We start from the raw sequence: 97,132 nt of genomic DNA, 5'->3' as shown, positions 1-97,132 counted from the left end.
GGGTGACGTCGGAGATGTAGATTTTTTTCATGGTCGTTCCTCAGCCGTTGATCATCGACAGGGCCATGCGCTCGGCGGTGGCCATGGCGGCGGACGTCATGATGTCGAGGTTGCCGGCGTAGGCCGGGAGGTAATGGGCGGCGCCTTCGACTTCGAGGAAGACCGAGGTCTTCAGGCCGGAGAACACGCCGAGACCGGGGATTTTCAGGTCGCGAACGTCCTCGAACTGGACCTTCTGCTTGAGCCGGTAGCCCGGCACATAAGCCTGGACGGCCTGGGCCATTTCGATGATCGAAGCCTCGACCTGCGCCTGATCCGCGGCCTCGGAAAGGACGAATACCGTGTCGCGCATGATCAGCGGCGGCTCGGCCGGGTTCATGACGATGATCGCCTTGCCCTTGGCCGCGCCGCCGATCACCTCGATGGCGCGGGAGGTGGTTTCGGTGAATTCGTCGATATTGGCGCGGGTGCCAGGGCCAGCGGATTTGCTGGCAATCGAGGCGACGATTTCGGCGTAGTGAACCTTGGCCACGCGAGATACGGCCGCGACCATCGGAATCGTCGCCTGGCCGCCGCAGGTGACCATATTGACGTTGAGCTGGTCGAGGTTCTGTTCCAGGTTCACCACCGGCACGCAATACGGACCGATGGCGGCGGGCGTCAGGTCGATCAGGCGAATGCCGGGTTTGATCGAGCGCAGGAAGGCGTCGTTCTTGACGTGGGCGCCGGCGCTGGTGGCATCGAAGACGAAGTCGATATCGGCAAACTCTGGCATGCGGGTCAGGCCGTCAACACCTTCGTGGGTGATGGCGACGCCCAGCCGCGCCGCCCGTGCCAGGCCGTCGGAGGCCGGGTCGATGCCGACCATCGCGGCCATCTCCAGGTGCTGGCCGTGGCGCAGGATTTTGATCATCAGGTCGGTGCCGATGTTGCCGGAACCGATGATGGCGACTTTCAGTTTGCGTTGACTCATACCGCTTCTCCGTAGACTTCGGCGAGCAGGATCACGTCCTGGCCGAGGGTGTCGGCGTACAGGCGCTGGACCGCGTCGGCGCGCAGCGTCAGGGCGGCGCGCTGGTTGATGTAGCCCTTGTCGGTGATTTCGCCGTCATTCAGGCTCGGTGGGGTGTCGAGGATCATCAGCCGCACCGCGTGCTGCGACGACGCCGGGAAGTCCCGGGCCAGCGCCTTGAGGCCGGCGCACAGGGCCAGGCGCACTTCCGGCTGCAGCGCCAGTTGCGCGCCGCTCATGGACTCGCCGGCCTTGCCGAGCAACTCGCGCAGGGCCGGGGTCGGGTAGACCAGCGCGCCGATCACGTCGCGGTCGTGGCCGCAGATCACACAATCGCTGGCATAGGGCGCCAGGGCGCTGACCAGCCGCGGGCGCAGGGTGCCCACCGACACCCAGGTGCCGCTGCTGAGCTTGAAGTCTTCGGTCACACGGCCATCGAACAGAATCCCCAGTTCGGGCCGCTCCGGGTCCACCAGCCGGCCGGCATCGCCGATGCGGTAGAAGCCCAGTTCATCGAACGCGGCCTCGGTGCTCTGCGCGTCGTTGAGGTAACGCGGGAACACCGACGGGCCGCGCACGCGCATTTCCAGCTTGTCGCCACTGGGCACGAAACGGATCTGCGTGCCCGGCACCGGCAGGCCGATATTGCCGGCCTTGTCCAACTGAAAATGCACGCTGGTGACCACCGGCGAGGTTTCCGTCGAACCCCATTCGGTGGCGAAGAACAGCGGTGCCTCGCGGACTTCGGCGGCGCGCGCCACCAGGCGCTGCCAGGAACTTTGCGGCAACGCGGCGGCGGCGTAGAACAGCAGCTCCAGCCGGCCGAACAAGGCGCGGGCCAGCGCTTCGTCGCGTTCCAGGTACGGCAGCAGCGACTCGTAGCCGCGCGGCACGTTGAAGAACAGCGTCGGCTTGACCGACTTGATGTTCTCCACCGTGCGGTCGATCTGTCCCGGCAGTGGCCGGCCGTCGTCGATGTACAGGGTGCCGCCGTTGCGCAGCACCAGATTGAAGTTGTGGTTGGCACCGAACACGTGGCTCCACGGCAGCCAGTCCAGCACCACCACGTCGATCCGCTCAATGAAAGGCCAGCACTGGGCGATGGCCTGCTGGTTGGCGCAGAGCATGCCGTGGGTGTTGATCACCGCCTTCGGCGAACCGGTGGAGCCGGAGGTCAGCAGGTAGCGCGCCGGGGTGTCGCCGTCCACGCGGGCGAAGGCGTCCATCACCGCCGAGCTTTCGGTTTTGTACAGCAACGGCAGGGCCAGCCCGTCGGGGATTTCCTGGGCGTTGCGCGCCGCCACCACCGGGCAGCGCGGCGCGACCAGCTCGATGGCGCGGCAGAAGGCATCGCCGTCGTTGACGAAGATCAGCGCCGGGTCCAGCACGTCGATAATCGCCTTGAGCTTGGCGCAGCCGCTGCCGGTGTTGCGGGCATAGGCCACCGACACGGTGGACACCGGAATGCCCACGTGCATGGCCGCCAGGGTCAGCAGCGCCTGGTCGATATCGTTTTCCGACAGCATCAGCACCGGGCGTCCCGGCGCGGTGTCCAGCTCCAGCAGGCCTTGGGCCAGGGCACCGACACGCTGGCGCACTTCACGGTAGCTCAGGGTGAACCAGCCACCGTTGCGGCGTTCCGCCAGGTAAGCGCGGTCAGGAGTCTGGTGCGCCCAATGCTCCAGCCATTCGCCGATGCAGCGCGCATAGGGTTGCAGGGGCTCGGCCGAGCCGAGAATGAAACTGCCGTCCGCGCCGGGCTCATAGAGCACGCGCGCCGGCGCCAACCGCGTCGGGTCGTTGAAGATGTCGTACATGGCACGCCCTCATGAGTTCGGCGGGTCAGGTGCCCACCGCTCACTGATTTATTGTTGTGACGTTCGCCAGCCTGACGGCCGGCCTCAAGGTGTTGGCTCGTTCGTCTCAGGCGAAGCGGCAGCTCACTTCGCCCAGCCGGGTCAGGCGCAGGCGCAGGCTGTCGCCAGCAGCGACCTGGACCATCGGCCCGAGTGCGCCGGACAGCAGCACATCGCCGGCCTGCAACGGACGTCCGGCCTCGGCCATGGTCCGTGCCAGCCACAGGCAGGCGTCCAGCGGGTTGCCCATGCAGGCCGCACCGACGCCGATGGCCGCCTGGGCACCGTTTTTCTCCAGCAACATGCCTTCCAGCGCCAGGTCGAGCCCGGCCAGGCTGACCGGGGTCTTGCCCAGGACATAAAGGCCGGAAGAGGCGTTGTCGGCGACGGTGTCGACCAGGGTGATTTTCCAGTCTTCGATCGCCGAATCGACGATCTCCAGCGCCGGCAGCACATGGTCCACGGCGCGCAGCAGCTCGGCCAGGGTGGTGTCGGCGTGCGTCAGGTCACGGCCGAGGACAAAGGCAATCTCGCCTTCGGCCTTGGGCTGGATCAGCCGACTGCTGTCGATCGCCTCGCCGTCGCGGATCTCCATGTCGGCGAAGAGCATGCCGAAGTCCGGTTGATCGACACCCAGTTGCTGCTGCACCGCCAGCGAGGTGAGACCGATCTTGCGCCCGCTCAGACGCCGGCCCGCAGCCAGGGCGGCCTGGGTGTTGAGTTCCTGGATGGCGTAGGCGTCGGCCAGGCTGTTGATGTCGAAGCGCTCGGAAATCCGCCCGCACGGGGTGCGGGTCTGCCGGGCGCGGGCCAGCGCTTCGGCGGCCGGTTGCAGGGAAGGATGAGTCATCGTGTTTCTCCTGAAGGCAAGTTCGGCTTACAACGCGCGAGCGCGGCTTTCCTGGTAACCCTGGTGCAGTTCATCCACCAGCTCGGCGACGCTGTAGTGGCGGCTGATTTGCCCGACCCCCTGCCCCGCCGACCACACGTGCTTCCAGGCCTTGTTGGCGCTGGCGATGTTGCCGGAGAAATCGATGCTGGCGCGGGCCTCGGTGGCCGGATCGATACCGGCCTGCTCCAGCGACGGGCGCATCCAGGTGGCCAACACGCCGCTGACCGCCTTGGTGGTGACCACGTCGTCCAGCGAGCACGCCACCAGCATGTCGCGGTAGGCGTCTTCCACCAGGCTTTCCGCGGCGGCCACCAGGCGCGTGCCGACCAGCGAGAAGTCGCAGCCGAGCACTTGCGCGGCGTGAATATCGCGACCGTTGGAGATGGCCCCGGCCAGACCCAGCGGCCCGTCCCAGAACTGCCGCACTTCGCCTGCGAAGGCGAACGGGTTGTAGTTGCCGGTGTGGCCGCCGGCGCCGTTGCAGACCAGCACCAGGCCATCGACGCCGGCGTCCGCCGCCTTGCGCGCCAGGGCCGGGCTGATCACGTCGGCGATCACCACGCCGCCGTAGGCGTGCACGGCATCGAGCACGCGCTTGGGGCTGCCGAGTGCGGTGGAGACGATTGGCGGCTGGTAGCGTTTGACCAGTTCCAGTTCGGCGTCGAAACGGTCGTAGGTGCTGTGCACGATCATGTTCAGCATCCACGGCGCGCGGGCCTCACCGCGCTGACTGGCGGCCTCGCGCTCGGCGACGATCTCGCCGAGCCACTGGTCCAGTTGCTCGACGGTGCGGGCATTGGGTGCCGGGAAGCTGCCGATGATCCCGGCCTGGCAGCAAGCCGAGACCAGTTTCGGCCCGGAAACCAGGAACATCGGCGCGGCCAGCACCGGCAGGTTGAGGCCGGCGACCAGGTCCAGCAGGTGTTGTTGCGGTGCACTAAGGCTTCTGTTGCTCATCACGCATCTCTCTTGTTTATTTTGTAGAGCACGCTGGCTGGGTTCAGGTCTTGCGATGCTTGGCCGCCCCGCTGCTACGGATTTCCCAGCCGCCATCGCTGTGGATGATGTTGGCGGTGGTCAGCCCGGCATTTTCCCGCGAGGCGAGCAGCACATAGTGCCCGGCGTGGTCCTCGGGTTCGGCGATACGCTGCAGCGGCACCGCCTGGGCGGCGCCGGCTTCGAAGCCGGGAATCTGGTTCAGCGGCACGCTGCGGCTGTTCAGGCCTTCCAGGCTCTTCATCGGCGTGTTGGTGGCGCCGGGGGCGACACCGTTGACGCGGATGTCCGGCGCCAGCTCGTAGGCCAACTGGCGGATCATCCCCACCAGCGCATGCTTGGCGGTGACGTAGAGAATGCCACCTCCGCCGGCATAAAAGGCGCTGTTGGACAGGGTAAAGATCATGCTGCCGCGGGTTTCGCGCAGCGCCTCGGTCGCCGCCTGGGCGCCGAGCAGGTAACCCTGGACATTGATCGAGAACAGCTTCTGGAACGCGCCTTCGAAATCTTTCGGGGCGATCCGGTCGAGCCGGGTGAAATAGTCGAACACCGCGGCGTTGCCGACGAAGGTGTCGAGCTTGCCGAAGGCTTCCAGCGTTGCCGCCATGGCGCGCTGGTTGTCCTGCCAGCGCGAGACATCGCCCTGCACGGTGATCACCGCGTCGCCCAGCTCGGCGCTGAGCGCCGCCAGTTGCGCGGCGTCACGGCCCATGACCGCGACCTTCGCCCCTTCGGCGACATAGCGCCGCACGATGGCGCTACCGATGCCGCCAGTGCCGCCGGTGACCAGTGCGACCTGGTTGTTTAGCCAACCCATAAATCAATCCTCGGAAATTCAGCAACACGGGGTGTCACAGGAAGGTATTGATGTTCTTGCACAGCAACATCGCATTGGGGATCAGGATCTTGCGCTTGAGCAGCTTCAACCCGTCCGCCTCGACCCGCAGCACGTCCTCGCGGCGGCCGGTGATCTGCGACTGTTCATCAAGCCCGCGGCTGCGCACGTTGATAAAGCAGGAATAGGCGCGGTACTCGCCCGGCGCCTCGCCGGCATACACCTCGATATTGCTGACCAGATGCACATTGCGCGTCGGCGGGTTCTCGGCCCAGGCCGACGGCTGCTTGAAGCGCGACACCCGGCGTTGCAGTTCGCGGATGCCGTCATCGAAGAAGGCCATGTGTTCCAGGGTGTAGGGCCCGGACTTGTCCTCGCGACGACGGTTCTCGATGCCGGGCATCCAGTAATGAATCGCCTCGCTCAGGGTCTGCAGCCATTCGTCCCAGCATTCGTTGTCCAGCAGGCGCGCTTCGCGCAGCAGGAATTGCTCGACGCGGCGCACGTCTTCGAAGGTCAACTGTTGTTCCAGTGTCATGCGGGCTTCTCCTCAGCGCATCTTGCCGTTGCGGTCCGGGACATCTGCCCAGGTCGGCGCTTGCAGCAGGTCTTTCCAGCGCTGGTAGAACGCCCGCGCATTGCATTCGTTGAGCTGGCCCTTGAACACGTTGCCCGGCAGCTCGCTGTTGTCGATCCGGCTGTCCATGCCCAGGCCGACGTACAGGTCCTGGTAACGGGTGACCACGCCGCGGGCGGTCTTGGTGCAGTACTCCCAGTTCTCACCGTCGTCCATTTCGAACACGCCAGTGGGCGAGAAGGTCATCATCGCGCCGCGGCGCCATTTGTCCTTGATGTCCTGCGGGGCGTTCTTGTTGACGATCACCCAGGTGAACAACTCGATCTTGTGCGGCCCGCGTGGCTGCCAGATGCGCACGGTGTTCTGCCCCGGCAGGAAGGAGAAGTTGGGGAACACGGTGAACGAGGAAATCGCCCCGATCAGCTTCGAGCGGAACTCGCCCAGGCGCTCGGCGACCTTGGGCCGCAACACGTGCAGGTACTTGTTGATATCGCGCTCGCCGAGGGTCGCGGCGTTGCCCACCACATCGGTGGCGAACTCGTAGCCGTGGCCGTTCCAGTTCACCGAGTACGACTCCGGCAATTCGCCGACATTGGTCACCGGCCCGCCGAGCATGGCCTTGGCGGCCGAGTCGTGGGTCCAGCCGCCATGAAGGATGTCACCGACGAAATTTTCCGCGGCGATCTTCCAGTTGCAGTCGATGGTGGAACGGATGCAGCCGCCGAGGAATTCGCTGCCGCCCTCGTCCATGTCGAGCATCACGTCGAGGTACCAGGTCATCGGCCCGAGGTACTCCTCAAGGGTCGGTGCGTCGGCGGCGAAGGTGGCGAACACCAGGCCTTTGTAGGTGCCGACCCGGGCTTCGCGCAGGCCGTGTTTGGATTTGTCGAAGTTGCTTTCTTCGTAGCACTTGGATTCGTGCATGCCCATCAGCCGGCCACCGTCGGCGCCGAACGACCAGCCGTGGTAGTTGCAGATAAAGCCGCGGGCGTTGCCGGCCTCGGCGAAGCAGACCTTGTTGCCGCGGTGCGGGCAGGAATTGAGGAAGACTTTCAGCGAGCCGTCCTTCTGCCGCACCACCAGCACTTCGTCCTCGCCCATGGAGGTGGTCAGGTAGTCGCCGAATTTCGGCAGTTGCGATTCGTGGGCAACGAACAGCCAGCAGCGGGCGAAGATCTTTTCCATCTCCTGCTCGTAGATGGCCTGGTCCCAGAACACCTTGCCCGACAGCCGGCCTTCTTCCATGTCGCAGATGCGATCGAGGTTATCCAGGCTCGGGGTGGATTCGATGGTTCTGAGCGGTATGTATTTATTGTTATCCATGGTTCGGACTCACACAGGAATGCGGTGGGACAGCGACGACGTCAGACCGGGCTCTCGGCCGCAGCCAGTGCCTCGTCGGCTTCCAGCGCGACGTCGGCGTACACCTCGCGGTCGGTGACGATGATCTTGTAGGTGCGCAGGTGCCGTTCGCAGGGGAAGGTCACCGCCTTGCCGCTGGGGATGTGGAACTGGCCCCAGTGCACCGGGCAGGTGATCAGGTCGTCTTCCATATCGCCCTCGGCCAGCGAGGCGGTGGCGTGGGTGCACATGTCGGTGGTGGCGTAGAAGGTGCCGCCCAGGTTGTAGACGCAGATCGCGTCGCCCTCGGCCTGCTCGACCTTCTTCAGTTCGCCCGGCGCCAGTTCGTCGCGCTGGCACAGCAATACACGGCTCATGCCCGACCCTCCTTCAGTTGTACGAAGCCCAGGCCGGTGACCCAGGCCAGCACCGCTTCATAAGCGACCACCTCACCGACCGGCTGCTCCAGCGCGGCCATGGCACAGGCGAAATTGCGGATTTCCATGGCGCCGTTGCCGGCGCGGCGGAGGATTTCTTCGTCGCTGTAGGCACACAGGCCATCCAGGTCGCCCTTGACCCCCAGGGCGAGAATCTCGCGGTCGAAGTCTTCGGCGACCTTGCCCATCTCGACCGTACCGACCCAGTGGCTGATGCCGCCGCTGCCGATGATGACCACGCGCTCGTCGGCGTCGAAGGCTTCCACCGCCGCGCGCAGTTGCCGGCCGAGGTCGGCCGAGCGCTTCAGCGAGATGTACGGATCGACGCCGCAGGCCAGGTACACCGGGATGCTCGGCAAGGTCTTGCCCAGCAGTTGCTCGGCGGGCTGCACCACCAATTGGTGCGGGATCGAGAACGAATGGTCGACGGTGAAGCTGCGCGCCACGCTCCAGTCCACGCCCGTGGCGTCACCGTGGGCGACGATGTGTTCGGCCAGCGCCTGGTGGTTGCTCACCACGCGGCGTTGCAGGCCCGGCAGGCGGTCGATCGGCCCGTCGACATCACCGGTGCCGATCACGTAGCGCGGCAGGCAGTGGGTGCCGAACAGAATGTAATGGTCGCAACCGACGATGATGACCGCGGTCGGCTCCAGCTCGGCGAGGCGCCGGGCGCAGTTGGCGTAGGCTTGCCACACCGCCTCGCGCTGGGCTTCGGGCGGCGCATTGGGCGCCACGAACATGACCGGGTCGTGCGGCATCCAGAAGCCGCCTACTATCTTGCCCATCTCATCACCCCTTGAGCGCGGCGGAGAAACCCGCGCTGAGTTCATCGGTGCAGCCGAGGCGCTGCTTGTAGATCGCCATGTCACGCTCGACGGACAGTTCCTGCCAGAAGCCCATGGTCAGCATCGGGTTGACCCCGGCGGCCTGCAGCCCGGCGACATCGAAGCCGAGGATCATCGCGGCCTCGTCTTCGGCCAGCTCGAAGCGGGCCAGAAAGCCCGCGGCGTCCTGGCGAAACCGCTCTTTGGCGGCGCGCTCGACGCACAGTTGCCAGAGCACGCGCTCCATTACATTTCGGCTCATGGCGCTTACTCGCTGAGGAAGTCGCGGACCAGCGCGGCGAAGCGCCGAGGCTGTTCGCTCTGCACCCAATGGCCGCAATGGCCGAACAGGTGCAGGTCGGCGTTCGGCACGCTGTTGGCGATCAGCAGGCCGCATTCCGGCGGCACCACACGGTCCTCGCGGCCATGCACCACAAGGGTTGGCGCGGTGATTTTCGCCAGCGCTGCGGCGGGGAAGCCTTTGACCAGGGTCTGGCCTTCGGCGGCCGGTCGCGGGATCAGTTTGCGCAGGGCGTCCTGGGCGCCAGAACGCGCGCTGGCCTCGAAACGCGACTGCACCAATTCGTCAGTAATCAGGGATTTGTCGTAGGGGAACAGCTCCATCAGGCGGCGCATGTTCTCCAGCGACGGCTCGTATTCCCAGGCGCCACGCAGGCCGGGGGTCTGGACGAACTCGCCGGCAGGAGTGCCGAGCAGCACCAGTTTGTCGACCCGCTCCGGAGCGAACACCGCCAGGCCGATGGCCACGGCGCCGCCGAAGGAGTTGCCGATAAAGGAGGCTTTCTGGATATCCAGCGCATCCATGATGCCCAGCAGGTGGTTGACCCACAGCTTGATGTCGTACTTGGCGTCGGCCTGGAATTCGGTGAAACCGAAGCCGGCGATGTCCGGCACGATCACCCGCCAGCGGTCGGCAAACACCGGGATGGACTTGGCCCAGTTGGTGCCGCCGGACACGCCTGGACCCGAACCGTGCAGCAGGAACAGAGCATCGCCCTGACCGGCTTCGTAGTAGTGGGTGTTGTGCCCTGCGGCCAGCAGCGTCTTGGCAATTGCGCTCATCGAGGTCTCCGTTTTTATTCTTAACATACAGATGTGTATTCGAATGCTATGGATGGTTTTGACGTGCGTCAACGAAAAAAACGCGGAACGGTGCAAAAATATGCAGGTCAACCTACAGATGTGTATTTAAACAAATGGGCAAATTCGGCAGACTGCCGGTGCCCCGTAGCGCGCTCTGGCTGCGCCGGCGGCAATAGCCTCGGCATTGCGCCGGGCGCTAGAATGCCCTCCTTAGCGCCCCGGGCCGGGCCACGATCCTGCCGCCCAGGCGCCTTCCAGCTCGATGAACAAGGCCCTTACACAATGTCATCACGCACCAACCTCACCCGCGAAGACTGGATCCACGCCGCCCAACATGTGCTGGTCAGCAGCGGCGTCGATGCGGTCCGGGTCGATACCCTGGCCAAGGAACTGAAAATCACCCGCGGCAGCTTCTACTACCACTTCAAAAGCCGCGGCGAACTGCTCGAAGGCATCCTCGGCAACTGGCGTGCGCGCGCCACCGAAGACGTGATTCTCAACCTGCGCAACGCCCACGCCTCGCCGCTGCAGCAGTTGCAGCGCCTGCTGGAATTGCCGTCCCACGGCCAGACCGCCAAGGAAGCCGCCGCCATCGAACTGGGCATCCGCGCCTGGGCCCGCCGCGACAAACAGGCGCGCCAGGCCATCGACGAAGTGGACAGCCATCGCCTGAACTACATCGAGGGCTTGCTGATCCAGGCCGGCGCGCCCGCCGATGAAGCGCAGGACCGCGCCTACCTGATCTATGCGTACCAGATCAGCCTGTCGCTGCTGCACAGCGACGATACGTCCGAGCAGCGATTGGACCGTAGTCAGCGCATGGCGGGGTTGTTGTTGCCGCAGGGCGCTGCCGTTCCGGCCTGAGACAAAAATGCGAGGCACCCAGTGGGAGTTGGCTTGCCAACTCCCACAAAACGAATGACCCGCAACGCCATCGCAGTACGCCTGAAAACCGCAAAAAGATACATAACTGTATCTTTCGATTTCAAAACCCCCTCTTTCTCCCTCCCCCTATTGACAAACCTCCGTCATGACCCGCTAGTCTATACATACACATTCGCATGTGTATTCCGATAAGGTCGCCCACAGCCCACACCGGGGCTGGACCCTAAGACAATAAAAATACAGTTGGGTATCTCACTATGTTCTCGCATGCGCGCACCGGCCGCCCCGCCGATCTACCGCCTCCCCCCGACCTGACCGACAGCCCGTCCGCGCGGCCCGGCCTTCCCTACCCCATCGCTCGCTGAGGGTTGCTCATGGATCTCTCGATACTGGCGTTTCTCGGCCAGGACGGCCTCACTACGGGTGCGATTTATGCGCTGGTGGCCCTGGCGCTGGTCCTGGTGTTCTCGGTCACCCGTACCATCCTGGTGTTCCAGGGCGATTTCGTGACCTACAGCGCCCTGACCCTGGCGACCCTGCAACTGGGCCTGCTGCCCGGCACGTTGTGGCTGCTGATCGGCCTGTCGTTGCTGGCGTGCACGCTGGATGCGGCGATCGCCATGCGTCACGGCCATTACCGGCGCCTGCCGGGCCTGGCGCTGCGTTACCTGAGCGTGCCGGCGCTGCTCTGGCTGGTGCTGGGCAATCTCGATCTCGCCGCCCTGCCCGGCGTGTTGCAGATCGTCGTCACCCTGGCCCTGGTCACGCCGTTGGGCCCACTGCTGTATCGCCTGGTCTACCAGCGCGTGGCGGAAACCTCGGTGCTGTTGCTGCTGATCATCTCGGTGGCGGTGCACATCGCGCTGGTCGGCATCAGCCTGTGGATGTTCGGCGCCGAGGGCGTGCGCACCCAGGCGCTGACCGACGCCAGTTTCATGCTCGGTGACCTGCCGGTAAGCCTGCAAAGCCTGCTGGTGATCGCTTGCGCACTGGCGCTGATCGGCCTGCTCTACGCCTTCTTCGGCCACAGCCTGTACGGCAAGGCCCTGCGCGCCACCGCGCTGAACCGTAACGGCGCGCAACTGGTGGGCATCCCGACGCAACTGGCGGGCCAGAGCGCGTTCGGCCTGGCGGCGTTTATCGGCGCGGTGTCCGGCGTGCTGATCGGGCCGCTGACCACGCTGTATTACGACTCCGGTTTCCTTATCAGTCTCAAGGGCTTCGTCGCCGCGATCTTCGGCGGCCTCGCCAGCTACCCCATTGCCGCCTGCAGCGCGTTCTTCGTCGGCGTGCTGGAAAGCTTCGCCAACTTCGGCGCCTCGGCCTTCAAGGAAGTCATCGTGTTCACCCTGGTGATCCCGGTGCTGCTGTGGCTGTCGCTGAAACACCCTCATCTCGAGGAGCAACACTGATGACCCGTCGCCTGCTTCCCCTGATCCTGCTGCTGGCGGCCATGTGCCTGGCGCCAAGCGTGCTGCCGCCGTTCCACGTCACCCTGCTCAACTACATCGGCCTGTACAGCCTGGTCGCCATGGGCCTGGTGCTGCTCACCGGCATCGGCGGCATGACCTCCTTCGGCCAGGCCGCGTTCGTCGGCATCGGCGCCTACGCCACCGCGGTGCTCTGCACCGAGTACGGCCTGTCGCCCTGGCTCGGCCTGCTGGCCGGGCTGGCGATCACCCTCGCGGTGGCCACCAGCCTCGGCCTGCTGACCCTGCGCCTGGCCGGCCACTACCTGCCGATCGGCACCCTGGCCTGGGGCCTGGCGCTGTTCTACCTGTTCGGCAACCTGCCGGGCCTCGGTGGTTTCGGCGGCATCCAGGACCTGCCGGCCATCGAGCTGTTCGGCTGGCGCATCAGCAGCGCCGCCGACTTCAGCCCGCTGCTCGGCCTGATCCTCGCCGCCAGCCTGTGGCTGCTGCACAACCTGCTCGACAGCCGCCAGGGCCGGGCCATCCGCACCCTCAAGGACGCCGCCGGCATGGCCGAAGCGATGGGCATCCCCACCGCCCGCAGCCGCTTGCAGGTATTTCTGATCGCCGCGCTGCTGGCCTCGCTGTCCGGCTGGCTGTACGCCCACCTGCAACGGGTGGTCAACCCGACGCCGTTTTCGGTGGTGATGGGCATCGAATACCTGTTCATGATTGTCCTCGGCGGCGTCGCCAGCCTGTGGGGCGCGCTGCTCGGCGCGGCCCTGCTGACCCTGATCAAGCAGGTGCTGCAGGATGTCCTGCCGCACCTGTTCGGCCAGGCCGGCAACTTCGAAATGATCTTCTTCGGCGTGCTGATCATCCTCGTCCTGCAATACGCCCGCGGCGGCTTGCTGCCGCTGTTGCAGGCAGCACTGCCGAAGCGCCGGCGCAGTACCGCGCTGCCCGTCGAAGCCGCCGCCCTGCCCCGGCGCAGCATGCCCGCCCGCGGCCAGCCGCTGCTGGTGGCCGAAGGACTGATCAAGCGTTTCGGCGGCCTGGTCGCCAACAAGGACATGGGCCTGGCGATCAACAGCGGCGAAGTCACCGCGCTGATCGGCCCCAACGGCGCCGGCAAATCCACCCTGTTCAACCTGCTCTCCGGGGTGCTGGCGCCCAACGCCGGACAAATCAGCTTCCTCGGCCAGCGCATCGACGGCCTGGCGCCACGCGCCATCGCCCGCCTCGGGGTCAGCCGGACCTTCCAGCACGTGCGCCTGCTGCCGGAGATGAGCGTGCTGGAAAACGTCGCCCTCGGCGCCCACATGCGTGGCGAGGCCGGCCTGCTGCGCTCGATGCTGCACCTGGAACGCGCCGAGGAAGCCAGCCTGCTGGCCGAGGCCGCGCGGCAAATCGAACGGGTCGGACTTGGCGAACACCTGCACACCCCGGCGGGCAGCCTGGCGCTGGGTCAGCAACGCATCGTCGAAATCGCCCGGGCGCTGTGCAGCGACCCGATCCTGCTCCTGCTCGACGAACCCGCCGCCGGCCTGCGCTACGGCGAGAAACAGGCCCTCGCGCAACTCCTCGAACAACTGCGCGGCGAAGGCCTCGGCGTGCTGCTGGTGGAGCACGACATGGATTTCGTCATGGGCCTGGCCGACCACATCGTGGTGATGGAATTCGGCCAGCGCCTGGCCTGCGGCACCCCGCTGGAAATTCAGGAAAACCCGGCGGTCCTGGCCGCCTACCTCGGAGGTGTGGAATGAGCCGCCTGCTGGATGTACGCAACCTGTCGATCAACCACGGCAAGGTGGAAGCGGTGCGCAACCTCGACCTGCACCTGGACGAGGGCCAGATCGTCAGCCTGATCGGCCCCAACGGCGCCGGCAAAACCACCTTGATGGCGGCGCTGATCGGCCTGCTGCCGTCCACCGGCGAGGTGAGTTATGCCGGCCAGCCGTTGCAGGCCCACCACGGCGTGGCCCAGCGCATCGACAAGGGCATGGCGCTGGTGCCGGAAAGCCGCGAGCTGTTCGGCCTGATGAGCGTCGAGGACAACCTGCGCCTCGGCGCCTTCAGCCGCCACCGCCAGGGTCATCGCGATCATCAGCAGACCCTCGACGAAGTCTTCGCGCTGTTCCCGCGGATGCGTGAACGCCGCGAACAGGCGGCCTGCACCCTCTCCGGCGGCGAGCGGCAGATGCTCGCCATCGGCCGCGCGCTGATGGCCAAGCCACGCCTGCTGATGCTCGACGAGCCGAGCCTGGGCCTGGCGCCACGGGTGATCGGCGAGATCTTCGACATCTTCAAGACCCTGCGCGAACGCGGCGTTTCCATCCTGCTGGTGGAACAGAACGCCCGCGCCGCACTGAAGATTTCCGACTACGGCTACGTCCTCGAAGTCGGCGACATCGTCCTGCACGGCGACGCCACCGACCTCGCGCAGAACCCCCGGGTGGTCGAGAGCTACCTGGGCCGCAAATCCTCATCCACCGCCACGGAGGCCGCCCGCGCCACCGGCTGACACACGGTTTTTCCGCACCACCCAACGCCATAACAACAATAGTCAGGAGCTTGCATGAAACCCTTCCTCCCCTTGCTGCTGGTCGCCGCGATGTCGGCCGCCGCCCAGGCCGACGTCACCGTCGGCGTGATCCTCTCCACCACCGGCCCCGGCGCTTCGCTGGGTATTCCTGAACGCAACACCATCGCCCTGCTGCCCAAGGAAATCGCCGGCCAGGCGGTGAAATACGTGGTCCTCGACGACGGCAGCGACAGCACCGCCGCGGCGAAGAACGCGCGCAAGCTGGTCAGCGAAAACCAGGTGGATCTGCTGATCGGCTCCACCACCGTGCCCACCTCGGCGGCCGTGGCGCAGATCGCCAAGGAAAGCCACACCGCGCAGATCGCCCTCGCTCCTTACACGCCGCCGAGCGGCGAGCAACAGTGGATCTTCACCATCGCCCAGACCAACACGCTGATGGCCGAAGCCCTGATCGAGCACATGAAAGAAGCCGGAGTGAAGACCCTCGCCTACATCGGCTACAACGACGTCTGGGGCGAGGACTGGCACAAGGTGCTCAGCGAACTGGCGCCGGCTTCCGGCATCACCCTGGTGCGCGACGAGCGCTTCAACCGCACCGATTCCTCGGTCAGCGGCCAGGCCCTGAAAGTCATGAGCGCCAAGCCCGACGCCGTGTTGATCGGCGCCACCGGCACCCCGGCCGCGCTGCCCCACACCGAACTGCGTCGCCTCGGCTACAAGGGCACGATCTACCACACCCACGGCGCCGCCAACTCGGCCTTCCTGCGCATCGGCGACAAGGCCCTGAATGGCGCGATCCTGCCGGTCGGCCCGGTGGTGGTGTGGGACAAATTGCCGGAAACCCACCCGTCCAAAGCCGTCGCCAGCGACTACGCCCAGCGCTATGAAGCGCAATACGGCGCGGGCAGCCTGTCGCCATTCGGCGCCTACCTGTACGACGCCATGCGTCTGGTCGAAGCTGCGGTGCCTGCCGCACTGAAAACCGCCCAGCCGGGTAGCGCCGAATTCCGCCAGAGCCTGCGCGACCAGCTGGAAGGCACCAAGGACGTGGTCGGCACCCATGGCGTCTACAACCTCAGCGCCACCGACCACTTCGGTCACGACCAGCGCGCCCGCGCCCTGGTGACCGTGAAGGACCAACAGTGGGTCCTGCTGCACGCCCCTGAATGAACCCCGAAAACAACAATAAGAAAGGCCACACCATGAACCGACTCAACACCGCTGTCGCCCTCGGCTCGCTTTGCGCCCTCAGCCCGGTCCTCCAGGCCCAGGGCTTCTTCGAAGACAGCAAGGCGACCATCACCGCCCGCAACTACTACTTCGACCGCGACTACAAAGGCACCTCGGCGCAATCGGCGACCCGCGAATGGGCCCAGGGCTTCATCCTGCGCTTCAACTCCGGCTACACCGAAGGCCCGGTGGGCTTTGGCCTCGATGCCCAGGGCTTGCTCGGCATCAAGCTCGACTCCAGCCCCGACCGCACCGGCACCGGCCTGCTGCCATTCGACAGCACCGACCGCCATCCCCGCGACGACTACTCGGAGCTGGGCCTGACCGGCAAGATCAAGGTGTCCAAGACTGAACTGCAGGGCGGCACGCTGATGCCGATCCTGCCGATCCTGTTCGCCAGCCCCACGCGCCTGCTGCCGCAGACCTTCCGTGGCGTGAACATCAAGTCGCAGGACATCGACAGCCTGACCCTCAGCGCGGGTCGCCTCGACCGCATGAACCAGCGCGACTCCACCAACGACCAGAAGATCTCCATCGCCGCGCCCAACCGCCGCTTCAACGGCGCCGCGCAGTCGGACGCCTTCAACTACATCGGTGGCGACTACCAGTGGTCCGAGCCGCTGACCCTCAAGTACTACCACGCCGAGCTGGAGGATATTTACAAGCAGGACTTCGTGGGCTTCATCGACAACCGCGCGCTGGGCGGCGGTCGCCTGAAGACCGACGTGCGCTACCACATCAGCCGCGAAGACGGCCCGGCCAAGGCCGGCGAAGTCGACAACCGCACCTTCGGCATCATGGCCACCTACAGCCAGGCCGGACACAGCCTTGGCCTGGGCTGGATGCAGCTCAACGGCAACACCTCCATGCCCTACATCGCCGGCTCCGAGCCGATGGTGGTCAGCGAAGGCGCGCTGAGCAGCGAGTTCCTCAACCCCAAGCAACGCACCTGGCAAGTCCGTTACGACTACGACTTCGTCGCCATGGGCGTTCCCGGCCTGAAAGGCATGCTGCGCTATCTGGACGGCAGCCATATCGAGCTGCCAACGGCGTTGGGCGGGTCGGGATTGAACGAAAGCGAGAAGGATATCGAGCTGTCATATGTGGTGCAGAGCGGGCCGCTGAAGAACGTCGCCGTACGCTTGCGACATGCCTGGTACCGCAACGACTTCGCCCCGGCGGCGTCGTTCCGGGATGACAACGAGCTGAGGGTGAACATCGACTACACGCTGGCGTTGTTCTGACGAAATGAGCCCCCGCCTGGTGCGGGGGCTTTTGTTTACGGGTGTGGGCGCGAGCTTGCTCGCGAAAGACCGCAAACAGTCTCGGAGCACCCAGCTCAACGGATTTCGAAACAACTCAAGAAAGCCGCCGCACCACTACCTCAAGCAGCACCTCGGCGCCGTCAATCAATGCTGTGTCATCGGTGTGTTCCCGTGGGTTGTGGCTGATGCCACCACGGCTGGGCACGAAGATCATTGCCGTCGGAGCGATGCGGGCGATCATCTGCGCGTCATGGCCGGCGCCGGAGGTCATGCGCCGGTGACTCAGGTCCAGGCGTCGGGCGCTGGCCTCGATGGCGTCGGCCAGCCCCGCGTCGAACACCACCGGCTCGAAGCGCACCAGTTGCTCACGACTGACGCTGACACCCTCTTCTTTCGCCAGCCGATCAAGCGCCTCGACAAAGCGCTGCTCGGCCTGATTTCACACGCGCTCGCCTTGCCGGGCATTTCGGAGTTGACCGGCTGTGCTAGCCGGGGTGCCCATCCACCCGCGCCCGCATCAACATTGGTCCATAACCCCGAACGAACAAGCCAAACGCCAGCGCCCAGCACAACGCCGCCAACCCCAGCCCGGCCGGCGTATTCAACGGCACCAGGAACACCCGCGAGACTCCGGCGACATTCAGCAGCACAAACGCCACACTCATCCCCGCCGGCGGCTGCAATGGCCGGCCGGTATGGCCAAGGCTGACCCGGGCGATCATCGCCAGGATCAGCCCGGCCATGGCACCCACCGTCAGGCAGTGCACTGCCTGACTCGGATTCAGCGTCACGCCGAGATGCCACAGGGTCATGCCCAGGCACGCCAGCACCAGCCAGGCATACGCCAGGTGCAGCGACCACAGCAGCGGCACCCGCCACAATCCGCGATCATGCCAGCGCAGCAGGCGAATGCCGTGGCCCAGGGTCAATCCGGCGAACAGCAGGCCGAGCCACAACGAGGGCGTCAACGCCGGCCCCGCGGCATACAGCAACGCCACCAGCGCCGAAACGCCGAGCAACAGCCAGTCCAGCCATGGCCAGGGTGCGACTGCGGCGGTGCGACCCAGGCCGCGTTGGGTGAAGAAGGGAATCACCCGCCCGCCGATCAGCCCCATCATCGCCGCCACCAGCCATAACCCGCCGAGCACGCCCTGGCGCTGCAAGCCGTCGTCGCCGTTGAGCAACCCGGCCATCGCGATGGCGTCCACCAGAGTCAGCAGCAACAACAGCGCTACCACCGGGTAATTGCGCTGCTGCTTGACCCGCAACAGGCTGCGGCCCATGAGCAGCGCCAGCAACAGCGGAAAGCCCAGTTCCAGCAAGGCCAGCAAGGGCAACGGCAGATTGACCAACCAAGCGACCCGCCCCGCCAGCCACAACAAGGCCAGCGCCGCCAGCGGTTTGCCGCTCACGCCCAACTGGCCGGTCCAGGTCTGCACGGCGGTGAGCAGAAAGCCGGCGACGATTGCCAGGCCAAAACCGAACAGCAATTCATGCCGGTGCCAGGCCAGCCAGCCGCCCGCCGGCTGCCAGTCGAGACTGCCGCCCAGGGCGATCAGCCACAGCGGCACGGCGATCAGCGCCAGCAGGCTGCCGCCGAGGAAGAACGGGCGAAACGCCAGGCGCAGCAGTGGCGTGACAGCCAGCGCCTTGTTGCGGTCGATCACTTGCATCGCGGCCTCCGGCTTACCACGTCAGAAAGAACATGCCCTTGGCCAGCAGCACGATCACCAGCAAATGGGTGAACACGCTGGCATGAATGAACGTCACCGCCCGCGCCGTCATGCGGCCGCTGCGGAACAACCACAGCGCCGTGAGGAAATGCCCGAGCACGCTGACGCCGGCCACGATCTTCAGCGCCAGCAAGGTGCCGAACGACGATTCCCACGGCGCCGCCAGCAACGGCAGATAGCGTTCGCGGACCATCCCCACCCCGGCGCCGAACAACACCAGCAACACCCAGGGCATCACTTGCCGGGCACGCTGACCGATGGCGTGCTCAAGCATCATCATCAGCCGGTCGGGCAATTGCCGGCGAATGCTGCCGAGAAACAGCACCTCGAAGAACACGGTACCGATAAAGATCAGCGCGGCAAGCAAGTGCAGGGTCAACAGATAGGGATAGGTCATGAAGGGGCCTCGTCGTGCGCGCCAGACTAGCGTGGCGCGGGCGCTGGCCGGTTGACCCCAGTCAAGGCTGCGGGAAAAGTGGCCCCGCGCCCTGATCGGCAGTCGCCACATCCCGTCTATCCATGCCTGTCCGTGCGTCACACCGGCGGAACTCGAACGATGGACGGCCTTCGATATGCCTATCTGCCGTCCACCTTCGGGAGGCCCCATGCACAACCTCGAAACCCCGCGCCTGAAACTGGGTGTGTTCCTGCCCCACGACAGCTTCGGCCAGGCGCTGATCGCCGCCGCGCTGCACCGCCAGCACGAAGTCACCGCCGTGCTCGACGACCTCAACCAACTGACCGCCCGCCCCGGCCTGCGCTGCAAGCTCGGCAGCCTCGACTCGGCACCGACGGTGAACCGCGCCATCGCCGGGCTCGACGTGGTGTTCGCCTGCCTCGGCGGCGAGTTGCAGGACGACCTGCCGGTGCAATGCGGTCATCTGATCGACGGCGCCCTGAGCCTGGGCCGCGCCGGCGTGCCGAAACTGCTGCTGATCGGTCATTGGCAATGGCTGGTGGACGCCGACACCGCCGATGACGAAGCCCTCGGCGCCGGCCTGCGCCGCAGCCTGGAGGCCAGCGGCCTGGACTGGACGCTGGTGGAAGCGCCGGCGCTGGTCGACGGTTTGCGGGTCGATGACTTCAGCGGCACGGCGGCCACTGGCAACCCCGACGCCCAGCGCGCCTTCGACTGCGCCGAAGCGCTGATGGACGAAGTACGCCTCGGCCTGCACCGTCATCAATGCCTGCGCCTGCGCGCCCGCAACGGAGGTTAATCCCATGTCCGGACCCGACGCCCTTAGCCAGACCTTCGGCACCGTGCTGCTGGCCATGGCCTTCAGCGCTTTCATCCTGTTCGTGCGCGGCTATCGCCCGGCAGGCGTCAGCGGTCGCTGGTACGACCTGGTGCTGGGCTTCATCGCCTTGTGGCTGGCGCTGTGGCCGGAAGTGATCACCTGGGTTCAGGCCATGACCCTGGTCAGCGGGCTCGGCTTGTTGCTGCAAATCATCGCCACCGCCGCCGGCTGCATTCTCGGCGCGTTGCTGGCCAAGGCCCTGCGGCTGGTGCTGCTGGAACGGCGGCGGCCGCGTCCATCCGCCAGCAAGACGAGCAACCGCCGCCCGCAACGCTGACCGTCAGTCGCGCTTATGATAGTGATTCCTATTTGCGCAAAGCCTGTCGGATCATTATCCTCCCGTCACCCGCCGGAGCCCCGGCGGGCTGTGGGGATTGTCGGGCAGCATGAACTGGAATCGAATCGATCTGCGCTGGGCCTATACCGATCTGCTGCTGAGCCTCGGGCGGCGGACCGGTTGCATGCAACTGGCCTATGACGTGCTGCATGACGCGTTCATCCGCTACCTGCTGGCCGACCGCCAGACCCGCATCGACCAACCCAACGCTTACCTGCGCCGCGTCGCGCAGACGGTGTTGATCGACCATTTCCGGGTGAGCGGGCGTTTCTGCTCGCTGGACGAATCCGAGGGCCTGGCTGCGGCCTACGAGTCCGACGGCGAGCACTTTGCCCCGTCCGCCGAACACCTGGCCGACATGCAGCAGCGCCTTGAAGCTCTGCAACGGGTCATCAATTGCCTGCCCGCCCGCTGCCGCGAGGTGTTCTGGCTGGCACGAATCGAAGGCCATCGCCAACCGGACATCGCGCGCATGCTCGGCATCAGCCTCAGCGCCGTCGAACGTCACTTGATCCGCGCCCTGCTCGACCTGCGTGCCGCCCGCGAGAGGCTGATGCCATGAGCAGCGTTCGCGAACAGGCCGCCCGTTGGTTCACCCGGCTGATGCACCTGCCGGACGATCACCCTGAGCGCCAGCGCTTGCGCCAGTGGCTCGACGCCGACCCGCGACATGCCGCCGAGTACCAGGCGTTCTGCGACCTGTGGGGCGACTTTTCTTCCACCGCCAGCACCCAGGCGCTGGCCGGGGAGCTGGAGCGTCAGCACGGTCGGCGCACGGTGTTGCGTCGCGGGGCCTTGGGCCTGCTGGGGTTGCTGGCGGTCGGCCTGACCTGGCGCCTGTTCGGCGGGCGCGGCGAATTCGAGCAGACCTATGTCACGGTAATCGGCGAGCGCCGTCGCGAGCGCCTGCCCGACGGCAGCGAGCTGTACCTGGATGCCGATACCCGCCTGCGCGTGCAGTTCGACCAGGGCCGACGTCAGGTCTGGCTGCTGCAGGGCCAGGCGATTTTCGATGTTGCCCACGAGGCCGCGCGCACCTTCGCAGTGGACGCCGGGCTCGCTCGCGTCAGCGTACTGGGCACGCGCTTCGTGGTGGCGCGGGATGCACGGGAGTTGCGCGTCAGCGTCGAGCGCGGCTCGGTGCGGGTCGACAACGCGCAAGGCGCGCTGGTGCTGAAGGCCGGCCAGGTCGCCAGCACCCTGCTCGACCGCGGGCCGACGCTGCTGCCGATCACCGCCAGCAACGCGTTCGCCTTCGCCCAGGGCCGGCTGGTGCTGGAGCAGGCCAGCGTCGAGGAAATCGCCAGCAGCCTGTCGCGCTATCGCCGCCAACCGGTACGCGTGCGCCCCGGCAAAGGCCGGCCGGCGATCAACGCGGTGGTGCAACTGGACGACATCGAAGGCTTCCTCCAGGCATTGCCGTCCATCGCGCCCATCGAGGTCAGCCACGCCGAGGACGTGACCTGGCTGCGGGCGCTGTAAATTTTTTTGCAACGGCACATCAGGGATTTCACCCGCCCCTCCGTCAGTGGGTATCCAACACTGACATGAGACCTTCCATGCCCCACGCAACCTTGAGAACCCTGGCGCTGGCCGTCGCCCTGAGCATCGCCGGCCAGGCCTGGGCTACACCGATGGATATCGACTTGCCGCGCCAGCCGCTGGCCACGTCGCTGCGCCAACTGGCGGAAACCGCGCAACTGACCCTGGCGGTGGACAACAGCATCATCCCCGACAGCCTGGCCCCCGCCGTGCGCGGCCGGCTCGAACCGCTCGGCGCCCTGGCGCAACTGCTCCAGGGCAGCGGCCTGAACTTCCGCCAGCAAGGCAACACCCTGGTGATCCGTCGGGCCGACGACAGCGCCCTGGAACTGGACGCCACCAACGTCAACGGCCTCGGCGCGACAGAGGCCAGCGAAGGTTCCCACGCCTACCTCAACGGCCCGGCGCGCACCGCCACGAAAATGGCCCTGACGCCCCGCGAGACGCCGCAGTCGGTTTCGGTGATCACCCGTCAGCGCATGGATGACCAGAACCTGCAAAGCCTCGACGACGTGGCGCGCACCACCACCGGCATCACCTACACCAAGCTCGGCACCGACCGTTCGACCTATTACGCCCGCGGCTTCGAGGTCAACGACCTGCAGTTCGACGGCATCCCGAGCAACATCTCGGAAAACTACTCGATGGACGTCATGTCCACCGCCAACATGGCGCTCTACGACCGGGTCGAAGTGGTGCGCGGCGCCAACGGCCTGATGCAGGGCACCGGCAACCCGTCGGCGGCGATCAACCTGGTGCGCAAGCGCCCCACCGCCGACTTCCGCCTCGGCGCCGAACTGGGCGCAGGGTCCTGGGACAACTACCGCGGCCAGGTGGACGTGTCCGGCCCGCTGGACGACGGTGGCCACCTGCGCGGTCGCGCCGTCGCCTACTACAACAGTGCCGACAGCTACCGCGACGGCGCCGGCAAGGACAACCAACTGCTCTACCTGATCGGTGAAATGGACCTGAGCGACAGCACCGTCTGGAGCCTCGGCATGACCCTACAGCAGGACAACAACAACGGCTACGACTGGGGCGGTTTCAACACCCGCGCCGACGGTTCGTTCTACCCACTCTCGCGCTCGACCTCGCTGGCCGGCAACTGGGCCCACCTGGACCGCAACAACCGGGTGCTGTTCAGCGACCTCAAGCATCACTTCGCCAATGGCTGGGACCTGACCCTGGCGCTCAACGCGGTCTGGTCCGACGCACAGTTTCTGTCCTCGTACCCGGCGCGGGTCAGCGGCGACAACTACCGCCTGGTGGTTTCCCAGGCCGACTACGAAGACCGCCAGTTGGGCATGGACCTCTACGCCACCGGGCCCTTCAACCTGTTCGGTCGCGAGCATCAACTGATGCTCGGCGCCAACACCCGCAAGGATGATTTCGACGTGGGCACTCGCACAGCCCGCAACACGCCGACCATCAACATCAACGACTTCGACCACGGCGCCATTCCCGCCCCGGTGCTCAACGCCACCCAGTCCGACTACAACTACGTGCGCCAGGAACGCGGCCTGTACGGCGCCACCCGCTTCAGCCTGAGCGACGACCTGAGCCTGATCGTCGGCACGCGCCTGAGCTGGTCGGACTACAAGGTCAGCAGCCCGGCCACCAACGACCGCTACCGGGAAAACGGCCGCGCCGTGCCGTACGCGGGCCTGGTCTACGACCTCGACCGCCATCACAGCCTCTACGCCAGCTACACCGAGATCTACAAGACCCAGAGTTACTACGGCACCGGCAACCGTCTGCTGGAACCGGTGGAAGGGGAAAACTACGAAGTGGGCATCAAGGGCGAGTACTTCGACGGCGCGCTCAACACCTCGCTGGCGCTGTTCCAGACCGACCTGATGAACATGCCCGAGTCCATCGCCGGGGCGCGGATCTGCGGCGTGACCGGCACCAGCACCTGCTATGAAGAAGGCGGCAAGGTGCGTAACCGCGGGTTCGAGATCGAAGTGTCCGGTCAGCCGCTGGAAGGCTGGAACCTGAGTGCCGGCTACACCTACAGCGATCCGCAATACGTCGCCGGCAACAACAAGGGCAACGACTACTACACGCGCATCCCGCGTCGCCTGCTCAAGGTGTCCAGCGACTACCGCCTGCCGGGTGTGCTCGACCAGTGGCGCGTGGGTGGCGACGTCTATGCCCAGAGCCGCACCTCCACCAGCGCCGCGGCCTACGACATCGAACAAAGCGGCTACGCCCTGCTCAACCTGCACGCCAACTACCAGATCAACCGCCAGTTGAGCGTGCAGTACAACCTGAACAACGCACTGGACAAGACCTACTACCAGTCGCTGCCGACCTCCAATGACTGGGGCGGATTGTTCTATGGGGACCCTCGTAACTTCGCGGTCACACTTCGCTATCAGTATTGATTTGCAGCAACCGGACGGCATCGCGACGGTTCGGCGCCCCGACAAGCTCGCTCCTACAGAACGAACGAACGCCCCCTGTAGGAGCGAGCTTGCTCGCGAGGCGGCACCAACAAAACCACCCCATGCACAGGGTGGCCTTCATCCGATCCAACACCAGCCGCCCCCAACATCGCGTAACATCCAGCAACAGGTTGGCCAGCCAAACGCCAGCACGGCGTGCGCCCAACCCATTGACTCAGCTAAATCCGCGTTCCGCCCTTTCGATATGTATCGAGTACGGGCACAATGCGGATCTTTTTTTGGCCGGCCTTCCCGGAGCCTCGTAGTGATCAAGACACCGTACTACCTCATCGACAAACAAAAGCTGCTGGGCAATATGGAAAAGATTGCCTACGTGCGCGAAAAATCCGGGGCCAAGGCCCTGTTGGCACTCAAGTGCTTCGCCACCTGGTCGGTGTTCGACCTGATGCAGCAATACATGGACGGCACCACCTCGTCCTCGCTCTACGAGCTCAAGCTCGGCCGGCAGAAGTTCGCCGGCGAGACCCACGCCTACAGCGTGGCCTGGGCCGACGACGAGATCGAGGAAATGCTCGATAACTGCGACAAGATCATCTTCAACTCGATCAGCCAGTTGCAGCGTTTCGCCGACGCCTCCGAAGGCAAGGTCCGCGGTCTGCGGGTCAACCCGCAGGTGAGCAGCTCGGACTACCTGCTGGCCGACCCGGCGCGTCCATTCAGCCGCCTCGGCGAATGGGACCCGGTCAAGGTCGAGGCGGTGATCGAGCAGATCTCCGGCTTCATGTTCCACAACAACTGCGAGAACGGCGACTTCAGCCTGTTCGACAAGATGCTCGGCACCATCGAGGAACGCTTCGGCCACCTGCTGCACAAGGTCGAATGGGTCAGCCTCGGCGGCGGCATCCACTTCACCGGTGAAGGCTACGCGCTGGACGCCTTCTGCGAACGCCTCAAGTCGTTCTCGGAAACCTACGGCGTGCAGGTCTACCTCGAGCCAGGCGAAGCGGCGATCACCCAAAGTGCCTCGCTGGAAGTCACCGTCCTCGACACCCTCTACAACGGCAAGCACCTGGCCGTGGTCGACAGCTCGATCGAAGCGCACATGCTCGACCTGCTGATCTACCGCCTCAACGCCAAGCTGGCGCCAAGCCAGGGCGAGCACACCTTCATGGTGTGCGGCAAATCCTGCCTGGCCGGAGACATCTTCGGTGAGTACCAATTTGATCGTCCGCTGGCCATCGGCGATCGGCTGTCGTTCGTCGACGCCGCGGGTTACACCATGGTCAAGAAAAACTGGTTCAACGGCCTGAAAATGCCGTCCATCGTAGTGAAACAACTTGACGGTAGCGTTGAGCTGGTTCGTGAGTTTGGTTTCGAAGACTACCTGTCCAGCCTTTCCTGAGCTGGCAGATAAGGAGAGATAGAGAATTGAAGAAGAACGTTCTTATCATTGGTGCAGGAGGTGTCGCCAAGGTGGTGGCCCACAAGTGCGCGCAGCATAACGATGAACTTGGTCGTATTGCCATCGCGTCGCGCAACATCTCCAAATGCCAGGCCATCATCGATAGCGTCAAGGCCAAGGGCAGCCTGAAACAGCCCGCCGACATCAAGGCTTTCGCACTGAACGCCCTGGATGTCGAAGCGACCAAGGCACTGATCCGCGAGACCGAATCGCAGATCGTGATCAACGTCGGCTCCGCGTTCCTCAACATGTCGGTGCTGCGTGCCTGCATCGATACCGGCGTGGCCTACCTGGACACCGCCATCCACGAAGAACCGGGCAAGATCTGCGAGACACCGCCGTGGTACGGCAACTACGAGTGGAAACACCTCGAAGAGTGCCAGCAGAAGAACATCACCGCCATTCTCGGCGTGGGCTTCGACCCGGGTGTGGTCAACGCCTATGCGGCACTGGCCAAACAACAGTATTTCGACCGCATTGATTCGATCGACATCCTCGACGTCAATGCCGGTTCCCATGGCAAATATTTCGCCACCAACTTCGACCCGGAAATCAACTTCCGCGAGTTCACCGGACAGGTGTGGAGCTGGCAGAACAGCCAGTGGACCAGCAACACCATGTTCGAAGTGAAGCGCACCGACGACCTGCCGGTCGTGGGCTCGCAAAACCTGTACCTGACCGGCCACGACGAAGTGCACTCGCTGTCGAAGAACCTCGACGTGCCCAACGTGCGTTTCTGGATGAGCTTCGGTGAGCACTACATCAATGTCTTCACCGTGCTGCGCAACCTCGGCCTGCTCTCCGAGCAACCGGTGAAAACCGCTGAAGGCCTGGAAGTCGTGCCGCTGAAACTGGTCAAGGCCGTGCTGCCGGATCCGTCCTCGCTGGCGCCGGGCTACACCGGCAAGACCTGCATCGGCGACCTGGTCAAGGGCACCAAGGACGGTCAACCGCGCGAAGTCTTCATCTACAACGTGGCTGACCACGAAGAAGCCTACGCCGAGACCGACAGCCAGGGCATTTCCTACACCGCAGGTGTTCCGCCAGTGGCTGCGGCCCTGCTGGTAGCCCGTGGTCAGTGGGACGTGCAGCGCATGGTCAACGTCGAGGAACTGCCGGCTGAGCCGTTCCTCCACGCCCTCGACGAAATGGGTCTGCCGACCCGCGTCAAGGACGAGAACGGCGACCGCCCCTGGGCGTGATCCGGTCTGACCGCTGAACACGAAGGGCGCCATTGCGGCGCCCTTCGTTGTTGTTGGGCAGACTAACTGATGATCTTTCCGTTCAAATCCATCACCGCGCGGAACGCAACGCCGTGGGCTGCAAACCCCATCCGGCTCCATTCGGCCCGGTAATCCAGGCTGTCGTGGTGATGACCATGAACGACCTGCTTCGCGCCAAGGGCCAAGGCCAGTTCGTTGATTTCCAGGTAGCCGTAGGGATGGCAGTCTGGCGCCTCGTGACAAACCAGGAGGTCGGCCTTCTCCATCGCCAGGGCAAAGTAGTCGTCAGGGTAAATCGCCGAGAGGGCCTGCTGCTTCTTGGTCGCCACGATGTCTGCGTGCTGCGGTCGAAGCGCCAGCCGTTGGAGATAGTCCTGATAGTTCTGCACGCCCGTTTCCGGATCACCCGGACGCCATACCGCGGACTCGAACGTTCCTCCAAGGCCGGCGATGCGCAGGCCCGCAATCTCGGCGACCCGACCGTGCAGGTTGCGCTCCGCCAGGCTGTTGCCGTGCAGGTTGTGCCAGAACGCGGGCCTGTCGCTGTCGTGGTTGCCATGGATGAACCAGATCTCCGTCAGATCGAGGATTGGGCGAAGGATCATGTCCAAGGGCAAATCGCACTCGAGGTCCCCGAGGAAAACCACAGCTTCGGGGCGGTGCAGCTTCACAAGCCGGATGACATGCTCGAAGCGGCCGTGCACATCCCCCAGAAACCAGATCGCTCCTTCGACGCTTGCTGATCTTTCCATTCACTCACTGCTTCATGTGGGTTGTCGCCCGCGAGTATTCACTAGCCGTGGGTAGACAGCCAAGTGCCAAGGTCCCGGCAACCCCGCACAGCAAAGCCCTTGGCTTACACGCGTAACGGGAAACACGGGAAATGCTCTGAAAAATCGTTTCAACCCCTTACAATCGCCGTCTTTCAGGCAGAACAACAAGGCCAGTCCATCCATGGCGCTCGACCCACCTACCCTGCTGGTACTCACCACCGTACTCGCCGCCTCGGCCGCACTTTACCTGGCGATCGAATGGCGCAGCGTGCGCGAATCTTCACTGCTGTTCTGGAGCGCGGGATTCGCCACCATCACCATCGGCTGCACCCTGTCGCTGCTGCGCAGCAACGGTTTTCTGCTGATCGGCATCTGGTTCGCCAACGGCCTGCTGGTGCTCGCCCACTGGTTTTTTCTGCTGGGCGTGTCGCGCTTCACCGACACCCGGCTTTCCCGCGCGTGGTACCTGATCTTCGCCACCTGGCTGGCGCTGTTGGCGCTGCCGGAAAGCCAGGCCTGGTCGAAGCTGATGATGCTCGCCAACTCGGCCCTGGTCGGTCTGCTGGCCTTGCGGGCCAGCCTGCTGCTGCGTCCTCACGGCAAGTCCCTGAGCATCGGCGCGGTGCAATTGCGTTACGTGATGCTGATCCATGGCCTGTTCTATTTCATCAAGGCTGGCCTGGCGATCGTGCCCGGCACGCTGATCGACCTCGCCTCCTTCCGTGGCGAGATCATCCAGGTGTCCCTGGTCGAGGGCGCGATGGCGATCATGCTGATCGCCCTGTCGATGACCGGCAGCGAACGCTACCGCCGCGAACAACGCATCGCCCGCCTGGCCGCCCGCGACCCGCTGACCGCCCTGTACAACCGCCGCGCCCTGGAAATGCGCGCGCCGCGCCTGCTCAGCGAGGTGTCCGCCGCGCGCCCCGGCGCCCTGCTGCTGATCGACATCGACAACTTCAAACTGGTCAACGACCTGTACGGCCACTCCGCCGGCGACCGCCTGCTGGTGGCGCTGAGCGAAATGATCCGCTCGGCCTTGCCGCAGGATGCCCTGGCGGCGCGGCTGGGCGGCGACGAGTTCGTCATCCTTCTGGGCAATGCCTCGCGTGAGCGCATCGTCGGGTTGGGCAGCGTGTTGCGCGAGCAATTCCACACCACCGCCAAAGCCTTCGTCACCCCCGAAGCGGTGACCCTGAGCATCGGCGCCAACCTGTTCCAGCACCCACCGGAAAACCTCGCGGCGCTGATCGACCAGAGTGATGCGGCGCTGTACGAGTCCAAGCGCGGTGGGCGGGACAGCATTCGACTGGTGGATTGCACCGAGGGTGAGGCGCAGCTTTGTTGATGTGAGCGCTGTTCGGGGCCTGCAATCCGTCGACTACATGGCCAGAAGCCAGCTCCTGCGCAGCGGCTCGTCTATTATCGAAAAATCCCGTTCGTTCATTTCCAGCAGAGAACCCCGCATGCTCCATCCTGCACGCCTGGCTCGACTTCTCTGCGTATTGAGCCTGGCGATTGCCCTGCCCAGCACGGCAGCCGCCAGTGAAAGCAGCGATGCCCTGGCACTGCTGAGCTGGCCAAGCCATGTCGGCAAGATCGACAACCCGCCAACGGCGATCCTCCTCCCCGAGGCGGTCTACCGGCAAATCCGCGAAATGACCGCGCAGACCCAGAGCGACGGCAGGGAACGCGGCAGTTGCCTGTTCAAGAGCGGCAATGAGGTCAGCCTGAGCCAGATTTTCAAGGGCCAGCAATTCTCCATCGACATGGGCGAGTACCTGAGTTCATGCCCACAGTCCTCCCTGTCCGGGATCATCCATACCCACCCTGAAATCGACCGCAATGCAACCGACATCGGCTACCGCGCCGCGCCCTCGCTCGATGATTTCGTCAACTTCGGTTTCAGCCGCTTCCCGGCCAGCATCATTGCCCACAAGGACTATGTCTGCGCGATGTTCAAGTCGCCGCAGAAGAAAGACTTCGCGCTGACCAAGGCGATCTACGACCAGTACTCGCCGCAACTGGTGAAGAGCTTCGTGCTCAACATGCTCGCCGAGGACGCTCCCGCGCCAGGCCAGTCCACCGTCGCCAACCTGCGGGCGGTCGGCGCGGCCATGGGCATGTGGAATCAGTTGTTCTACTGCGGCCGCAACGGCGGCTCGTTGACCCGCATCCTGCCTCGCGACACCTCGACCAGCATGAACCGCCTGGTGTTGGCGACCCAGGGCCTGGTGCTGGCCGAGTATCTGTCCGGCAACTACCCCTATTCCAAGCCGACCTTCCTCTTCGCCCCCAACGATCAAGCCGAACTGGCCCGATACCTGAACCGGGCGATCGGCCAGAAGACCGGCACTGATTTCAGCAGACTGGATGCCCGCCAGACGTTCGAGAAAGTCCTCGAACTGCACTGGGTCGACAGCTACGCCATCGCCGCCACCGCCAGTTCCTTCTCGGTGCCGAGTCGCAAGGACGACGGACTCGCCTACACCTTCAGTTGCACCCCCGCGCTGTGCACCCTGGTCACCAACCGCAGCTTCTACGCCTTCGACGCCAAGCGCGACCATACGGTGGCGGCCTATGTGCCGAACGACAACGGCTACGACTCGGTGATCAACCTGTCGGCGGACGAGCGCGTGCGGTTCCTCGCCGTGTATTCCAACAAGTCCTCCATGAAATACCTGGAGCACAAGCGCGACCGGGACGACTGGGTGCCAGTGGCCGGCAGCGGTCTCTGGCGCTTCGAGGGTGGTCAGGTGGAAGGCGATATCAAGGATGGCCGTATCAACGGCCCGGTGATCGTGCACCTGGATGACGGCCGGGTCTTCAAGGGCACGGTCGGACGCAATTTCGACCTGACCTTTGGCGAGCAGATTCGCTGACGACGTTGTGCAGCCGAGGCCGCACAACGCCGACAACCCTCCTCAGAAGCGGTACTTCGCCGTCAACAGGTAGTTGCGCGGATCACCGACAAAGTTGCCGCCGGTGGTGGTGATGAGGCTGTAGTAGTAATCACGGTCGAACACGTTGTTGGCGTTGACGCTGACCGTGAGGTGGTCATCGACGTCGTAGCTGGCGAACAGGTCGGTGACTGCGTAGCCGCCCTGGTCAATGCCGTCGCTGGTGTAGATGTCGCTCTGCACATGCAACCCACCGCCGACGCGCCAGCGGTTCAGGTCACCGGGCAGGCGGTAGCTGGTGGCCAGCTTGAACAGGTTCAGCGGCAAGTTGGTGGCGTAGCGATCGGCGCTGGAGGCGGTGCCGATCGGCGCGAACTGCGAGGCCTTCATGTGGCGGGCGTCGTTGTAGGTGTAGCCGGCGGACACCTGCCAGTCCGGCAGCACTTCACCGCTCACTTCGAGCTCGACGCCGCGGCTGCGCACCTCGCCGGAGGCGGCGTAGCAACCGGACGGTTGGTCAGGGCACAGGCCGCTGTCCAGTTGCATCGGCAGGTTCTCCAGGTCGATCTGGAACAGCGCGACGCTGGCGTTCAGGCGGCCGTCGAAATATTCGCCCTTGAGGCCGATCTCGTAGTTGCTGCCTTTCTGCGGATCAAGCAGGCCGCCGCTGGCCAGCGCGTAGTTCTGCGGGTTGAAGATGCGCGTCCAACTGGCATAGGCGGTGTAGGTGTCGTTGAGGTCGTAGGTGAAACCCAGGTACGGCGTGAACTCGCGGGTGGCTTTGTAGCCGTCATTGCCGGTCCAGGTGCCGGAGTGCGTGGTGACCTGGTATTCGTACCAGTCCAGCCGCCCGCCCAACGCCATCTTCAGTTGCTCGGTCAGGCTGAACCGCGCGGTGACGTAGGCGCTGGACTGGTCGATCTGGCCATCGCGGGACCAGGCCCTGACGGTTTGCGGTTTGGGCACCGCTTTGCCATCGAAGGCCAGCGGGTCGAATTCGTATTCGAATCCGAGCGGCCAGCCACCAGGGCCGTCATCGATATCCTGCTGGCGGTAACTGCCGCCGACCACCAGTTCGTGGGTGCGACCGAACAGGCTGAACGGTCCGCTGACATAGCCGTCGAGGCTGGTCTGGGTGTTTTCGTAGTGGTAGGCGCCGACGCCGAAACCCATCACCCGCGACGCTTCATCCGGGCGATAGAGGTAGGTGCCGAGCATGTCCATTTCGCTCTTCACTGCGGTGGCGGCCAGCTTGGCGGTCCAGTCGTCGGCGAAGCGGTGGGTGATGTCGGCGAAGACGCTGGTGCTCTCCTTGTCCCAGTACGACCAGCTCGGGCTCATGCGGCTGGAGCGGGAAATGTCGAGAAAGCGGCCGTCCGGCTGGGTGCCGCGACCGTTCCAGTCGGCGCCGGGGTTGTTGTCCTGGCTCCAACTGGCGCCGAGGCTCACCCGGGTGTCCTCGCTCAGGTCGGCTTCGAGCACGCCGTAGACCAGATTGCGCTGGGTTTTGTAGTCGTCGATGAACGAGTGCTTGTCCTGGAACGACACCACGGTGCGCCCGCGCAGGCTGCCGCTGCTGTTCAACGGACCGCTCAGGTCCAGCTCGGTGCGGTAGTTGTCCCAACTGCCGGCGCCGGCGGTGATGGAACCCTGGAAGGTATCGGTGGGACGCTTGCGGATCAGGTTGATCGAGCCGCCCGGCGAACCGGCGCCCTCCATCAGGCCCGCCGCGCCGCGCACCACTTCGACCCGGTCGTACATCGACAGCAGGCCGGTGGACAGGCTGCCTTCCTCGTACTGCACTGGAATGCCGTCGACCATCAGGTTGTTGAGTTGGAAGCCACGGGAGTTGAAGCGCTCGCGCTCGCCGCCCCACTTGGTGAGGGTCAGGCCCGGGGTGTATTTCACCGCGTCGCCCAAGGTGGTCATGGCCTGGTCGTCCATGCGCTGGCGCGAGACCACGCTGACCGACTGCGGCGTTTCCCGTGGCGACAAATTGAGCTTGGTGCCGCTGCTCATGCTGCCGGTGGTGTAGGAACCGGTGTTCTCGCTGGTGGCGCCGAGGCCGCTGGCGTTGACGCTGGTGGCGCCCAGTTCCACCGCGCTGCTGTTGGCGGGCGCCGGAGCGGACACCAGATAACTGCCGTCGCCAGACGTCTGGATCTTCAGCCGGGTGCCGCGCAGCAGCCGTTGCAGCGCCTGTTCCACGCTCAACTCACCGCTCAGGCCGGGCGCCTGCAGGCCCTCGGCGCTGTCGGTGGCGAACAGGATACGCGCGCCGGTCTGTCCGGCCAGGGCGTTCAGCGCCTGGTCCAGGGGTTGTGGCGGCAGGTTCACGGCGTGGCGGGCATCCTGGGCGTGCAGCGCGCAAGACAGGGTAATGCCTGCGGTGAGCAGCGACAGACGGCTCAGCCGCGAGCGGCGCGAAGATGGATTGGTGCTCATGTGACTCCCCAATGACACGATCAAAAGTGACGTTCACAGGGAATGGCGAATGAGCACCGGCACATGTTGAGGTCTGAAATGAAAAATATTCTCTTTTCCGTTAGCGAGCCTTGATCGACACGCTGCCATCGGCCGCGCGGCTGACACTGATCGGCAGGATCGACGGCAGCAGGTCCAACAGCGGTTCCACCGCGTCGCTGTCGAACTCGCCGGAAACCCGCAACTGGCCAAGCCGTGGATCGACCAGGCGAATCGGCGCCTGGCGGTAGCGTTGCAGGTCGGCGATCACCTCGCGCAGCGGCGTGCCATCGAAACGCAGCTTGCCCTGCTGCCAGGCGATGGCCCGGCCCGGGTCGATGGCGCTGAGCGACCCCGCTTGCGCAGCGCTCGCCAGCCACTGTTGCCCACCGTGGACACGGCGCGGCGCAGCGTCCTTGGCGGACACTTCCACCTCGCCTTCGATCACCGCGACCGCGACGCCGCGGCTGTCGCTGCGTACGTTGAACACCGTACCGATATCGCGCACCGCAACACCCTGGCTGCGGACGATGAACGGCTGCGGGCCGTGGACCACGGTGAAGGTGGCCTCGCCTTCCAGCAGTTCGAACTGGCGACTGCGCAGGCGATGCTCGATGCGCAGGTGGGTGGCGCTGTTGAGCCTGATCGCGCTGCCATCGGCCAATTGCACGCTGTCCCGCGTGCCCACCGGGGTGCGGAGGTCATCGCTGTACAACGCCGGATCGAGCAGCCACAAACCGCCGGCCAGCAGCAGCAACGACAGGCCGCCGCCCAGCGTTTGCTTGCGTCGGCGCTGACGCACAGTCTGCGCCTTCGCCTCGGCCAACAGGGCCTCGCGGGACGGCACACGGTTGCGCAGCGCTTGCTCGAAAGGCGCCAGCGGGTCGGCGTCCGGAATCTGTTCGGGGGGGTCGCCGGGCTTCATTTCGTCACCAGCGCCCGGCGTGCCGGTTCCCAGTCACGCACGATGGCCTGCATGGCCCGGGCGAAATGCTGGGTGACCATGTTCAGGGAAATACCCAGTTCGGCGGCGATCTCCCGTTGCGCCATGCCGTGGATGCGGTGCAGCAGAAATACCTGCCGCGCCCGCGCCGGCAGCGCGTCGATGATCGCCAGCAGGGCGTGCAGTTGCTGCTCGAAATCCAGGCTGGCGGCGCCGTCCAGGTCGTGGACATACCAGTCGGGAACGTCCGGGGTGAAGTCGATCCAGGTGTTGCGGGTGCTGTCCGCCCGACGGCGATCGATGGCCTTGTTGAAGGACACCTTGCGCAGAAAGGCGAACGGCAGCTTCACCGGTTGCTGCGGGGGCTTCTCCAGCAATTGCACGCACACCTCATGCACCACCTCGCGGGCGAACTGGGAACCCTGGAAGCGCCGCCGGATGTAAGCCACCAGGTCGTCGTAATGCAGGGCCAGCGCGCCGATCAGTTCGGGATTGGACGAGGATTTGGTCATGGCGGGAGGTGTGCGAATGAAAGTGAGTCGCATTATAGACATGGCGATTTGATTGCCAAGGACTGTTATTGCGACGACGCTGGCCTCACACCCAGAACAACTCCCCCACCAGCACCACCGCCAACACCACCATCACCCCGCCCGACAGCCGCCCCATCATCCGCGCCGCCGCCGGCCGGGTTTTCAGCGCGGCGCTCGCGCCCAACCCGACCATCGAGTACACCACCGCGCAACTGGCGGTGTAGACCAGGCCCAGCGCGGCGATCTGCACCGGCACGCTCCAGCTCGCCTGGGCACTGGTCCAGGGCGGCACGAAGGCGAGGAAAAACAACAAGCCCTTGGGGTTCAATCCGCTCACCAGCGTGCCGCGCAGAAACTGCCCGGTTCTGCTGACACCGTCCGCATCGCTGGCGCCCGCCTGTGGCACCGGCGGGTTCTGCAACAGGCCAATCCCCAGCCAGCCCAAGTACAGGGCGCCGACCACCGTCAGGCCGGTGATGAACGCCGAACTGCTGGCGCCCAGCACGGCAAAGCCGGTGGCCACCGCCAAGGTCAGGGCCAGATAGCCCACCAGCAAACCGAAGACCGCCGCCATCACGCCCCGGCCGCGCACACCGGCGGCAATCGCGTAGGCCCAGTCCGGGCCGGGAATCACCACGAAAATCATCGAAAACGCCCAGAAGGCCCATAACGTCGTGCTGCTCATTTGAACGCCCTCATCCGTGCAGGGAAAGACCCTTGATCGCCTTGTCCACGGCCTTCTTCGGCCCACGCAGGGCCAGGCCCACGAGATTCAGGTTGGCGGGGTCCTCGGCAAGGAACACTTCGCGGTTGGCGGCGTCATGGCCGGTGGAGAACATCGCGAAGACGTACGGCGACATCGTCAACTGCCGCTCCAGCCCGGCGCGGTGGGTTTTCTGCAGGCCGGCAAGATCGGCCTCGAAGATCATCATCGGTTGGCCGAACAGGTTGCCGTACTGACGGCCGTCGGCATCGACATAGGGCTGGCCCATGACCTCCGGCGCCGCCGCGGCGATGCCGGTGGAGAGGAAGGCGACCACATTCAGGCGCTGCCAGGTGGCGAGGTCATTGCGCACGACAATGGCGACTTTGGTATCGAACATCGGGAACTCCAGATCAAAGCTGAGGCGCCATGATCGGAGTGGGAGGCAGGTTCAGTCTGTAAGGTTTGTGCACTGTTTCCGATAAGCCGCCGGGGTCATGCGGAACGCCCGGCGAAACCACACGCCCAGGTGGCTCTGGTCGGCGAAGCCCACTTCGGCCGCCACCTCCACCGGCGCCATGCCCTGCGCCAGCAACGCCCGCGCCGCGCGCAGGCGCAGGCGCACCAGATAGGCGTGGGGCGATTGGCCAAAGGCTTTCTTGAATTGCCGGGTCAGGCGGAAACGGTCGACGCCGGAATAGGTCGCCAGTTCTTCCAGGCTCACGTCGTGGGCCATCTGCGCGTGGAGAAAATCCCGGGCCCGCTGCAACTCCAGCGGCGAATCGCGGCGCAGCGACGGCGCCTTCAGGTACAGATGACGGGACAGCCTGGCGAGCAACTGGTCCAGGCCTTGGTCGCGGGCCAGCCGGCCCTCGTTCTGGTGGACGGCGAGGAAGGCCTGCTGGATCGCGCCGATCAACTGCGCATCGTCGGTCAATGTGTGGTGGAACGCCGCCTGCAGCGCCGAGGCATCGCCCAGGCCAAGCCGCTCGGTCATGCCCGACACGTAGGACTGCGGCAGGTAAAGCATGGCGTAGGTGAAGCCTTCCTTCTCCGGCGCATGGCCGTCGTGAACCGCGCCGGGCTCGATCAGCATCGCCCGCCCCGGCGTGCTGACATGCAGCGAACGATTGCAACTGAACTGCTGCACGCCCTGCTGGGTGATGCCCACCAGCATCTCGTCGTGGTCGTGGGGGTCGTAGGCGTGACCCTGGAAATGCGCGTGCACACTCTCGATGCCGGTCTCCTGGTCGCGGCGCATGCGAAGCCAGTCGCTGGCGGAGGTAGTGCTTGCATCAACGCTCATAAAGACTCGTCAGGGGTTGAATGTCGGGCCGCGAGTCTGGACGATGAACATCGACCAGACCCTGTCAGAGGAAAACAAAATGGACGCAGGAAAAATCCAGCCACCAATCTATCTGGATGACCTGGCGGTTGGCGATGTTTTTGTCAGCGACCACTATCCGCTGGACGCCGAAGAGATCATCCGCTTTGCCCGTCAGTACGATCCGCAGCCCTTCCATACCGACCCGGAGGCGGCACGCGACACCTTCTTCCAGGGCCTTGCCGCCAGCGGCTGGCACACCGCGGCGCTGACCATGAAACTGCTGGTCGCCAGCTTTCCGCTGGGCCGCGGCGTGATTGGCGCCGGAGGGGAAATCAGTTGGCCCCAGGCGACCCGGCCGGGGGATGTGCTCAAGGTCACCAGCACCATTCTCGAGATCAATCCATCGCGATCGAAGCCGGACCGAGGAATGGTGCTAGTGCAATCGATCACCAGCAATCAGCGAGATGAGGTGTTGCAAAAGCTGACGTCAAAGGTGCTGTGCTTCAAAAGCTGATGCCCCACCCGCCCACCCACCTATCCCGTAGGAGCGAGCTTGCTCGCGAAAATCGCCAGCACGCACGCTTCCACGGAGCCCTCAGCACTTCAAGCCGACCTCCACCTGCCGCGCCAGATAACGCTCGCGCAACCTGTCGAACCCGAGGTTGTACAGGTAGGTGTACGGCAGCAGGAACACCAGCAAGCCCACTTCCATCAGGAACGCCTCGACCAGGCCGATGGACAACCACCACGCCGCCATCGGCACCACCGCCAGAATCAGCCCGCCTTCGAAACCGAGGGCGTGAAGCATGCGGATCAGCGGTGTGCGCTGGAAGCCGACGCGGTTCTGCAGCCGGTCGAACAGCACGTTGTACAGCATGTTCCACAGGGTCGCCGTGACCGAGATCGCCAAGGTCAACAGGCCGGCGCTCATCAGCGGTTTGTCCATCACCAGGGCGATGGTCGGCGCACACAGCAACAAGGCGAAGAATTCGAAGCCGAGCGCATGGACGATGCGCTCGGTCAGGGTCTTTTTCTGCAGCATTTCTAATCTCCCGACGTTTGAACCTGGCCAGCATATGACCTACATTTATGCACCTCAACCACCAACTTCATAACGTACGGTTGCATATATGAAACGCCTGGAATGGGACAACCTGCATGTGCTGCTGGCGGTGGTCCGCAGCGGCAACCTGAAACGCGCGGCCCAGCGCCTGCGCTTGAGCACCGCCACGCTGTCGCGGCGCCTCGATGCGCTGGAAGAACAACTCGGCGGACAACTGCTCGAACGCACCTCGACCGGCTGCTTCGCCACCGCCTTTGGCCAGCGCATCGTCGGCTGGGCGGAACAGATGGAGGGCGCGGCCAACGAAGTGCTGCGCGAAGCCGATTCGCCGGAGACCGTGGAAGGCACGGTGCGGGTCAATGCCGATGAATGGCTGTCGTTCCTGGTGACCGCCCTGCTCGCGCCGATCCGCACCCGTTACCCGCTGCTGGGCATGGAAATCCTCACCACGCCGTTCCCGGTCAACCTCACCCGGCGCGAGGCCGACCTGTCGCTGCGTTATGCCCGGCCGGACGCCACCGACCTGATCGCCGAGCCGCTGGGGGAAATCGAATTCGCCCTGTATGCCTCCAGCAGCTACGCGGCGCAGAAGCGCGAGGCACTGGCGGAGCGCAACTGGGCCGAGCTGGATTTCGTCGGCCTGGATGAATCACGGATGGACCAGACCATGGAAGCCTGGTGGGAACGTCTGGACGGCGCGCCGGCGCCGTGGCTGCGCTGCAATCACACCTTGGGGATCTACGACTGCGTGATTGCCGGTGGCGGCATCGGCATCGTGGAAAAACGCACCGCCCGCCTGACCCCCAGTCTGGAACTGGTGATGGATGTGCCCGAGCTGAACCGCGAAGTCTGGCTGTGCACCCACCGTTCGATGCGCGAAAGTGCGCGGATCAAGTCAGTGCGGGACTTCCTCGTCGAGACCTGGCCGCATCAGGAAGGGGTCGGGCTGTGTGGTAATCCGTTTGCGCCGCCGGCCACTGCGAGCTGAGCAGGTCGTTGATTTACCGCATGCACTTACGGCGCTCTCGCGGGAGCTGGCGCTGCAACGGTTGTGTCCTCGTTGCGACCGCCCACCAACCAGCCACGGGGCCACAGGCCGAAGGCGCGGGGCGGCCTGTATTTGGTGGCGGCGTCGATATCCTCGAAATCGCGGGTTTTGACCAGGGGCGGATTGCCAAGGTACAAGCGGCCGTAGAGATCCTGCTGCAGTGTCTCGCTCATTCTGAATGCTCCTCTTCCACGGGATGCCTGAAACGAGCCCGCTCGGCTCAGTGCTCTCGCCTCGGCGAAACCGGTGACGCAGCGACGCCCCGCCCCACCGCCACCCAGCAGACGCCTCCGAGTAACAGTCCCAGCAGTCCGTAGAGGCTCCAGCCAAGCGTGAAGCCGACGCTGGAAATCAAGGAGGCGCCCCCCCCCACCGAGACCATTCTGGCGAGCGCCAGCAGGACGGGAATGAGCGAAAAGAGGCGTACTTTCCAAGACGTCATAAATAGAGGCTCATTAGGCCGAAGAACGGTAAAAAAGATCTTCCCCGCCGTGATAACGGCCTACCTGTGCCCCGCCATCACCACCCATGACGCCACGGCACAAATGATGTGCCGCCCGCCCGGATACCCCGCCCGCCTCACGTGCCGCAGAGTAGACGCCACGAACCGCAGCGCCCGAGCGCTGCACCGGGGCCATAACCACAACGTCCAGCCCCTCGCGCCCAACGCCTCCACAAAAACCAGAACCCCGGCGACGGCTTGCTGCACCTCTCGCGATCCAACCCGGAGAACCACTATGCGCACCACCTCGAGCACGGGATTGCACCCCGGCATCCTCACCCTCGCCATCACCGCTTTCGCCATCGGCGTGGCGGAATTCATCATCGTCGGCATCCTGCCGTCGATCTCGGCAGCCTTCGATATTTCCCTGGCCAGCGCCGGCAGCCTGGTGGGGCTCTACGCCCTGGCGCTGGCGATCGGCACGCCATTCATCGTCATCGGCCTTGGCCGCTTCCCCCGCAAGACGGTGCTGTTGAGCCTGATCGCGGTGTTCCTGGCCGGCAACCTGGTGTCGGCCCTGGCGCCCAATTACCCGGTGCTGCTGTTCGGCCGGATCATCACCGCCCTGGCCCACGGCAGCTTCTTCGCCATCGGCGCTACCGTGGCCGCCAGCCTGGCCCGGGAAGGCCAGGCCAGCAAGGCGATCGCGGCGATGTTCGCCGGCCTGACCCTGGCGATGGTGATTGGTGTCCCGCTGGGCAGCTACCTCGGTAACGCCCTGGGCTGGCGCCTGCCGTTCTACGCCGTGGCGCTGCTGGCCTTGCTGGCCCTGCTCGCCACTGCCGCCTGGCTGCCCCGGCAACCGGCCGGCAACGCCGGCAATGCCCTGGGCCAACTGGCCGCGCTGGGCAGTCCGGCGATCTGGGCGATGATGCTGGTCACCGTGCTCGGCTTCGGCGCCAGCTTCTCGGCTTTCACCTTCATCACCCCGATCCTCACCGACATCACCGGCTTCTCGGCCACCGGCGCCAGCGCCCTGTTGCTGGTGTTCGGCGTGGCGACCATGCTCGGCAACCTGCTGGGCGGCCGGATGTCCGACAGCCTCGGCTGGGAACGCAGCCTCCGCCTGTTGTTCGTGGCACTGGCGCTGACCCTGGTGGCGCTGGCCCTGGCGCTGCCGTACAAGTCGCTGATGGTGGTGACGGTGTTCATCTGGGGCGTGGTCGCCTTCGGCATGACCCCGGCGTTCCAGACCGGCATGCTTTCCACCGCCCGCCTGCACACACCGGGCGCCGTGGACTTCGCCTCGGGGCTGAACATTTCCGCGTTCAACCTCGGTATCACCCTGGGTGAACGGGCCGGCAGCCTGCTGGTGGAAAGCGGCCAACTGGCCCTCACGCCCTGGGCCGGGGTCGCCGCCGCGCTGCTGGTGCACCTGCCGCTGGCGTGGCTGCTGTGGCGCCGCCGCCAGGTCAGCCTGCAGGCCTGCTGATCAGAGAATGCTGCGAATGGTCCCGCCCTCGACACGCATGGCCATGCCGTTGAGGGCCGGCGACGCGGCCAGGTGCAGCACGCTGCGGGCCACTTCCTCGGGCTCGATCATGCGGCGGATCAGCGAGGTGGGTTCGGTCTGGTCGAAGTAGTCGGCCACCACCTGCTGCGGGCTGATGCCCTTTTCCTCGGCGATTTCCGCGTGATAGTGCTTCACCGCGTCGGTGCTGGTCGGCCCCGGCAGGATGCTGTTGACCCGCACCGCCGTGCCCTTGGTCAGTTCGGCCAAGGCACGGGAAACACCGAGCAGGCAGGATTTCATCGCCCCGTAGTGAACCATCCACGGCTGCGGCTTGACCCCCGACTCGCTGCTGATGAACACGATCGAGCCCTCGCCCGCCGCCAGCATGTCGGCCATCAACAGGCGGCTCATGCGCACCGCGGTCATGACGTTGACGTCGAAATAGCGAAACCACTGGGCATCGTCAGTCTCGAAGAAATCCCGCACCTCGAAGATGCCGACGCAGTTGATCAGGTAGTCCACCCGGCCCTGGCGCCGGGCGAAGTCGGCCAGGTCGTCGGCGACACCCGGCTGGGTCAGGTCGCCGGCCATGCCGGCGCAGTTCGGGCCGAGTTCCCGGCAGGCCTGGCCGACCTGATCCTCGGTCAGGCCGCTGATCACCACCCTGGCGCCTTCAGCGAGAAAGCACTGGGCGATCGCCCTGCCGATGCCGGTGGCACCGCCGGTGATCAGGACGTTCTTGCCGGTCAGTTGGTAATCCATGGTGTCGCGCCTCTTGTCGTTGTTATCGGCACGAATCTATTACGGATCGACACACCGGGCGTATTCACTTCCCGCGTAAACAGAATTCGCCAAAAACCGCTACGACTTGACCTCACAACTGTTGTTCCCGGTCAGTGGCTGGTGGGAAAGGTGGCGGATTTCTACCCTAGCGTCGCGCTCAACGCGCTTCCTTCCACTCTCAAACAAGAAAGGTCTTCGATGAAAATCTTCATTACCGGCGCCTCCGGCTACATCGGCGGTTCCGTTGCCAAGTACCTGGCCGATGCCGGGCACGAGGTCACCGGCCTGATTCGCGACCCCGCCAAGCGTGATGCCCTGCAGGCACTGGGCATCCGCCCGGTGCTCGGCACCCTGGACGACGCCTTTATCCTCACCCGCGAGGCGCAGGCCGCCGACGCCGTGGTGCACACCGCCGACTCCGACCACCTCGCCAGCGTCGAGACCTTCATCAACGCCCTGCGCGGCAGCGGCAAGGCGTTCATCCACACCTCCGGTTCCAGCGTGGTCGGCGACGATGCCCGTGGCGCCTATGAACGCGAGGCGATCTTCACCGACGAGACGCCGTTCGAGCCCATGGACATCCGCCGCGACCGCGTGGCGATCAACCAACAAGTCCGCCGCGCCGGCGTGGAAGACGGCATTCGCGCCGTGGTGTTCTGCCCCACCATGATCTACGGCGACGCCCTCGGCCTGCCGACCGCCAGCGACCAACTGCCGAAACTGCTGGCGAAATCACGCCAGTTCGGCGCGGGTGCGTACCTTGGGGCTGGCGTGCATCGCTGGTCCAACGTGCATATCGAAGACCTCGCCGAGCTGTACCGGTTGGCGGTGGAAAAAGCGCCGTCGGCGTCGTTGTTCTTTGCCGAGAACGGTGAGGCGTCGTTTATCGAGATCGCCACGTCGATCAGCCATGCGCTGGGCTGCGAAGGCCGAATCGAAAGCTGGCCGGCGGATGACGCCATTGCCGAACTGGGCGACTGGGCACGCTTCGCCATTGGCTCCAACAGCCGGGTGCGGGCGGTGAATGCCCGGCAATTGCTGGGCTGGCAGCCGCGGCGGGAGTCGATTCACCAGTGGCTGCGCAGTACCGAGGTGCTTTGGTAGGGTCACCGCGTCCTTGAGATCGAGCGCCGCATGTGCGGCGCTCAATTTCAAGGGCAACGGGGCCACGCCGACCTCACTTCCACCAATACTCCACCTGCACCCCGAAATTCCCGCCATGCAGCGCGCTGCCAAATGCCCCGCTGTCGGACAGCGCCGAGCCCGCCGCGATCTGGCTGGCCGCCCGTTGCGCCGCTTCGTTCCACTGCGCCCAGGTGTAATACAGACGAACCTCCGGCCGCTTCCAGAAGCCCGGGCCCTTGGGTGACCAGGCCGGTGCCACGGTGAATTTGGTCAGGGTGCGGGTGCCGCCCGGGGCGTCGATCTGGTCGCGGCCCAGTTCGGTGATCAGCTTGAACTGCTCGCTCAGCGCATACACCGGGCGCACACCCAGGGACAGCCAGTTCTGGTCGTCACCCCGCGGGCGCTTGTCCTGCTGGTAGACCACCTGGAACTGCCCGCCAAAACGCGGCTTCACTTGCCAGTCGAAATACTCCACCACCCGCCAGCTCTGGTTGTCGCGGTCCAGGGTCGGGTCGCCGGTATAGCCCAGCGCGGTGCCCGGTCCGCGGCCGTATTGCACGGCGAAGGTGTTGAGGCCGCCGAGAAAACCCTTTTGCTTGTGCTGCAGCGCCACCGACCAACCGGTATGGCCGTCGTGGCTGTCGGGGCGTTGCAGGTAGCTCAGGCCCAGTTCGATCTCGCCGCCCGGATTGCTCTGGAAGCCGCCGACATTTATGTCATGCCGGTTGATATAGGGTTCCTGAAACAGGTTGTCCTTGCGCGAGAACACGTAGCTGTATTTCAGGTCGCCGATGCCCACGTCATCGAAGCCGAAGCCGGTGGCGCTCTGGTTCCAGTAGAAGTAGTCGGAGATATGGATGTCGTTGCGTCGGTAGTAGCGGCGCCCGGCCCAGAACGAGCCGCCATTCAGGGCCGGCATGTCGCGCCATTGCGCGTACAACTGGACCATCCGCGAGTAGCCATGCTCGCCACGAAACTGCAGGTCGTGGCCATAGGCGTTGAACAACTGGGCCATGCCTTCGACGCCGAGGGTCGAGCCGTCGCCGGGCTTGATCAGGTCCTGGGCCAGTTGCAGTTCGGCAAGCTGCTCGCATTCGTTGCCCAGGCGGTATTTGGACGGCGCCCCGGGCAATTGGAAGCAGCGTTGCGGGCCACCGCCGTCGGCGCCGCCAATGCCGCTGCGCAGGTAGCCGGTGAATTCCAGGGCGCTGGCCGGCACGGGCATCAGCAGGCTGGCCAGGGTCGCACCGGCCAGCAGGTTCAGGGAAATACGCTTCATGGTTTTGCTCCGCTCGTTGTTGTCGTTGTTGTGCGGGCGATCGGAAACAGCGGGCGACAGCCATCCCTGGCGAGCGCGCGGGAAACAGGCGCACTCACCCGCCGCCAGAACGCGGCGCGAGTCGTTTGCTGTGGGGTTGTCGCGAGAAGCGTCAGCCGCCGGGGCGGCGGCAATCAGGGTGGGTCAGGTTCATGCTTGCTCTCTGATTATTGTTGTCGGGCAAGAGATCCGGAGGGGGCGGGACAAGCCAGTGGCCTGCCCCGCCGAGGCTCAGTCGATCAGTTCACGGGCCACGCTTTCGATGCCTTCGGCATCCAGGCGGTAATGGCGGTAGAGGTGAGTCGGCGGCGCGATCAGGCTGTACTCGTCGTAGATCCCGTGGCGGCGGACGCGGGTGCCGATGCCGGCTTCGGCGATCACCTCGCAGACCGCGCCCCCCAGGCCGCCGAGGATGTTGTGCTCTTCGACGGTGAGGATCGCCCGGCTTTCCCGCGCCACGCGCAACACCGCCTCGACGTCCAGCGGCTTGACCGTGGTCATGTCCAGCACACCCACCGAGCGGCCCTGGGCGTTGAGCGCGCGCGCGGCCTGCAACGCGGGGTGCACGGTGGAACCGGTGGCGATGATGGTCAGTTCCTCGCCCGTCAGCAGTGCGGTGGCCTTGCCAAATTCGAATAGCGGCTCTTGTTCGTAGACCACCGGATCCCGCCCGCGCTGGATGCGGAAGTAGATCGGCTGCGGATGATGGGCCGAGGCCTTGATCGCCGCCTTCAACTGGTTGGCATCGGCCGGGGCGACGATGGTGATGTCGGCGATCGCGCGCATGATCGCCAGGTCCTCGGTGGCGTGGTGCGAGGTGCCATAGAAGCCCAGCGAGATGCCGGCGTGGTGGCCGATCAGGCGCACCGGCAGCGCCGAGTAGGCGACGTCCATGCGGATCTGTTCGCAGCACAGCAGCGGCAGGAACGAAGCGAAGGTCGCGATAAACGGCTTCATGCCCACCGCGGCCATGCCGGCGGCGCAAGACACCATGTTCTGCTCGGAGATGCCGAACTGCACGAAGCGCTCCGGGCAGTGTTCGGCGAATTTCGCCAGGCCGTTGGAGTACTGCAGGTCGGCGGTGCCGGCGACCACCGGCTCGCCCTGCTCGACCAGTTCGAGCAAAGCGTCGGACAGCGCGTCGAGGCCCGGCGTCTGGGTGTTGAGGGCGCGGTACTGCCAGGAGTTCGCGGACAGGGGTGCAGTGTTCATGTTCAGATCACCTTGCTCTTGATTTCATCGATGGCGCGCTGGGCGTCTTCCGGGTCGAGGTAGCCCAGGTGCCAGCCCGGCTCGGTCTCCATATACGAGACGCCCTTGCCCTTGAGCGTCTGGGCGATGATGCACACCGGCCGCTCGCGGTTGCGCTCGGCCTTGATCCGCCGCAACAGCGGCGTCAGCTCGGCGAGGTTGTGGCCGTCGACGTCGTACACGTCCCAGCCGAAGGCGCGCCATTTGTCCGCTAGCGGCTCGATGCCGATCACGTCGTCGACGCTGCCATCGAGCTGGAAGCCGTTGCGGTCGACGATCGCCACCAGGCTGCCGACCTTGTGGTGGGACGCCGCCATCGCCGCCTCCCACACCTGGCCTTCCTGCATCTCGCCGTCACCGAGCATGACGAAGGTGGTGAAGTCCTGGCCGAGCATGCGCCCGGCCATGGCCATGCCCAGCCCGCCCGACAGGGCGTGGCCGATGGAGCCGGAGGAGAAGTCCACGCCCGGCACTTTGCGCATGTCCGGGTGATCGCCCAGCGGATTGCCCAGGCGGGTGTAGCCGTCGAGGATCTCCCGGGCGAAGAAGCCCCACTCCACCAGCACCGGGAACAGGCCCACGGCGGCGTGGCCCTTGCCCATCATGAAGCGGTCGCGCCCGGCCCATTTCGGCTCGCCATGCCGCAGCGACATCACGTCGTAATACAGCGCGGCAAACAGCTCGGCCGCGGAAAACACCGAGGTGTAGTGGCCGACCTTGGCGATCTCGATGAGGCGTATGGTTTCCAGCCGGATGAACTGCGCCTTGTCGCGAAGCCGCGCCAGTTCGGCGGGCGTCAGGGCGAAGTCAGCGGCGTGCTTTGAATCGACTGTCAGGGTCATTTTCCACCTGTGGATCAGTAGTCTTTCGGGGACAGCGCTCAGGCGCCGACGGCCAGCGCGGCGTCGAGCCGGGGCTGCATGAAGCGGCTCAGTTGCGGCATCACATCGCGGGCGGTGAGTTCCATGGAACGGCGCCACAGGGCCTCGTTGTCCCACTCGTGGAAGGTGGTCATCAGGGTGCCGAACGGGCCGGTCTGCTCGCTGAAGGCGACCAGTTGCTGGACCACGCTGTCGGCATTGCCGTAGATCACCATTTCGCGGATGCAGTGATCGACGGTGACTTCGGCGTCGGTCATGTCCGGGCGGGTCTTGAAGATCTGCATGTAGTTGTTGCTGGCGAGGTTGTCGATCATGTAATCGAAGTAGCGCCGCAGGGTGCAGTTCGGGTCGGCCAGGTAGTCCTCGGCCTGGGCCTGGGAGTCAGCGACGAACACCGAGCGCGCCACCCGCCAGTTGCGCGGGTCGGCCTGGTGCCCGGCGGCCTCGGCGCCCTGGCGGTAGGCCTGCCAGTGCGAGGCGACGGTGGCCGTCGGGTTGAAGTTGGCCGACATCAGGTCCCAGTCGCGGCTGCCGGCCAGCTTGGCGGTGCCGGAGAACGGGCTCATGGCGGTAGTCGCCACCCGCGGGAACGGCTGCTGGAACGGCTTGGGCATGTAGCCGATTTCCAGTTCGTGGTTGACCGTGTTGACCAGCGAGACGTCGAAGAACTCACCGGCGAACTGGTACGGCGCGTCGCTGCCCCAGATGCGCTGGATCATCTCGTAGCACTCGACCATCATCCGCCCGCGGTCCTTGCCGTTGCTGCCGTAGACCTCGAAGTCCGAGGCCAGGCCGCCAGGGCCGATGCCCATGAGGAAACGGCCACGGCTCATGTGGTCGAACATCGCCGCGTCGGCGGCAATTCGCGCCGGGTGGTGGTGCGGCAGGTTGAGCACGCCGGTGCACAGCTTGATGCGCTGGGTCAGCGGGATCAGCGCGGAGAGGAATTGCAGCGCGTTGGTGATCGGCTCGGTGCGCTGGGAGGTGTGCTCGCCAACCCAGACTTCGTCGTAACCGACCTTGTCCGCATGCACGACGCAGGCGATGTCCTGGTCGTACATCTCATGGTAGTCCCAGCCCTTGTGGTGCAAGGGCTGCATGAACATTGCGAGTTTCATCGTGGTTCTCCTTACAAGTGGCTATCAGGCGATAGCGGGCCACGGTGCCCACGCGGGCACCCTGGCGATAGGTCGGGCGATCAACTGCCGTGAAGCAGCCAGCCGCCGTCGACCGTGATGTCGGTGCCGGTGATGTAGGACGCCAGCGGCGAGGCCAGGAACAGCGCCACGTTGGCGATCTCGAACGGCTCGCCGGGGCGGCCCAGCGGGATGTTTTCCAGCACCCGGTTCTGCTGGTGCTGGCGGAACAGCTCAGGTTCCAGGTTGCCCGGCGTCGCGGTCAGCCCCGGCGAAATCGAGTTGACCCGGATGCCGTCGCGGCTGAGGTCCTTGGCCAGGCTGCGGGTCATCGCCAGGATCGCGCCCTTGCTGGTGTCGTAGGTGACGTGGTTGGCCATCGGCCGGTGGCCGCACACCGAGGACAGGTTGACGATGCTGCCGCCACGGCCGTGGCGGAGCATCTGCGCGCGGGCGCACTGGGCGCCGAAGAAGGCCGCGCGGGTGTTGATCGCCTGCATGCGGTCCCAGAAATCCTCGTCCACCGCCGCGACCGGCCTGAGCGGATAGATCCCGGCGTTGTTCACCCAGATATCCAGGCCGCCCTGCCCTCCCGCCTCGGCCGCCAACCGTTCGATCTGCTCGCGGCGCGACACGTCGGTGGCGACGAAACTCACCGCCAGGCCTTCGTCGAGCAATTCGTCGGTGCGCTCGCGGGCCAGGCTGCCAATCACCACGCGGGCGCCGGCCTGGGCCAGCCGGCGGCTGATGTCCAGGCCGATGCCGGAGCTGCCGCCGGTGACCACCGCGACCTTGCCGCGCAAGTCCAACAGGGCCTCGAACGGTGTTTCGTCCAGGTGCCGGTATTCGATGGTTTGCATGGAAAACCTCCTCAGGCCGTGGCCAGTGCCATGATCGATTCCGGCGCCACCTGCTCGCCGTCGAGAATTCCCTGGCAAGCGCCGCGGGCCATGACCATCACCCGGTGCGACAGGCCGATCACTTCGTCCAGGTCGGAGCTGACCACCACCACCGCCGCGCCCGTGGCGGCGAGGTCGGCGATCAACTGATAGATCGCCGCGCGGGCGCCCATGTCGATGCCGCGGGTGGGCTCGTCGAGGATGATTACCCTCGGCTCGCGGGCGATCCATTTGGCGATCACCACCTTTTGCTGGTTGCCGCCGGAGAGCTTGTCCAGGTGCTTGCCGGGGTCGCCCTTGACCCCGAGGCTGGCGATCCGCTCGCTGGCGAAGGCGTCGATGCGCCGCCGCGACAGCAGGCCGCGCGCACCGAGGCGGTCGAGGTTGCAGTAGGCCAGGTTCTCGGCGATCGAATGATCGAGCACCACGCCCTCGCCCTTGCGGTCCTCGGGCACCAGCACCACCCCGGCGGCAATCGAGGCGCGCACGCCGTCCAGGCGCAACGGCTTGCCGTCCACCCGCACCTCGCCGCCGGCCACCGGATCGACCCCGGCAATGGCGCGAATCACTTCGCTGCGGCCGGCGCCGACCATGCCGGCGATACCGAACACCTCGCCCCCGCGCACCGAGAAGGAAATATCGCGGAAGCGCTGGTTCCGGCACGACAGCCCGCGCACCTGCAGCACCTCATGCGACTGCGGCGCGGCAATGGCCGGGAACAGCCGCTCGATGGAACGCCCGACCATCTGCGCCACCAGGGTGTCCACCGCCACATCGGCGCGCTCATGACGGGCCACCAGATGGCCGTCGCGCATCACCAGCACGCGGTCGGCGATGCGCCCGATCTCTTCCATGCGGTGACTGATGTAGATGAACGACACGCCTTCGCGCTTGAGCACCTCGATCTGGCGGAACAGCAGTTCGGTCTCTTCCGAACCCAGCGCGGCGGTGGGCTCGTCGAGAATCAGCAGGCGCGATTCGAGCGTCAGCGCCTTGGCGATTTCCACCAGTTGCTGGGCGGCGATGCGCAGGTCGCGCACCAGGGTGTCCGGCGAAATATCCAGGCCCAGCCGTTCGAGCTGCACCCGCGCCTCGCGGCGCATGCGCTCGCGGTCCAGCACGCCATGGCGGGTCGGCAGGTGGCCGAGGAAGATGTTCTCGGCCACGCTCAGCTCGGGCAGCAACTGGATCTCTTGGTGGATCATGTTCACGCCAAGGGCGATGGCGTCCTTCGGGCAGGTCGGCGCGTAGGCCTGGCCATCGAGCTGCATGCTGCCGCGGGTCGGGCACAGCGAGCCGGCGATGATCGACGACAGGGTCGATTTGCCGGCGCCGTTCTCGCCCAGCAACGCCACCACTTCACCGCGGCCGATCTCCAGGCTGATGCTCTCCAGCACACTGACGGTGTTGAAGGACATGCCCAGTTGCTCGGCGCGAAACAACGGCGCGTCAACGGTTGTCGGGTTCATGGTCAGACTCCTACGGGTGCCGGGCGATGAAGGCATCGACGTTGTCGCGGGTGGTGACGAAGGCCGGCAGCAACTGGCGCTTCTCCACCGTCTGGCCGGCTTTCAGCGCCACCGCGGTGCGCAGCGCGGTGCGGCCCATTTCCACGGCCTGCTGGGTGATGGTCATGTCCATCTTGCCGTCGCGAACCGCTTCCAGCGCCGCCGGCAAGCCGTCGTAGCCGAAGATCCACACCTTGTGCTCGACGTTGGCGACCCGCACGGCCTGGGCCGCACCGAGGGCCGGAGCGTCCGAACGACCGACGAAAACGTTGATGCCGGGGTGCTTTTGCAGCATGTCCTGGGCGACCTTGAAACCGTTGTCCTGCAGCCAGTCGGTGGGCTTGCGATCGACCACCTGGATGCTCGGTGTCTTCGCCAGCTCGACGTCGAAACCTTCGGCGCGGGTCAGCTCGGTGGTGTCGCCGAGGGTGCCCTGGAGCAGGCCGACCTGCGCCTGCGGACCGGTCAGGCGCACCACCTGGCGGGCCAGTTCGGCGGCGGCGCCGGTGTTGTCGGTGGAGATGTAGGCATCGCATTCGACGTTCTTCGGAAAGTTGTCGACGCACACCACCGGCACGCCCTGCTGCTTGGCCAGGCGCACCGGCACCGCGGACGCCGCCGAGCCGGTGGCGGTGTACAGCAACACATCGATGCCTTTGCTGAGCATGTCCTGAATCTGACTGACCTGGCGCGCCGGATCGGCTTGCGCGTCGGCCACCAGTACCTGGTCGATGCCCAGGCCCTCGGCCTGCTCCATCACGCCGTCACGCACCATCAGGTAGAACACCCATTGCAGGCTGGGGATCGACATGCCGACCTTGAGCGGTTTGCTCTCGGCATGGGCCAGGGCCGGCAAGAGCAGCAACAGGGCAAAAAACGCGCGCACGGGCGCAGAGAAAACGTGCATGGACGCCTCCGGGATTTATTGTGGTTGTGAGGAGCTTGTGGGGGTCAGGCGTTCTTGCGTTTCATCGCATCGAGCATCACCGCGGCGGCGATCACCGCGCCGATGATTACCTGCTGGACGAAGGGTGAAATCCCGGCGAGGTTCAGGCCGTTGCGCAGCACGCCGATGATCAGCACGCCGACCAGGGTCCCGGCCACGCTGCCGACGCCGCCCTTGAGGCTGCCGCCGCCGATCACCACGGCGGCGATCACGTCCAGCTCATAACCGACCCCGGCACCGGCGCCGGCGGTGTCCAGCCGCGAGGTGAGGATCACCCCGCCGAGCGCCGCGGTGATGCCGCAAATCACATAGACGATGGCGGTGTGGGTCTTGACCCGGATGCCGGACAGCTTGGCGACCTTGGCGCTGCCGCCGATGGCGTAGAGGCTGCGTCCGGCCACGGTAAAACGCATGACGAACCAGAACAGCATGGCGAGCACCACGAAACAGGCCACGGTCAGCGAGATGAAGCCGGCGTAGCGGATGATCGACAAGTTGCCGAACCATTCGGGAAAGCCGCTGATCTGGGTGCCGTCGGTGACCATATAGGCGACCCCGCGGGCCATCGACATCATCGCCAGGGTGGCAATGAACGACGGCAATCCGGCTCGCACCACCAGGCCGGCGGTGATGCCGCCACAGGCGGCGCCGGTGAGCAAGGCGGCGCCGATCGCCAGGCCCATCGGCAGGCCGAGCACCCGTTCGGCCCAGCTCATGACCATGATCGACACGGCCAGCACCGCGCCCACCGACAGGTCGATGCCGCCGATCAGGATCACCAGCGTCATGCCCAGCGCCATGATGCCGAGCACGGTCACCTGATCGAGGATATTCAGGAGGTTGCCGAGGGTCAGGAAGGCGTCGGTGGCAAGGCTGAGCACCAGACACAACAGCAGCAGGCCGAGCAGCGGGCCGGTGATGCCGGACGCTTGCGCGGAAAGCTTGAGGGAGGGCAGCAGCACGCGCGCCCTGGAACTGAAGCCATACATGTGAACACCACTTCTTGTATTTATTGGAGGGGTACGGTTATTGCAATCAGGCTGCCAGTTCGCGGAAACGCCCACCCATATAAACCAGGGGAGATTCCAGCGACTGGGTTATTACGTTCATGACATTGCCGATAAAGATGGTGTGCGAGCCGTAATCCACTTCCTGGACAACTTCGCAGAAGATCGACGCCTGGGCGTCGAGCAAATAACGCAGGCCGTTTTCACCCACCGCCCAATCGCCATCGACGAAGCGCCGGTCACGCAATTCCGGCTTGCTGAAGATGGCGCACAGCGCCTCGTGCTCGCGTTGCAGCATGTTCACGCAAAACAGCCCGGAGCGCTTGATGATGGGCGAAGCGCTGCTGCTGCGGTTGACGCAGACCAGCGCCGACGCCGGGTCCATGGATACCGAGGAGAACGCGGTAGCGGCCAGGCCGTGGGGGCAGCAGTGCTCGTCGATGGTGGTGACCAGGGTCACCGACGCGGCAAAGCGGCCCATGGCGCTGCGAAACAGATCGGCGACTTCCTGAGTGCCGTTGATTGCTTGACTCGATAGTGCGGACATCTTTCAACTCCTCTTAGCGTTGAGCCTGTCGCCATCTTAGGAGCACGCTGAACAAGCAGGTATTCGAGTTTCCCGGAATGACTTTTCAGCCAGACTGAAAGCTGCGCTTATTTATTCAGGCTTCTTCCATACGGTGATTGCCAGGCTTTAACCAGGCATGAAGAATGGCGTCCGCCATACTTGATGAAACAACCACGAGGAGCACACTTCATGGCCGATAGACTCCAGGACCTGCGCTTGTTCCGGCTGGTGGTACAAGCCGGTTCGCTGTCGATGGCCGGGCGCCAGTTGGGCCTGTCGCCGGCCGCGATGAGCGGCCGCCTCAAGGCCATGGAAGAGTTCTATGGTTTGCGTCTGGTCAAGCGCAACACCCGCGGCCTGAGCCCCACCGCCGAGGGCCTTTATCTGTTCGAGGCGGCGCTGAAGATCCTCGAGGACGTCGAGGCGCTGGACAGCGTGATCCGCGGCGGCAACGCCCAGTTGCGCGGCACCATCGGCGTCACCTGCCCCACCGACCTGGGCCGCCAGTGGGTCAGCCAGTTGGTGGACGCCTTCGTCGAGGAACACCCCCACGTCACCGTGCGCCTGTTTTTCACCGACCGCCTGCTGGACTTCGTCGAGTCGGGCTCGGACATCGCCATCCGCTACGGCAACCTGCCCGACAGCACCCTGGTCGCCCGCTCCCTCGGCGGCGACCGGCGCATCGTCTGCTGCTCCCCCGATTACCTGGCCCGTCACGGCGCACCGCAATCCCCCGAAGACCTGGCGGCGCACAACTGCCTGATCCACCTGCAGGCGGACTTCCCCCAGGACAAATGGCGCTTCACCCGCGACGGCGAAACCTTCTCGGTGCAGGTCAAGGGCAATCGCCTGGTCAACGACGGTTTCACCCTGCGCCAGTGGACGCTGCAAGGGCTGGGCATCGCCTGGAAATCCGTCTGGGAAGTGGCCGAGGACATCCAGGAGAACCGCCTGGTGCCGCTGCTGGAAGACTTCAGTTGCCCGGCCACAGGTTTTCACCTGCTGACCGAAGGCGGCAAGAAACTGCCCCGGCGGGTCAAGGCCTTCGTCGACTTCGCGGTGCGCTATTTCAACGAACTGGACACCCCGGCGCGGCGGCTGCTGACGCCGGTCGGAGCATGACGCTACATTCGCGGTAACTGCGCCAGCTCGGCAAACACCGGCGCCAGCGCCACCAGCATCCGCGCCTGCACCTGCCGGCGCTGTCGGTAAAGGCCGTGTCGCGCCGGGTCCGGCCGGACCCTGCCGCCCGGCGCCCCCGCCGCCCGCAACGCCGCCTCGCGCAGATCACTGAACGTGCCCGCGCCATACCCCGCCAGCAACGCCGCACCCAGCGCCGCCGCCTCGAACCCGCCATGCCGGCGATAGGGCAAACCCAGAACGTCGGCCTTGATCTGGCTGCACGCCTCGCTCGCGGCACCGCCGCCGACCACCAGCACCGCGCCCTCGCCCGAGCACACGCCGGTCGCGAGCATGGCGTCGAGAAAACCGGCGTATTCGTAGGCGGTGGCCTCAATCACCGCCCGCTGCAAATCCGCCAGACAGTGCTGCCAGGACAGCCCGACGAAGGCTCCGCGCCAGTCCGCCGCCAACGGCAAATGGCACCCGCCCATGTGCGGCGCGAACAGCAAGGGCGGCACCGCGCCGTGCTCGCGCAACGCCGCGCTGACTTCATGAGGCGGGCGCACCTGCTCGCGCAGTGACGCCAGCCAGTCGAGATTGAGCCCGCCGCCGCCGACATAAGCGGCGCTGTAGTAAAGGTCCGGCAAGCAGTGGCGCAGGGTCAGCAGGGTCTTGTGCGAGTGGTCGACGGTAAAATCGCGGCGCACCGCGCAGAGCACCGAACCGGTGCCGGCGATGTCCACCAACTGGCCGTCCTCGACCGCGCCGCTGCCCAGCAGGGTCGCCGCGATGTCACCGCAACCGGCATGGACCGGCGTGCCTGCCAGCAGGCCGAGACGCTCGGCGCATGCGCGCGACAATCCGCCGATCCGTTCCCAGGGTTCGACGATTCGCGGCAGATGATCAGCATCGAGGCCAATCGCCCGCACCAGCGCCAGGTTCCAACCCGCAGTAGGTGTGTCGGCGAAGTTGTTGAAGCCCAGGTGAGTGGTGTCGAAAAATGCCTCGCTGCCGTCCAGCCCGGCCAGTTGCAAGGCGACCAGGGCCGAGGGCGTCGTCAGCTTGCACACCTGGCGATAGCGCGCCGGTTGCTGGTCACGCATCTGCAGCCATTTCGCCCCGTGGCCGGCGATCAACTGGCTGCCGGAGCGCTGGATAATCCCGTGTTCGTGGGGGCGCAGCAGGTCAAGGGTGCTGGCGCAGTCCAGGTCCAGCCAGGAATCGCTGGGCCCCAGCGCCTGGCCCCGGGCATCCACCGCGCACAACCCCGCCATTTGTCCGCACACGGCGATCCCGGCCACCTGCCCCGGCGTGCTGCCCGCCTCGGCGAGCGCCTGGGCAATGGCCGTCAGCGCCGACTCGAACAGTGCGTCGAACCCGATGCCCGGCCCGGCCCGCAGCCCCGGCGGAACACCGCCCACCCGCGCCGCGCCGCGCAAATTGCCCTGGGCATCGAGCGCCACCGCGCGGGTGCTGGACGTACCGAGATCGACGCCGATGGAAATGGCCTGACTGCTCACGAACCGCACCTCGACGCCAAGGATGGGAGCACGGCGCTTATTCGACGTGAACGTGCTCGACAAGAAAATCCAGCACCGCGCGCACCCGCAGCGGTACATGGCCATCCTGGCCGACGAACACCGCGTGGATCTCTTCCAGGTCCCCGGGGTTGAACGCTTCCATCACCGGCACCAGCCGCCCGGCGGCGACGTCCTCGCGCACCCGGAACAACGCCAGCCGCGCCAGCCCGCTGCCATTCAGCGCCAACAGGCGCAGCGCCTCGCCATCGCTGGCCTGGACACTGCCGTGGGTAACGATCTTCACCACCTCGCCGCCGTCCAGCAACGGCCAGCCGTTATAGGCCCGCCGGTAATTGGCCGTCAGCAGGTTGTGACGCTGCAGCGCGGTCGGGCTGTCCGGAATGCCATGGCGTTGCAGATAGTCCGGCGAGCCGACGATCACCATGGGCGTCTGCCCCAGCTTGCGCGCCACCAGGCTGGAATCCTTCATCGGCCCCGCGCGCACGGCGATATCGGTGCGCTGACCGAGCACATCGACCACTTCATCGGTGAGCACCAGATCCAGCATCACCTGCGGCAGCCGCTCGGTCATCAACGGCACCAGCGGCAGCAAAAAATGCCAGGCGAACGCCAGGTTGGCGTTGATCCGTACCCGGCCACGGGGCGCGTCCTGCGACGCGACGTTGCGCTCCAGCTCATCCAGATCGGCGAGCAGGCACACGCCGCGCTCGTAATAGGCGCGGCCTTCCTGAGTCAGGCTCAATTGCCGGGTGGAACGGTTGAACAGCCGCGAACCCAGACGGGTTTCCAGGCGCGCGACCAGCTTGCTCACGGCGGAAGGCGTCATACGCAGATCCCGCGCCGCCGCCGAGAAACTGCCCGTTTCCACCACCCGAACCAACACCTCCAGCTCGCCAGAGCGATTGATATCCAGGCGCGCCATGCGTGCTTCACCCTGTCGCAAAAGGGCAAGCGTAGCCGGGTGATGGAGGTGCGGGCAGAGGGGGCTTACTGAAAAGTGTTTTCGGAAAAGGTGAAAGCTGCCTCGCAGGGCCTGAACAGTAGGAGCGAGCTTGCTCGCGATATCAGGCACCTCGACGCCCCCCTGTTGAACCTCACTCCAACGTGATTTTCCCCGCCTCGATCACCTCCCCCCAACGGGTGTTGTCCTGCGCAATCAGTTCGGCAAAGCCTTCAGGCGAGCTGTGTTCGACGCTGATGCCGTTCTGGCCGAAGCGCTCCGCGGTCTGCGGCGCTTTGGCGATGACCTCGATGGCGCCGCTCAATTTCTGCACCAGTTCCGGCGCCGCGCCCTTGGGCAGGACGATGCCGAACCAGCCGGAAGCAACGAACCCCGGCAACCCGGCTTCGGTGGCGCTGGGCACATTCGGCAGCAACGGCGAGCGCTCGGCGCTGCTCAGGACCAGGCCCTTGAGCTTGCCGGCCTGGATCTGCGGCGCGAGCACGGTCAGGGTGTCCACGGCGACGTCGATTTCGCCGCCGAGCAAGCCGGTCACCGCCGGCGCGCTGCCTTTGTACGGCACGTGCAGCAGGTCGGCGCCGGAGAGGTGCTTGAGCAGTTCGCCGGACAAATGGCACAGCGTGCCGTTACCGCACGACGAGTAGCTCAGCGCGCCCGGATGGGCCTTGGCCTCGGCGATCAGGCCCGCCAGCGAGTCGATCTTGCTGCTGGCCTGGACCGCGACCACGTTGGGCACCGAGGCGACGACGGCGACCGGCACGAAGTCTTTCTTCCAGTCGTAGCGCAGGTCTTTTTGCAGGTTGGGCAGGATCGCCAGTTGCCCGGCGGTGGCCAGCGACAGGGTGTAGCCGTCCGGCTTGGCCTTGGCCACGGCCTCGGCGGCGATGGCGGTGCCGGCGCCCGGTTTGTTGTCGACCACCACCGGCTGGCCGAGGGAGGCCGACAGTTGCTCGGCATAGTAGCGGCCGACAGTGTCCGCCGCGCCACCCGGCGGGAACGGCACGATCAGGGTCACGGCGCGGCTCGGGTAATTGTCGGCCTGGGCCAGGCCGGTGATGCCCAGGGCCAGGGCGGCCAGGGCGAATTTCAGGGGTTTGGCGAGTTTCATGGGCGGTTCCTGGAACAGAGGGATCGGAGAAGGATTCAGTCTTCGCTGAAGGCTACCTGGCGGGTGGCGCGAACCCGTGGCGAGAGCATCAGCACCACCACCAGCACGCAGATGATCAACAGGGTCAGGCTCAGCGGACGGGTGACGAACACCGTCGGGTCGCCCCGCGAGAGCAGCATTGCCCGGCGCAGGTTTTCTTCCATCAGCGGGCCGAGCAGGTAGCCCAGCAGCAGCGGCGCCGGCTCGCAGCGCAGCTTGATGAACAGGTAGCCGAGCAGGCCGAAAGCAACGGTGAGCAGCACGTCGAACAGGCTGTTGTTGACGCTGTACACGCCGATGCAGCAGAACAGCAGGATCGACGGGTACAGCAGGCGATACGGCACCGCCAGCAAGCGCACCCAGATGCCTACCAGTGGCAGGTTGAGCACCAGCAGCAGCAAGTTGCCGATCCACATGCTGACGATCAGGCCCCAGAACAACTCGGGACGGTCGTCGATCACCTGCGGGCCGGGGACGATGCCGTGAATCATCATGGCCCCGGCCATCAGCGCCATGACCGCGTTGGACGGCAGGCCCAGTACCAGCATCGGGATAAACGAAGTCTGCGCACCGGCGTTGTTCGCCGATTCGGGGCCGGCGACGCCTTCGATGGCGCCCTGGCCGAAGCGCTCGGGCTGTTTCGCCAGGCGCTTTTCCACCATGTACGAGGCGAACGAGCCGAGCATCGCCCCGCCGCCGGGCAGCACGCCCAGCAGCGCGCCAAGGCCGGTGCCGCGCAAGATCGGTTTCCAGCTACGGCGGTAGTCTTCTTTCGACGGCAACAGGCTGCCGACCCGCGCCACCTGCGGCACGCCGCCGTGGTCGCGTTCGAGGTTGGCGATGATTTCGGCGATGCCGAAGATGCCCATGGAAATCACCACGAAACTGATGCCGTCGCTCAACGCCGGAATGTCGAAGGTGAAGCGCTCGACGCCGGAATTGACGTCGGTGCCCACCAACCCGAGCAGCAACCCGAGCAGGGTCATGGCCACGGCCTTGAGCACATCGCCCTGGGCCAGCACGATCGCCGCCACCAGGCCGAGCAACATCAGCGAGAAATATTCCGCGGGGCCGAATTTCAGCGCGACTTCCGCCAGTGGCGTGGCCGCGGCGGCCAGCAGCAGGATCGCCAGGCTGCCGGCGATGAACGAGCCGATGGCGGCGATCGCCAGCGCCGCCCCCGCCCTGCCCTTGCGGGCCATGGCGTGGCCGTCGAGGCAGGTGACCACCGAGGACGACTCACCCGGCAGGTTGACCAGGATCGCCGTGGTCGAGCCGCCGTACTGCGCGCCGTAATAGATACCCGAGAGCATGATCAGCGCGGCGGCCGGGGTCAGGCCGTAGGTGATCGGCAAGAGCATGGCGATGGTCGCCACCGGCCCCAGGCCCGGCAGTACGCCGACCAGGGTGCCGAGGGTGACGCCGAGCAGGCAGTACAGCAGGTTGTTCAGGGTGAAGGCGGCTTCGAGGCCGATACCGAGGTGGTCGAGCAATTCCATGATCCGTCCTCAGACCGGCCAGGCCGGCAGGTTCAGGCCGAGCCCGTAGGCGAACACCAGCACACTGAACAGCCCCAGCACACAGCCGAGCACGGTCAGTTCGGCGAGGTTGGCGCGGCGCCGGGCCAGGCCACTGAGCAGGGTCATCAACAGCGTCGAAAGCCCGAGGCCAAGGCTCGGCAGGAGCAAGGCGAACGCCACCACGCTGCCGCCGATGGACAGGCCCACCCGCGCCTGGAACAACTCGCCGAGCGCCACCCGCTCGCGGGACAGCGCCAGCCCGCGCACCAGCAGGGCAACGCCCAATCCGCACAGGGCCAGGCTCACCAGCCAGGGAAAATAGCCGGCGCCCATGCGCATGGCGGTTCCGGTGGCGTAGTCGCCGCCGATCACCAGGCCGGCGCTGCCAAAGCCGAGAAACAGCAGGCCGGCGAGGACTTCGCGAGCATCGAGAAGCAGGGATCGCGCTTGAGTGGTGCGCAGAGCATCGGACACGGAGCATCTCCAGGTGCCTTGGCAAGGCACGGTGGCGGACGATCCGCGCGTGCGGTCTCGTGGGTTTCAGCGTGAAAGAAAGACAATCAGGCGCCGCGTTGTGCCTCGCGGGCGGCGACTTTGGCGCGGGTCAGCGGCAGCAGTTCGCGGCCGTAATCCTCGGCGTCGTTGACCGGGTCGAAACCGCGAATGAGGAAGGTGGTCACGCCAAGGTCGTAGTAGGCCAGCAAGGCGTCGGCCACCTGCTCCGCGGTGCCCACCAGCGCGGTGGAGTTGTGCCCGCCGCCAACCAGCGCGGCGATGCCGGTCCACAAGCGTTCGTCGACCCGCTCGCCCTGGGCGACGGTATCCAGCAGGCGCTGGGCGCCGACGCTTTGCGGCTTGTTGGCGATCACCGGGCCGGAGCGCTCAAGGCGCTGGCGGGCCGTGGTGAGGATGGCGTCGGCCTTGGCCCAGGCGGCGTCTTCGGTCTCGGCGATGATCGGCCGGAACGACACGCTGAACTGGATTTCGCGACCGTGCCGGGCCGCCTCGGCGCGCACGGCGGCGATGGTTTCGCGGGTCTGCGCCAGCGACTCGCCCCACAGCGCGAAGACATCGGCGTGCTTGCCGGCCACTTCCAGCGCCGCCTGCGACGAGCCGCCGAAGTACACCGGCAGGTGCGGTTTCTGCAGCGGCTTGATCGCCGAGAAGGCGTTCTGCGCCTGGTAGTGCGTACCGTGGTGGTCGAACGGCTGCTCCGCAGTCCAGACCTTGCGCACCACGTCGAGGAATTCATCGGTGCGGGCGTAGCGCTGGTCGTGCTCCAGATAGTCGCCGTCCTTGCGCTGCTCGCCGTCGTTGCCGCCGCTGATCACGTGCACCGCCAGGCGGCCATCCAGCAGGTGTTCCAGCGTCGCCAGCTTGCGCGCGGCCAGGGTCGGGGCGACGAAGCCGGGGCGGTGGGCCAGCAGAAAGTTGATGCGCGAAGTCGACAGCCCGGCCAGTGCGGTGACCAGGAAACCGTCCGGCTGATCCGACCAGTAGCCCACCAGCAGACGGTCGAAACCGGCGTCTTCGTGCACTTGGGCAAAGCGGGTGATGTACGCCTTGTCGAAGATCGGGCCGCTGGCGTCGAGGGTTTCCGAAGACAGCCGATGGCCGATCATGCCGATGAATTGAACGCTCATGCTGGGGGCTCCTTGAGGCGGATGAGAAAGCTTGATGGTTATAGAAGGCGCTTTCTTCAAAACGAACGCTTATAAGCTAACGATCAGCTCCTCCGTTGTGAAATTCTTTTCCGGCATAAGCTAATATAAAAAATAAAGAATAATATTTGATCTTTAAAATTCTCTTTACGCATATTAGCTTATGCAGAATTTGAATTTTGAGAATCATCTGGCGGTTGCTAGGGTTCTCGAAAACCGCAGCCTGAGCCCTGAATCATGACCGAACCGCTACGCCTGGACCGCCTTCGCCAGTTCATCGGTAACCTCGCCGAATTGCTCGACCAGGAAACCGAGGAAGCCGCCATTCTCGACCGTGGCCAGAACCTGTTGCAGCAACTGGTCGCTCACGACGACTGGCTGCCGGAGGAGCTGGCGCAACCCGATCCGACCCGTTACCAACAGTTCCTGTTGCATGCCGATTCGCGCCAGCGCTTTTCCGTGGTCAGCTTCGTCTGGGGCCCGGGCCAGAGCACGCCGATCCACGACCATCGGGTCTGGGGCCTGATCGGCATGCTGCGCGGCGCCGAATATTCGCAAGGCTTCGCCCGCACCGACAGCGGCGCCCTGATCTCGGCCGGCGACCCCGTGCGCCTGGCGCCGGGCCAGGTGGAAGCGGTATCGCCACGCATCGGCGACATCCACCAGGTCAGCAACGCCCATGACGATCAGGTCTCCATCAGCATCCACGTTTATGGCGCCAACATCGGCGCGGTAAAACGGGCCGTCTACCTCGCCGACGGTAGTGAAAAGCCCTTTATCTCCGGCTACTCAAACACCCGCTTGCCCAATATCTGGGACCTGTCCAAAGAGAACCCCGCCCCATGAGCACCGCGACTACCCGCTCCTACGCCGAGCTGCGCCAGCACTTGCTGGCCAAGCATGAACTCGCCCTGATCGATGTGCGCGAAGAAGCGCCCTTCGCCTTGGAGCACCCGCTTTTCGCGGCCAATATTCCTTTGTCGAAACTGGAAATCGAGGTCTATGCCCGGGTGCCCCGGCGCGACACGCCGGTGACCGTGTATGACGACGGCGAAGGCCTTGCCGCCCTCGCCGCCGAACGCCTGCTGGCCCTCGGTTACACCGATGTCGCCGTGCTCGAAGGCGGCCTCGCCGGCTGGCGCGACGCTGGCGGCGAACTGTTCCGTGACGTCAACGTGCCGAGCAAGGCCTTTGGCGAACTGGTCGAAAGCCAGCGCCACACGCCGTCGCTGGCGGCCGAGGAAGTCCAGCAATTGCTGGATGACAAGGCCGACGTGGTGGTGCTGGACGCCCGCCGCTTCGACGAATACCAGACCATGAGCATCCCGGGCGGCATCAGCGTGCCGGGTGCTGAGCTGGTATTGCGGGTCGCCGAACTGGCGCCGGATCCGGCCACGCGGGTCATCGTCAACTGCGCCGGGCGGACCCGCAGCATCATTGGCACCCAGTCGCTGGTGAACGCCGGCATCCCCAACCCGGTGTCAGCCCTGCGCAACGGCACCATCGGCTGGACCCTGGCCGGGCAGAAACTGGCTCACGGCCAGTCGCAGCGCTTCGCTTCCGTCAGCGCCGATACCCGCGCCAGCGCGGCCAGCCGTGCCCGCGCCGTGGCCGATAAAGCCGGCGTGGCGCGTCTGTCCAAAGGCGGCCTGCAAGCCTGGCAGGCCGAGACCAACCGCACCACCTACCTGTTCGACGTACGCACACCGGAGGAATACACCAAGGCCCACCTGCCGGGCAGCCGCTCGGTGCCGGGCGGGCAACTGGTGCAGGAAACCGACCACAGCGCCAGCGTGCGCGGCGCACGGATCGTGCTACTGGACGATGACGGCGTACGCGCCAACATGAGCGCCTCGTGGCTGGCGCAGATGGGCTGGCAGGTCGCGGTGCTGGACGGGCTGGAAGCAGCCGACTTCAGCGAAACCGGCGAATGGCAGGTACCGCTGCCAGCCCTGCCCCAGCCGCCGTCGATCCAGTCCGCGCAACTGCAGACCTGGCTGGACGAAGGCGACACCGTGCTATTGGACTTCACCACCAGCGCCAACTACGTGCAGCGGCATATTCCCGGCGCGCACTGGGCGATTCGCGCGCAACTGGCGCAGGCGCTGGAAAATCTGCCGGTGGCTGAGCGGTATGTGGTCACCTGCGGCAGCAGCCTGCTGGCGCGCTTTGCCGCCGTGGACTTGCAGGCGCTGACGCGCAAGCCGGTGTTCTTGCTGGAAGGCGGCACGGGTCGCTGGATCGCCGAAGAACGTCCGCTGGAACATGGCGAAACGAGCCTTGCGGTACCGCGCAGTGACCGTTATCGCCGGCCGTATGAAGGCACCGATAACCCGCGTGAAGCCATGCAAGGGTATCTGGATTGGGAGTTTGGTCTGGTCGAGCAGTTGGGGCGGGATGGGACTCACGGGTTTTATGTGATTTGAGTGGAGGGAAATGCGTTTCGCCAAGGCCATCAGGTGCATGACGGAAGTCTTCTGCACCAATGAAATCGAGCGCCGCACCGACGGCGCTCGATTTTTGGGAATCACGACCAGTCAAGCCTGCTGCATGAACGCCAGACGCGCCGCAAAACCAATCAGCAATCCCCCAAACAGCCAGCGCTGCATGCGCTGCGCTGTCGGGTTCCGCTCAAGCCAACCGCCGATCCAGGTTCCAGAAGCTCGTAACGGCACTAGGCTCTGTTTGAAAACAGGTGTCGCAGACACCGCATGACACAGGCCAGCGAGACCATCGCACCATAACTTTTTGCGAGCTTGTCGAAGCGAGTCACGATTCGGCGGTTCTGACAGAAAATCGCCCACGCTGCTGACCAGTTCTGTTCAATCACCCGCCCAAACCATCGTCTGCACCACGATATGCGGATGACTGTGCAAAGGCTCCCACTCATCAATAAACGAAAAACCCTGCTTCAAATACAAATTCGCAGCCCTGGCGTTTTCCGGCGAGACGTCCAGATAGACCCGCTCAAACCCACGCTCCAGAGCCCGAGACTTTACCGCCTCTACCAATAGCGCCGCCGCTCCTGAACCCCGACCCACGGGCACGACCCACATGCCAATCAGGTTAAAGCGCCCCGCGTCACTAATCGCAGCGCCAATCATGCCAATGGGTTCGTCGCCGTCAAACGCCAACCAGAATTGCGTTCCCTGCGAAGACGCACGCTCTTGCCACTGTTCATCGGTGTAGGCGGCAGCCGTCTGGTGACTCACGCCAAATGCGGTGGGTGCATCAAGAAGCGCGGCGAGACGGACGTACTTCAGAAGCCTCCAGTCTTTTGTTTCGGTGAGTCGGATGTGCACGAGCGGTCGTTCTCCATAACATTTCAATTCACTGGGTTACCCGAACCAGGGGCCTGATGCGGGCAACGATCTTAACGGCCCACTGTAGCCGAACCCGCTCTGCACCCGTTACACCCGTCGGGTAGCAGCGCCCCTCGGAAAGCCCGTCACCCGATTTCCTGTATACAAAATAAAAAAATCCTGTTTACACTAATCCACGCCTACGACATCGGTAATCGCCGATGCGTATTGCGACGGTCTTAGCCATGCAACACCGACACTTGCTCGCCCCCCTCGAGCGTCATCTCCGAATGTCGTTCATCCCTGTCCCCCTCCTCGTCCCTTTGGCTCCGGCCAATCGCGACTCGCAGGACGGCCCGGACCTGTTACCCAATACCTTTCGCCACCGCCTGAGCCCGCCAAGGACATCTCCTTGCGCCGAGCCCAAGCGTGCGTTCGCGCACTGATCGAGCCCGCCGGCAACGCCGTATTCCCATACAGCGCCGGGCGGCACGGGCTTTGCTCGGGTCGCTGACCGGGTGCCGGTACACATTCCAGCTGAAAACAAGACTCCCAACAGGAGAGGAACACCCATGCCCAAGACATTACTGGTCAAGAACGCCGAACTTCTGGTGACGATGGACGGCGAACGCCGCGAGATCAAACGCGGCGGCCTGTACATTGAGGACAACGTGATCAAGCAGGTCGGCCCCAGCGATGAGCTGCCGCAGCACGCCGATGTGATCCTGGACATGACCGGCAAGGTGGTCATCCCCGGTCTGGTCAACACCCACCACCACATGTACCAGAGCCTCACCCGCGTGGTGCCGGCGGCGCAGGACGGCGAGCTGTTCAACTGGCTGACCAACCTGTATCCGATCTGGGCACGCCTGACGCCGGAAATGATCGCGGTGTCGACTCAAACCGCGATGGCCGAACTGATCCTGTCGGGCTGCACCACCTCCAGCGACCACCTGTACATCTACCCCAACGGTTGCAAGCTGGACGACAGCATCCACGCCGCCGGGGAAATCGGCATGCGCTTCCACGCCGCGCGCGGCAGCATGAGCGTCGGCCGCAGCCAGGGCGGCCTGCCGCCTGACTCGGTGGTGGAGAAGGAAAGCGACATCCTCAAGGAGTCCCAGCGCCTGATCGAGGATTACCACGACGCCAGCCATGGCTCGATGCTGCGCGTGGTGGTTGCGCCCTGCTCGCCGTTCTCGGTCAGCCGCGACCTGATGCGCGAAGCGGCGGTGCTGGCGCGTCAGTACGGGGTGTCGCTGCACACTCACCTCGCGGAGAACGTCAACGACATCGCCTACAGCCGCGAGAAATTCGGCATGACCCCGGCCGAGTACGCCGAAGACCTCGGCTGGGTCGGCCATGACGTCTGGCACGCCCACTGCGTGCAGCTCGACCAGCATGGCATCGAGCTGTTCGCCCGCACCGGCACCGGCGTCGCCCACTGCCCGTGCTCGAACATGCGCCTGGCCTCGGGCATCGCGCCGATCCGCAAGATGCGCGACCACGGCGTGCCGGTCGGCCTGGGGGTCGACGGTTCGGCGTCCAACGACGGCGCCAGCATGATCGGCGAAGTGCGCCAGGCCCTGCTGCTGCAGCGCGTCGGTTTCGGCCCGGATGCGATGACCGCTCGCGAGGCGCTGGAAATCGCCACGCTGGGTGGCGCCAAGGTGCTCAACCGCAATGACATCGGCGCCTTGGCGCCGGGCATGATCGCCGACTTCGTGGCCTTCGACCTGGGCCATGTGTCCTACGCCGGCGCCCATCACGACCCGCTGGCGGCGCTGGTGTTCTGCACGCCGACCCAGGTTCACACCAGCGTCATCAACGGCCGCGTGGTGGTCAAGGATGGTCGCATCACCACCATCGATCTGCCGCTGGTACTCGAACGCCACAACCAACTGGCCCGCCAGTTGGTCATCGGCGAATAACCCACCCCAGTCGCTGCGCCCGCAACGGCGCAGCAGCCGGATCACTGCTGCCTTGCCTTCACCGTATTCATCCCGTGCGACTGAGACCGTGCTGTTAGACGCATCAAAAAAACAAAAGCGAGCTATTCACCATGACTTCTCCTGCTTCATCCCTCCCGGAAGACGAGAACCTCGGCGTCGGCGCCAACCTGGCCTACGGTCTTCAGCATGTGCTGACGATGTATGGCGGCATGATCGCCGTGCCGCTGATCATCGGCCAGGCGGCCGGCCTGAGCGCCACCGACGTGGGCCTGCTGATTGCCGCGTCGCTGTTCGCCGGTGGCCTGGCCACCCTGCTGCAGACCCTCGGCATCCCCTTCTTCGGCTGTCGCCTGCCGCTGGTGCAAGGGGTGTCGTTCGCCAGCGTCGCGACCATGGTCGCCATCATCGGCAATAACGGTACTGGCGGTCTGTCAGTGGTGTTCGGCGCGGTGATGGTGTCGTCGTTCGTCGGCCTGCTGATCACGCCGGTGTTCTCGCGAATCATCAAGTTCTTCCCGCCGCTGGTCACCGGGATCGTGATCACCACGATCGGCCTGACCCTGATGCCGGTCACGGCGCGCTGGGCCATGGGTGGCAACAGTCAGGCCGCCGACTTCGGCAGCACGGCCAACATCTCCCTGGCGGCGTTCACCCTGGCCACGGTGTTGCTGCTGAGCAAGCTGGGCAGCGCCAGCCTCTCGCGCCTGTCGATTCTGCTGGCGATCCTTATCGGCACCCTGGTGGCGATGGCCTTTGGCATGGCTGATTTCTCCAAGGCCTTCGACGGTCCGCTGGTGGCGTTGCCCGGCATCCTGCCGATGGGCGCTCCGGAATTTCAGCTCGCGGCCATCCTGTCGATGCTGATCGTGATCGTCGTGACCATGGTCGAAACGTCGGCGGACATTCTCGCCGTCGGCGAAATCATAGACACCAAGGTCGACGCCAGACGCCTCGGCAACGGTCTGCGTGCCGACATGATTTCCAGCGCCCTGGCGCCGCTGTTCGGCTCGTTCACCCAGAGCGCCTTTGCGCAGAACGTCGGTCTGGTGGCGGTGACTGGCGTCAAGAGTCGCTACGTGGTGGCCTATGCGGGGATGATTCTGGTGGTGCTGGGGTTGCTGCCGGTGATGGGGCGACTGGTTGCCGCCGTGCCTACCGCGGTTCTCGGTGGTGCCGGCGTGGTGCTGTTCGGCACCGTCGCGGCCAGCGGCATTCGCACCTTGGCGCAGGTCGACTATCGCAACAACATGAACCTGATCATCGTGGCCACCTCGATCGGCTTCGGCATGATCCCGATCGCCGCGCCGAGCTTCTATCACCACTTCCCGGCCTGGGTCGAAACCATCTTCCACTCCGGCATCAGCTCGTCAGCGATCATGGCGATCCTGCTCAACCTGCTGTTCAACCACCTGCGGGCTGGCAATTCGGACAATCAATCAGTGTTCGCCGCTGCCAGTGAGCGCACCTTGCGCTACACGGACATCTCCGGCCTGAACGATGGCGATTTCTTCCGCGACGGCAAGCTGTTTGACTGCGACGGCAAGGAAGTGCCGATCGTGGAAAGTGACGAGGCGCATGAGCAAGATCATGCGCCACGTAAAAGGAGTGTCGAGCAGGTGCACTGAGCCAGCCTGTTCTCTGTAGGAGCGAGCTTGCTCGCGATGCGTCAGTGAGTTGACTGAGGCATTCGCGAGCAAGCTCGCTCCTACAGGGGGGGGCCGGCATACCTACAGGAGGGGCCGGCGTATTTCTGCTACGGCGCAGGGTTCGGCTGTTCTACGTGGATCGCTTCGATCCCGCGCAGCAACTCTTCGGTCAAGTTCACCTCAACGCTGCCCAGGTTGCTGTGCAACTGCTCAAGGGTGGTTGCGCCGATGATGTTGCTGGTCACGAACGGGCGGCTGGTGACGTAGGCCAGCGCCAGTTGCGCCGGGTCAACGCCGTGCTCCTGCGCCAATGCCACATAGGCTGCGGTCGCACGTTCCACCTGCGGATTGTTGTAGCGCTGGAAACGATCGAACAGGGTCAGGCGCGATTTCGCCGGCTGCGCGCCGTTCAGGTATTTGCCCGACAACACACCAAACGCCAGCGGCGAATAAGCCAGCAGCCCCACCTGCTCACGAATGGAAATCTCCGCCAGGCCCACTTCGTAGCTGCGGTTCAGCAGGCTGTAGGGGTTCTGGATCGACACCACGCGCGGCCAGCCACGGGTCTCGGCCAGATGCAGGAAACGCTGCACGCCCCACGGCGTCTCGTTGGACAGGCCGATCTGCCGCACCTTGCCCGAGGCCACCAGGTCGGCCAGCACTTCCAGGGTGTCTTCGATGGCGACGGCTTCATTGTCGTCAGCGTCGTGCACGTAGCCAAGCTGACCGAAGAAGTTTGCCTGGCGATCCGGCCAGTGCAGTTGATAGAGGTCCAGGTAATCGGTCTTCAGGCGCTTCAGGCTTTCTTCCAGCGCCGCGGTGATGTTGGCGCGGTTGAGGCGGGTATTGCCGGCACGGATGTGGTCGATACGGTGCGGGCCGGCCACTTTGCTCGCCAGTACCCACTGGTCGCGGCCACCGAAACGCTCGAAGTAGTTACCGATGATCCGCTCGGTTTCGCCGTAGGTCCGGGCGATCGGCGGCACCGGGTACATCTCGGCGGTGTCGAGGAAGTTGACCCCGGCCTCGCGGGCCACGCGGATCTGTTCGAAGGCTTCAGCCTCGCTGTTCTGCTCGCCCCAGGTCATGGTGCCGAGGGCGATGGCGCTGACTTCGATTCCGCTGTTGCCCAGTTGACGCTTTTCCATGAATCACTCCTTGGTTGATAACGGCGAAGGCCGCTGGCACCCCGAGAGGTGCCAGCGGCCCTGGATCGGTGACGGTATCAGCGCTGCACGGCGGGCTTGAAAAGCTCCACGGCGCTGGCGTCGATCTTGCGCGGCAGCAGGCCCTGGGCAAAGAACACATCGGCGATCTGCTGCTGCTCGGCGAGGTTGTCGGCCTGCACCGGCTGCACATCATAACTGCGTCGGCCATTGGCTTGCTCGACCGTGGCCACATCCAGGTTACCCCACAGCGGCCCGAGCACCTTGGCGGCGTCGGTCGGGTGAGCCTTGATCCACTTGCCCGCCCCGCTCAGCGCCGTGAACAGGGTGTTCAGCACTTCGGGGTGGGCCTTGGCGTAGTCGCTGGACGCCAGATAATAGCGCTGATAGTTGGACAGGCCCTCGCCATTGCTCAACACCCGCGCATGTTGCTGACGCTGGGCGCTGGCGACGAACGGGTCCCAGGTGACCCAGGCATCCACCTTGCGGTTCTCGAACGCGGCACGGCCATCGGCCGGAATCAGGTAGGCCGGCTGAATGTCGCTGAAGTTCAATCCGGCCTTGGCCAGGGCCTGGATCAGCAGGTAGTGGCTGCCGGCGGCCTTGGTCACAGCGATCTTCTTGCCCTTGAGGTCGGCCAGGCTTTTCAGCGGCGAATCGGCCGGCACCAGGATGGCCTGGGCCAGCGGCGACGGGGTCTCCCGGGCGAAGTAGGTCAGCTTGGCACCCGCGGCCTGGGCGAACACCGGCACGGTGTCGGCGACGTCCGCCGAGACATCGACGTTGCCCAGGTTGAGCGCTTCGAGCAGCGGAAGACCACTGGCGAATTCATGCCAGGAGACAGTGATGCCCTGCCCGGCCAGTTGCTTTTCCAGATCGCCCTGGGCCTTGAGCAGGGTCAGCAGGGTCGAGGATTTCTGGTAGCCGATGCGCAGGGTTTCTTCGGCGCTGGCCGTGCCGACAAGACTGGCGCCAAGCACCACGGCGGCGGCCAGCCGGTACAGACGCTGGAATGGAATCATGCGGGAAGCTCCGGTTTCAGGGGGTTTGAGTCAGGGTGGCGGCGGCCGGCAGGACGAAGCCGCTGGCAAAGGTCGGTTTCACATCGAGGCGTTCGGCGATCAGGCCATGGGCCTGGTAGAAGTCAGCGGTTTCCTGCTGCTCGCCGATGGTCTTGGCGTCTACCGCCTGCCAGCGCAGTTGCCGGCGTTCGAACTGCAGGCGCGCGGCTTCCACCGGGAAGCCGATGATCTGCGCCAGGGTTTTCGAATAGCTGTCGAGGTTGTGGTTGGCCCAGTCCTGGGCCTTGGCCAGGCGTGTCAGGTAATCCTGCAGGGCGTCGCGGCGGGCCGGGTCGGCCAGTGCCTTGTCGGTGGCGGCGAGGAAACTGTTGCCACTGGACAGGCCGCGGCCATTGACCAGCACCCGGCCCTGCCCGCTCAACTCGGCCAGCGCGGTGTAGGGTTCCCAGGTGGCCCAGGCATCCACCGAGCCGTTGGCCAGGGCGACCTTGGCGTCCACCGGGCCGAGGAAACGGAACTCCACGTCTTTCTCGGTGAGACCAGCGCTGGCCAGGGCCTTGAGCGCTACATAGTGGCCGATGGAGCCGCGTCCGGTGGCGATACGCTTGCCCTTGAGGTCGGCGGCCGTTTTCAGCGCCGACTTCGGTTCCACCAGCACCGCGGTGCCGTAGGCATCGGATTTGTCCACGGCGATGGCCTTGACCTGCGCCCCGGAGGCCAGGGCGAACAGCAACGGCGCGTCGCCGATGATGCCGGCATCGATCGCCCCGGCATTCAATGCCTCGGCCAGCGGTGCGGCGGCGGGAAACTCGGCCCAGCGGATGTCATAGGGCAAATCGCGCAGGGCATCGGCGGCTTCCAGTTGGGCGCGCATGTTGCCTTTCTGGTCGCCGATGCGCAGTTCGAGGCGGTCGGCGGCCAGCACCTGGCCGGCCAGCAGCACGGCGGCGCCAAGCGCCAGAATTCGTTTGAAAGGGATCATCGCGGACACTCCTTGGAGGCTGGACTACAGCCTGTTGTCAGGTTCTGGGTTCCATCCGCCATGTGTCGCGAATGTCAGCAGACTGTACCGACACCCAGATAATCAGTGAAATGCATTTTGGTCATAACCTAATATGCGAACAATTTTTCATTCTCGCCATTAGCTTAGAACCATAAAGAATTTTACATAGCACTTTGCCAAGCATACGGTCATAAGCCCCACCGGCATGGATCCGCTGTCCCGGGTGGGTGAACGGCGCTCCTCGGGGGCGCTCCCTGCGTCTTATGCGATGAGTGCCTGATGAGCCAGTCTTCCGCCACTGCTGTCCCGCTGCACCGGCCGACCTTGTCGGACAGTGCCCCGTCCGGCCTGGACCCGGTCGTGCTTTCGACCATCACCCGCGAGCTGGCGGCCAGTGCCGCCGACTACGACCGCAGTGGTGCCTTCCCCGCCGCCAACTTCGCCCTGCTGCAACGCCATGGCCTGCTCGGCTTGACCGTGCCGAAGGCGCTGGGCGGCGGCGGTGCCGACCTGCCCAGCGCACGCAAGGTGATTGCCGCGGTGGCCAAGGGCGAGCCGTCCACCGCGCTGATTCTGGTGATGCAGTACCTGCAGCATTTCCGCTTGCAAGACGACCAGCGCTGGCCGGCCCACCTGCGCGAGCGACTGGCCCGCGAAGCCGTGGAGAACGGCGCGCTGATCAACGCCTTCCGCGTCGAACCGGAACTGGGCACCCCGGCCCGCGGCGGCCTGCCGGCGACCATCGCCCGGCGCACCGCCGACGGCTGGCGGCTGTCCGGGACCAAGCTGTATTCCACCGGCAGCCATGGCCTGGAGTGGTATCTGGTGTGGGGCCGCAGCGATGACGCCGACCCGTTGGTGGGCGGCTTCCTGGTGCACAAGGACACGCCGGGCATCCGTATCGTCGATGAATGGGACCACCTCGGCATGCGCGCCACCTGCAGCCACCGCGTCGAATTCGACAACGTGCTGCTGCCCCTCGACCACGCCGTCGCGGTCAGCCCGGCCAGCGCGCCGCGCCCGGAGCTGGACGGCGAAGGCCTGGTGTGGATGGCGGTGTTGCTGTCGAGCATCTACGACGCGGTGGCCCAGGCCGCGCGCGACTGGCTGGTGACCTTCCTGCGCGAACGGGTGCCGTCCAACCTCGGCCAGTCGCTGGCCAGCCTGCCCCGCTTCCAGGAGCGGGTCGGACGCATCGACACCCTGCTGTTCGCCAACCGCAACCTGCTGGACTCTGCCGCCGCCGGCCTGGTGGAGGCGAAGAACGCCGGGCAGCTCAAGCAACTGGTGACGCAGAATGCGATCCAGGCGGTGGAACTGGCCATCGAGGCCACCGGCAACCCCGGCCTGTCGCGCCATAACCCGCTGGAACGGCACTACCGCGACGTGCTGTGCAGCCGCATTCACACCCCGCAGGACGACGTGGTGTTCCACGGCACCGGCCGCGCGGCCCTCAGCGAGGAAGCAAGCCAATGAGCACCATCAGCGTGATCGCCAGCCAGCTCGACGCGCAGGCCAACGACTACATTCGCCAGCAACTGCCCGAGCACCGGGTGCTGGACCTCTCGCCGGATCAATTCAATGCCGAGCGCGCCGACGTACTGATCGTGCGTCCGATCAACGTGCGTGGCCGTCGCGTCGATCAGCCGCCTGCGGGCTGGCCGTGGTCGCTGCGCTGGGTGCAACTGGTGTCGTCGGGCATCGACTTCTATCCCGACTGGCTGTTCCAGGGCCCGCCGGTCACCAGTGGCAAGGGCAGCAATGCCGAACAGGTCGCCGAGTTTGCCCTGGCGGCGATTTTCTCGGCGGCCAAGCAGTTGCCGAACATCTGGGTCAAGGACGACGACTGGAGCTTCACCCCGCTGCAACCGGTGCGCGGCAAGACCCTCGGCATCCTCGGTTTGGGCAGCATCGGTCGCGCCCTCGCCGCCAAGGGCCATGCCCTGGGCCTGCGGGTGATCGCCCTGGGCCGGCCGGGCCAGCCGCTGGACGCCGGCGTGCCGGTCGAGGCGGTGGCTGACCTGCACCAGTTGTTCGCCGAGTCCGATCATCTGGTTATCGCCGCGCCCCTCACCGCGCAGACCCGTGGCCTGATCAACCGTAACGTGCTGGCCAGCGCCAAGCCCGGCCTGCATCTGATCAACATTGCTCGCGGCGGCCTGCTCGATCAGCAGGCCCTGCTCGAAGGGCTGGAAGCCGGCTGGATCGGCCGCGCCACGCTCGACGTCACCGAACCCGAGCCGCTACCCGCCGGCCATCCGCTGTACAGCGACCCGCGGGTGTTTATCTCGCCCCACACCTGCGCCATTTCCACCGAGGGCATCCGCGGCTTCGCCGAGGATTTCGTCGAGAACTTCCGCCGTTATCACCAGGGCGAAGCGCTGCGCAATCTGGTGGACCACCAGCGCGGCTACTGAACCTGAACCCTCGAACCTGAACCTATGAACTTGACGCGCCGCCTGGCGCGTGGGGAGCACTGCAATGACTGCCGTTTCCGTTCTGACCGTTACCTCCGACCTCGATAGCGTCCGCCAGCGGGTCAGCGCCGAAGAATGGGAGGTGCGGGTCAAACTCGCCGCCGCCTACCGCCTGGCTGCGCTGTTTCGCTGGACCGACCACATCTACACGCACTTCTCGGCACGGGTGCCCGGCCCGGACGAGCACTTCCTGATCAACGCCTATGGCCTGCTGTTCGATGAAATCACCGCGTCCAACCTGGTCAAGGTGGACGTCGACGGCACGATCATCGACGACCCGCTGGGGCTGGGCATCAACCAGGCCGGCTACGTGATTCACAGCGCCATCCACCGCGCCCGCCCGGACCTCAAGGCGGTGCTGCACACCCACACCCGCGATGGCGCGGCGGTGTCGGCGCAGCGCGATGGCCTGCTGCCGCTGTCGCAGCATGCACTGGCCTATTACAGCCGGGTCGTCTACCACACCTACGAAGGCGTGGCCCTGGACCTCGACGAGCAAGTGCGCCTGGTGGCTAACCTGGGCAACAGCAACATCCTGATCCTGCGCAACCACGGCCTGCTCACCGGCGGCAGCAGTGTCGAACATGCGTTCCGCGAGCTGCATGGCCTGGAGCGCGCCTGCAATATCCAGATCGCCGCGCAGGCGGGCGGCAATGCCGACCTGCTGTTTGCGCCGGAAGCGGCGATCGAGAAAGTGAAGCAGCAGACGGCGGCGTTTCTTGATGGCAACAACCCGGGGATCCAGCGGCATTGGGATGCGCTGATTCGGCAACTGGATCGGGAGGGGGATGGCTACAAGCATTGATTTTTTGTGATGTTCAAGGTCATCGCGAGCAAGCTCGCTCCTACAGGTGCAACGCGTTTTCTCTGTAGGAGCGAGCTTGCTCGCGATGACCAGCCCCAATCCAACTGACCGACCCCACTCAGGGAGGAAATCCAAAAAAAGCCAGGAAGCCCCCAGCATGCCCCGACCAGCCTTGCGCCACACTCTCCCACCGTTGCTCTTGTCCTTGCCCCTGACCACCTTCGCCGCCACCGAGCCGCCCAAGGAAGAACGCCTGCCGAGCGTCACCGTGACCGCCGAGCACCGTCAGGAAAACCTGCAGAAAACCCCGGTGGCGATCAGCGCGTTCGACGAAAACACCCTGCGTGACCAGCAGATCAACAACATCCGCGACCTCTCCGGGCGGGTGCCGAACCTGACCCTCAACCGCCAGTCGATCTCCTACAGCGCGCAAACCTACGGCATCCGTGGCATCGGCGAGACCGACCCGATCCAGGAGGCGGCGGTGGCGGTGTACGCCGACGACCTGTACATCCCGCGGGCGATTTCCTCGATGCTCGACTTCAACGACGTCGAGCGTGTCGAAGTCCTGCGCGGTCCGCAAGGCACCCTGTACGGGCGCAACAGCGCGGCCGGGGCGATCCGCGTGATCACCCGCGACCCGGACCAGAAAACCCGCGCCTTCGTCGAGCTGGGCGCCGGCAATTACGATGCGCGCAACGGCCGCCTGCTGGTCAGCGGCCCGCTGGTCGACGACACCCTGTTCGGCAGCTTCTCCGCGGTGCGCCTGAGTCGCGACGGCACCGTGCACAACCGCACCCGCGACAAGGACGTCAACAACGTCGATATCCAGTCCTACCGCGGCAAGCTGCGCCTGGCCCCGGTGGATTCGCCATGGGACACGCAACTGACCCTGGCCGGCACCTTCGACCGCGGCGACACCACCAGCTACACGCCGTTCGACCCGGCCAACGGCCATTTCGACAAGTTCAAGACCTACAGCAGCCTCGACCCGAAAAACCGTCTCGACCAGGGCAGCGCGGTGCTGCGCTCGATCTACCACATCGATGACCAGTTGAGCGCCAAGTCGGTCACGGCCTGGTCGACCTTCGACCAGCCGGTGGATTACGACAACTCCGGCGAGGCCAACAGCGGCAACGCCGCGCCGGTGCAGAACAACCTGATCCACTACAAACAGCGCTACGCCACCCAGGAGTTCCAGCTCAACGGCGAGTACGAGCGCTTCAACTTCACCCTCGGCGCCTTCCTGTACAAGGAGCGCTTCCGCGCCGAACGCGACAGCCTGACCTATTCGGTCGCCGCCGACCGGGTCAACGCCAGCGGCCAGTACAGCACCACCGACACCGAAAGCTACGCGCTGTACGGCCAGGGCACCTACAAACTGACCTCGCGCCTGTCCGTCACCGGCGGCCTGCGCTACACCGCCGAGCACAAGAACTTCGACTACAAGAACTACCGCATCACCACGGCACGGGACATCACCGGCCTGAACTTCGAGGCCGAAACCAGCGAGAGCTGGGCCTCCTTCAGCCCGAAACTGGGGCTGGAATATGCCTGGACCGACAACCTGATCCAGTACGGTTACGTCGCCAAGGGCTTCAAGGCCGGCGGCTTCGACAACCGCGCGCCGACCCGTCTCGCCGCCTTGCAGGGCTTCGACCCGGAAAACGTCATCACCTACGAAACCGGGCTCAAGGGCGACTACCTCGACGGGCGTCTGCGCAGCAACATCGCGGTGTTCTACAACGACTACAAAGACCTGCAGACCAACGCCTGGGACCCGGCCATCAGCGCCAACCTGCGAACCAACGTCGGCAGCGCCCACAGCTATGGCGTGGAACTGGAAAACACCGCCCTGCTCAGCCGCGACCTGACCGCCACGGTCAACCTCGGCTTCCTCAAGGCCCAGTACGACGATTTCAAGAACGCCGCCGGGCCGGGTGTCGACGCCGACGGCAACTGGATGGTCTTCGCCCCGCGCTGGAACCTGGCGCTGGGGCTGAACTGGACCGTACCGGTGGACCTGCCGGGCGCGCTGGTGGCCGGCACCGACTGGCAGTTCCAGACCAAGTCGTACGCCAACGCGGTCAATGGCGACATCTATGAAGTCCCGGAACAAAGCTTCTGGAACGCCAACACCAGCTACAGCAGCGGCGACGGCCACTGGACCACCACCCTGGCGGTGAAAAACCTGCTCAACCGCGCGTACCCGCAGAGCATCGCGTACTCGGCGGCGAGCAGTACCGCGTATTACTCGGTGAACGACCCGCGGACGGTGACCTTGAGTGTGCGGTATGACCTGTGAGGCGGATTAGGCTCGTTTAACACTGATTCACCCGTGGGAGCTGGCTTGCCAGCGATGAGGCAGTCAGGGACACCGCGGGTGTCCGGCCTGGCCTCATCGCTGGCAAGCCAGCTCCCACAGTGGTTTCAGGGAGCCAGGGAGAGAAACACATCAATAATTTGCATATTAAAAATAAATAATAATTCCTAAAAAGAATAATATTCATATTCCAAAAAAGAATTTCCGCTGACGTTCTTATAAAAATAAGATCAATCCCAGACGACCTCGTCCCTCCTTCAAAAACGACAAACGCCAGGCGATCCACCTGCACCCAGACCCCGGGCCAGTGCCACGCAGTAACGGACTATGCCCGCATGCACATATCCCGATACCCGCACCTCAGCACCCTCACCACCGCCCTGCTGTTCGCCGGCTTTGCGCCCGCAACCCAGGCCGCGGACAAAGACGCCCGCCTCGATACCGTGACAGTGATTTCCACCGGTGTCCGCGGCCAGGCACGTACCGTCGCCGACAGCCCGGCGCCGATCGATGTGATCAACAGCGAGCAACTGCTCAAGACCGGCCGCGCCGAGTTGTCCGAAGCCATTTCCCGCCTGCTGCCGTCATTCAACTTCGGCACCAATATCGCCGGCTACAACTCGGTCACCCGGCCGCTGAGCAACCGCAGCCTGGGCCCGGCCTACACGCTGGTGCTGGTCAACGGCAAGCGCCGCCACAACGGCGCCGTCGGCCAGCGCGGCAATATCGACAACAGCGGCGCCAACGCGGTGGACATCGACCTGATCCCGGTCAGCGCCGTGGACCATATCGAAATCCTCAAGGACAGCGCCGCCGCCCAGTACGGCTCTGACGCGGTGGCCGGGGTGATCAATATCATCCTCAAGTCCAGCGCCTCCGGCGGGCATGTGGAAACCAGCTACGGCCAGCTCTATTCCGGCCAGGGCGAAACCATCAAGGTGGCCGGCGACCAAGGCTTCAAGCTCGGCGAAAGCGGTTTTGTGCACCTGTCCGCCGACGCCCGCAAACGCGGCGACGCCGCCTGGAACGACAAGGCCGACAGCAGCGTGCGGGCCTTCCGCGACCCGGTGAAGGAAGCCGCCTGGGACCGCGTCGCGATCAAGAACGGCGACCCCGAGATCAAGGCCTTCAACGTCGCCTACAACGCCGAACTGCCGCTGGACGCGCTGACCCTCTACTCCTACGCCACCTACGGCGAACGCGACGCCGAGGCCTACAACTATTTCCGCCTGCCCACCGGCACCGCATCGGTGCCGGAGCTGTTCCCCGACGGTTACTACCCGCTGAACAACATCAAGGACCGCGACTACCAGTTCCTGTTCGGCGGCAAGGGCGAACGCGCCGACTGGCACTGGGACCTGAGCACCACCTACGGGCGCAACAACATCCACCACTCCAGCGACTTCAACATCAACCCGTCGCTGGGCACCGCCACGCCCACCAGCTTCGACAACCTGGCGACCTTCCGCTTCGAGCAGTGGGTCAACAACTTCGACCTGACCCGCCGCTACGACAGCCTGTTCGGCCTGACCTCGCCGGTGCAGGTATCGGCCGGCCTCGAACACCGCTGGGAACGCTTCAGCACCTTCGCCGGCGAGCCCGCCGCGTACCTCACCGGCAACTACCCGGCGGCCTCCGGCGCCCAGGCGGCGGTGACCCTGCGTCCGGAAGACGAAGTCAGCCTGATCCGCAACAACTACGCGGCCTACCTGGACCTCGGCTTCGACCTCACCGACCGCTGGTTCCTCGACCTGGCCGGCCGCGTCGAGCACTACGATGACGACTCGGGCAACACCTTCGGCCTCAAGCTCAATTCGCGCTACGAACTGACCGATAGCGTCGCCGTGCGCGGCACCGTCGGCACCGGTTTCCGCGCGCCGTCGCTGACCCAGATCGGCTACACCGTGGCGGACAACCGCGTTGCCACCGACGTCAACGGCAACGTGGTCCCGGCCGTTACCCGCCTGACCCCGTCCGACAGCAGCCTGGCCGCGGCCCTCGGCGGCGACGCGCTGAAGCCGGAGAAGTCGCGCAACCTCGGCCTCGGCCTGACCTGGCAACCGGCGCCGCGCACCAGCATCACCGCCGACGCCTACCTGATCGATATCGACGACCGCATCACCCTGACCAGCAACATCTACGACCAGGGCAACGGCGTCATCACCAGCATTCTGCAAAGCCAGGGCGTGGCCCGTGGCACCTGGGTCAACTACTACACCAACGCCTACGACACCCGCACCAAGGGCCTGGATATCGTCGCCGACCACAGCACCGACTTCGGCGCCTGGGGTGACGTGCGCTGGAGCCTGGCGTTCAACTGGAACAAAACCAGCATCGAGGACGTGCGTGACACCCCCGCCTCCCTCGCCGGTTCCGGCGTGACCCTGGTGGGCCGCGACCGCGAAGGCGACCTGACCGTGGCCAGCCCGGAAACCAAGTGGATCCTCGGCGCCAACTGGAAGGTCAGCGACTTCGCGGTGAACCTGCAGACCACCCGCTTCGGCAGCGTCAAGACCCTCGCGGTCAACCCCAGCGGCGACCGCAGCTTCGGCGCCAAATGGATCACCGACCTCGACGTCGCCTACACCTTCTTCGATCAACTGACCCTCAGCGTCGGCGCCACCAACCTGTTCGACGTGCGCCCCGACAAGCACGCGGTGTACAGCCCGCTGGGCCTGGCGCCATACGGCAACCCGCCGTTCCATCCGGGCGGCGGCTACTGGTACAGCAAAATCGCCTACGACTTCTGATCAGCCCGGCCGCGCCGCCGGGATGCGGCGCGGCCCTCAACGAGGAATGCCCATGAGACTGCAACGAACCCTGGCCAGCGCGGCCATCCTGCTAGCCCTGGGCCTGACCCTGCCGGGCTGCTCGCCTTCGCAACCGGACGCACAGGCGGCCAGCACACTGAAAATCGCGTTCTGGAACGACAACACGCAGTTGGTCAGCATCGATCCATTCCAGGTCTATTGGCTGGAACACCGCGTGGTGCTGCGCAACGTGGTCGAGTCGCTGACCGACCAGGACCCGCAGACCGGCAACATCATTCCGTGGCTCGCCGAGCGCTGGGACATCAGCCCCGACGCCCGCGCGTACACCTTCTACCTGCGCCAGGGCGTGACCTTCAGCAACGGCGAGGTCTTCGACGCCCAGGCGGTGAAAACCGCCTTCGACAGCAACAAGGCCTTCGCCGCCGAACTGCCGAGCACCTTCGGCGCCACCTACCTGGCCGGCTACGACCACGCCGAAATCATCGACCCGCAGACCATCAAGCTGGTGCTGAGCAAACCCAACGCGGGCTTTCTCCAGGCCACGTCCACCACCAACCTGTCGATCCTCGCGCCCGAGTCCTACCGCAAGAGCGCCAAGGAGCGCTCCCTTGGCGCGGTGATCGGCAGCGGCCCGTTCAAGCTCGAGCACTACACCCCGGAAACCGGCCTGAAGCTGGTCCGCCGCGACGGCTACACCTGGGCTTCGGCCAACGTGCAGAACAAGGGCGACGCGCACCTGTCCGCCATCGAAGTCAGCTACGTGCCGGAAGACAGCGTGCGCAACGGCCTGTTCCTGCAGGGCAAGGTGGACATCCTCTGGCCGCGGGTGCCGTTTTCCGAAGTCGACCTGCAACTGCTGCAACGCAACGACGCCACCATCCAGAGCCGCTCCCTGCCGGGTCCGGCCTGGAACCTCTACCCCAACACCCGCGACAACCGCATCCTCGCCGACCACAACGTGCGCCTGGCCGTGCAAAAGGCCATCGACCGCAAGAGCTACGCCAGCACCGTCTACAACGCCGCCTTCCCGGTGGTGGACGGCGTGTACGACGTGACCACGCCGTTCTTCCGCAGCCAGGGCGACAAACTGGCCTACGACCCGCAAGGCGCGGCGAAGCTGCTGGATGACGCCGGCTGGCGCCTCGGCGCGGACAACTACCGGCAGAAGGACGGCAAGCGCCTGACCCTGGTCTACAACCTGGCCGGCAAGGAAACCGCCGGCGACGTACTGATCCAGGACCAACTGCGCCAGGTCGGCATCGACATCAGGCTGAAGGTGCAAACCACCGCCGAGTGGGCCGCCGCCAACGCCGCCGGCAACTACGACCTGACCTACACCTACATGACCCGCGCCGACCCGATCATCCTGCAGACCATCCTCGATCCGCGCACCGCCAACAGCGCCACCCTGGCCACCAACACCTACACGCCGACCGTGCTGCCGCAGGCTCAGGCGCTGTTCGACGCCGGCCTCACCGCCACCGCGCCGCAACAACGCGCCGACGCCTACGGCCAGTTGCAAGACCTGCTGATCGATCAGGGTTCGGCGATCCCGGTGTACGAGCGGGTCTGGCAGGCGGCGACCTCCAAGCGCGTGCAGAACTTCCGCTGGAGCGCCGAAGGTTTTGCCTTCCTCAATGACATCGAGGTCAAGCCATGAGCCGCTACCTGCTCGGCCGCATCGCCCAGGCCGCGCTGGTGCTCTGGGGCGCCTACACCATTACTTACTTCATTCTCTACCTGCTGCCGGGCGACCCGCTGAGCATCATGCTCAGCGCCTCGGGCATGGAAATCGATGCGCTGTCGCCCGAGCAACTGGCCAAGGCCCGCGCCTATTACGGCCTCGACCAGGGCCTGCTGGAGCGTTACGTGGACCTGCTGCTGGGCGTATTGCAGGGCGACCTGGGCCAGTCGCTGACCCTCAGCCGCCCGGTCACCGCGATCCTCGCCGAACGCCTGCCGCAAACCCTGGCCCTGGCCGGGCTGGCGATCCTCCTGTCGCTGGTCGGCGGGGTCGGCCTGGCTTATCTCGCCGCCTATGTGCGCTGGCAGCCACTGAAAATCGCCCTCGCCCGCCTGCCGGCGCTGGGCTTTTCGGTGCCGGTGTTCTGGATGGGCCTGCTGCTGATCCAGATCTTCGCTTTTGGCCTCGGCTGGTTTCCGGCCACCGGCAGCCTCGGGTTCGAGAGCCTGGTCCTGCCCGCGGTGACCCTGGCGATCCCCAGCGCCGCGGTGTATGCCCAGGTCTTGCAACGCGGCTTCCAGGACATCTGGCGCGAGCCCTACATCACCACCGCCTACGCCAAGGGCCTGAGCCGGGCCCAGGTGCAGGCCCGCCACGGTTTCCGCAACGCCGCCCTGCCGCTGCTGACGCTGATCGGCCTGCAGGTCGGCAACACGGTGTCCGGCGCGGTGCTGGTGGAAACCATCTTCGCCCGCAACGGCGTCGGCCGGCTGGTCCAGGAGGCCGTGCTGCGCCAGGACATTCCGCTGGTGCTGGCGGTGGTTGCGGTGTCCGCCGCCGCCTTCGTGCTGGTCAACCTGCTGGTGGACCTGCTCTACCCGATCCTCGACCCGCGCATTACCCATGCGCCCAAGGTGACCTGAGATGACCGTCCTGCAACGTCGCTTCTCGACTGCCGTGCAAACCCCTCACTGGCGCCCGCGCCGTCGCCTGCAACGGCTGCTGGACCAGGCCGGACCGCTGCTGCGCCGGCCCGGCTTCGTGCTGGCCCTGGCGCTGGTGCTGTTCACCCTGCTGGCGGCCTTGGTGCCCGGCCTGTTCACCAGCGTCGATCCCTACGCCACCCAGCCCGCGGCGAAACTGCTGCCGCCCAGCGCCACGCACTGGTTCGGCACCGATGAACTGGGCCGCGACCTCTACACGCGGGTGCTGTACGGCTCACGGCTTTCGGTGCTCGCGGCCTTGCTGGCGGTCGGTCTGGCGCTGGTGGTCGGGCTCGGTCTGGGGATCGTCTCGGGCTTTATCGGCGGGCGCCTGGACGCGGTGATCATGCGGGTGGTCGATGTGCTGCTGGCCCTGCCCGGCCTGCTGCTGGCCCTGGCAATCGTCACCGCGATCGGCTTCGGCACGGTGCCGGTGGCGATCGCCGTGGGCGTCGGGATCATTCCCGGCTTCGCCCGAACCACCCGCGCCGAAGTGCTGCGGATCAAGACCCTGCCCTACGTCGAAGCGGCGCGGCTGGGCGGCGCGAGCTGGGGCCGCACCCTGCTGCGCCATGTGCTGCCCAATGCCTGGGGCCCGGTGGCGGTGCTCGCCACCCTCGACGTCGGCGCGGCGATCCTCGCCACCGCCGGCCTCAGCTTCCTCGGCTTCGGCGCCGCGCCGCCCGCGGCGGAATGGGGCACGCTGATCGCCAACGGTCGCCATTTCCTTATCACCGCGCCGTGGGTGTCGCTGCTGCCGGGGCTGTTCCTGGTGCTGGTGGTGTTCAGCCTCAACCATCTCGCCCGCACTTTCGAGGAGGTCCAGCGATGAGCCGCCTGATCGACGTCAAGGACCTGCGGGTCAGCTATCACAACGCCGGGCGCGTTACCGAAGCGGTGCGCGGGGTGAGTTTTCACCTCGAGCCGGGCGAGACCCTGGCCATCGTCGGCGAGTCCGGCTCGGGCAAGACCACCGTGGCCGGCGCCCTGCTCGGCCTGCTGCCGCTGACCGCGCGGATCGACGGCGGCAGCCTCGTGGTCGACGGCCACGACATCAGCCACGCCAGCGACAAGGTCAAGCAACAGTTGCGCGGCCGGGTGGTCGGGCTGGTGCCACAGGACCCGATGGTCAGCCTCAACCCGACCCTGAGCATCGGCAAGCAGATCGGCGAAAGCCTGATCCTGCGCCATGGCCGGCGCTATCCGGGGCTGGACGCCGATGTACTGGAGTTGCTGGAACAGGTGGGCATCGACAACCCCGCGCTGCGCGCCGTGCAGTATCCCCATGAGCTATCCGGCGGCATGCGCCAGCGCGTGCTGATTGCCATTGCCCTCGCCGGCGAGCCGAAGCTGATCATCGCCGACGAACCCACCAGCGCCCTCGACGTGACAGTGCAGAAACGCATCCTCGATCACCTGGAGCAACTGGTGAAAGCGCGGGGCATCGCGCTGGTGATCATCACCCACGACCTCGGCGTCGCCGCCGACCGCGCCGACCGGGTGCTGGTGATGAGGAACGGTGAAGTGGTGGAAACCGGCGCGGCGCGGGAGGTGCTGTCCGCCCCCAGCCACGCCTACACCCGCGACCTGCTGGCCGCCGCGCCGGCCTTCGGCGAAACCCGCCGGCCAGAGCCCGTGGACACCCGTGGGGCGCGGCCGCTGCTGAGTTTCGAGGACGTCGGCAAAGACTTTCGCCTGCCCCGGCATGCCGGCGCGCAGCAGAGTTTCCAGGCGTTGCAGGGGCTGAGCCTGAATGTCTATCCACGGCAGACCCTGGCCATCGTCGGCGAATCCGGCTCGGGCAAAAGCACCAGCCTGCGCATCGCCCTCGGCCTCGATCACCCCAGCCGTGGCCGCGTGCGCTTCGACGGCCAGGACATCGGCGGCCTGAGCTGGAAGCAATTCAGGCCGCTGCGCCAGCGCATGCAACTGGTGCAACAGAACCCGTTTGCTGCGCTGGACCCGCGTTTCAGCATTTACCAGAGCGTGGTCGAGCCGCTGGTGTCGTTCGGCCTGCTCAAGGGCCGCGAACTGGAACAGGCCGCGCGACAACTGATGGACCAGGTGCAATTGCCCGCCAGCTACCTTGATCGCCTGCCGCGGGAACTGTCTGGCGGCCAGCGCCAGCGCGTCGCCATCGCCCGGGCCCTGGCGCTCAAGCCTGACTTGCTGTTGCTGGATGAGCCGGTGTCGGCGCTGGACGTGTCGGTGCAGGCGCAGATCCTCGACCTGCTGCGTGAACTGCAGGCGGAACTGGGCGTGGCGTATGTGCTGGTGTCCCATGACCTGGCGGTGGTCGCCAGCCTGGCCCATGAAGTGGTGGTGTTGCGCCAGGGGCAGGTGGTGGAACAGGGGGCGGCGCAGGATGTACTGGAAAGGCCGCAGGACCGCTATACCCGGGAGTTGCTGGAGGCGGTGCCGGGCAGGAGGTTGGCGGTGGCTTAGACTTATCGCTGGCAAGCCAGCTTGCCGGCGATGAGGCCATCAACATCAACCAAAAATCCCGGCCAAAAGACCGGGATTCTTTATTCCAACAACCGTTACTTGATCACCCCACAAGCAAACCGCGCCGCCCCACCACCCAGCGGCGCCGGATGATCCGAGTGGTTATCGCCACCGGCATGAATCATCAGCGCATGGCCTTTGAGCTCGTCCAGGTTCTTGATCTTCGGCGCCAGCAGCGGCTGCGCGGCCTTGCCGTCGGCGGTGACGATCAGCGCCGGCAGGTCGCCCATGTGGCCGCCGTCATCCCACGGGAAGCTGTGCTTGCCGGTGTTCTTTGGATCCCAGTGCCCACCGGCACCGCCAGCCGGGACCGGCTTGCCGTCGGCTTCGGTTGGCGCGCAGCTCGGGTTGGCATGAACGTGGAAGCCATGCACGCCCGGCGCCACGCCACTCAACTCCGGGGTGAACACCGCGCCATACGGGCTCTGGGTGATAGTGACGAACCCGACGCTCTTGCCTTCGCCCTGGGCGCTGGCTTCCTTGAGCTCGACCTTGAGGGAATCGGCGGCATTCACCGCGGCGCTGGCGCACAGGGCAACGGTCAGAGCAATCCACTTTTTCATGATGCACGTTCCTTATTACAGAGAAAAATCGCTTTGGAGCTTAGTCAAAAAGCCCTTCCGGGTTCGAACAAAAATCAACCGCAGCAACAACTTGATAACTATGGCCGCAGCAACCCGGTTCAGTTCCCCCTCGAACGTCATAAAGGGGTCATCGCTTCCCGCTCAAACTCATGCCAATATGACATCACTCTCGCCAACCAGGGACCGGTAATGAGCTTTTCGATCGGCTGTTCGCCTTCCGCCAACGGAAAACCCGCGCCCCTCAATGTCCGCATGCCTCGCACCCTTTTACTGGAGCACGGCCGAGCTGTGCCTGCGCTCCTGTATCACCCACAGCACTTCCGTGCTGAATAACCCCAACCGGCAACTGATAGCGTTTCTAGGAGAACACGGCATGAACGGCACTCGGATCGCACTCGCGGATATCGTCGCCTACCCCGCTTACCAACGACTCAAGGAAGGCTTGTCGAGCCTCGGACATGTCGCCTCAGGTCGCATGGGCCTCGGCTTGCAGGGGGTTGACCTGCAGCAGTTGAAGACGCCCCGCGCCAGCGCCGACGACCATTTCGTCTGGCCGAGATACCAGGACCTGGTGCTGAGCGAAGGTGGCATCACCTGCACCGAAGCCTGCTTCGTTGCCTGGGGCGGCGTGGTGAACGACGCCATCTACGAATTTCTCACCCCGACCACTGCGGGCATTCCGGATATTTCCGTCGGTTTGGGTCTGTGGTGCACCCAGGACGCTCCCGAGGCGGAACTGCTCATGGCCAGCCTGCTCAACAGCCTGACTGAATTTACCCAGACGCAATGGAACCTCAGCACCTTTTACCGTGACGGTGGCTACGGCCCGGTGGTGTTGCTGTCGGCGCACCGCTCGCTGATCGACCTGCACGTCCAGGCCGACGGTGGCGACCTGGACCAGATCGCTGCGGATTTCTTCGACCTGCATGGCCAGGCTGTGCTTCAGGTCCTGTCGCAACGCTTCGACAACGATGAAAGCCTGGACAGCCGGCTGCTTGCCCTGACCTACGGCACCACCGAGCTGCCCGTCTTCGACTCGATTTCCAAAGCCTGATTTCACTAAGGGCCAAGCCCCCTGCGACATTTCGCCCGCCCCCGCGGGCGTGACCCACGGGCCAGTCGGCCTGTCTTCCAGATGCGCGCCCTCAGTGGGCGCGACATCCGCAGACAATCACAACAATACGGCTGACCCATGCACCCCCAACGCACCGCCTTGCACAACGAGCTGCATGCTCGCCCCTCCCTGTATTTCGACGCCCCGGCCCATGTCTTTCACCTGGCGTTCATCGGTGGCCAGCAACCCTGCAACGCCCTGCTCCAGCGCTGCCGCCTGGACGCCGTCGATACCGACGCGGTCCAGGGCATCACGCAATTCGACGGCTGCCCGTTCAAATGGGAACGCCACTCCGAGTTTTTCACCCTGACCCTGGTCCAGCCCAGCGCCAGCGCCGATCCGCAGTGGAGCGGCCTGCCCCCTGCCCTGGCCGACGCCATCGAGCCCTACCGCGAGCAACTGATCAACGCCATGCAACTGGTGGTGCGCGAGGAGCCGGGCCTGGACTTCGCCAGCTACGGCTTCAAAGACCCCAGCGGCTCCAGCGTGGGCGGTGGCGATGCGGTGGTGTGGAGCGACTTTCGCCTGGACGACGAGGGCGTCAACCGGTTGCTGTTCGTCAATCGCCGGCTCAATGCCTACCGGCTCGGGCGCATGGTGCGCCGGCTGCTGGAGCTTGAGACCTACCGGATGATGGCCTCCCTGGCGTTGAGCACGGCCAAGGACCTCAGCCCGCAACTGGACGGTTTCGACCGGACGCTGGTCCATCTTTCACAGCGCAATGCCGGCGCCAGCGGCGTGCAGGCCAAAGTGTTGCTGGAAGACATCGTCGAACTGTCGCGACAGGTGGTCGCCAGCACGGTGAAAAGCCGCCACCGCTTCAGCGCGACCCAAGCCTACGCGCAACTGGTGTTCGAGCGGCTGACGGAACTGCGTGAGGGCAACGTCGAGGATTACCAGCGCCTGGGTGTGTTCATCGAACGACGCTTCAAACCCACCGTGCGCTACTGCGCGGCGACCGAACAGCGGCTGGATCACCTGGCCAAGGGCGTGGCCAACCTTGGCGACCTGTTGCAGGCGCGGGTGCAGGTGGACATGGAGGAACAGAACGCCGAGATCCTGCGCAGCCTGGCTGCCCGGGCCGAGTCGCAGATCAAGATTCAGCGGGCGGTAGAAGGTTTGTCGATCATCGCGATCACCTATTACCTGCTGAGCCTGTTCAAGTTGCTGTATGCGGGGCTGGATACGTTGGGCGCACACATTGCGCCGCGGGATGCGCTGCTGGGACTGGCGCCAGTGGTGGGGTTGATGCTGGGGGTGATTCTGCTGCGGATCAGGAAGGCCAAGCAGCATTGAGTTTGGGGCATCGCGAGCGAGCTCGCTCCTACAAGAAGATCCGCGGACCGGTAGGAGCGAGCTCGCTCGCGATGATTACACCATCAGGCCGCTTTCTTCAGCGCCCGGTAGTGCACAACCATACCCATCATTGCCACGACTGCCGCCGCCGCGCCGGTGGAGATCACCAGAATCTGGTACTCCTCGACGAACGCCATGGTCACCAGGCAGCCCACGATGAACACGATGCTCAGGTAGGTCAGCCAAGGGAACAGCCACATTTTCAGGCGGATCTGCTTGCCTTCGGCTTCCAGCTTGCGGCGCATTTTCAGTTGCGAGCAGGCGATTACCAGGTACACCAGCATGGCGATCATGCCGGTGGTGTTCATCAAGGTGTCCAGTACGTCTTTCGGACGCAGGGCCTCGTTGAAGTTGATCAGGGCGCAGATCACTGCAACAGCGCACGAACCGATGATCGCGAAGACCGGTACGCCGGTGCCGGCACGGGTCATCTTGAAGATCTTCGGTGCGTCACCACGGGTCGCCAGCGAGAACATCATGCGCGAGGCGGTGTAGTGAGCCGAGATCAGGCAACTGCTGACCGAAGTCAGGACCACGAAGTTCATCACGAACTCGGCGCCCGGAATGCCCAGCAGTTCCAGGGTGCGGCGGTACGAACCGTAGCCGGAGGTGCCCATCAGCGGGTCATTCCACGGCACCAGGCAGACGATCAGGAAGATCGAGCCGATGTAGAACAGGCACACGCGCCAGACCACCGAGTTGGTTGCCTTGACGATCTGACCGGCCGGGTCTTTCGACTCGGAGGCGGCGATGGTGACGATTTCTGCACCGAGGAAGGCGAACATCGCACCCAGCATCGCCACCACCACGGACTCGATGCCGTTCGGCATGAAGCCGCCGTGGGCGGTCAGGTTGGCCATGCCGCTGACTTCACCGGTCGGCCACAGGCTCATCACTGCGGCCAGGCAGACCACCAGGAAGCAGACAATGGCCACGACCTTGATCAGGGCGAACCAGAACTCGAACTCACCGTAGTGCTTGACGTTGAAGAAGTTCACGCAGATCAGCGCCAGGGTGGCAATCAGCACGAAGCTGTTGATGCTCACCGAGGGGAACCAGCCGTGCAGGATCTTGCCGGCGACGTAGGCTTCCCACGCCATCAGGATCACCCAGTAGCCCCAGTACAGCCAGCCGATGGTGAAACCGGCCCAGCGACCAATGGCGCGCTCGGCATAGGTGGAGAAGGAGCCGGTGTCCGGCGAGGACGTCGCCATTTCACCGAGCATGCGCATGACCAGCACCACCAGGATGCCGCCCGCCAGGTACGCCAGTACCGCGGCCGGGCCGGCGCTGTGGATCACGCTGCCGGAACCGACGAACAATGCGCCGCCGATAACGCCGGCGATCGACATCATGGTCAAGTGACGTGATTTGAGCGAAGCCGCCAGCTTGCTCTCGTGCCCCGACTTCTCCGCAGAAGTCGATGTGGATGTTGCGTCCATCAGTGGTCTACCCCGTGTTCTTTTTATCCAAGGAAACTCAACCGGGGCGCGACATGACGTCGCGCCCCCTACTGCATCAGTTGCTCTGATTCGACGTGCACGACGCTGCCCGGGCCGACGAACGGCTAATGCTGGGCAGCTTTTGTGTCGTACTCAGGCTCGTCCGGTGGGCCTGAAAGGTGCTGCAAGAACGCTGTTTCCGACGATTTCACACGCCGGTATCAGCGGGAGAGACACAAGGGCTGGGCCTTGCATCGAGAATTCATGGTTCGACGAGCGGTTGTTCATGAAGCTTCACGGCATTGATCTAGCGGTAACTGCTACCTAATGTAAAAATGTACGGCCTCAAGAGCCATGCACAGCGCGCACTAATCGTCACTGCACTGTACAGGCCGTCAATGCAATACAGCGCATGCGCGGCCGGCGTTACGCTCACTCGAAGGCACTGCTTCCCCATGTTCGAACTACGCCCCGATGCCTCGCCCCCGTTGGTCAACCAGATCATCAACGGGTTGCGCGAAGCGATCGAGAACCAGACTCTCAAGCCCGGCGCCAAGGTGCCATCGATCCGCGCCTTCGCCGCGAAATATTCGGTGAGCACCTTCACCGTGGTCGAAGCCTATGACCGCCTGGTGGCCCAGGGGCTGCTGGTCAGCCGCGGCACCGCCGGCTTCTTCGTCAACCGCACCGCCGGCGACCTGATCGATCCCCAGGCCAGCGAACCGGACCCGGCCAAGCCGGCGTTCAACTCCGAGTGGTACTTGCAACAGATCTTCGAAAGCCGGCAACTGGCGTTCAAGCCCGGTTGCGGCTGGCTGCCCAACGACTGGATGTTCGAGGACGGCCTGCGCCGCGGCCTGCGCCAGGTCGCCAGCAGCGTCATGGAACTGAGCGGCTACGGCGACCCCATGGGCCTGGCCGAACTGCGCACCCTCACCGCGCAGAACCTGCAACAGGACCTGCGCATCGTCGTGCCGCCCAACCAGTTGATGCTCACCCACGGCGCCAGCCAGGCGCTGGACCTGGCGGTGCGCACGCTGGTCAAGCCCGGCGACGTGGTGCTGGTGGACGATCCCGGCTACCCGAACCTGATGAGCATCCTGCGCTTCCAGGGCGCGACCCTGCTCGGCGTGCCGCGCACGCCCAACGGTTACGACCTGGAGCACCTGGAGCGGCTGCTCGACCATCACCGCCCGACCGTGTTTTTCACCCAGCCGCACCTGCACAGCCCGACCTGCTCGCGAACCCCGCTGGTGCAGTTGCACCGTTTACTGCAACTGGCGACCCAGCACGGCTTCCTCCTGGTGGAAAACAACCTCTACGCCGACATGATCGAAGAGCCGCAACCGTGCCTGACCACCCTCGACCACCTGCAGCAGGTGGTCTACGTCGGCAGCTATTCGAAGAGCATCTCGCCCAACGTGCGGGTCGGCTACATGCTGGCCAACCCGGAACTGATGCAGCGCCTAGTGCAACTGAAAATGCGTTCCGGGCTGACCACCTCCCAGGTGATGGAACGGGTGGTCTACGCCGCCATCACCGACGGCCGCTGGCGCAAGCATCTCAAGCGCCTGCGCCAGCGCCTGGCCGAAGCGCATCAGGAAGTGGGCCGGCAACTGGCGCGACTGGGTTTCGAACGGTTCATCGAATCGGACGAAGGCATGTACATCTGGACCCGCCACCCGGCCATCGCCGACAGCGCCGCGCTGGTGGACGACGCCCTCGACCAGGGCATCATGCTCGGCCCTGGCCAGTTGTTCCTAGTGGACTCCCAGGCCACCGGCTGGATGCGCTTCAACGTCGCCTTCAGCACCGACCCGGCATTGTGGGAGCAACTGGAGAAGTTGCTGGTCAAGCATATTCGCGGGGCGAAAGAGCGGTGATGGGTGGCGTGCGCTTGCCTTGACCCACCGGCGATCCCATGACATTTGCGCCAGTTCCCGGCCGCAGGGGCGGAAAAAGGTCGAATGGTCGCCGCGCCACGACTGGCGCTAGCATCGGTCAACCAAAAAGAAAGACAGAGGCCGGTCATGACAAGCACGAATTTCAAGGATCATTTCTCCAGCGGCTCGGCCGGCTACGCGGCCTACCGACCGGGCTACCCGCTGGAACTGATCGACGAACTGACCAGCATCAGCCCCGGCACCGGCCGGGCGCTGGATTGCGGTTGCGGCACCGGGCAACTGTCGGTGCTGCTGGCCGAGCGCTTCGACGAGGTGCTGGCCACCGACGCCAGCGCCGCGCAGATCGCCGCCGCTGAACCCCGCGAAGGCGTGATCTACCGCACCGCCCAGGCCGAAGACAGCGGCCTGGCGGAAAACAGCGTCGACCTGATCACCGTCGCCCAGGCCGCCCACTGGCTGGACCTCGACCTTTTCTACGCCGAGGCCCGGCGCATCGCCCGGCCACAAGCGGCCATCGCCCTGATCACCTATGGCGTGCTGCACCTGGAAGGCGAGCTGGACCGTCACCTGCAGCAGTTCTACTACCACGACATCGCCAGCTACTGGCCGCCCGAGCGGCGCCATGTGGAAACCGGCTACCGCGACCTGCCCTTCCCCTTCACGGCAATCGAGGTGCCGCCGCAAGTCATCGAGATGCAGTGGACCCTGGCGCAGTTGATCGGCTACCTGAACACCTGGTCGGCAGTGAAGGCCGCGCAAAAAGCCCTCGGCGCCAACCCAGTGGACACCCTGGCGCAACACCTCGCCGAAGAATGGGGCGACCCGGCCACCCGCCGCCGGATCACCTGGCCGCTGACCATCCGCGCCGGGCGCCTTCGTGACTGAAACCGGGGGGCGGGCGGCCGTTGGCAAATCTTCCGGCCACGGAACCATTTGCATAGCCGAATGATCCGAGTCACATTCGCCGCCAATAGTGGCACGGCGCCAAACAATTCCCCTTCGGCAGTGCTACTGTCGAATACCGGTAGCGTGGGTAAACCGGACCTCTTTCTCAGGAGCAATCACGAACATGGCAGCATTCAGCACCAGTACGCTCGACGCGATCAAATCCCAACGCAGTCAATTGCTGAGCGAATGGACCAAGGGCCTGGAAGCCAGCGGCTCGACCCGCAACCTCAAGGAGCACGATCTGCAACAGCAGACCTCGGAGTTCCTGCAACTGGTGACCAGCGGGCTGGAGAACAACAGCGGCACCAATATCAATGTCCCGGGCTGGGAAGAAACCCGTCAGTTCCTCGAAAAACTCTCCCATAGCCGCGCCCTGCTCGGCCATGACTCGCACCAGACCGCCAACTTCATTTTCTCCCTCAAGGGCCCGCTGTTCGGCCTGCTGCAAAGCCACTACCGTGACGATCCGGCGCAACTAGCCGAACAGCTCTGGGAAATCTCCGAGCTGCTCGACGCCTTCGGCATGCACACCATCCGCACCTTCCAGAAGTCCCGCGAGTCGGTGATCAAGCGCCAGCAGGAAGAACTGCTGGAACTGTCCACCCCGGTGGTCAAGCTGTGGGACGGCGTGCTGGCGCTGCCGATGATCGGCACCCTCGACTCGCAACGCACCCAGGTGGTGATGGAGTCGCTGCTGCAACGCATCGTCGATACCGGCGCCGAGATCGCCATCATCGACATCACTGGCGTTCCAACCGTCGACACCCTGGTCGCCCAGCACCTGCTCAAGACCGTCACCGCCATCCGTCTGATGGGTGCCGACTGCATCATCAGCGGCGTGCGTCCGCAGATCGCCCAGACCATCGTCCACCTGGGCCTGGACCTGCAAGGCGTGGTGACCAAGGCCAACCTGGCTGACGCCCTGAAACTCGCGCTGACCCGCCTGGGCATCAGCATCGTCAAGCCGGTCTGAACCCATGGAGCGCATTCCAATTCTGCAAATGGGCGAGTTCCTGCTGGTGACCATCCAGGTCGACATGCATGACCAACTCGCCATGACCCTCCAGGACGACCTGTCCGAGCGCATCAGCCGCACGTCCGCCAAGGGCGTGCTGATCGATATTTCCGCGCTGGACATGGTCGATTCCTTTATCGGCCGGATGATCGGCACCATTTCCGGCCTGTCGAGCATCATGGATGCCCGCACGGTGCTGGTGGGCATGCAGCCCGCGGTGGCGATCACCCTGGTTGAACTTGGCATGACCCTGCCCGGCGTCAGCACGGCACTGAACGTCGAGCGGGGCATGCGTCTGCTCCAGGAACGAGTAGCCCGACAATGATCGTGCGCAGCAGCGGCACCCAACCGATCCGCCTGGAACAGGATGTAGTGCTGGCACGCCAGACCGCGCGCAAGGTCGCCGCCGAGTGCGGCATGCGCCTGATCGACCAGACCAAACTGGTCACCGCGGTCAGCGAGCTGGCCCGTAACACCATGGTCTACGGCGGCGGCGGCGACATGGAATGGCAGGTGCTGGAAGACGGGCCGCGCGTGGGCCTGCGCCTCAAGTTCAGCGACAACGGCCCCGGCATTCCCGATATCCGCCTGGCCATGACTGACGGCTGGACCTCCGGCAGCGGCCTGGGCCTGGGCCTGTCGGGTGCCAAGCGGCTGGTGGAAGAATTCGAACTGGACACCGCGCCCGGCGAGGGCACCCGCATAACGATCACCCGATGGACGTGACTATCGCGGGTGCGCTGACTCAGGTCCTGCTCATCGAAGACGTCAGCCAGATCGGCTATGCCCGCCGTACCACGCAAAAGCTCGCCGAACAGCTCGGCTTCAACGAAGGCGATGCCGGGCGGGTGGCGCTGGTTACCACGGAACTGGCGAGCAACTTGCTCAAGCACGCCGCACGGGGCGAGCTGCACGTGCAGACGGTGCCCGGTAAAACCGGCGTCGGCGTGGAAATCTTGGCGATCGATCGCGCCGGCGGTTTCGACCGCGAGGCCTGCCTGACCGACGGTTTCTCCACCCGCGGCACCCAGGGCATCGGCCTGGGCGCGATAGCGCGCCAGGCGGAAGTCTTCGACATGTACGCCGACGACCGTGGCGCGGTGCTGCTGACGCGCTTCTATGCCGGCGGCCAGCGCAACGCCGACCTGCGTTTCGGCGCCAGCCAGCACTCGCTGCACAACGACCCGGCCTGCGGCGACTGCTGGCAACTGATGCTGTCGAGCAACGGCATCAGCGCGCTGGTGGTGGATGGCCTGGGCCATGGCGAAGAGGCCGAACGCGCCGCCCTGGCCGGCCGCAAGGTGTTCGCGAGCATGCCCTTCGCCGCGCCCCAGGACCTGTTTCAGGACATGCACCAGGCGATGATCGGCAGCCGCGGCGGCGCGGTGGCGGTGGCGCAGTTCAACGCCAACAGCGACAGCCTGCGCTTCACCGGCATCGGCAATATCGGCGCCAACCTGATCGGCCCGGAAAAACTCCGCGGCCTGACCTCGCACCCAGGCATCGTCGGGGTGCAATACCGGAAAGCCCAGCCCTTTGACTATGCTCACGTGAACGGAAATCTATTGATCATGTACAGCGATGGCCTGCAGTCCCGATGGAACCTGCGCGACTATCCCGGCCTGGTGCATCGCCATCCGGCGGTGATCGCCGCCGTCCTGCACCGCGACTTCTGCCGTGGCCGCGACGACGCCACGGTACTGGTCGTCGCCCTGGAGGCTACTCATGGCTGACCTGTCCACCCTCAGCGAAGAACAGCGCGCGCTGTTCCAGCGCCTGGAAAACGAGACCGAGGCGCTGCGTGCCGAACTGGAAGAAACCAACCAGGGCGTCCTCGCGCTGTACTCGGAACTCGACACCCAGGCCGAACAACTGCGCCAGGCCTCGGACCTGAAAAGCCGCTTCCTGTCCTACATGAGCCACGAATTCCGCACCCCGCTGGGTTCGATCCTGAGCATCACCAGCCTGCTCGCCGACGAACTGGACGGCCCGCTGAGCCCCGAACAGCACAAGCAGGTGGCCTTCGTCAGCAACGCCACCCGCGAGCTGAGCGACATGGTCGACGACCTGCTCGACCTGGCCAAGATCGAGGCCGGGCGCATCACCATCTCCCCCGGTTGGTTCGACATGCTCGACCTGTTCGCCGCCCTGCGCGGCATGTTCCGCCCGATCATCAACACCGCCGAAGTGGCGCTGATCTTCGAGGAACCGCTGGGCTTGCCACGGCTTTACACCGACGACAAGAAGCTCGCGCAGATCCTGCGCAACTTCATTTCCAACTCGCTGAAGTTCACCACCAGCGGCGAAGTACGCGTCTCGGCCAGCCTGGAAAGCCCGGACAAGGTGCGTTTCGCCGTGAGCGACACCGGCATCGGTATCGCCCCGGAACTGCACAACGCGCTGTTCGAAGACTTCTCCCAGGTCGACTCGCCGTTGCAGAAACGCCTGCGCGGCACCGGCCTCGGCCTGTCGCTGTGCAAGCGCTTCGCCGCCCTGCTCGGCGGCGAAGTCGGGGTGCAGAGCGAGCCCGGGATGGGTTCGACCTTTTTCGTCATCATTCCGCTGGCGGTCGCCATGGAGTCTGTCGATGAAACGTGACATCCGCCTGTTGATCGTCGACGACAACGTCGCCACCCGCTACGCTTTGCGCCGACGCCTCGACCGCCACGGCTACGAGGTCCTCGAAGCGGGCACCGGCGGCGAAGGCCTGGCCCTGATCGAGCGCGAGCGACCCGATGCGCTGATCCTCGACGTCAACCTGCCGGACATGAGCGGCTTCGATATCGTCCGTAAACTCCGTGCCGACCCGCTTACCGCCCTGCTGCCGGTGATCCACGTCTCCGCAGCTTCAATCCAGACCGGCGACATCATCACCGGTCTCGACGCCGGGGCCGACGCCTACCTGATCCACCCCGTGGACCCGGACGTGCTGCTGGCGACCCTGCGCACCCTGCTGCGGGTTCGCGACACCGAACACGCACTGCGCGAGAGCGAGGCGCGCTTTCGCGAGATCTTCACCAACGTCACGGCGCCCATCGCTGTGCTCGACGCCAACCTGACCGTCCACGAATGCAACCACGCCTTCGCCCGGCTGCTGCCGAACAACGGCGACCCGGACGCCCTGCACGACTGCCTGGAAGATAACCCGTCGGCCACGATCGGCGAGTTGCGCCTGCGCCTGGCCGACGGCGAGCGCTGGAAAGGCACGCTGAACATGCGGGTCAGGGGTGAACGACGGGAAACCGAGTGGCAGATTTCACCCTACCGCACGCCGGGCTCCAGCCTGGTGTTCGTCGAGGACGTCACCGAGCACCGCCACCGCGAACGCTCGCACCGGGCGCAACTGGACGACGCCAACACCCAACTGGCGAAAGAGGTCGCCGAGCGCGCCCGCACCGAGGCACAACTGCTGCAGGTGCAGAAAATGGACGCCCTCGGCAAGCTCACCGGCGGTATCGCCCACGACTTCAACAACCTGCTTACCGGGATCATCACCAGCCTGGAGCTGATCCGTAAACAGACCAGCGGGCAGCCGGCGGGCAAGCTCCAGATCTATGCCGACGCCGCGCTCAACTCCGCCACCAGCGCCGCCTCGCTGACCCACCGCCTGCTGGCCTTCGCCCGCCAGCAGCCGCTGGACACCCGTCCGGTGGACATCAACGAGCACGTGCGCTCGCTGGAAGAACTGCTGATCCGCACCATCGGCGAACGCATCGCCCTCAAGCTGGAACTCACCGATCAACCGGCCACCGCGCTGGTCGACCCGGTGCAACTGGAAAGCGCGGTGCTGAACCTTGTGATCAACGCCCGCGATGCCCTGCCCCAGGGCGGCACTATCTGGGTCACCACGCAAAGCGCCAACGCCCTCGGCAACCCCAAGCTGCAGGACGGCGCGTACGTTTCGCTGTCGGTGCGCGATGACGGTATCGGCATCGACCACAGCGTGATCGACAAGGTCTTCGAACCCTTCTTTACCACCAAGCCGCTGGGCCAGGGCACTGGCCTCGGGCTGTCGACCATCTACGGCTTCGCCCGCCAGTCCGGCGGCGACGCCTACCTCCGCAGCGTGATCGGCCGGGGCACGGAAGTGACCATGATCCTCCCGGCCAGCAGCGCTCCGTCGCTGCCCAGCGTGGTGCCGGACAGCGTCAACCCGCAGGGGCATGGTGAACACTTGCTGATCGTCGAAGACATGCCGGCGGTGCGGATGTTCGTCAGTGAAGTGCTGCTGGATGCCGGCTACCGCTGCACGGCGGTGGAAAGCATCGAGCTGGCGCTGGAGAACCTGCAGAACGATCCGTCCATCGAGTTGCTGCTGACCGATGTCGGCCTGCCGCGCATGAGCGGCCGTGAACTGGCCGATGTCGCCCGGGGCTGGCGGCCGACGCTGCCGATCCTGTTCATGACCGGGTACGCCCAGAGCGCGCTCAACCGCCAGGCCTTTCTTGCGCCGGGCATGGACATGCTGTTCAAACCGTTCCAGATCGGCGAGTTGCTGGACAAGGTGAGGCGGGCGCTGGATGGCGGCGGCGCGGTGCCGGTTGCCTGACGCGGAAATCTGGGGTTTGGGTGTTGGTGCAAAATGGGCGAAATCTGAAGCGACCCCGTCCTTGTGGGCGCTGGCTTGCCAGCGCCCGCCCCTCGCGAGCAAGCTCGCTCCTACACAAAAGTGAGCCGCGCCCCAAAAGTTGGACAGTAATTGTGTAAGGCTACGCGGCCTGTGCTCTGTAGGCTACAGGGCTCAGGCCGCCGAGCTTCATCTTGATGCGTTCGTGGTTGTAGTAGCGGATGTACTCGTCAATTCCGACACGTAGTTGGTCGATCGTCTCGAAGC

The 97,132-nt window shown here is 65.2% G+C and carries 88 protein-coding genes and 3 pseudogenes; 43 read left to right on the top strand and 48 right to left on the bottom strand.

Annotated elements, in window-relative coordinates:
• Positions 1–40 precede the first annotated feature (40 nt).
• From CKW37_RS29895 to CKW37_RS29845, 11 genes are all read right to left on the bottom strand, one after another.
• Positions 41–973 carry an acetaldehyde dehydrogenase (acetylating) gene (locus CKW37_RS29895; protein WP_095159706.1) on the bottom strand — a complete coding sequence of 311 codons (933 nt, stop codon included), beginning with the start codon at positions 971–973 and terminating at the stop codon, positions 41–43.
• Positions 970–2,829 carry a feruloyl-CoA synthase gene (locus tag CKW37_RS29890; protein WP_095159705.1) on the bottom strand — a complete coding sequence of 620 codons (1,860 nt, stop codon included), beginning with the start codon at positions 2,827–2,829 and terminating at the stop codon, positions 970–972. Before CKW37_RS29890 ends, CKW37_RS29895 begins: the two co-directional genes overlap by 4 nt.
• 106 nt (positions 2,830–2,935) lie before the next feature.
• Complete coding sequence (locus CKW37_RS29885) at positions 2,936–3,718, bottom strand: 2-keto-4-pentenoate hydratase (RefSeq protein ID WP_095159704.1); 783 nt, start codon at positions 3,716–3,718, stop codon at positions 2,936–2,938.
• A 27-nt stretch (positions 3,719–3,745) separates the two neighbouring features.
• Entirely contained in the window at positions 3,746–4,717 is a 972-nt protein-coding gene (locus CKW37_RS29880; protein WP_095159703.1) for a nitronate monooxygenase family protein, read from the bottom strand.
• Positions 4,718–4,760: 43 nt separating this feature from the next.
• Entirely contained in the window at positions 4,761–5,573 is an 813-nt protein-coding gene (gene hcaB / locus CKW37_RS29875) for a 3-(cis-5,6-dihydroxycyclohexa-1,3-dien-1-yl)propanoate dehydrogenase (RefSeq protein WP_095159702.1), read from the bottom strand.
• Between the two features lie 34 nt (positions 5,574–5,607).
• Entirely contained in the window at positions 5,608–6,129 is a 522-nt protein-coding gene (locus CKW37_RS29870) for a 3-phenylpropionate/cinnamic acid dioxygenase subunit beta (protein WP_095159701.1), read from the bottom strand.
• Between the two features lie 12 nt (positions 6,130–6,141).
• The gene (locus CKW37_RS29865; protein WP_095159700.1) at positions 6,142–7,491 is read right to left on the bottom strand and encodes an SRPBCC family protein; all 1,350 of its coding nucleotides are present in this window, start codon (positions 7,489–7,491) and stop codon (positions 6,142–6,144) included.
• Positions 7,492–7,532: 41 nt separating this feature from the next.
• On the bottom strand, positions 7,533–7,886 hold the full coding sequence (locus tag CKW37_RS29860; protein WP_095159699.1) for a non-heme iron oxygenase ferredoxin subunit: 354 nt from the start codon (positions 7,884–7,886) through the stop codon (positions 7,533–7,535).
• Positions 7,883–8,731 (bottom strand): protocatechuate 3,4-dioxygenase, encoded by an 849-nt coding sequence (locus CKW37_RS29855; protein WP_095159698.1) that lies wholly within the window; start codon positions 8,729–8,731, stop codon positions 7,883–7,885. The genes CKW37_RS29860 and CKW37_RS29855 overlap by 4 nt, the downstream gene beginning before the upstream one ends.
• A 4-nt stretch (positions 8,732–8,735) precedes the next feature.
• Positions 8,736–9,032 carry an extradiol ring-cleavage dioxygenase gene (locus tag CKW37_RS29850; protein ID WP_095159697.1) on the bottom strand — a complete coding sequence of 99 codons (297 nt, stop codon included), beginning with the start codon at positions 9,030–9,032 and terminating at the stop codon, positions 8,736–8,738.
• A gap of 5 nt (positions 9,033–9,037) precedes the next feature.
• The gene (locus CKW37_RS29845) at positions 9,038–9,853 is read right to left on the bottom strand and encodes an alpha/beta fold hydrolase (RefSeq protein ID WP_095159696.1); all 816 of its coding nucleotides are present in this window, start codon (positions 9,851–9,853) and stop codon (positions 9,038–9,040) included.
• 303 nt (positions 9,854–10,156) lie between these two features.
• Between CKW37_RS29845 and CKW37_RS29840 the strand changes: the two genes are divergently transcribed.
• The 6 genes from CKW37_RS29840 (at position 10,157) to CKW37_RS29815 (ending at position 17,190) form a co-directional block, all read left to right on the top strand.
• A complete protein-coding gene (locus CKW37_RS29840) occupies positions 10,157–10,738 on the top strand; it encodes a TetR/AcrR family transcriptional regulator (protein WP_095159695.1) in 582 nt (193 codons plus the stop codon).
• Positions 10,739–11,133: 395 nt separating this feature from the next.
• The gene (locus CKW37_RS29835; RefSeq protein ID WP_095159694.1) at positions 11,134–12,171 is read left to right on the top strand and encodes a branched-chain amino acid ABC transporter permease; all 1,038 of its coding nucleotides are present in this window, start codon (positions 11,134–11,136) and stop codon (positions 12,169–12,171) included.
• Positions 12,171–13,937, top strand: coding sequence for an ATP-binding cassette domain-containing protein (locus CKW37_RS29830; RefSeq protein ID WP_095159693.1), 1,767 nt, complete (start codon positions 12,171–12,173; stop codon positions 13,935–13,937). Before CKW37_RS29835 ends, CKW37_RS29830 begins: the two co-directional genes overlap by 1 nt.
• Positions 13,934–14,695, top strand: a complete 762-nt coding sequence (locus tag CKW37_RS29825; protein ID WP_095159692.1) for an ABC transporter ATP-binding protein — start codon at positions 13,934–13,936, stop codon at positions 14,693–14,695. The genes CKW37_RS29830 and CKW37_RS29825 overlap by 4 nt, the downstream gene beginning before the upstream one ends.
• A gap of 54 nt (positions 14,696–14,749) precedes the next feature.
• Positions 14,750–15,886, top strand: coding sequence for an ABC transporter substrate-binding protein (locus CKW37_RS29820; RefSeq protein ID WP_095159691.1), 1,137 nt, complete (start codon positions 14,750–14,752; stop codon positions 15,884–15,886).
• Between the two features lie 32 nt (positions 15,887–15,918).
• Positions 15,919–17,190, top strand: a complete 1,272-nt coding sequence (locus tag CKW37_RS29815) for an OprD family porin (protein ID WP_095159714.1) — start codon at positions 15,919–15,921, stop codon at positions 17,188–17,190.
• 115 nt (positions 17,191–17,305) lie between these two features.
• Here CKW37_RS29815 and CKW37_RS29810 read toward each other — a convergent pair.
• The 3 genes and pseudogenes from CKW37_RS29810 to CKW37_RS29800 form a co-directional block, all read right to left on the bottom strand.
• Positions 17,306–17,644 (bottom strand): annotated as a pseudogene (locus CKW37_RS29810) (M20/M25/M40 family metallo-hydrolase); the annotation flags it as partial.
• 52 nt (positions 17,645–17,696) lie between these two features.
• On the bottom strand, positions 17,697–18,884 hold the full coding sequence (locus tag CKW37_RS29805; protein WP_095159689.1) for an NnrS family protein: 1,188 nt from the start codon (positions 18,882–18,884) through the stop codon (positions 17,697–17,699).
• Positions 18,885–18,897: 13 nt separating this feature from the next.
• Positions 18,898–19,341, bottom strand: coding sequence for a CopD family copper resistance protein (locus CKW37_RS29800; RefSeq protein WP_095159688.1), 444 nt, complete (start codon positions 19,339–19,341; stop codon positions 18,898–18,900).
• A gap of 208 nt (positions 19,342–19,549) precedes the next feature.
• Here CKW37_RS29800 and CKW37_RS29795 point away from each other — a divergent pair, with 208 nt between their 5' ends.
• The 7 genes from CKW37_RS29795 to CKW37_RS29765 all read left to right on the top strand — a co-directional run bounded on the left by CKW37_RS29795 (position 19,550) and on the right by CKW37_RS29765 (position 27,193).
• Positions 19,550–20,161: an NAD(P)H-binding protein gene (locus CKW37_RS29795; protein WP_095159687.1), complete on the top strand. Its 612-nt coding sequence runs from the start codon at positions 19,550–19,552 to the stop codon at positions 20,159–20,161.
• 4 nt (positions 20,162–20,165) lie between these two features.
• Positions 20,166–20,519 (top strand): hypothetical protein, encoded by a 354-nt coding sequence (locus CKW37_RS29790; RefSeq protein ID WP_095159686.1) that lies wholly within the window; start codon positions 20,166–20,168, stop codon positions 20,517–20,519.
• A 109-nt stretch (positions 20,520–20,628) separates the two neighbouring features.
• On the top strand, positions 20,629–21,141 hold the full coding sequence (locus tag CKW37_RS29785) for a sigma-70 family RNA polymerase sigma factor (protein WP_095159685.1): 513 nt from the start codon (positions 20,629–20,631) through the stop codon (positions 21,139–21,141).
• The gene (locus CKW37_RS29780) at positions 21,138–22,061 is read left to right on the top strand and encodes a FecR domain-containing protein (protein WP_095159684.1); all 924 of its coding nucleotides are present in this window, start codon (positions 21,138–21,140) and stop codon (positions 22,059–22,061) included. The genes CKW37_RS29785 and CKW37_RS29780 overlap by 4 nt, the downstream gene beginning before the upstream one ends.
• 77 nt (positions 22,062–22,138) lie before the next feature.
• Positions 22,139–24,508 carry a TonB-dependent siderophore receptor gene (locus tag CKW37_RS29775; protein WP_095159683.1) on the top strand — a complete coding sequence of 790 codons (2,370 nt, stop codon included), beginning with the start codon at positions 22,139–22,141 and terminating at the stop codon, positions 24,506–24,508.
• Positions 24,509–24,833: 325 nt separating this feature from the next.
• Positions 24,834–25,931, top strand: coding sequence for a carboxynorspermidine decarboxylase (locus tag CKW37_RS29770; protein WP_095159682.1), 1,098 nt, complete (start codon positions 24,834–24,836; stop codon positions 25,929–25,931).
• Between the two features lie 26 nt (positions 25,932–25,957).
• Positions 25,958–27,193, top strand: coding sequence for a saccharopine dehydrogenase family protein (locus CKW37_RS29765; RefSeq protein ID WP_095159681.1), 1,236 nt, complete (start codon positions 25,958–25,960; stop codon positions 27,191–27,193).
• 62 nt (positions 27,194–27,255) lie between these two features.
• Here the strand turns inward: CKW37_RS29765 and CKW37_RS29760 are convergent, their stop codons facing one another.
• Positions 27,256–27,966, bottom strand: coding sequence for a metallophosphoesterase (locus CKW37_RS29760; protein ID WP_095159680.1), 711 nt, complete (start codon positions 27,964–27,966; stop codon positions 27,256–27,258).
• Positions 27,967–28,168: 202 nt separating this feature from the next.
• Here CKW37_RS29760 and CKW37_RS29755 point away from each other — a divergent pair, with 202 nt between their 5' ends.
• A complete protein-coding gene (locus CKW37_RS29755) occupies positions 28,169–29,335 on the top strand; it encodes a GGDEF domain-containing protein (protein WP_095159679.1) in 1,167 nt (388 codons plus the stop codon).
• Positions 29,336–29,453: 118 nt separating this feature from the next.
• The gene (locus CKW37_RS29750) at positions 29,454–30,869 is read left to right on the top strand and encodes a hypothetical protein (protein ID WP_143502166.1); all 1,416 of its coding nucleotides are present in this window, start codon (positions 29,454–29,456) and stop codon (positions 30,867–30,869) included.
• A gap of 42 nt (positions 30,870–30,911) precedes the next feature.
• Here CKW37_RS29750 and CKW37_RS29745 read toward each other — a convergent pair whose 3' ends face one another.
• From CKW37_RS29745 to CKW37_RS29720, 6 genes are all read right to left on the bottom strand, one after another.
• Positions 30,912–33,332, bottom strand: coding sequence for a TonB-dependent siderophore receptor (locus CKW37_RS29745; protein ID WP_095159677.1), 2,421 nt, complete (start codon positions 33,330–33,332; stop codon positions 30,912–30,914).
• Positions 33,333–33,432: 100 nt separating this feature from the next.
• Positions 33,433–34,275, bottom strand: a complete 843-nt coding sequence (locus CKW37_RS29740) for a FecR family protein (RefSeq protein WP_177454497.1) — start codon at positions 34,273–34,275, stop codon at positions 33,433–33,435.
• Positions 34,272–34,805, bottom strand: coding sequence for an RNA polymerase sigma factor (locus CKW37_RS29735; RefSeq protein ID WP_095159676.1), 534 nt, complete (start codon positions 34,803–34,805; stop codon positions 34,272–34,274). The genes CKW37_RS29740 and CKW37_RS29735 overlap by 4 nt, the downstream gene beginning before the upstream one ends.
• A gap of 85 nt (positions 34,806–34,890) precedes the next feature.
• Positions 34,891–35,511, bottom strand: a complete 621-nt coding sequence (locus CKW37_RS29730; RefSeq protein WP_095159675.1) for a LysE family translocator — start codon at positions 35,509–35,511, stop codon at positions 34,891–34,893.
• 10 nt (positions 35,512–35,521) lie between these two features.
• Positions 35,522–35,929 carry a DUF2000 family protein gene (locus CKW37_RS29725; RefSeq protein ID WP_095159674.1) on the bottom strand — a complete coding sequence of 136 codons (408 nt, stop codon included), beginning with the start codon at positions 35,927–35,929 and terminating at the stop codon, positions 35,522–35,524.
• A 51-nt stretch (positions 35,930–35,980) separates the two neighbouring features.
• Positions 35,981–36,835, bottom strand: a complete 855-nt coding sequence (locus tag CKW37_RS29720; RefSeq protein ID WP_095159673.1) for an AraC family transcriptional regulator — start codon at positions 36,833–36,835, stop codon at positions 35,981–35,983.
• Between the two features lie 43 nt (positions 36,836–36,878).
• On the opposite strand from CKW37_RS29720, the gene CKW37_RS29715 reads away from it, so the two are divergent.
• On the top strand, positions 36,879–37,370 hold the full coding sequence (locus tag CKW37_RS29715; protein ID WP_218241403.1) for a MaoC family dehydratase: 492 nt from the start codon (positions 36,879–36,881) through the stop codon (positions 37,368–37,370).
• Positions 37,371–37,451: 81 nt separating this feature from the next.
• On the opposite strand, the gene CKW37_RS29710 is transcribed toward CKW37_RS29715, so the two are convergent.
• A complete protein-coding gene (locus CKW37_RS29710; protein WP_095159672.1) occupies positions 37,452–37,898 on the bottom strand; it encodes a multidrug/biocide efflux PACE transporter in 447 nt (148 codons plus the stop codon).
• A gap of 88 nt (positions 37,899–37,986) precedes the next feature.
• Between CKW37_RS29710 and CKW37_RS29705 the strand changes: the two genes are divergently transcribed.
• On the top strand, positions 37,987–38,907 hold the full coding sequence (locus CKW37_RS29705) for a LysR family transcriptional regulator (protein ID WP_095159671.1): 921 nt from the start codon (positions 37,987–37,989) through the stop codon (positions 38,905–38,907).
• Positions 38,908–38,933: 26 nt separating this feature from the next.
• Here CKW37_RS29705 and CKW37_RS29700 read toward each other — a convergent pair whose 3' ends face one another.
• Positions 38,934–39,140 carry a hypothetical protein gene (locus CKW37_RS29700; protein WP_095159670.1) on the bottom strand — a complete coding sequence of 69 codons (207 nt, stop codon included), beginning with the start codon at positions 39,138–39,140 and terminating at the stop codon, positions 38,934–38,936.
• Between the two features lie 564 nt (positions 39,141–39,704).
• Between CKW37_RS29700 and CKW37_RS29685 the strand changes: the two genes are divergently transcribed.
• Entirely contained in the window at positions 39,705–40,901 is a 1,197-nt protein-coding gene (locus CKW37_RS29685; RefSeq protein ID WP_095159668.1) for an MFS transporter, read from the top strand.
• On the opposite strand, the gene CKW37_RS29680 is transcribed toward CKW37_RS29685, so the two are convergent.
• Positions 40,902–41,684, bottom strand: a complete 783-nt coding sequence (locus CKW37_RS29680) for an SDR family NAD(P)-dependent oxidoreductase (protein WP_095159667.1) — start codon at positions 41,682–41,684, stop codon at positions 40,902–40,904.
• A 219-nt stretch (positions 41,685–41,903) separates the two neighbouring features.
• Here CKW37_RS29680 and CKW37_RS29675 point away from each other — a divergent pair, with 219 nt between their 5' ends.
• Positions 41,904–42,809 carry an NAD-dependent epimerase/dehydratase family protein gene (locus tag CKW37_RS29675; RefSeq protein WP_095159666.1) on the top strand — a complete coding sequence of 302 codons (906 nt, stop codon included), beginning with the start codon at positions 41,904–41,906 and terminating at the stop codon, positions 42,807–42,809.
• A gap of 73 nt (positions 42,810–42,882) precedes the next feature.
• Here CKW37_RS29675 and CKW37_RS29670 read toward each other — a convergent pair whose 3' ends face one another.
• From CKW37_RS29670 to CKW37_RS29630, 9 genes are all read right to left on the bottom strand, one after another.
• Positions 42,883–44,055 (bottom strand): maltoporin, encoded by a 1,173-nt coding sequence (locus tag CKW37_RS29670; RefSeq protein ID WP_371864350.1) that lies wholly within the window; start codon positions 44,053–44,055, stop codon positions 42,883–42,885.
• 324 nt (positions 44,056–44,379) lie between these two features.
• Positions 44,380–45,360: a transketolase family protein gene (locus CKW37_RS29665; protein WP_095159664.1), complete on the bottom strand. Its 981-nt coding sequence runs from the start codon at positions 45,358–45,360 to the stop codon at positions 44,380–44,382.
• A 2-nt stretch (positions 45,361–45,362) separates the two neighbouring features.
• Positions 45,363–46,241: a transketolase gene (locus CKW37_RS29660; protein WP_095159663.1), complete on the bottom strand. Its 879-nt coding sequence runs from the start codon at positions 46,239–46,241 to the stop codon at positions 45,363–45,365.
• Positions 46,242–46,279: 38 nt separating this feature from the next.
• A complete protein-coding gene (locus CKW37_RS29655; RefSeq protein ID WP_095159662.1) occupies positions 46,280–47,398 on the bottom strand; it encodes an LLM class flavin-dependent oxidoreductase in 1,119 nt (372 codons plus the stop codon).
• 80 nt (positions 47,399–47,478) lie between these two features.
• Positions 47,479–48,276 carry an SDR family NAD(P)-dependent oxidoreductase gene (locus CKW37_RS29650; protein ID WP_095159661.1) on the bottom strand — a complete coding sequence of 266 codons (798 nt, stop codon included), beginning with the start codon at positions 48,274–48,276 and terminating at the stop codon, positions 47,479–47,481.
• An 11-nt stretch (positions 48,277–48,287) separates the two neighbouring features.
• Positions 48,288–49,784 carry a sugar ABC transporter ATP-binding protein gene (locus tag CKW37_RS29645; protein WP_095159660.1) on the bottom strand — a complete coding sequence of 499 codons (1,497 nt, stop codon included), beginning with the start codon at positions 49,782–49,784 and terminating at the stop codon, positions 48,288–48,290.
• Between the two features lie 10 nt (positions 49,785–49,794).
• Positions 49,795–50,730, bottom strand: a complete 936-nt coding sequence (locus CKW37_RS29640) for a substrate-binding domain-containing protein (RefSeq protein ID WP_095159659.1) — start codon at positions 50,728–50,730, stop codon at positions 49,795–49,797.
• A gap of 44 nt (positions 50,731–50,774) precedes the next feature.
• Complete coding sequence (locus CKW37_RS29635; protein WP_095159658.1) at positions 50,775–51,758, bottom strand: ABC transporter permease; 984 nt, start codon at positions 51,756–51,758, stop codon at positions 50,775–50,777.
• A gap of 46 nt (positions 51,759–51,804) precedes the next feature.
• A complete protein-coding gene (locus CKW37_RS29630) occupies positions 51,805–52,323 on the bottom strand; it encodes a flavin reductase family protein (RefSeq protein WP_095159657.1) in 519 nt (172 codons plus the stop codon).
• Between the two features lie 210 nt (positions 52,324–52,533).
• Here CKW37_RS29630 and CKW37_RS29625 point away from each other — a divergent pair, with 210 nt between their 5' ends.
• Positions 52,534–53,466, top strand: a complete 933-nt coding sequence (locus CKW37_RS29625) for a LysR family transcriptional regulator (protein ID WP_177454496.1) — start codon at positions 52,534–52,536, stop codon at positions 53,464–53,466.
• 2 nt (positions 53,467–53,468) lie between these two features.
• Here CKW37_RS29625 and CKW37_RS29620 read toward each other — a convergent pair whose 3' ends face one another.
• The 6 genes from CKW37_RS29620 to CKW37_RS29595 all read right to left on the bottom strand — a co-directional run bounded on the left by CKW37_RS29620 (position 53,469) and on the right by CKW37_RS29595 (position 60,278).
• Positions 53,469–54,986 (bottom strand): FGGY-family carbohydrate kinase, encoded by a 1,518-nt coding sequence (locus CKW37_RS29620; protein WP_159985344.1) that lies wholly within the window; start codon positions 54,984–54,986, stop codon positions 53,469–53,471.
• Between the two features lie 37 nt (positions 54,987–55,023).
• Entirely contained in the window at positions 55,024–55,929 is a 906-nt protein-coding gene (locus CKW37_RS29615; protein WP_095159655.1) for a LysR family transcriptional regulator, read from the bottom strand.
• Between the two features lie 172 nt (positions 55,930–56,101).
• Positions 56,102–57,076, bottom strand: a complete 975-nt coding sequence (locus CKW37_RS29610; RefSeq protein ID WP_095159654.1) for a tripartite tricarboxylate transporter substrate binding protein — start codon at positions 57,074–57,076, stop codon at positions 56,102–56,104.
• Between the two features lie 35 nt (positions 57,077–57,111).
• Complete coding sequence (locus tag CKW37_RS29605; protein WP_095159653.1) at positions 57,112–58,614, bottom strand: tripartite tricarboxylate transporter permease; 1,503 nt, start codon at positions 58,612–58,614, stop codon at positions 57,112–57,114.
• A gap of 9 nt (positions 58,615–58,623) precedes the next feature.
• Entirely contained in the window at positions 58,624–59,109 is a 486-nt protein-coding gene (locus CKW37_RS29600) for a tripartite tricarboxylate transporter TctB family protein (protein ID WP_256587890.1), read from the bottom strand.
• An 86-nt stretch (positions 59,110–59,195) separates the two neighbouring features.
• Positions 59,196–60,278, bottom strand: coding sequence for an LLM class flavin-dependent oxidoreductase (locus CKW37_RS29595; protein ID WP_095159652.1), 1,083 nt, complete (start codon positions 60,276–60,278; stop codon positions 59,196–59,198).
• Positions 60,279–60,533: 255 nt separating this feature from the next.
• On the opposite strand from CKW37_RS29595, the gene CKW37_RS29590 reads away from it, so the two are divergent.
• Both CKW37_RS29590 and CKW37_RS29585 read left to right on the top strand, forming a co-directional pair.
• Positions 60,534–61,142, top strand: coding sequence for a cysteine dioxygenase (locus CKW37_RS29590; protein WP_095159651.1), 609 nt, complete (start codon positions 60,534–60,536; stop codon positions 61,140–61,142).
• Positions 61,139–62,722 (top strand): rhodanese-related sulfurtransferase, encoded by a 1,584-nt coding sequence (locus CKW37_RS29585; protein ID WP_095159650.1) that lies wholly within the window; start codon positions 61,139–61,141, stop codon positions 62,720–62,722. The genes CKW37_RS29590 and CKW37_RS29585 overlap by 4 nt, the downstream gene beginning before the upstream one ends.
• A 111-nt stretch (positions 62,723–62,833) precedes the next feature.
• Here the strand turns inward: CKW37_RS29585 and CKW37_RS33380 are convergent.
• From CKW37_RS33380 to CKW37_RS29570, 3 genes and pseudogenes are all read right to left on the bottom strand, one after another.
• A pseudogene (locus CKW37_RS33380) lies at positions 62,834–62,956 on the bottom strand (LysE family translocator); the annotation flags it as partial.
• 14 nt (positions 62,957–62,970) lie between these two features.
• Positions 62,971–63,084: pseudogene (locus CKW37_RS33375) on the bottom strand (IS5/IS1182 family transposase); the annotation flags it as partial.
• Between the two features lie 34 nt (positions 63,085–63,118).
• On the bottom strand, positions 63,119–63,598 hold the full coding sequence (locus CKW37_RS29570) for a GNAT family N-acetyltransferase (protein WP_177454495.1): 480 nt from the start codon (positions 63,596–63,598) through the stop codon (positions 63,119–63,121).
• Between the two features lie 572 nt (positions 63,599–64,170).
• Between CKW37_RS29570 and CKW37_RS29565 the strand changes: the two genes are divergently transcribed.
• Together CKW37_RS29565 and CKW37_RS29560 are read left to right on the top strand one after the other, a co-directional pair.
• Complete coding sequence (locus CKW37_RS29565; protein WP_095159649.1) at positions 64,171–65,529, top strand: 8-oxoguanine deaminase; 1,359 nt, start codon at positions 64,171–64,173, stop codon at positions 65,527–65,529.
• Positions 65,530–65,660: 131 nt separating this feature from the next.
• Complete coding sequence (locus CKW37_RS29560; protein ID WP_095159648.1) at positions 65,661–67,175, top strand: nucleobase:cation symporter-2 family protein; 1,515 nt, start codon at positions 65,661–65,663, stop codon at positions 67,173–67,175.
• 128 nt (positions 67,176–67,303) lie between these two features.
• On the opposite strand, the gene CKW37_RS29555 is transcribed toward CKW37_RS29560, so the two are convergent.
• The 3 genes from CKW37_RS29555 to CKW37_RS29545 all read right to left on the bottom strand — a co-directional run bounded on the left by CKW37_RS29555 (position 67,304) and on the right by CKW37_RS29545 (position 70,366).
• Complete coding sequence (locus CKW37_RS29555; RefSeq protein WP_095159647.1) at positions 67,304–68,344, bottom strand: NADP(H)-dependent aldo-keto reductase; 1,041 nt, start codon at positions 68,342–68,344, stop codon at positions 67,304–67,306.
• Between the two features lie 77 nt (positions 68,345–68,421).
• Positions 68,422–69,384, bottom strand: coding sequence for an aliphatic sulfonate ABC transporter substrate-binding protein (locus CKW37_RS29550; protein WP_095159646.1), 963 nt, complete (start codon positions 69,382–69,384; stop codon positions 68,422–68,424).
• A gap of 16 nt (positions 69,385–69,400) precedes the next feature.
• Positions 69,401–70,366, bottom strand: a complete 966-nt coding sequence (locus CKW37_RS29545; RefSeq protein ID WP_095159645.1) for an ABC transporter substrate-binding protein — start codon at positions 70,364–70,366, stop codon at positions 69,401–69,403.
• A gap of 300 nt (positions 70,367–70,666) precedes the next feature.
• Between CKW37_RS29545 and CKW37_RS29540 the strand changes: the two genes are divergently transcribed.
• The 9 genes from CKW37_RS29540 to CKW37_RS29500 all read left to right on the top strand — a co-directional run bounded on the left by CKW37_RS29540 (position 70,667) and on the right by CKW37_RS29500 (position 83,875).
• Positions 70,667–71,863, top strand: coding sequence for an acyl-CoA dehydrogenase family protein (locus CKW37_RS29540; protein ID WP_256587889.1), 1,197 nt, complete (start codon positions 70,667–70,669; stop codon positions 71,861–71,863).
• Positions 71,860–72,804: a D-isomer specific 2-hydroxyacid dehydrogenase family protein gene (locus CKW37_RS29535; protein ID WP_095159644.1), complete on the top strand. Its 945-nt coding sequence runs from the start codon at positions 71,860–71,862 to the stop codon at positions 72,802–72,804. The genes CKW37_RS29540 and CKW37_RS29535 overlap by 4 nt, the downstream gene beginning before the upstream one ends.
• Positions 72,805–72,868: 64 nt before the next feature.
• Complete coding sequence (locus tag CKW37_RS29530) at positions 72,869–73,669, top strand: class II aldolase/adducin family protein (RefSeq protein WP_095159643.1); 801 nt, start codon at positions 72,869–72,871, stop codon at positions 73,667–73,669.
• A 157-nt stretch (positions 73,670–73,826) separates the two neighbouring features.
• Entirely contained in the window at positions 73,827–75,974 is a 2,148-nt protein-coding gene (locus CKW37_RS29525) for a TonB-dependent receptor (RefSeq protein WP_095159642.1), read from the top strand.
• A 353-nt stretch (positions 75,975–76,327) separates the two neighbouring features.
• Positions 76,328–78,742: a TonB-dependent siderophore receptor gene (locus CKW37_RS29520; RefSeq protein WP_095159641.1), complete on the top strand. Its 2,415-nt coding sequence runs from the start codon at positions 76,328–76,330 to the stop codon at positions 78,740–78,742.
• A gap of 52 nt (positions 78,743–78,794) precedes the next feature.
• The gene (locus tag CKW37_RS29515; protein WP_095159640.1) at positions 78,795–80,423 is read left to right on the top strand and encodes an ABC transporter substrate-binding protein; all 1,629 of its coding nucleotides are present in this window, start codon (positions 78,795–78,797) and stop codon (positions 80,421–80,423) included.
• Positions 80,420–81,370: an ABC transporter permease gene (locus tag CKW37_RS29510; protein ID WP_095159639.1), complete on the top strand. Its 951-nt coding sequence runs from the start codon at positions 80,420–80,422 to the stop codon at positions 81,368–81,370. Before CKW37_RS29515 ends, CKW37_RS29510 begins: the two co-directional genes overlap by 4 nt.
• Position 81,371: 1 nt before the next feature.
• Positions 81,372–82,262: an ABC transporter permease gene (locus CKW37_RS29505; RefSeq protein WP_095159638.1), complete on the top strand. Its 891-nt coding sequence runs from the start codon at positions 81,372–81,374 to the stop codon at positions 82,260–82,262.
• Positions 82,259–83,875 (top strand): ABC transporter ATP-binding protein, encoded by a 1,617-nt coding sequence (locus tag CKW37_RS29500; protein WP_095159637.1) that lies wholly within the window; start codon positions 82,259–82,261, stop codon positions 83,873–83,875. Before CKW37_RS29505 ends, CKW37_RS29500 begins: the two co-directional genes overlap by 4 nt.
• 95 nt (positions 83,876–83,970) lie before the next feature.
• On the opposite strand, the gene sodC is transcribed toward CKW37_RS29500, so the two are convergent.
• The gene (gene sodC / locus CKW37_RS29495; protein WP_095159636.1) at positions 83,971–84,498 is read right to left on the bottom strand and encodes a superoxide dismutase family protein; all 528 of its coding nucleotides are present in this window, start codon (positions 84,496–84,498) and stop codon (positions 83,971–83,973) included.
• A gap of 394 nt (positions 84,499–84,892) precedes the next feature.
• On the opposite strand from sodC, the gene CKW37_RS29490 reads away from it, so the two are divergent.
• A complete protein-coding gene (locus tag CKW37_RS29490) occupies positions 84,893–85,573 on the top strand; it encodes a hypothetical protein (RefSeq protein ID WP_095159635.1) in 681 nt (226 codons plus the stop codon).
• A 138-nt stretch (positions 85,574–85,711) separates the two neighbouring features.
• Positions 85,712–86,929 carry a DUF3422 domain-containing protein gene (locus tag CKW37_RS29485; protein WP_095159634.1) on the top strand — a complete coding sequence of 406 codons (1,218 nt, stop codon included), beginning with the start codon at positions 85,712–85,714 and terminating at the stop codon, positions 86,927–86,929.
• A gap of 83 nt (positions 86,930–87,012) precedes the next feature.
• On the opposite strand, the gene CKW37_RS29480 is transcribed toward CKW37_RS29485, so the two are convergent.
• Complete coding sequence (locus CKW37_RS29480; RefSeq protein ID WP_095159633.1) at positions 87,013–88,431, bottom strand: amino acid permease; 1,419 nt, start codon at positions 88,429–88,431, stop codon at positions 87,013–87,015.
• 455 nt (positions 88,432–88,886) lie between these two features.
• Between CKW37_RS29480 and CKW37_RS29475 the strand changes: the two genes are divergently transcribed.
• From CKW37_RS29475 to CKW37_RS29440, 8 genes are all read left to right on the top strand, one after another.
• Positions 88,887–90,314 carry a PLP-dependent aminotransferase family protein gene (locus CKW37_RS29475; protein WP_095159632.1) on the top strand — a complete coding sequence of 476 codons (1,428 nt, stop codon included), beginning with the start codon at positions 88,887–88,889 and terminating at the stop codon, positions 90,312–90,314.
• 147 nt (positions 90,315–90,461) lie between these two features.
• Positions 90,462–91,220, top strand: a complete 759-nt coding sequence (locus CKW37_RS29470) for a class I SAM-dependent methyltransferase (RefSeq protein ID WP_095159631.1) — start codon at positions 90,462–90,464, stop codon at positions 91,218–91,220.
• A 184-nt stretch (positions 91,221–91,404) separates the two neighbouring features.
• On the top strand, positions 91,405–92,256 hold the full coding sequence (locus tag CKW37_RS29465; RefSeq protein WP_095159630.1) for an STAS domain-containing protein: 852 nt from the start codon (positions 91,405–91,407) through the stop codon (positions 92,254–92,256).
• 4 nt (positions 92,257–92,260) lie between these two features.
• The gene (locus CKW37_RS29460; RefSeq protein WP_095159629.1) at positions 92,261–92,623 is read left to right on the top strand and encodes an STAS domain-containing protein; all 363 of its coding nucleotides are present in this window, start codon (positions 92,261–92,263) and stop codon (positions 92,621–92,623) included.
• Complete coding sequence (locus CKW37_RS29455) at positions 92,620–93,024, top strand: anti-sigma regulatory factor (protein ID WP_095159628.1); 405 nt, start codon at positions 92,620–92,622, stop codon at positions 93,022–93,024. The genes CKW37_RS29460 and CKW37_RS29455 overlap by 4 nt, the downstream gene beginning before the upstream one ends.
• Complete coding sequence (locus tag CKW37_RS29450) at positions 93,015–94,031, top strand: ATP-binding protein (RefSeq protein WP_371864349.1); 1,017 nt, start codon at positions 93,015–93,017, stop codon at positions 94,029–94,031. The genes CKW37_RS29455 and CKW37_RS29450 overlap by 10 nt, the downstream gene beginning before the upstream one ends.
• The gene (locus CKW37_RS29445; RefSeq protein ID WP_095159627.1) at positions 94,024–94,896 is read left to right on the top strand and encodes a sensor histidine kinase KdpD; all 873 of its coding nucleotides are present in this window, start codon (positions 94,024–94,026) and stop codon (positions 94,894–94,896) included. Before CKW37_RS29450 ends, CKW37_RS29445 begins: the two co-directional genes overlap by 8 nt.
• A complete protein-coding gene (locus tag CKW37_RS29440) occupies positions 94,886–96,847 on the top strand; it encodes a response regulator (RefSeq protein WP_095159626.1) in 1,962 nt (653 codons plus the stop codon). The genes CKW37_RS29445 and CKW37_RS29440 overlap by 11 nt, the downstream gene beginning before the upstream one ends.
• A 160-nt stretch (positions 96,848–97,007) precedes the next feature.
• Here the strand turns inward: CKW37_RS29440 and CKW37_RS29435 are convergent.
• Positions 97,008–97,132 (bottom strand): IS3 family transposase (locus CKW37_RS29435; RefSeq protein WP_143501896.1); only part of this gene is annotated, 125 nt, incomplete at its 5' end.

The sequence above is a fragment of the Pseudomonas sp. Irchel 3E13 genome, from assembly GCF_900187455.1.
GTDB lineage: Bacteria > Pseudomonadota > Gammaproteobacteria > Pseudomonadales > Pseudomonadaceae > Aquipseudomonas.
The sequence above is the reverse complement of the archived record's forward strand: the minus strand, read 5'-3'. Positions and strand labels throughout refer to the sequence as shown.

Excerpts from the sequence above, each read along its gene's own strand:
- CKW37_RS29895 (WP_095159706.1), bottom strand. The coding sequence starts at position 973 with ATGAGTCAACGCAAACTGAAAGTCGCCATCATCGGTTCCGGCAACATC.
- CKW37_RS29890 (WP_095159705.1), bottom strand. The coding sequence starts at position 2,829 with ATGTACGACATCTTCAACGACCCGACGCGGTTGGCGCCGGCGCGCGTG.
- CKW37_RS29885 (WP_095159704.1), bottom strand. The coding sequence starts at position 3,718 with ATGACTCATCCTTCCCTGCAACCGGCCGCCGAAGCGCTGGCCCGCGCC.
- CKW37_RS29880 (WP_095159703.1), bottom strand. The coding sequence starts at position 4,717 with ATGAGCAACAGAAGCCTTAGTGCACCGCAACAACACCTGCTGGACCTG.
- hcaB (WP_095159702.1), bottom strand. The coding sequence starts at position 5,573 with ATGGGTTGGCTAAACAACCAGGTCGCACTGGTCACCGGCGGCACTGGC.
- CKW37_RS29870 (WP_095159701.1), bottom strand. The coding sequence starts at position 6,129 with ATGACACTGGAACAACAGTTGACCTTCGAAGACGTGCGCCGCGTCGAG.
- CKW37_RS29865 (WP_095159700.1), bottom strand. The coding sequence starts at position 7,491 with ATGGATAACAATAAATACATACCGCTCAGAACCATCGAATCCACCCCG.
- CKW37_RS29860 (WP_095159699.1), bottom strand. The coding sequence starts at position 7,886 with ATGAGCCGTGTATTGCTGTGCCAGCGCGACGAACTGGCGCCGGGCGAA.
- CKW37_RS29855 (WP_095159698.1), bottom strand. The coding sequence starts at position 8,731 with ATGGGCAAGATAGTAGGCGGCTTCTGGATGCCGCACGACCCGGTCATG.
- CKW37_RS29850 (WP_095159697.1), bottom strand. The coding sequence starts at position 9,032 with ATGAGCCGAAATGTAATGGAGCGCGTGCTCTGGCAACTGTGCGTCGAG.
- CKW37_RS29845 (WP_095159696.1), bottom strand. The coding sequence starts at position 9,853 with ATGAGCGCAATTGCCAAGACGCTGCTGGCCGCAGGGCACAACACCCAC.
- CKW37_RS29840 (WP_095159695.1), top strand. The coding sequence starts at position 10,157 with ATGTCATCACGCACCAACCTCACCCGCGAAGACTGGATCCACGCCGCC.
- CKW37_RS29835 (WP_095159694.1), top strand. The coding sequence starts at position 11,134 with ATGGATCTCTCGATACTGGCGTTTCTCGGCCAGGACGGCCTCACTACG.
- CKW37_RS29830 (WP_095159693.1), top strand. The coding sequence starts at position 12,171 with ATGACCCGTCGCCTGCTTCCCCTGATCCTGCTGCTGGCGGCCATGTGC.
- CKW37_RS29825 (WP_095159692.1), top strand. The coding sequence starts at position 13,934 with ATGAGCCGCCTGCTGGATGTACGCAACCTGTCGATCAACCACGGCAAG.
- CKW37_RS29820 (WP_095159691.1), top strand. The coding sequence starts at position 14,750 with ATGAAACCCTTCCTCCCCTTGCTGCTGGTCGCCGCGATGTCGGCCGCC.
- CKW37_RS29815 (WP_095159714.1), top strand. The coding sequence starts at position 15,919 with ATGAACCGACTCAACACCGCTGTCGCCCTCGGCTCGCTTTGCGCCCTC.
- CKW37_RS29805 (WP_095159689.1), bottom strand. The coding sequence starts at position 18,884 with ATGCAAGTGATCGACCGCAACAAGGCGCTGGCTGTCACGCCACTGCTG.
- CKW37_RS29800 (WP_095159688.1), bottom strand. The coding sequence starts at position 19,341 with ATGACCTATCCCTATCTGTTGACCCTGCACTTGCTTGCCGCGCTGATC.
- CKW37_RS29795 (WP_095159687.1), top strand. The coding sequence starts at position 19,550 with ATGCACAACCTCGAAACCCCGCGCCTGAAACTGGGTGTGTTCCTGCCC.
- CKW37_RS29790 (WP_095159686.1), top strand. The coding sequence starts at position 20,166 with ATGTCCGGACCCGACGCCCTTAGCCAGACCTTCGGCACCGTGCTGCTG.
- CKW37_RS29785 (WP_095159685.1), top strand. The coding sequence starts at position 20,629 with ATGAACTGGAATCGAATCGATCTGCGCTGGGCCTATACCGATCTGCTG.
- CKW37_RS29780 (WP_095159684.1), top strand. The coding sequence starts at position 21,138 with ATGAGCAGCGTTCGCGAACAGGCCGCCCGTTGGTTCACCCGGCTGATG.
- CKW37_RS29775 (WP_095159683.1), top strand. The coding sequence starts at position 22,139 with ATGCCCCACGCAACCTTGAGAACCCTGGCGCTGGCCGTCGCCCTGAGC.
- CKW37_RS29760 (WP_095159680.1), bottom strand. The coding sequence starts at position 27,966 with ATGGAAAGATCAGCAAGCGTCGAAGGAGCGATCTGGTTTCTGGGGGAT.
- CKW37_RS29755 (WP_095159679.1), top strand. The coding sequence starts at position 28,169 with ATGGCGCTCGACCCACCTACCCTGCTGGTACTCACCACCGTACTCGCC.
- CKW37_RS29750 (WP_143502166.1), top strand. The coding sequence starts at position 29,454 with ATGCTCCATCCTGCACGCCTGGCTCGACTTCTCTGCGTATTGAGCCTG.
- CKW37_RS29745 (WP_095159677.1), bottom strand. The coding sequence starts at position 33,332 with ATGAGCACCAATCCATCTTCGCGCCGCTCGCGGCTGAGCCGTCTGTCG.
- CKW37_RS29740 (WP_177454497.1), bottom strand. The coding sequence starts at position 34,275 with ATGAAGCCCGGCGACCCCCCCGAACAGATTCCGGACGCCGACCCGCTG.
- CKW37_RS29735 (WP_095159676.1), bottom strand. The coding sequence starts at position 34,805 with ATGACCAAATCCTCGTCCAATCCCGAACTGATCGGCGCGCTGGCCCTG.
- CKW37_RS29730 (WP_095159675.1), bottom strand. The coding sequence starts at position 35,511 with ATGAGCAGCACGACGTTATGGGCCTTCTGGGCGTTTTCGATGATTTTC.
- CKW37_RS29725 (WP_095159674.1), bottom strand. The coding sequence starts at position 35,929 with ATGTTCGATACCAAAGTCGCCATTGTCGTGCGCAATGACCTCGCCACC.
- CKW37_RS29720 (WP_095159673.1), bottom strand. The coding sequence starts at position 36,835 with ATGAGCGTTGATGCAAGCACTACCTCCGCCAGCGACTGGCTTCGCATG.
- CKW37_RS29715 (WP_218241403.1), top strand. The coding sequence starts at position 36,879 with ATGAACATCGACCAGACCCTGTCAGAGGAAAACAAAATGGACGCAGGA.
- CKW37_RS29710 (WP_095159672.1), bottom strand. The coding sequence starts at position 37,898 with ATGCTGCAGAAAAAGACCCTGACCGAGCGCATCGTCCATGCGCTCGGC.
- CKW37_RS29705 (WP_095159671.1), top strand. The coding sequence starts at position 37,987 with ATGAAACGCCTGGAATGGGACAACCTGCATGTGCTGCTGGCGGTGGTC.
- CKW37_RS29700 (WP_095159670.1), bottom strand. The coding sequence starts at position 39,140 with ATGAGCGAGACACTGCAGCAGGATCTCTACGGCCGCTTGTACCTTGGC.
- CKW37_RS29685 (WP_095159668.1), top strand. The coding sequence starts at position 39,705 with ATGCGCACCACCTCGAGCACGGGATTGCACCCCGGCATCCTCACCCTC.
- CKW37_RS29680 (WP_095159667.1), bottom strand. The coding sequence starts at position 41,684 with ATGGATTACCAACTGACCGGCAAGAACGTCCTGATCACCGGCGGTGCC.
- CKW37_RS29675 (WP_095159666.1), top strand. The coding sequence starts at position 41,904 with ATGAAAATCTTCATTACCGGCGCCTCCGGCTACATCGGCGGTTCCGTT.
- CKW37_RS29670 (WP_371864350.1), bottom strand. The coding sequence starts at position 44,055 with ATGCCCGTGCCGGCCAGCGCCCTGGAATTCACCGGCTACCTGCGCAGC.
- CKW37_RS29665 (WP_095159664.1), bottom strand. The coding sequence starts at position 45,360 with ATGAACACTGCACCCCTGTCCGCGAACTCCTGGCAGTACCGCGCCCTC.
- CKW37_RS29660 (WP_095159663.1), bottom strand. The coding sequence starts at position 46,241 with ATGACCCTGACAGTCGATTCAAAGCACGCCGCTGACTTCGCCCTGACG.
- CKW37_RS29655 (WP_095159662.1), bottom strand. The coding sequence starts at position 47,398 with ATGAAACTCGCAATGTTCATGCAGCCCTTGCACCACAAGGGCTGGGAC.
- CKW37_RS29650 (WP_095159661.1), bottom strand. The coding sequence starts at position 48,276 with ATGCAAACCATCGAATACCGGCACCTGGACGAAACACCGTTCGAGGCC.
- CKW37_RS29645 (WP_095159660.1), bottom strand. The coding sequence starts at position 49,784 with ATGAACCCGACAACCGTTGACGCGCCGTTGTTTCGCGCCGAGCAACTG.
- CKW37_RS29640 (WP_095159659.1), bottom strand. The coding sequence starts at position 50,730 with ATGCACGTTTTCTCTGCGCCCGTGCGCGCGTTTTTTGCCCTGTTGCTG.
- CKW37_RS29635 (WP_095159658.1), bottom strand. The coding sequence starts at position 51,758 with ATGTATGGCTTCAGTTCCAGGGCGCGCGTGCTGCTGCCCTCCCTCAAG.
- CKW37_RS29630 (WP_095159657.1), bottom strand. The coding sequence starts at position 52,323 with ATGTCCGCACTATCGAGTCAAGCAATCAACGGCACTCAGGAAGTCGCC.
- CKW37_RS29625 (WP_177454496.1), top strand. The coding sequence starts at position 52,534 with ATGGCCGATAGACTCCAGGACCTGCGCTTGTTCCGGCTGGTGGTACAA.
- CKW37_RS29615 (WP_095159655.1), bottom strand. The coding sequence starts at position 55,929 with ATGGCGCGCCTGGATATCAATCGCTCTGGCGAGCTGGAGGTGTTGGTT.
- CKW37_RS29610 (WP_095159654.1), bottom strand. The coding sequence starts at position 57,076 with ATGAAACTCGCCAAACCCCTGAAATTCGCCCTGGCCGCCCTGGCCCTG.
- CKW37_RS29605 (WP_095159653.1), bottom strand. The coding sequence starts at position 58,614 with ATGGAATTGCTCGACCACCTCGGTATCGGCCTCGAAGCCGCCTTCACC.
- CKW37_RS29595 (WP_095159652.1), bottom strand. The coding sequence starts at position 60,278 with ATGAGCGTTCAATTCATCGGCATGATCGGCCATCGGCTGTCTTCGGAA.
- CKW37_RS29590 (WP_095159651.1), top strand. The coding sequence starts at position 60,534 with ATGACCGAACCGCTACGCCTGGACCGCCTTCGCCAGTTCATCGGTAAC.
- CKW37_RS29585 (WP_095159650.1), top strand. The coding sequence starts at position 61,139 with ATGAGCACCGCGACTACCCGCTCCTACGCCGAGCTGCGCCAGCACTTG.
- CKW37_RS29565 (WP_095159649.1), top strand. The coding sequence starts at position 64,171 with ATGCCCAAGACATTACTGGTCAAGAACGCCGAACTTCTGGTGACGATG.
- CKW37_RS29560 (WP_095159648.1), top strand. The coding sequence starts at position 65,661 with ATGACTTCTCCTGCTTCATCCCTCCCGGAAGACGAGAACCTCGGCGTC.
- CKW37_RS29555 (WP_095159647.1), bottom strand. The coding sequence starts at position 68,344 with ATGGAAAAGCGTCAACTGGGCAACAGCGGAATCGAAGTCAGCGCCATC.
- CKW37_RS29550 (WP_095159646.1), bottom strand. The coding sequence starts at position 69,384 with ATGATTCCATTCCAGCGTCTGTACCGGCTGGCCGCCGCCGTGGTGCTT.
- CKW37_RS29545 (WP_095159645.1), bottom strand. The coding sequence starts at position 70,366 with ATGATCCCTTTCAAACGAATTCTGGCGCTTGGCGCCGCCGTGCTGCTG.
- CKW37_RS29540 (WP_256587889.1), top strand. The coding sequence starts at position 70,667 with ATGAGCCAGTCTTCCGCCACTGCTGTCCCGCTGCACCGGCCGACCTTG.
- CKW37_RS29535 (WP_095159644.1), top strand. The coding sequence starts at position 71,860 with ATGAGCACCATCAGCGTGATCGCCAGCCAGCTCGACGCGCAGGCCAAC.
- CKW37_RS29530 (WP_095159643.1), top strand. The coding sequence starts at position 72,869 with ATGACTGCCGTTTCCGTTCTGACCGTTACCTCCGACCTCGATAGCGTC.
- CKW37_RS29525 (WP_095159642.1), top strand. The coding sequence starts at position 73,827 with ATGCCCCGACCAGCCTTGCGCCACACTCTCCCACCGTTGCTCTTGTCC.
- CKW37_RS29520 (WP_095159641.1), top strand. The coding sequence starts at position 76,328 with ATGCACATATCCCGATACCCGCACCTCAGCACCCTCACCACCGCCCTG.
- CKW37_RS29515 (WP_095159640.1), top strand. The coding sequence starts at position 78,795 with ATGAGACTGCAACGAACCCTGGCCAGCGCGGCCATCCTGCTAGCCCTG.
- CKW37_RS29510 (WP_095159639.1), top strand. The coding sequence starts at position 80,420 with ATGAGCCGCTACCTGCTCGGCCGCATCGCCCAGGCCGCGCTGGTGCTC.
- CKW37_RS29505 (WP_095159638.1), top strand. The coding sequence starts at position 81,372 with ATGACCGTCCTGCAACGTCGCTTCTCGACTGCCGTGCAAACCCCTCAC.
- CKW37_RS29500 (WP_095159637.1), top strand. The coding sequence starts at position 82,259 with ATGAGCCGCCTGATCGACGTCAAGGACCTGCGGGTCAGCTATCACAAC.
- sodC (WP_095159636.1), bottom strand. The coding sequence starts at position 84,498 with ATGAAAAAGTGGATTGCTCTGACCGTTGCCCTGTGCGCCAGCGCCGCG.
- CKW37_RS29490 (WP_095159635.1), top strand. The coding sequence starts at position 84,893 with ATGAACGGCACTCGGATCGCACTCGCGGATATCGTCGCCTACCCCGCT.
- CKW37_RS29485 (WP_095159634.1), top strand. The coding sequence starts at position 85,712 with ATGCACCCCCAACGCACCGCCTTGCACAACGAGCTGCATGCTCGCCCC.
- CKW37_RS29480 (WP_095159633.1), bottom strand. The coding sequence starts at position 88,431 with ATGGACGCAACATCCACATCGACTTCTGCGGAGAAGTCGGGGCACGAG.
- CKW37_RS29475 (WP_095159632.1), top strand. The coding sequence starts at position 88,887 with ATGTTCGAACTACGCCCCGATGCCTCGCCCCCGTTGGTCAACCAGATC.
- CKW37_RS29470 (WP_095159631.1), top strand. The coding sequence starts at position 90,462 with ATGACAAGCACGAATTTCAAGGATCATTTCTCCAGCGGCTCGGCCGGC.
- CKW37_RS29465 (WP_095159630.1), top strand. The coding sequence starts at position 91,405 with ATGGCAGCATTCAGCACCAGTACGCTCGACGCGATCAAATCCCAACGC.
- CKW37_RS29460 (WP_095159629.1), top strand. The coding sequence starts at position 92,261 with ATGGAGCGCATTCCAATTCTGCAAATGGGCGAGTTCCTGCTGGTGACC.
- CKW37_RS29455 (WP_095159628.1), top strand. The coding sequence starts at position 92,620 with ATGATCGTGCGCAGCAGCGGCACCCAACCGATCCGCCTGGAACAGGAT.
- CKW37_RS29450 (WP_371864349.1), top strand. The coding sequence starts at position 93,015 with ATGGACGTGACTATCGCGGGTGCGCTGACTCAGGTCCTGCTCATCGAA.
- CKW37_RS29445 (WP_095159627.1), top strand. The coding sequence starts at position 94,024 with ATGGCTGACCTGTCCACCCTCAGCGAAGAACAGCGCGCGCTGTTCCAG.
- CKW37_RS29440 (WP_095159626.1), top strand. The coding sequence starts at position 94,886 with ATGAAACGTGACATCCGCCTGTTGATCGTCGACGACAACGTCGCCACC.